Origin of the sequence: Streptomyces sp. NPDC087428 (genome assembly GCF_044744085.1) — a bacterium.
In the GTDB taxonomy this organism is placed as follows: domain Bacteria; phylum Actinomycetota; class Actinomycetes; order Streptomycetales; family Streptomycetaceae; genus Streptomyces.
The window spans coordinates 1-115343 of record NZ_JBIUXR010000001.1 but is presented as its reverse complement, the minus strand read 5'-3'; the positions used below and the strand labels follow the sequence as shown (position 1 = coordinate 115343).

The window sequence follows — 115343 nt, the reverse complement described above, 5'->3', positions numbered from 1 at the left end:
GACGCAGGTGATCCTGCGCGTCATCCTGCCCAACCTGCGCTCCTCGCTGGCCGGGGCCTCCTTCCTCACCCTGGCCCTGGTGCTCGGCGAGTACACCATCGCCTCGCTGCTGGGCTTCCGGCCCTTCGCGGTGTGGATCGTCACCGTGTCCGGCGCCCAGGCGCGGATGTCGGTCGCGGTCTCGCTGCTCTCCCTGCTCATCACCTGGGCCCTGCTGCTCGTCCTCTCGCGCGCCGGGACCGGCCCCTCCACCTCCGTCCCGGCCGCCGCCGGCACCGCCCCCGCCCCCGTACCCGGCAAGGAGTAGCCACCCATGTCAGCCCTGCCCACCGCCACCGCCGGACGCCCGGAGCCGACGGGCTCCGCCGGTTCCCCGCGCCCCGCCGCCGGGCGGGCCGTCACCGGAGCCCGGGTGGAGTTCCGCTCCCTGCGCCGGGCGTTCGGCCCCACCGTGGCGCTCGACGGACTCGACCTCACCGCGGAACCGGGCGAGCTCCTCGCTCTGCTCGGCCCCTCCGGCTGCGGCAAGACCACCGCACTGCGGGTCCTCGCCGGGTTCGAGCAGCCGGACTCCGGCGAGGTCCTGGTCGACGGCGAGGACATCACCCCGGTCCCCGCCAACCGGCGCGACGCCGGAATGGTCTTCCAGTCCTACAGCCTCTTCCCGCACCTGAACGCCCGCGACAACGTGGCCTTCGGCCCCCGGATGAAGGGCGTCGCCACCGCCGAACGGCACGCCACCGCAGCGGAACTGCTCGAACTCGTCGGGCTGCCCGACCACGGCGGCCGCTTCCCGCACCAGATGTCCGGCGGCCAGCAGCAGCGCGTCGCCCTGGCCCGCGCGCTCGCCCTGCGCCCCCGGGTGCTGCTGCTCGACGAACCGCTGTCGGCACTCGATGCCAAGGTCAGGCTCAGCCTCCGCGAGGAGATCCGCCGCCTCCAGCTGTCGCTCGGCATCACCACCATCTTCGTCACCCACGACCAGGAGGAGGCCCTCTCCATGGCCGACCGGGTCGCCGTCCTCAACGCGGGCCGCCTGGAGCAGTGCGCGCCCCCGGCCGAGCTGTACGAACGCCCCGCCACCCCGTTCGTCGCCGAGTTCGTCGGCACCATGAACCGGCTGCCCGGCCTGCTGACCGGCGACGGCCACGTCGAGGTCGCGGGCACCACGCTCCCGGTCGACGGCGACGTCCCGGCGGGCAGGGGACCCGCCGACGTCCTGATCCGGCCCGAGAACATCCGCGCCACGGCCGACCCGGACGGCACGGCCACGGTCGTCGCCGCCTCCTTCCTCGGCTCGGTCACCCGGGTCCTGCTCGACCTGCCGGACGGCGTCCCGGTCAAGGCCGACCTCCCCTCGCGGGACGCCGTCGAGCTGGCCCCCGGGGTGCGGGTGCGGGTGACCCCGGTCCGCCGCCCGGTGCTCGTCGTGCCCGTGCGGGGGGCGACGGCGCCCGTAGCGCCGGCAGCCGATGCGCCGGCAGCCGACGGCCGGGTGGACGCGTGACGGCCCCCGCCGCCGTCCTCTTCGACATGGACGGCACCCTGGTCGACACCGAGGTGCTGTGGTGGGAGACGGCCCGCGAGGTCGCGGCCGGGCTCGGCCACCGGCTGACGGACGCCGACGCGCCGGAAGTCGTCGGCCGTGCCGTCGCGGACACCGCCGCCCATCTGATCGCGGTGACCGGCGGGGCAGCCGGCGCACGGGACCGGACCGCCGATCCGGACGGCGGCGCCGATCCGGATCGTGGCGCGCATCCGGATCGCGGCGCCGATCCGGATCGTGGCGCCGCACTCGAACGGACCGCCGCCGAGCTGACCGGCTCCTTCTTCCGGAAGGTCGACGCGGGCGCGCCGCTGCGCCCGGGGGCCGCCGCGCTGCTGGCCTCCGTGGAAGCCGCCGGAGTGCCGTTCGCCCTGGTCAGCGCGTCGCCGAGGAGCGTGGTGGACGCGGTGGTGGCAGGGTCGCTGGCCGGGGTGGGCTTCGCCTTCACGCTGTCGGCCGACGACACCGTACGGACCAAGCCGCATCCCGACCCGTACCGGGCGGCGGCCGAGCGGTTCGCGGTCGCGCCCTCGGCCTGTGTCGCGGTGGAGGACTCCCCGGACGGCACCGCGTCGGCCGACGCGGCGGGGTGCGCGGTGCTGGTGGTTCCGTCGCTGCTGCCCGTGGCCCCCGGGCAGGGGCGGACGTTCGCCCGCAGCCTGGAGGAGGTGGACCTCGGGGTGCTGAGCGACTGCCTGAGGCGTCCGGATCCTGAAATACGGGGCCCGAAATCAGCGTGATTCGCGCCACCTTTGATCGAGGGTTCGCTCAGGTGAGCGTAATGATGGTGGCTGCATTTCTGGAAGACCTGGCACTCAGTGCCAGGTGGCAGCCTTCGGGAAGTGTACTCAAATGCGAAGCGGTTCGCTCATTTGAGCGTGTAGGCTCAAGAACTGGCCATGCCGCCTTCACGTTCTGAAGGAGAGGCCTCGGCTTGATCGCTGGAGAGATTCTTTGGATCTGCTGGCGGACAGGTGGTTGCGGCAGCAAGACGGCCAGGTGGACGTACCCAGACACCTTCGATCTGGGTATGTTCCTCGCCGTCAGGGCAGCCACCGCGTCCTCGAGGAGTCGAGACCCGTGTCGGAAAACAGAGACCCCCACGTATCCACCCCGGAGTCCCGGGAGCCTGCGGGTCAGAAGTTCGTTTATGACTTCACCGAGGGCAACAAGGATCTGAAGGACCTGCTCGGCGGGAAGGGTGCCAACCTCGCCGAGATGACCAATCTCGGGCTCCCCGTCCCTCCGGGCTTCACCATCACCACCGAGGCGTGCAAGGTCTACCTCGGCAGCGGGGAGGAGCCGGCCGCGCTGCGCGACGAGGTGAGTGCGCACCTCGACGCCCTTGAGGCGCGGATGACCAAGAAGCTCGGCCAGTCCGACGACCCGCTGCTGGTCTCCGTCCGCTCCGGCGCCAAGTTCTCGATGCCCGGAATGATGGACACGGTCCTCAACATCGGCCTCTCCGACGCGTCCGTGGTCGGTCTCGCCACCCAGAGCGGCGACGAGCGGTTCGCGTGGGACTCCTACCGCCGGCTCATCCAGATGTTCGGCAAGACCGTCCTCGGTGTCGACGGCGACCTCTTCGAGGAGGCCCTGGAGGCCGCGAAGGAGGCCAAGGGCGTCAGCGTCGACGTCGATCTCGACGCGGCCGACCTGAAGAAGCTGGTCGGGCGGTTCAAGGAGATCGTCACGCGGGACGCCGGACGCGACTTCCCGCAGGACCCGCGCGAACAGATGGACCTGGCCATAAAGGCCGTCTTCGACTCGTGGAACACCGACCGGGCCAAGCTCTACCGCCGCCAGGAGCGCATCCCCGGCGACCTCGGTACGGCCGTCAACATCTGCTCCATGGTCTTCGGCAACCTCGGCCCCGACTCCGGCACCGGCGTCGCCTTCACCCGCGACCCGGCCAGCGGCCACCAGGGCGTCTACGGCGACTACCTGCAGAACGCGCAGGGCGAGGACGTCGTCGCCGGAATCCGCAACACCGTGGTGCTCGCGGACCTGGAGTCCATCGACAAGAAGTCGTACGACCAGCTGATCACGATCATGGAGACACTGGAAACCCACTACCGGGACCTCTGCGACATCGAGTTCACCATCGAGCGCGGCCGGCTGTGGATGCTCCAGACCCGGGTCGGCAAGCGCACCGCCGGCGCCGCCTTCCGGATCGCCACCCAGCTCGTCGACCAGGGCCTCATCGACGAGGCGGAGGCCCTCCAGCGGGTCAACGGCGCGCAGTTGGCGCAGCTGATGTTCCCGCGCTTCGACGACGACGCCAAGGTGCGGCTGCTCGGGCGCGGCATCGCGGCGTCCCCGGGCGCGGCGGTCGGCAAGGCCGTCTTCGACTCGTACACCGCGATCAAGTGGTCCCGTTCCGGCGAGAAGGTCATCCTGATCCGCCGCGAGACCAACCCGGACGACCTCGACGGCATGATCGCCGCCGAGGGCATTCTGACCTCGCGCGGCGGCAAGACCTCGCACGCCGCCGTCGTCGCCCGGGGCATGGGCAAGACCTGTGTCTGCGGCGCCGAGGAGATCGAGGTCGACACCAAGCGGCGCCGGCTGACGGCCGGGACCACGGTCGTGGAGGAGGGGGACCTCGTCTCCGTCGACGGATCGACCGGCAAGGTGTACCTCGGTGAGGTGCCCGTCGTGCCGTCTCCGGTCGTCGAGTACTTCGAGGGCCGGATGCACGCGGGCGCCGACGACGCCGACGAACTGGTCGCCGCCGTGCACCGGATCATGGCGTACGCGGACCGGGTGCGCCGGCTGCGGGTGCGGGCCAACGCGGACAACGCGGAGGACGCCCTGCGGGCCCGTCGCTTCGGCGCCCAGGGCATCGGGCTGTGCCGCACCGAGCACATGTTCCTCGGTGAGCGCCGCGAGATGGTCGAGAAGCTGATCCTGGCCGACACCGACCAGGAGCGCGAGACGGCGCTGGACGCGCTGCTGCCGCTCCAGAAGGCCGACTTCATCGAGCTGTTCGAGGCGATGGACGGACTGCCCGTCACCGTGCGGCTGCTCGACCCGCCGCTGCACGAGTTCCTGCCCGACATCACCGAGCTGTCGGTCCGGGTGGCGCTCGCCGAGTCCCGCAAGGACGCCAACGAGAACGACCTCCGCCTGCTCCAGGCCGTGCACAAGCTGCACGAGCAGAACCCCATGCTCGGCCTGCGCGGGGTCCGGCTCGGTCTTGTCATCCCCGGCCTGTTCGCCATGCAGGTACGGGCCATCGCCGAGGCCGCCGCCGAGCGCAAGAACGCCAAGGGCGACCCGCGCGCCGAGATCATGATCCCGCTCGTCGGCACGGTCCAGGAGCTGGAGATCGTCCGCGAGGAGGCGGACCGGGTCATCGCCGAGGTCCAGGCCGCCACCGGCACGGACCTCAGGCTGAAGATCGGCACGATGATCGAGCTGCCGCGCGCCGCGCTGACCGCAGGTCAGATCGCCGAGGCGGCGGAGTTCTTCTCCTTCGGCACCAACGACCTGACCCAGACGGTGTGGGGCTTCTCCCGCGACGACGTGGAGGCCTCGTTCTTCACGGCGTACCTGGAGAAGGGCATCTTCGGGGTGTCGCCGTTCGAGACGATCGACAGGGACGGCGTCGGTGCGCTGGTGCGCAGTGCCGTCGAGGCGGGCCGGGCCACCCGTCCCGGCCTGAAGCTCGGCATCTGCGGCGAGCACGGCGGCGACCCGGAGTCGGTGCACTTCTTCCACGAGGTGGGCCTGGACTACGTCTCCTGTTCACCGTTCCGCATTCCGGTGGCCCGTCTGGAGGCCGGCCGGGCGGCGGCGGAGCCGCGCGGCAGCGACAGCCGCTGACACCGGGGCCGTCGCCGGCTCACCGGACCCTCACCGGGCCGTACGCGGCGGCCGCGCGTGAGCGCTTTCCGTGTTTCCGGGCGCTCCATTGCTTCGTTTAATGCGCAAAGAGATGTGCCGGACCGGAACCGGGTGGTCCGGAGCGGACCGGGGTGCGGCCCATGGATCCCCATCCATGGGCCGCACCCGGCTTACCCCCGCCGGGTGCGGAGCCGCACCATTGCCAACCGCCGCCGAGCGAGCAAAACCCCCCACGGCCTTCACTCGCTCTTCCGGTGGCTCTGGAATCGCAACCCGACGTCGTACAGCCTTTCGGGTGACACCGGGGCGAGGCGAGACGTTTCACCTCTGGCCGAAACCCCGTGGTGACGTGGTGTGACGACTCGCATACTCTTACGCGGGGGTAATTGCAGGTGCAAGCAGGTGGGGGTTCGGTGCTGCGTATCCATATATCCGGATGGGACCTTTCCAGAGTGCGGATGGCCACCGGGCCGGACGCATTGTGGGAGACCATTCTCAGTCTCCATCGGCTGAGGGACCGGCGTGCTTCCACGGTGTTCGGGAAATGGCGCACGGAAACCCGTCCGCGGTTGAATGGTGAAGTACGTCTGCTGTCCGCCGTGGTGCCGTCGCGCGGCTATTTCCCGGACTTCCTGACGCCTTCTCAGGAGGGTTCGGAACCACTGGATTTCACCACCGGAACCGAGGCCCTGCGCGACACCCCGCCCGAGCGGCTGCGCGCCGAACTGGCGATGCTGGGCACCGGGGGAGCGGCCGCCGGCCGCACCGCCACGGCCCGGCGGGCGATCCGCCCGGTACGGCTGGACGCGCTGCGGGAAGGACGCTCCGAGCCGCTGGGCCGGCTCATCGGGGCGCTGCGCGCCTACCACCGCGCCGCGGTCGAACCGTACTGGCCGCACATCCAGGCGGACATCGAGGCCGACCGCGCGGTCCGGGGACGCGCGCTCCTGGACGGTGGCGCGGACGAGCTGCTCGCCTCGCTCCCGCCGGTGATCCGCTGGCGGGCGCCGGTGCTGGAGGCGGATTACCCGGTCGACCGCGAACTGCACCTGGACGGCCGCGGACTGCTCCTCCAGCCGTCGTTCTTCTGCCGCGGCGCCCCGGTCGTCCTCCGCGACCCGCTGCTGCCGCCGGTGCTCGTCTATCCGGTCGGCCACACCGGCGCCCCGGTCTTCGCCGAACCGGGCCCCTGGCTCGGCCGGCTCCTCGGCCACACCCGCTCCACGGTGCTGCGGACCATCGGGGACGGCTGCACGACCAGCGAGCTCGCCCGCCGGGCCGGGGTCTCCCTCGCGTCGGCGAGCCAGCACGCCTGTGTGCTGCGCGAAGCGGGCCTGGTGCACACCCTGCGCCACGGCAGCTCGGTCCTGCACACGCTGACTCCGCTGGGCGGCTCGCTGCTGCGGGGCGGTGCGCCGCTCGCCGTGTCGTGATCCGTGCCGGAGGGGGTTTTCCGCCCGGCACCGATGAGTTTCCGGCGGCCCCGGCGTCTACCTCTCGTACCGCGTTCGCAGAGAACGCACAGGATTCGCCCACCGAACGCACCCACCGCGTTCGCCCAACGAATTCGCCCACTGAGAGAGCGGGACGGCCATGCCTCAGATGATCTTCGTGAACCTGCCGGTCAAGGACCTGGAGACGACCAAGGGCTTCTTCGGGAAGCTGGGGTTCTCCTTCAACCCGCAGTTCAGCGACGAGAACACCGCCTGTCTCGTCATCAGCGACACGATCTTCGCCATGCTGATGGCCGAGCCGCGCTTCAAGGACTTCACCAAGAAGGAGATCGCGGACGCCTCGAAGACCACCGAGGTGCTCCTGGCACTGAGCGCGGAGAGCCGCGAGAAGGTGGACGAGCTGGCCGACGCGGCGCTCGCCGCCGGCGGCTCACCCGCCAACGAGCCCCAGGATCTCGGCTTCATGTACGGCCGGTCCTTCCAGGACCCGGACCACCACATCTGGGAGGTCATGTGGATGGACCCGGCCGCCGTGGACGGCCAGGGCTGAGCCCGCCACCGGGGCAAGAGGGCCGGCCGGCCCTCTTGCCCCGCCCCGGGGGATCAGACCCCGAGGCCCGCGAAGGTGACCCCGGTCAGCTGCTCCGACGCCACCCACAGCCGCTCGCTCGCCACATCGTCGAGCGTCCAGCGCGCCCGCCAGGACGGCGCCGGCGCACCGCGCCAGCCCAGCAGCCGCGGACCGGTGAACGAGTCGGGCCGTACGCCGGGCGCGGTGGCCGCGTACAGGCTGGGCAGGGCGCCCGCGGACGCGGGCTGGGCGATGATCCGGTTGCCGAACTCGATGACCCGCTCCGCCGCCCTGCGGTTCTCCATCCGGACGCCCGCCGTCGCCAGGTTGGTCGACGCGTAGCCCGGGTGCGCGGCGGCGGCCACCAGCCCGCTGCCGATGGCGGCGGTCCGCCGGGCCAGCTCGTGGACGAACAGCAGGTTGGCCGTCTTCGAGCGGCCGTAGGCGATCCAGCGGCGGTAGTCGCGCTCACTGTTGAGATCGCCCATGTCGATGTCGGACAGGGCGTGCAGAGCGCTGGACACGCTCACCACCCGCGCGCCCGGGGTGTCGAGCAGCTTCGGCAGCAGCAGCCCGGTGAGGGCGAAGTGACCGAGGTGGTTGACGCCGAACTGGGTCTCGAAACCGTCGGCGGTCCTCCCGTACGGAAGGGCCATCACACCGGCGTTGTTGATCAGCAGATCGAGCCGGTCCGGGGTGCAGGCCGCGGCGAACTCCCGTACCGACGACAGATCGGCCAGATCCAGCGCGGCGAACTCCACGTCCGCGTCCGGCACCGCGCCGCGGATGCGGGCCGCCGCCTCCTTGCCGCGCCGCTCGTCGCGGCAGGCGAGCAGCACCCGGGCACCGCGTCGGGCCAGCTCCCGTGCGGTGATCAGCCCGATCCCGCTGTTGGCTCCCGTCACCACGGCCGTACGGCCGCTCTGGTCGGGAAGGTCACTCGCGTACCGGTGCCGGCTCATGGATCAAGCGTACGACCGGACGGCCCCATGGCCGGAATCGTGCTGTTCAGTCCGCGCGGACCTCGAAGACCGGAACGGTGACCCCGTCGTCGTCCAGGCACGCACCCGTCGCCAGGTCGAAGCGCTGCTTCAGCAGCGGGGAGGCGACGAACGGCCGGCCGCCCTCCGACCCGACCAGGCCGCGCGAGAGGACGTGGGCCCCGGTGAACGGATCGCGGTTGCCGATCGCGTACGTACGTCCCGCACGGTCCAGGAACAGCGCGACCTGCCTGCCGTCCGGGAGCAGCGCCGCGACCCCGCGGCCCGGCGTGAGCAGCGAACGGTCGCAGACCGCGAGCCAGTTGCCACCGGCGGCGAGCCGGACGATGCGGGTGTCCCGCGCGGTCTCCGCCGTCCCGGTCTTCGTCCCTGCCGTCGTCCGGTTCGTCATCAGGAGGTGGTCCCTTCGAGAGTGCGGACGGCGAGGACCGGGCCGGCGAGGACGGCCAGGTCGGGCTTGATCTGGTCGCGTTCCGGGACGAACCTCACCGAGGGGTCGGGTGCGTCGGGTGCGTTGACGAAGGAGACGAAGCGGCGCAGCCGCTCCGGGTCGCCGATGGTCTCGGCCCACTCGTCGCGGTAGCCCCGGACGTGGTCGGCCATCAGCCGCTCCAGTTCGTCGCAGAGCCCGAGCGAGTCGCGCACGACGACGTCCCGCACGTGGTCCAGGCCGCCCTCGATGCGGTCCAGCCAGGTGGAGGTGCGCTCCAGCCGGTCCGCGGTGCGGATGTAGAACATCAGGAACCGGTCGATCAGCCGCACCAGTTCGGCGTCGGACAGATCCTGCGCGAGCAGGTCCGCGTGGCGCGGGGTGGCTCCGCCGTTGCCGCCCACGTACAGGTTCCAGCCGCCGGCGGTGGCGATGATCCCGAAGTCCTTGCCGCGGGCCTCCGCGCACTCCCTGGCGCAGCCCGAGACCGCCGACTTCAGCTTGTGCGGGGAGCGCAGGCCCCGGTAACGCAGCTCCAGGCCGATTGCCATCCTCACCGAGTCCTGGACGCCGTAGCGGCACCAGGTCTGCCCCACACAGGACTTGACCGTCCGCAGCGACTTCCCGTACGCGTGCCCCGACTCGAAGCCCGCGTCGACCAGCCGGGTCCAGATCAGCGGCAGCTGCTCGACGCGGGCGCCGAACATGTCGATGCGCTGGCCGCCGGTGATCTTGGTGTAGAGGCCGAAGTCCCGGGCCACCTCGCCGATCACGATCAGCTTCTCCGGGGTGATCTCACCGCCGGGTACGCGCGGCACGACCGAGTACGAGCCGTTGCGCTGGAGGTTGGCCAGGAAGTGGTCGTTGGTGTCCTGGAGCGCGGCCTGCTCGCCGTCCAGGACATAGCCGCTCGCGCCGACCGTCGGGGCCAGCGAGGCGATGACGGAGCCGACCGCCGGCTTGCAGACCTCGCAGCCGTCACCACCGCGAGCCGCCTCACGGCCGTGCGAGTCGAGCAGCTCGGCGTACGAGGTGATCTCCAGGGCGCGGACGATCTCGTACAGCTCGCCGCGGGTGTACGGGAAACAGCCGCACAGGCCCCTGTCCCGGCTCTGCGGCAGCAGTTGGCCGATCACCCCGACGCAACTGCCGCAGCCGGTACCGGCCTTGGTGCACTTCTTCACCTCGGGCAGCGTGCCGTGCTCGCGGACCGCGCCCTTGGTGACGTTGTGGCAGGAGCAGATCACCGCGTCGTCGGGCAGCGCGGACGGGCCGAGGACGGCCGGGCCGCCCGCACCGGCCGGCAGCACCAGCTGCTCGGGGGCGACCGGCAGGACCGTGCCCGTCATCGGCCGCAGCGTGCCGTACTGGTCGGCGTCCCCGATGAGCACCCCGCCGAGCAGCGTGCCGTCCTGCCCGATCACGAGCTTCTTGTAGATGCCGGAGCGGGCGTCCGCGTACACCACGTCGAGGCAGCCCTCCGAAGCGCCGTGCGCGTCACCGAAGGACGCCACGTCGACCCCGAGCAGCTTCAGCTTCGTCGACATGTCGGCACCGGTGAACGACGCCTCCTCGCCCGCGATCACCCCGGCGGCGGTCTGCGCCATCTCGTAGCCGGGCGCCACCAGCCCGTACACCCGGCCGTCCGGGGCGAGCGCGCACTCGCCGATCGCGAAGACCGCCGGGTCGCGGGTGCGGCACTGCTCGTCCACGACGACGCCGCCGCGCGGGCCGACCGCCAGACCGCAGTCCCGGGCCAGCTGGTCGCGGGGCCGCACCCCGGCCGAGAACACCACCAGGTCCGTGGCGAGCGAGGAGCCGTCGGAGAGCGACATCCCGTTCACCGAGCCGTCCTCGCCCGCGGTCACCTCCTGGGTGCCGACACCCGTGTGCACGGTCAGGCCCAGGTTCTCGACGGTGCGCCGCAGCGCCGCGCCGCCGCCCTCGTCGACCTGCACCGGCATCAGCCGGGGCGCGAACTCCACCACGTGCGTGTCGAGGCCGAGCCCCTTCAGGGCGCCCGCGGCCTCCAGACCGAGCAGCCCGCCGCCGACGACCGCGCCGGTCCGCGCCGTCCCCGCGTACGCCTCGATCGCGAGCAGGTCCTCGATCGTGCGGTAGACGAAGCAGCCCTCGGTGTCCCTGCCGGGGACCGGCGGGACGAACGGGTAGGAGCCGGTGGCCAGCACCAGCGTGTCGTACGCGAAGGTCTCGCCGGAGCGCGCGGTGACCGTGCGCGCCTCCCGGTCCACGGACTCCGCCGGGTCACCGAGGCGCAGCTCGAAGCCGTGCCGCTCCATGAAGCCGGGCTCGACCAGCGACAGGTCGTCCGGGGTGCGCCCGGAGAAGTACGAGGTCAGCCGGACCCGGTCATAGGCGGCGCGGGGCTCCTCGCAGAGTACGACGACCCGGGCGGCGCCGGCCGCGGCGGTCATCCCGCGGTCCGCGAGGGCCTCCAGGAACCGCTGGCCGACCATGCCGTGCCCGACGACCACGAGGGTCGGCACGGCGGCGGGGCCGGAGGAGGGGGCGGCGCTGCTGGAAGGGGACACCGGCATCTCAGAAGCCTCCGTCGTCGGTGAGCAGGTGGAGCAGGTGGAGCAGGCGGAGGCAGGGAGGCCTCGGCCCGGGTACTCATGACGGAAGCGTGTCCGGCGGGTGTTACCCGTCCGGATCCCCGCTGTTTCCCGGGAGGAACCGTGCGCTCAGCGCCGGCGCGACCAGCCTGTGAGGGAGGTCCGTGAGGCCGCTCCGCGGGGGTGGTGGACACGGCCGGCGGCAGCCGGGGAACCTCGGCGGGCTCAGGGTTCGCTCAACTCTTCCGCGACGGCGGCAGGACGGTTGGACGCGGCACGTGCCGTCTCCTTAGGGTCGCGATCATGCCTGACATAACCCTGACCGCCCTCGTCGTGCTGTGCCTCGCCGCGGGAGCGGCCGGCTGGATCGACGCGGTGGTCGGCGGCGGCGGACTGCTTCTGCTGCCCGCACTGCTGCTGGGGCTGCCGCACGTCCCCGCCGCGCACATCCTCGGCACCAACAAGGCGGTCGCCATCGTCGGCACGTCCGGCGCCGCCGTCGCCTACGCGCGCAAGGCGCCGGTGAAGGTCGCCACCGCGCTGCGGATCGGTCTTGCGGCGCTGGCCGGATCGATGACCGGTGCCTTCTTCGCCGCCGGGATCAGCAGCGAGGTGCTGCGCCCGGTGATCATGGTGGTGCTGCTGGCGGTCGCGGGGTTCGTCCTGCTGCGGCCCCGGTTCGGCAGGGCGCCCGAGGACGGCACGGCACCCCGGGTCACCCGGGCCCGCACCGTCACGGCGATCGTCCTGGTGGGCGGCGGCATCGGCCTGTACGACGGGCTGTTCGGACCGGGGACCGGCACCTTCCTGGTGCTGGCGCTGACCGCGGTCCTCCACCTCGATCTGGTGACGGCCTCCGCCAACGCGAAGATCGTCAACGTCTGCACCAATGGCGGCGCGCTGGCGATGTTCGCGTACCAGGGCAACGTGATGTGGCAGCTGGCCGCTCTGATGGCGGTGTTCAACCTGGCGGGCGGCCTGGTCGGGGCGCGGATGGCGCTGAGCAGGGGCAGCGAGTTCGTCCGCGGGGTGCTGCTCGTCGTGGTGTTCTCGCTGGTCGCGAAGCTCGCCTTCGACCAGTGGAACGCGTGAGCGGGTCGGGCCCTTCAGTGAGGTCCCGCCCGGCATCCGCGCACTGACGTCAGCGCACCGAGGTGAGGTGTGCGTACGCCACCACGTTGCCCTCGTAACCCGTCGACGGGGAGAATCCGCCGCCACAGGTGATCAGCCGCAGCGAGGCGTGTTCCGAGGCCCCGTACACCCGCTTGTCGGGGAAGTCCTTGCTGTCGTAGACCTCGATGCCGTCGAGCGCGAAGACGGCGGTGCGGCCGTCCTGCCGGAGCACCTCGACGGTGCTGCCCTTCTTCAGCGTGCCCAGGTTGTAGAAGACGGACGGCCCCTGGGCGTTGTCGACATGGCCGGCGACGATCGCGCTGCCCTTGGCGCCCGGTGGGGTGCCGTCCTTGTACCAGCCGACGATGTCGGTGTTCCCGGCCGGAGGCACGTCGAGGCTGCCGTCCGGCCCGAGCCCGAGCCGCATCATCGGGGCGTCCACCCGGATGCCGGGGATCCGGATGCGGACGGGGGCCGAGGGCCGCAGCGGTTCGGCGACCGGCGATCCCGGCAGCAGTTCCGGTCCGGCGGCGAAGGCCTCCGCGGAGGCCGGGCCCGGCGGGGTCAGCCGGGTGTCCGCGCCGTTCCGGATCAGCCAGACACCGGCCAGCGCCGTGACGACGAGCAGCCAGCCCTTGGCCTTCTGGGACACGGTCGTCCTCCGGGTGACGAAGAGGGATGTGCGGTCCCGTCCCGGTGGCGCTGGGCCACCGGGACGGAAACCAGGCGGTACGGAGAGGTGGAAGTCTCCGTCAGCTGTCGTCCTGCGTGCCGCTCGCCCGGCGACGCAGGAGCCAGGCTCCGCCGACGGCGGTCGCGGCGAGAACGCCGGCGCCCGCCGCGATCTGGGTGGTGTCCGGTCCGACGCTGCCGCCGACACCGGTCCTCACGTGCCCCGTGGGGGCGGTGGGTGCGGCCGAGGAACGGTGGCCGGAGGGGGTCTCGCGGTCCGACGAGCTGTCGTGCGCCGAGGAGTTCTCGCGCGCGGCGGAGCTCTCGTGCCCGGACGGGCTCGGCCGCTCGCCGGAGGTGCCGCGGCCGAGGGCCGCGGGGGAGTCCGGCACGAGGGCGGAACCGGCGGCCTCGGCCTCGTCGAGGCCGGAGGAGCCGTAGTCCGACGCGTCGTCACCCGAGGCGTCATAGCCCGAGGTGTCGTCACCCGAGGCGTCGTCGGCGTCCGCGGGGGAGTCCTTGCCGGAGGCGCCCGGGACCCTGTCCGTGCGGGCGGTGGCGGCGGTGTCCGTGCCGGCGGTGCCGGCCGGGTCCGCGCTGTCCCTGCCCGCGGTGCCGGCGGCCTTCACCTCGATCTCGCCGGTGGCCTCCTTGCCGTTCTCGCAGGCCACGTCGATGCTGTACGGGCCGGGGGCGACGTTGCCCGGTACCCGGAACGAACCGGCCAGGACCTCCTTGAGGGTGGCCGGTGCCAGCGCGAAGCGGGACGCCTCCAGGGAGCTCGCGTCACCGGTCGCGCTGGTGTCGCCCCCGCAGGCCGTGGTGTTCACGGTGACCGTGGTTCCCGGAGCCGCGCTCGCCGGGGTGATCTCCAGCGGGCCCAGTTCGTCCCCGTACGCCGAAGGTGCGGCGGTGCAGAGGCCGAGCGCGGCGGCGGCGAGGGCCGCGGCGGCGGTGCCGGTCACGAGGCGGGCAGGACTGCGCATGGGGGGTTCCTCCGAGCAGGGGGCGCTGGCGGGTGTGTCCTGGCTCCGAGCTAACGGCCGGGCGGCCGCCCACGCCTGCTGACACCAAGTCAGCTGTCACCCGTTCGGACCGGCGCTGCCTCCTTGCCACGCGGTATGCGTGCAGGTCAGGGCGGTGATGGTGGGGGAGGTGCGGCACTCTGTGGCGGCCGGTGCCGATCGGGTGACGACCCTCGAAATAAATGTGTCGCACATCACATGCATGACCTTGTGGTCGAGGGGCACACGCATCACACCCCCCACGGGACGGCGTCTCCTCGCCGCCTCCGGCCGCCGCCCTCATCGGACCCGCCCCCCCTGGGTCCGATGAGGGCGGCTCCGCTTCCGCAGCTCCGCCTCCTAGGACGGAGCGGCGGCGGACCACTCGACGACCGGCGGCCGGACCCGCGCGCAGAGCGGCCGGCCCGTGGCGTCGGAGAGCGGCAGCCGCGCCGTGAGGTGCCCGGAGCGTGCGGCCGCTTCGAGGACGTCCGCCCCGATGTCGGCGAACATCAGCTTGGCCCGGCGGAACATCGAGAAGAGGCCGTTCTCGTCGACCGTGCCCCACGACAGGTAGACGAAGCGCCCGCCGAGCCTGTCCTGCACGTACGGCCCGCTGATCTCGACACCGCCCGCACCGCCCGCACCGCCCGCACCGCCCGCACCGCCCGCACCGCCCGCACCGTCCGCACTGTCCGCGCCGACCGCGGAGACGGTGGCGGAGGCGGCAACGGCGGTGGCGGTGCAGTCCAGCGTCCAGGAGGCGGACGCGGCGTCACCCGGAAACAGCCCGAGGAGTTCGCCCGGCCGGTCCTTGCGCTGCACGCCCACGTGGATGTTCTCGTAGCCGGCGAAGTCGCCGCCGGGCCCGCAGGCGCGGCCGGGCAGGCGTGAGCCCTCGATGTGGATCTGCATGCGCGACTGCGGGCCTTCGGTGGGGATCTCCATGTGCCCCATGGTCCCCTCTCGGGGCCACGCCCCCGACCGGCCGGGCACCGAGGCGTGCCCCGCCCCTCCGGCCGGCCCGTGCGCAGAGACGGCTCCCGCCCACCCGGGGCCGGAGGTCTCAGACGGTGTCCCAGGGCGCCTTCCCGTAGGCCGCGTCCAGCCGCTTCATCAGCTCCTCGTCCACCGTGAACGCGGTGTCATCGATCCGCCGGACCGGCGCGATGCCCTGCGAGTTGGTGACGAACGCCGACCGGTAGGCCCCCAGCCCGTCCAGCGTCACCGGGCTCCGCCGCGACCGGACCCCCGCGCCGGGAAGCTCCTGCTCCAGCAGCGCCATGGTGGTACCGAGCAGCGCGGGCGCCTGTGGCCAGACGACCGATTCGCCGTCCCAGAAACCGATGTTGGTGAACGACCCCTCGGTCACCGAGCCGTCCGGCAGGGTCAGCACCGCATCGTCGAAGCCCGCGCGGGAGGCGAGATTCCCGTAGTACGTCTGGCCGAACTCGCCGGGACGCTTGAGGTGCGGCACGGCACGGGCGTACGGGACGGACATCATGCTCTTCGGCTCGGTGGACATCCGCGCCGGGGCGCGCACCGTGACCATGACGGTCGTCCCGGTGGCCCCCGGCGGCAGGAAGCCGTGCACCCGCACCGAGCCGTCGACGGCCCCCGCGCCCTGGAGCGCGTGCCGGATCAGCTCGCGCACCCGGCCGCCGTCCAGCGGGAGTTCGAAGATCGCCCGGTTCGCACCGTCCAGCCGGTCCAGGTGCAGCCCGAGTCCGCGCACCCGGCTCTCCCTGACCTGCATGGCCGTGAAATGGCCGTAGTTGAAGAAGGCGGCTGTCCGCAGGTCGTCCTCGGTGGCCGGATGTCCGTCGAACTCGGCGTACGGGACCGGTGCGGCTGCTGGCGTCGTCATGCGTACCACCGTATGCCGACACGCGCGGCGGAGGGGCGGTTGCCCGGCGCTTGACCTCAACCGTGGTTGAGGCGTGAGCCTCTTCGTATGGACCTCAACACCGCTGACTCCACAGCCACAGCCACCGCACCCACTTCCGCCACCGCACCCACTTCCGCCACCGCCACCTCGTCCGGCGACGCCCCTCTGAAGGTCGCGGTCATTCTCGCCAGCAATCGCGAGGGCCGCTTCGCCCCCGTCGTCGCCGACTGGTTCCTCTCCCGCAGCGACGGCCACCCCGCCGTCGTGACCGACCTGGTCGATGTCGCCGGACTCGACCTCCCGACCGTGCACTCGTACCGCCCCGCGCCCGAGGCGGCGGACCGGCTGGCCGAGGCCGCGGGCCGGCTGGCGGCGGCCGACGCCTTCGTCGTCATCACGCCCGAGTACAACCACTCCTACCCGGCGCCGCTCAAGAACCTCATCGACTGGCACCACGCCGAATGGCAGGCCAAACCCGTCGCCTTCGTCTCCTACGGCGGGGTCTCCGGCGGGCTGCGCGCGGTCGAGCACCTGCGGCAGGTCTTCGCCGAACTGCACGCCGTCTCGATCCGCGACACCGTCTCCTTCCACAACGCCGGCGCGCTCTTCGACGACGAGGGCAGGCACCGGGACCCGGCCGGTGCCGACGCCGCCGCGAAGTCGCTGCTCGACCAGCTGGTGTGGTGGGGCCGGGCGCTGCGGGACGCGAAGGAGGTGCGGCCGTACGGTGGTTGACCTGGCGGCAGCGGGTCCGGCCCCACCACACCAACTGGTCGAGCAGCGCCGGCTACCTCGGCCGGGTGGCGGCGGAGACCGCACAGGTCACCTCGGGAGGGAGCCCGGGGCCCCGGCTCCCGTGAGGAGGCGGGCTCACCGTCCCTCCGCCGCGAGGGCCGATTCCACACCGGGCTCCCGGGGGCCCAGGAAGTGCGGGTCGGGCCTGAACAGCGCCTCCAGGGCCGCCTTCCCCGACGCGGCGAGCTCCCGCGTCCCGCCGTAGTACCAGGTCGCATCGTGTGTGGCGTCGACCCCGACGCCGTACGCGTCGATCCCCGCCGCACGGCACAGGGCGATAGCCCGCCGGATGTGGAAGCCCTGGGTCACCAGCACGGCCTGCTCCACCCCGAAGATCTTCCTGGCCCGCACGCACGAGTCCCAGGTGTCGAAGCCGGCGTAGTCGCTGACGATCCTGCTGTCCGGCACCCCGTGCTCGACCAGGAACGTGCGCATCGCGTCCGGTTCGTCGTACTCCGCCCGGCTGTTGTCACCGGTCACCAGCACGACCTTCACCTTCTCGGCCCGGTACAGCCCGGCCGCCGCCCGCAGCCGGTTCGCGAGATACGGGGACGGCTTCCCGTCCCACAGCCCCGCGCCGAACACCACGGCGACCTGCCGCGCGGGCACGTCCGCCGCCGTCCTGACCCGGGCGTCGGCCACCGAGTGCATCCAGGTGGCGGGGGCCAGGCCCAGCACACAGGCGACCATCACCCCCTGCACGGCCCGGCGCCGCCCCGGCCGGGTCCGTGGCAGCCGGGGCCGCAGCCGGGCCGCCGTTCTCCTCAGCCGGCCCCGGCCCACCCCTGCACCCCGTCGCTTCAGCCGCATGAGAGCGCCCTCGTTCCTGTCTTTGTCCTGTGCCGTACCGGACTGTCCCCCTATGACTTGACGTCAGGACGGCCCAAAGGGTTCTGCGTGATCGCCACCGCCCGCCCGGATCCGCCGGCCGGTGCGCGGCCGCCGCCGTCCGACAGCGCCCGGGGCCGTGCGGTGAGGCCGCGGCAAACACCCGTGACCGCCCCGCAACGACGCGGCAACCTGCATCCGGCACCATCGGTTCATGACGGAGCCGGCACCGGAACACCCTCAGGAGTCCCCGCCCCTCGACACCACCGCCCAACTGCTGACCCGCATCACCGCGCAGCTCGGGTCCCAGCTCGGCCACGTCTCACCGAACGGAACCCGACGGCCCGTGCACCGCACCCGGCACCAGCCCGCCCCGGGCCACGCGAGCCCCCTGGCCCCCGCCGCCTCCGTCCCGGCCCCCGCCCTGGTCGCCGTCGCGCACGGCAGCCGGGACCCGCGGGCGCTGCGCACGGTGACGGAACTGCTCGGCCGGGTGCGGGAGCTGCGGCCGGGGCTCGACGTCCGGCTCGGCCACATCGAGCTGAACGCACCCCTCCTGCCGGCGGCCCTGGACGCCCTGGGCAACGGCGACGCGGTCCTGGTGCCGCTGCTGCTGGGCCGCGGCCACCACGTCAAGCGGGACATCCCCGAGGCCGCCGCCGGCGCCCCCGCTCTGCGCACCCGGACCGCCGCGCCGCTGGGACCGCACCCGTTGCTGGTCGAGGCGCTCCACGGCCGGCTCGCCGAGGCCGGCTGGCAGCCCGCGGACGACGGGAACCGCGACAGCGCCGTGGTCCTCGCCGCCGCCGGTTCGCGCGACCCCGAATCGGCCGCCGACACCCGCCGCACCGCGCACCTGCTCAGTGAACGGCTCGGCGGGGTGCCCGTCGTTCCCGCCTATGCCTCCGCCGCGACGCCCACCGTCCGGGCCGCCCTGCGCGCGCTGGCCGCCCGCGGCCGCCGACGGGTCGCCGTCGCCTCGTACTTCACCGCCCCCGGACGCTTCGCCTCGGCCGCTGCCCAGGCCGCGCCGTGGATCGCCGCGGCCCCGCTCGGCGCGCACCCGGCGATGGCCCGGCTGCTGCTGCACCGCTACGACCAGGCACGGACGACCGGTGCCCCGGCACACGAAAATCGGATGAACGCACATTTCCTGGCGTCCGCCTGAGCCCTCCTGTCACCCCGGCCGATTACTGTCGACCTCATGGAAGGCACGCACGGCACGCACGGCACGCACGGCACGCACGGCACGCACGGTACGCACCACACGCAGGAATCGGACACGGCTCCCTACGGCGCCGCCGACGCCGAGCGCTGGGACACCGAACCGGACAAACGGCCCGGCCGCACCGCCTTCCAGCGCGACCGCGCCCGCGTGCTCCACTCCGCCGCGCTGCGCCGGCTCGCCGGGAAGACCCAGGTGGTCACCCCCGGCACCCGCAGCTACGCCTGGGACGCCAGCCCCCGGACCCGGCTCACCCACTCCCTGGAATGCGCCCAGGTCGGCCGGGAGCTCGGCGCCGCGCTCGGCTGCGACCCCGACCTGGTCGAGACGGCCTGCCTCTCCCACGACATGGGACACCCGCCCTTCGGCCACAACGGCGAGCAGGCGCTCAACGACTTCGCCTCGGACTGCGGCGGCTTCGAGGGGAACGCCCAGTCGCTGCGCCTGCTGACCCGGCTCGAACCGAAGCGGTTCGTCCCCGACCCCCGTACCGGCGAGCTGGTCAGCGTCGGACTCAACCTGACCCGCGCCGCGCTCGACGCCGCCACCAAGTACCCCTGGCCCCGGGGCGCACACCCCACCGACCCCGGCTCACCGAAGTTCGGGGTCTACGAGGACGACCTGCCGGTCTTCGACTGGTTCCGCGAGGGCGCCCCGCAGGACCGCAAGTGCTTCGAGGCCCAGGTGATGGACTGGTCCGACGACGTGGCGTACTCCGTCCACGACTTCGAGGACGGGCTGCACGCCGGGCACATCGACCCCAACTGCCTGGACGCCGAACCGGAGCGGCAGGAGATCTGGCAGGTCGCCATCGGACGGTACGTCCCGGCGGACACCGACCCCCAGGAGCTGTCCGAGGCCCTGGACCGGCTCATCGGCCAGGACTGGTGGCCGCACGGCTACGACGGCTCCGCCGTCGCCCAGGCCCGGCTGAAGGACGCCACGAGCCAGCTGATCGGCCGGTTCTGCCTCGCCGCGGAGAGCGGCACCCGCCTGGCGTACGGCACCGGCCGCCTCGGCAGGTACGGCGCCGAGCTCGTCGTACCCCGCGAGGCGCGCAACGAATGCGCGGTGCTCAAGGCGGTCGCCGACCGCTACGTCATGCAGCGCGCCGAACAGGAGGCGATCCGCGCCGAGCAGCGGATCGTCATCGCCGAGCTGGCCGCGGCGCTCACCGCCCGCGCGCCCGAGGGCCTTGAGCCGCAGCTGCGGGCGCTCTACGAGGCCGCGCCCGACGACCGGTCCCGCAAGCGCGTCCTGGTCGACCAGATCGCCGCCCTGACCGACGCGTCGGCCCGCACCCTGCACCACTCGCTCACCACGCCCGGCCGATGACCCCGCACCGGACCCCTCCCACGCGGTTCCCGCTCCGGCGAAGACCGGCCCGGCCCGCACCGGAGGTCACCCCGTACGGGTCCCGCCCGCGCATGTCCCGCCGCGGTGGGGCGCGGCGGGGCCGTCCGGCCATGTGACAGGTGGTGTGCTGGGTACGCGTACCGCGTCGCCCCGCCGCGTACCTGCCACCCTGGTCCCCGTGGTGCGGCACCGGTCCGCGGACCGGCCCATGACCACGGGGTGTGACCTGATCGGGTCACACCCTCTTTCGCCATCACGCTGCGTGCGGGACGCTCGCAGTTGGCGCCGCGCAGCAAGCACCGAGGAGGCATCAAGTGGTCGACGCACATCGGACGTTCGTCATTGTCGGCGGAGGACTGGCCGGAGCGAAGGCGGCGGAGACGCTCCGCTCCGCGGGTTTCAGCGGCCGGGTCATCCTGATCGGCGATGAGCGCGACCATCCCTACGAACGCCCACCGCTCTCCAAGGGGTACCTGGCCGGAAAGGAGGAACGCGACAGCGTCTTCGTCCACGAGACGGCCTGGTACGCGGGGGCCGACATCGAGCTCCACCTCGGCCAGCCCGTCACCGTGCTGAACCGCGACGCCCGCTCCGTGGAGCTCGGCGACGGCACCGTCATCCACTACGACAAGCTGCTGCTGGCCACCGGCGCGGAGCCGCGCCGCCTCGACATCCCCGGTACCGGCCTGGCGGGCGTCCACCACCTGCGCCGCCTCGCCCACTCCGACCGGCTGCGCAACGTCCTGGCCGCGCTCGGCCGCGACAACGGCCATCTGGTGATCGCCGGAGCCGGCTGGATCGGCCTGGAGGTCGCGGCGGCGGCCCGCGGATACGGCGCGGAGGTCACCGTCGTCGAACCGGAGGCGACCCCGCTGCACCGGGTCATCGGCCCCGAGCTGGGCCAGCTCTTCACCGATCTGCACAGTGACCACGGCGTCCGCTTCCACTTCGGCGGCCGGCTCACCGAGATCGTCGGCCAGGACGGCATGGTGCTCGCGGTCCGCACCGACGACGGCGAGGAGCACCCCGCCCACGACGTCCTCGCCGCGATCGGGGCCGCCCCGCGCTCCGCCCTCGCCGAGGCGGCGGGCCTCGACATCGCACCGCGCGCCCAGGGCGGCGGCATCGCCGTGGACGCCTCCCTGCGCACCAGCGACCCGCACATCTACGCCGCCGGTGACGTCGCCAACGTGGCCCATCCGCTGCTCGGCACCCGGCTGCGGGTGGAGCACTGGGCCAACGCGCTGAACGGCGGCCCGGCGGCGGCCCGCGCCATGCTCGGCCAGGACGTCTCCTACGACCGGGTGCCGTACTTCTTCTCCGACCAGTACGACCTCGGCCTGGAGTACTCGGGCTGGGCACCGCCCGGCAGCTACGACCAGGTGGTGATCCGCGGCGACGCGGGCAAGCGCGAGTTCATCGCGTTCTGGCTGAAGGACGGCAGGGTGCTCGCCGGGATGAACGTGAACGTGTGGGACGTCACCGACACCGTGCAGGAACTGATCAAGGCCGGCCGGCCGGTCGACCCGGACGCGCTGGCCGACCCCTCCGTGCCGCTGGATTCACTGATCTGAGCGGTCCGGAGCGCCCCGTGCCGGAGCCCGCCGGGCCCCGGCACGGGCGGACCCGGGCACCGCGGGCGGCCCGCGTCACACCCCGCCCGCGCCATGGCTGTCACCGCCCACCCGTAGACTTCACCCGTGGCAGGCAGGATCAATGACGACGACGTGAAGGCGGTCCGGGACGCGGTCCCGATCGACGCCGTCGTTTCCGAGTACCTCCAGCTGCGCAACGCGGGCGGTGGGAACCTCAAGGGCCTGTGCCCCTTCCACGACGAGAAGTCCCCCTCCTTCCAGGTCAGTCCGAGCAAGGGTCTCTTCCACTGCTTCGGCTGCCAGGAAGGCGGCGACACGATCGCCTTCGTGATGAAGATCGACCACCTCCAGTTCTCCGAGGTGGTCGAGCGGCTCGCCGCCCAGGCCGGCATCACCCTGCGGTACGAGGAGGGCGGGTACAACCCCTCCCACCAGCGCGGTGAGCGGATCAGGCTGGTCGAGGCGCACAAGGCGGCCGCCCAGTTCTACGTCGAGCAGCTGGACGGCCCCGAGGCGGAGATCGGCCGCAGGTTCCTCGCCGAGCGCGGCTTCGACCAGGCCGCCGCCGCCCACTTCGGCGTCGGCTACAGCCCGGCCGGCTGGGACCACCTCACCCGCTATCTGCGCGGCAAGGGCTTCAGCGACAAGGAGCTGATCGCCTCCGGCATCTCCCAGGACGGCAGGCGCGGCCCCATCGACCGCTTCCGCGGCCGGCTGATGTGGCCGATCAGCGACACCGCGGGCGACATCGTCGGCTTCGGCGCCCGCAAACTGCGCGACGACGACAACGGCCCGAAGTACCTCAACACCCCCGAGACCGCGATCTACAAGAAGTCCCAGGTGCTGTACGGCATCGACCTGGCCAAGAAGGACATCGCGAAGGCCAGCCGGGCCGTCGTCGTCGAGGGCTACACCGACGTGATGGCCTGCCACCTCGCCGGGATCACCACCGCCATCGCCACCTGCGGCACCGCGTTCGGCGGCGACCACATCAAGATCCTGCGCCGGCTCCTGATGGACAACGGCAGCGCCCGGGTGATCTTCACCTTCGACGGTGACGCGGCCGGCCAGAAGGCCGCCCTGCGCGCCTTCGAGGACGACCAGAAGTTCGCCGCCGAGACCTACATCGCGATCGCCCCGGACAACATGGACCCGTGCGATCTGCGGCTCGCCAAGGGCGACGAGGCCGTCCGCGACCTGGTCGAACCCCGCACCCCGCTCTTCGAGTTCGCCCTCCGCCAGATCGTCGGCCGCTACGACCTGGAGACCCCGGCGGGCCGCGCCGCCGCGCTCGACGAGGCCGCCCCCGTCGTCGCCAAGATCAAGACAGGCAGCGTGCAGCGCGAGGTCGCCGTCCAGCTGGCCGGCTTCGTCGGCATCCTGGACCAGGAGTACGTCGTGCACCGGGTCAACCAGCTCGCCCAGTGGGCCCGCGGCCGGGGCGGCGACCAGCGAGGACCCGCGCGCTCCTCCTCCCGCTCCGGCGCCCCGCACCAGCAGGCCCAGCCCTCCGCCGCACCCTCACGCCCCTCCGGACCCGCGCTCAACCTCCGCAGCCCGGCCCACCGCACCGAGCGCGAGCTGCTCAAGCTCGCCCTGCAGAAGCCCGCCCTGGTCTCCCCGGCCTTCGACGCCTACGGGACGGACGAGTTCACCGCCCCGCCCTACGCGGCCGTCCGCGAGTGCATCGCGGAGGTCGGCGGCGCCGAGCTGGGTGTCGCGGAGACCCGCGAATACCTCGTCCAGGTGCTCGACGCGACCCCCAACGAGACCGTGCGCAAGCTGGTCACCGAGCTGGCGGTCGAGGTCTTCCGCGGCAAGTCCATCGACGAGGCCTACGCGGGCGAGCAGCTCGTCCAGGTCCGGCTGCGCGCCGTCGACCGCCGGATCAACGACGTCCAGGGCAGCCTCGCCCGGCTCGGCAGCAACGTCGCCCCCGACCACCTGGCCGCCGCGCAGAACGAGGTCTGGGTCCTCCAGCAGTACGCCCAGTCCCTGCGCGGCAACGGAGCCGACGCGCTCTGAGGCCCCCGGACCGCCCCCGGTGACCGTCCGGTCACCGGGCGGACTCAGAAAGTCCCCGCACGCCCCTCGTGGCAGCTGTGTGTCGTACCCCACACTGGGTGGCGGTGCCTGAGTCATCGGAGCGCGGCCGGCCCACCGAACGGTGGTCCTCCATCCCCGCGGTCCGGCAGCGATCACCTGGAGGTCGCCCCCGTGCAGACCCGGACCGTGACCACGACCGAGCATGTCTCGGCGATCCCCGCGCAGCACCGGGCCGTACGTCATCCGGAGGCCGCGGCGGACCCGCCGCCGCACGTGCCCGAACCGCGGCAACGGCCCGGGGAATCTCCGGACCCGCAGGACACCCCCGACCCGCCCGAGGGGGTCATGGAGGAGTCGACGGAGCTGCCCGAGGCCCCGGCGCGGCGCGGACGGCCGGACACGAGCGGGCCGTCGTCCGATCTGTTCCGGCAGTACCTGCGGGAGATCGGCCGCATCCCGCTGCTCACCGCCGCCGACGAGGTGGAGCTCGCCCGCAGCGTCGAGGCTGGCCTGTTCGCCGAGGAGCGCCTCGCCCGCACCCCGGACCCCGACACCCGGCTCGCCGTCGATCTGGACCGCCTCGTCGTCATGGGCCGGATGGCCAAACGCCGCCTCATCGAGGCCAACCTGCGCCTGGTCGTCTCCGTGGCCAAACGCTACATCGGCCGCGGACTGACCATGCTCGACCTGGTCCAGGAGGGAAACCTCGGACTGATCCGGGCGGTCGAGAAGTTCGACTACGCCCGCGGCTACAAGTTCTCGACGTACGCGACCTGGTGGATCCGCCAGGCCATGTCCCGCGCACTGGCCGACCAGGCGCGGACCATACGGGTCCCGGTCCACGTCGTCGAACTGATCAACCGCGTCGTGCGGGTCCAGCGCCGGATGCTCCAGGAACGCGGCTACGAGCCGACTCCCGAGGAGGTCGCCGCCCAGCTCGACCTGACCCCGGAGCGGGTGGGCGAGGTGCTGCGCCTCGCCCAGGAACCCGTGTCGCTGCACGCCCCGGTCGGCGAGGAGGACGACGTCTCCCTCGGTGATCTGATCGAGGACGGGGACGCCGCCTCCCCGGTCGAGTCCGCGGCCTTCCTGCTGCTGCGCGAGCACCTGGAGGTGGTGCTCTCCACGCTCAACGAGCGCGAGCGCAAGGTGGTCCAGCTGCGGTACGGGCTGGCCGACGGGCGGCCCCGCACGCTGGAGGAGATCGGCCGGATCTTCGGCGTGACCCGTGAGCGCATCCGCCAGATCGAGTCCAAGACCCTCAACAAACTGCGGGACCACGCCTTCGCCGACCAGCTCCGCGGCTACCTCGACTGAGTACGCGTATCCGCGCACGCGCCGGGGCAGCCGCGGGGCGGCCGGGAAACGGGGTCAGTCGACCTCTGCGACCGCCTGCGCGAACTGGGCCGCGTACAGCCGCGCGTACGCGCCCTGCGCCGCCAGCAGCTCGTCGTGCGTGCCCTGCTCGACGATCGAGCCGTTCTCCATCACCAGGATCACGTCGGCGTCCCGGATGGTGGAGAGCCGGTGTGCGATCACGAAGCTCGTACGACCGTGCGCCAGGCGCGCCATCGCCTTCTGGATCAGCACCTCGGTACGGGTGTCGACGGAGCTGGTGGCCTCGTCGAGCACCAGTATCACCGGGTCGGACAGGAACGCCCGCGCGATGGTGATCAGCTGCTTCTCGCCCGCGCTGACGCCGGTGCCCTCGTCGTCGATCACCGTGTCGTAGCCGTCCGGCAGGGTACGGATGAAGCGGTCGGCGTGGGCCGCCCGCGCCGCCTCCTCGACCTCCTCCCGGGTGACCTCGCCCGCCGCGCCGTACGCGATGTTCTCCGCGATGGTCCCGCCGAACAGCCAGGTGTCCTGGAGGACCATGCCGATCCCGGACCGCAGGTCGTCGCGCGACATCGTCGCGACGTCCACCCCGTCCAGGGCGATCCGGCCGCCCGTCACCTCGTAGAACCGCATCAGCAGGTTGACCAGCGTCGTCTTGCCCGCGCCGGTCGGGCCGACGATCGCGACCGTGTGACCCGGTTCGACACTCAGCGACAGGTCCTCGATGAGCGGCTTCTCCGGGTCGTAGCGGAACGACACGTGCTCCAGCGAAACGCTGCCGCGCAGCTCCTCCGGGTGCGCGCCCTTGCCCGGCGCGGGATCGGCGTCCTGCTCCTCGGCGTCCAGCAGCTCGAAGATCCGCTCGGCCGAGGCCACCCCGGACTGCACCAGGTTCGCCATGGAGGCGACCTGGGTCAGCGGCATGGAGAACTGCCGCGAGTACTGGATGAAGGCCTGCACATCACCGATCGACAGCGAACCGGAGGCGACGCGCAGCCCGCCGATCACGGCGATCAGCACGTAGTTCAGGTTCGACACGAACATCATCAGCGGCTGCATGATCCCGCTGTTGAACTGCGCCTTGAACCCGGCCTCGTACAGCGCGTCGTTCTGCTCGGCGAAGTCCCGCGCGGACTCGTCCTGCCGGCCGAAGACCTTCACCAGGGTGTGCCCGGTGTACATCTCCTCGATGTGGGCGTTGAGCTTGCCCGTCACCTTCCACTGCTGGACGAACTGCGGCTGCGAGCGCTTGCCCACCTTGGTCGCCACGACCACCGACAGCGGCACCGTCACCAGCGCGACGAGCGCCATCAGCGGCGAGATCCAGAACATCATGATCAGCACGCCGACGATGGTCAGCAGCGAGTTGATGAGCTGGCCCATCGTCTGCTGCATCGTCTGCGAGATGTTGTCTATGTCGTTCGTCGCCCGGCTGAGCACCTCGCCGCGCTTCTGCTGGTCGAAGTACGACAGCGGCAGCCGCGACAGCTTCGTCTGGATGTCCTCGCGCATCTGGAACACGACCCGGTTGATCACCCGGATCGACAGCCGCGTCGACACCAGCATCAGCAGCCCGGCACCGACGTACACGGCCAGCGCCGCCAGCAGCACCCGGCCGATCGCGTCGAAGTCCATGCCCTGCCCGGGGACGAAGTCCACCTTGGAGAGCATGTCGGCCAGGCCGCTGTTGGACCTGTGCAGGCCCTCGATGGCCTGCTCCTTGGTCGTCCCCGCCCGCATCTGCCGCCCGATGACCCCGGCGAACACCAGGTCGGTGGCCTTGCCGAGGATCTTCGGGCCGACCACCGAGAGCGCCACGCTCAGCGCACCGGCCGCCAGCATCACGTACAGCGTGGCCCGCTCGGAGGCGAAGCGCTTCAGCAGCCGCTTCGTGGAGCCCTTGAAGTCCATGGACCGCTGGGTCGGTGCCCCGCCCGCCATCATGCGTCCGCCAGGCCCGGCCATTACGCGGCCTCCGCTTCCGTCAGCTGGGAGAGCACGATCTCCCGGTATGTTTCATTGCCGTCCATCAGCTCGTGATGACTGCCGGAGCCGACGACCCGGCCCTCGTCCATCACCAGGATGCGGTCGGCGTCGCGGATGGTGGACACCCGCTGCGCGACGATCACCACGGTCGCGGCGGCGGTCTCCCGCAGCAGTGCCGCGCGCAGCGCGGCGTCCGTTGCGTAGTCCAGCGCGGAGAACGAGTCGTCGAAGAGGTAGATCTCCGGCTGCTGAACCAGCGTCCGGGCGATCGACAGCCGCTGTCTCTGCCCGCCGGAGACATTGGTGCCGCCCTGCGCGATCGGTGCGTCGAGACCGTGCTCCAGACCCTCGACGAACTCCTTGGCCTGCGCGACCTCCAGCGCGTGCCACAGCTCCTCGTCGGTCGCGTCCGGGTTCCCGTACCGCAGGTTGGTCGCGACCGTTCCCGAGAACAGGTACGGCTTCTGCGGGACCAGGCTCACGGTCTTCGCCAGCAGCGCCGGAGCCAGCGTCCGTACGTCCGTCCCGTCGACCAGCACCTGGCCGTCCGTCACGTCGAACAGCCGGGGTACGAGACCGAGCAGCGTCGACTTGCCGCTGCCCGTCGACCCGATGATCGCGGTCGTCTCGCCGGGCCGGGCCACCAGGTCCACCGACCGCAGCACCGACGCCTCCGCGCCGGGGTAGCGGAAGTTCGCCCCCCGGACCTCCAGATGCCCGTGGGCGCGCAGTTCGGTCACCGGATCGACCGGCGGCACCACGCTGGACTCGGTCTCCAGGACCTCCTGGATGCGCTCGGCACAGACCTCGGCGCGCGGCACCATCATGAACATGAAGGTGGCCATCATGACCGACATGACGATCTGCATCAGATAGGAGAGGAACGCGGTCAGCGCCCCGATCTGCATCCCGCCGCTGTCGATCCGGTGCGCGCCGAACCAGACGACGGCGATGGACGACACGTTCACGACCGTCATCACGGTCGGGAACATCAGTGCCATCAGTCGGCCGGTGGACAGTGCCACGTCCGTCAGCTCGGTGTTGGCGCCGCGGAACCGCTTCTCCTCGTAGCCGTCGCGGACGAAGGCGCGGATGACCCGGTTACCGGTGATCTGCTCGCGCAGCACCCGGTTCACGGTGTCGAGCCGCTCCTGCATCGTGCGGAACAGCGGACGCATCCGCTTCACGATCAGGCTCACCGCGATCCCGAGGACCGGCACCACCGCGAGGAGCACCGCGGACAGCGGGACGTCCTGGCCGAGCGCCATGATGATGCCGCCGACACACATGATCGGTGCCGAGACCATCAGCGTGAACGTCATCAGGACCAGCATCTGGACCTGCTGGACGTCATTGGTCGTACGGGTGATCAGTGACGGCGCGCCGAACCGGCCGAGCTCACGCGCGGAGAACGACTGGACCCGGTCGAAGACCGACGCCCGGATGTCCCGGCCCAGTGCGGACGCGGTACGGGCACCGATGTAGACGGCCCCGATGTTGCAGACCACCTGGGCGATGCTGACGACGATCATGGCGCCGCCGTACTGAAGGATGTAACCCGTGTCCCCCTTGACGACACCGTTGTCGATGATGTCGGCGTTCAGGGTGGGCAGATAGAGGGCGGCGGAGGTCTGGAGCAGCTGGAAGACCACCAGCAGCGCGATCGGTTTCTTGTACGGACCGAGACAGGTCCGCAGGAGTTTTATGAGCACGCGTGTCTCTCGGAGTCGGCATAGGTCGGGAGTCGACCCAGTTTCCGGCACCGCCCACCGGGACCGCGAACGTTTTTATTCAAGTCCAGGTCAAAAAAAAGACCGGGTCCATAATTCTTCCGCCCAACTCCGCGCCGCCCCCCGGCGGTCTCACCGAAGGCAGGCACCCCGGCGCGCGCCGTCGACCGCCGGACGCCCCGGCGCGCGGGATGGAGCGCCCCGCGTATCAGCGCCCCGGATGTCAGCGCCCCGGATGTCAGCGCGCGGTGTCGAACGCCCCGGGGTGGATCTGGTCCCGCGTCGCCACGTACTGCTGGCGTACCGCCTGGCCGACCGCCAGCTCCTCGCCGGGATCCAGCACCTGCGCCGCGGCGTCCTGCCAGACCGGGGGAGTGCGCGGATCGAGCGTCCCCTGCGAGACCCCCAGCGCCCAGGCCGCCTGCCGGGCCGCACCCAGCGCCGCGTACTGGGCCGGCTCCGGCACGACCACCTGCGTCCCCAGCAGCATGGGCGCGAACGCCCGCACGGCAGGCAGTTCGGCGGCGGCGCCCAGCAGGAACACCCGCCGTACCTCGACCCCGCGGCCGCGCAGCACGTTCAGCGCGTCGGCCAGCGAGCAGAGCATCCCCTCGAACGCGGCCCGCGCGAGGTGCTCCGGCTTCATCGACTCGCGCCGCAGCCCGCTCAACGTCCCCGCGGTGTGCGGCAGATGCGGGGTCCGCTCACCCTCCAGATACGGCAGGAGCACCAGCCCGGAGGCGCCCGGCGTCGACTTCAGCGCCAGCGCCGACAGCTCCTCCAGCCCCTCCACGTCCAGCATCTCGGCGGTGCCGCGCAGCGCGCGTACCGCGTTCGACGTGTGCACCACCGGCAGGTGCATCCCGGTGGCGTCCGCGAACGAGGTGATCATCCCGGTCGGATCGGCCAGCGCCTCGTGGTGCACCGCCATCACCGAGCCGGAGGCCCCCAGCGACACCACGGCGTCGCCGACCCCGACCCCGAGGCCGAACGCCGCCGCCATCGTCTCGCCGGTACCCGCCGAGATCAGCAGCCCCTCGGGCGTCGTCCCGGCCGCCTCGCAGGGACCGAGCACCTCGGGCAGCGCCGCCTCCCGGCCGAGCGCCAGCCGCACCAGGTCCGGCCGGTAGGACTCACTGCCCGCCGACCAGTAACCGGTCCCTGACGCGGCACCCCGGTCGGTCGTCCGCCGGGCCGGGCGGCCCAGCAGCTGCCACACCAGCCAGTCGTGCGGCTGGAGCACGGCGGCGACCCGCTGTGCCGCCTCCGGCTCGGTCCGCGCCAGCCAGCGCAGCTTCGACACCGGCTGAGCGGCCTGCGGCACCGCCCCGACCGCCTCGGCCCAGGCCTGCCGCCCGCCCAGCCCGTCGATCAGATCGGCCGCGGCGACCTGCGCCCGCTTGTCGTTGCCGAGCAGCGCGGGGCGCACGAGATTGCCCTGCCGGTCCAGCGGTACGAGCCCGTGCTGCTGCGCGGACACCCCGATGGCCTGCACGCCTTCGAGCAGCCCGCCGGTGGCCGCCTCACCGAGTGAGAGCAGCCACGCCTGCGGATCGACCTCGGTGGCCTTCGCCTCCACGGGGTGTGCGGCGTACCCCTGGCGCAGTACGGCACCCGTGTCCGTATCGCAGACCACGATGTGCGTGAAGGCGGATGAACTGTCCAAGCCGGCGACTATGCCCATACACAGATTCTGCCGCACCGCCGGACCGTTCCCGTACCGGCGGTGCGGCAGACATGACGACGGGGCCTCAGGTGTTGGTCGTTCCCCAGTCGTCCTCGCCGTTCGCGCCGCGCCCGCGCATCGACCGGACCCGGTCCGCGACGGACGCCGGCACCTTCTCGCCGACCTTGTCGCCCACCACGTGGTACGCCTTCCCGGCGAACTCGCGGCCGCTCTGGGCGGCCGACTCACAGGTGTTGCGCACGGCCGGGTTCTGGGCGAACTGGCGTGCGGACTTCTTCAGCTGCTCGTAGCGCTCGCGCCCGGCACGTGTGCCGAGTACGTAACCGAGGGCCACTCCGGCGATGAACGTGAGCCGGTACCGCATGGCTGCCACCCTTCCTTCACTCCGTGCGACGTGTGCTGCCCGCCTACCCGCGGACACCGGAGATCACCCCGGCCGATACCGATTGGCAAAGCACCCCCCTGCTTGCGCTAATGTATGTGTCGCAGCGAACGTCCGCCGCCCGGCAGCCGCCAGGCAGGTGTCGTTCGAGGCGACGCAGCAATCCCCTGTAGCTCAATTGGCAGAGCAGCCGGCTGTTAACCGGCAGGTTACTGGTTCGAGTCCAGTCGGGGGAGCGCGATCCCCTGTAGCTCAATTGGCAGAGCATTCGGCTGTTAACCGGAGGGTTACTGGTTCGAGTCCAGTCGGGGGAGCGGAACGGAAGAGGGCCCTGCGGGGTCCTTTTTCGCGTGCCCCGAACCGGCCCTCCGGCGGTCCGGTCCGGTGGTGCGGGTGGGGCCGGCGTGACTCTTTCGCGTCAACTTCACGTCGCCCGGAACCAGGCACGGAGCAGCGCAGTCTTCATGGTCACGAGTACCCGGGCATCCGGAGCGAGAGATCGTATGACCGGCTATGCTGCGGCAGACGGCGCGCACACATGTACGCGCCAGGCCGAAAAGGGGCGGTAGCTCAGCCGGTTAGAGCAGCGGACTCATAATCCGTCGGCCGTGGGTTCGAGTCCCACCCGCCCCACCACAGCAGAAACGTTGTGACCAGTGGGAACGCCGTTGCGACGCTAGCCGGGGCACGGCATGCGCCGCGCGAACGCCGCAGCGACTCGCCGCAGGGCTCCTTCGGATGGCTCACGGCATGGCCGGTGAACGCCTGAGCGGTGACATCTCGTACACGGTGATGTGGCGGACTGGTGGCTCCCGAACAGGGCAGAACCAGCGCCAGACCTTCGACGACGAAGGGGCGGCGAAACGGTTCCGCGACCTGGTGAATGGTCACGGACGGCAATGGCCGCCGGAGTGGGTCAAGGATGAGGGTTTCGTCAAGCCGGGCGAGCCTGAGATGCCGAACTCGGAGAAGCTCTCTGTCTACGCGCACGCCTACGTGGGGCTGCTGACGGACATGTCAACGACACCGAGGACGACGAGATCTCCCTCGAACCCGAGGAGTACGCACTCCTTGATCAGTCGAACGGCGGAAGCGCAGTGCGATGGAAGGCGGATACATGAGGCGCCCCTTGGCCGAGATCGCCTTGAAGGCCCTCGGAGCTGGCCCGCCGGTGGCAACCGCCGGTAGTGACCCCGCCGCAGAACCGACCGTCGCGGATGTCTGGGCAGAGTGTGATCTCGGATTCGTACTACTGCTTCACCGCAGGGATGACGGTTACTTCGCAGAAGAGGTGTACTACTCCCTGCGCGGCCGCGACGACGGGGCGGAGGAGGGATGGGCCGCCTGCGATCACCTCAGTGGTGGTCTCCTGGGTTTCGACCCGGAGGACGCGACGTCCCGCGAGGAAGTACTCGCCGGGCACGCCATGGCGATCGTCACGGAATCGGAATCCATGGTCTATACCGGCAGGTCAGTCGAGAAAGAGGGTGACGAACTGCTGCGCGTCGTGGAGCTCCTCGTCTCCGCGGAAGCCGACGTTCTCGAGATCGAGAACCTGACCAGGCCGTCTCAATATCGACGCTCCTTGTCTTCGGCTCTGGCCTTGCTCGTGCTTCTCCCCGGTGACCGTATCCGTGTCCGCGCGGCGCGCTCCACGCGATCCGGGTGCATTCCTGTCGGCGAGGTCATCGAGCTGTCGCACCCGCCCGATCCGGCAATGCGCGGTGACTGGTTGTGATTGCCGCAACCTCCCATGCGAACTGTCGAGCCAGGGATGGCGGCTGACCTTGCCCGCAGCCTGCGGCGGGAAGTCCAACGTCGCCGGCGTGTTCCATGTCTGCGAGCCCACGAGGGCGGAGTTCCTCTACTCGTCCACCAGCTCGGCCCATCGGGACGAGTTGGTCGAAGAGGTGGATGATCTCTGCCATCTCTCGCCGGGCACCGGAGCGGGCAGCTCACCCGTGGACGTCGGTTCGCCCGTGAGGAACAAGCGTTCCGAGGTACCGGCCTCCAGCCCCAGCGAACCCGTGCCGCCCTGCGCGAGGACGGTGGTCCCGCCACCCGCCGTGCGGCGAGTGCGCACCTTGCTGCCCCGGTGGTCGAGGAAGTCGACGCACTCCTCGGCGTCGACGCGCAGATCGAAGGCGGGGCCGGTCGTGGTCGCCCCTGCCGGATTCCTGGCCTCAAGGATTCTCCAAAGACCCGAAGAGCTCTGCCACGCATTCCTCTGCCGTACTTCTGCGTGCGCGGGGCCGCCGGGACCGGTCGATACCATCCTTCGTGACCGAATCCCTGACCGAAACGACGGGCGAGGCAGATGAGCCCGCCCCTCGCTCCCGCATATTCGCCGACCTGACCCCGCTGCGGACCTCTCCCGACTACCGGCGGCTCTGGTTCGGGAACACGGTCTCCTGGGTGGGGCAGGGGATGACCGCGCTCGCCGTGTCGCTCCAGGTGTACGACCTCACCGGATCCGCCTTCTCCGTCGGGCTGATCGGTTTCTGCTCGCTCGTGCCCCTGGTCGTCTTCGGGCTGTACGGCGGTGCCATCGCCGACACCGTCGACCGGCGGAAGCTGGGACTGGCCAGTGCCTTCGGGTCGTTCGTCCTCTCCGTAGGGCTGGTGGCGATCACCGTCGCCGGGGTGGAACGGGTGGGGCCGCTGTACGCGGTCGTCGCGCTCCAGGCCGTCTGCTTCGCGCTCAACTCACCGGCCCGCAGTTCGATGATCGCCCGCCTCCTGCCGGCCGAACAGCTGCCCGCCGCCAACGCGCTGAACTCCATGACCAGCACCACCGGCGCACTCGTCGGACCGATGCTCGGCGGGCTCATCGTCGGCTGGTGGGGATACCGGGCCGCGTACGGCATCGACGCCGTCACCTTCACCGCCTCGCTCTACGCGATGTGGCGGCTGCCCTCGATGCTGCCGGACCGGGCGGAGGGCGCCGCCGGCCCCGGGAAGCGGGCGTCCGTCATGGACGGGCTGCGGTTCCTGGGCACCAGGCCCAACCTGCGGATGACGTTCTTCACCGACATGTGCGCCATGGTGCTCGCCAGCCCCCGCGCACTGTTCCCCGTCGTGGCCGTCGTCTGGTACGGGGGCGACGCGAAGACCACCGGGCTGCTGGTCGCGGCCCCGGCCATGGGAGCGCTGCTGGGCGGGGTGTTCTCCGGCTGGCTGGGGAAGATCCGGCGGCACGGGCTCGCCGTGCTCCTCGCGGTCGCGGGCTGGGGCACCGCCATCGCGGTGTTCGGGCTGACCCGGCAGCTCTGGCTCGGGCTGATCTTCCTGGCGCTCGCGGGGGCGGCCGACACCACCTCGATGGTCTTCCGCAACACCATGCTCCAGGCCGCCGTGCCGGACGAGATGCGCGGGCGGCTCCAGGGCGTGTTCATCGTCGTCGTCGCGGGCGGCCCGCGGCTCGGCGACTTCCTCGCCGGATCGGTCGCCGATCTCGTCTCGCCCGGCGTGGCCGTGACCGGGGGAGGGATCGCGTGCGTGGTCGCCGTGGCGGTGCTGGCCCTGCGGTGGCCCCGGTTCGCGCGGTACGACGCACGCGACCCCGAGGCGTAGGGACACGGTCCGGGCTCCACGTTCCGGCCCCGCGCCCGTACCGGGGCCGCGGGTCCGTCAGGCGACGTCCGCGAGCTTCGCCAGCTCGTCCGTCAGGCGACGTCCGCGAGCTTCGCCAGCTCGCCCGTCAGGCGACGTCCGCGAGCTTCGGCATCTCGCCGCCGGTCGTCGTGCCGTCGATCAGCGAGAACGGTGCGCCCTGCGGGTCGGTGAGGGCCGCGAACCGGCCGAACGGGATGGTCAGCGGGCCGAACCGGAGCTGTGCCCCGAGCGCCTCGGCCTTCTCCACGGCCGCGTCGCAGTCCGCGACGGTGAAGTACACGTTCATGTACGGCGGCACCTCCGGAGGGAAGTCCTCCGTCATCCTCATCCGGCCGAGCACCGGGTCCGCGCCCAGGTCGTAGAGCGCGAAGTCGACCGTGTCGTCCTCCACACGCTTCAGCCCGTACCCGAAGACCGCGCGGAAGAAGGGGTCCGCCTTCTCCGGCTCCCGGGTGAAGACCTCGCCCCAGCTGTAGGCGCCGGGCACATCGCGCGCGCCGAACCCCTCGTGGCTGCCCGACTGCCAGACCCCGAACGCGGTTCCGCCCGGGTCGCGGGCCAGCACCATCGTGCCGAACTCGCCGACCCGCATGGGCTCCACCAGCACCTCGCCGCCGTGCTCGCGGATCTTCGCGGCGGTGGCCGCGGCGTCCGGCGAGGCGAGATAGAGGGTCCAGGCGGCCGGTACCTCATGACCGGGGACGGGCGGCATCAGGGCGGCGACCGCCTTGCCGTCCACGTACGCCTGGGTGTAGTTGCCGAACTCGGACAGCGAGTCGCCGTACGTCCAGCCCAGCAGCTCACCGTAGAAGCGTTTCGCACCCGCGAGGTCACCGAACGTCGCGTCGGCCCAGCACGGAGTGCCCTCTGGTTCTGCGGCCATGACCTGGCCTCTTCTCTTCACTCGAAGATTTACCCCTTTTATTACGCTATCGACCCACCGCTTCCCGTGCGCGCCGAACCCGCCCCGGCCCCCGGCGGGCCGGGCCGTACGACGGAGCGGGCGACCCCCAGGTCCACCAGGTCCTGCGGACGCAGCCGCAGTTGGTCCGCCGTGGCGTGCACCTGGTCCGGGGAGCGCTTCAGGATCGCCGCCGCGAGCTCCGGGGCGATGACCGAGAAGTAACTGTCGGCGGTGACATGGGTGTTGTCCGGTGCGGCCAGGGCCAGTGCGCCACCCGAACCGCCCTCCCCGATCACCAGGGTCGTGACGGGGACCCGGGCGGCCGCGATCGCCGCGAAGGCGTCGGCGATGGCCGCGCCCGCGCCGGCCCGTTCCGCCTCGGCGTCGTTGGCCGCGCCCGGGGTGTCGACCAGGGTGAGGACCGGGACGCCGAGCCGGTCGGCCAGCCTGATCACCCGGGCCGCGGTGCGGTAGCCCGCCGGGCGGGTCGCGGTGCCGCACTGGGCGACGTACGCGACGGGCCGCCCCTCGCGCAGCCCGAACCCGCAGAGCAGCCCGGGGTCCGTGCCCCCGCAGCGGTCCCCGTGGAGCGGGAGCCGTGGCCCGAAGTAGGCGTCCAGATACGCCCCGGCGCGCGGCCGCGACGCGGACCGGGCCCGGACCACCGCGTCCCAGCCGGTGCGCGGGAGTCCGGTCGCGGAGAGCGCGGCCGGCACCGGCGCGGGTTCCGGCACGGAGTCGCGGTGGGCGAGCGCCCGCAGCCAGTGGCCCAGGACCGCGGCCAGTTCCTCCGGCGGGACGATCGCGTCGATCTGGCCGGCCGCCAGCTGGCCCTCCGCGGTGTACGCGAGGGGGTCGGCGCCGTGCGGCCGCACCCGGGAACCGGCGAACCCGACCTGGGCCCCCGGCAGCGCCAGGATCACATCGGCGCCCGCGCCCAGGGTCGCCCAGCCGCCCCCGGTCGTCGGGTCGCGCAGGACCGCGAGCTGCGCCGGACCGGCCGCCCGCAGCCGCGCCGACGCACGCGCCACCCGGTGCAGCTGGGTGAGCGCGATCATGCCCTCCTGCATCCGGCTGCCGCCCGTGGCGATCAGCGAGACCAGGGGGAGCCGCCGGGTCACGGCCTCCTCGTACGCCGCCTCCAGCCGGTCCCCGGTGCGCTGCCCGAGCGAGCCGCCGAGGAACCCGAACTCGAACGAGACCAGGACGCAGCGGCGGCCGCCGAGGGTGGCGACGCCGTGCACGACGGACTCCCGCTCACCGGTGCGGGCGGTGGCCCGCGCCCGGGAGTCGGCGTATCCCGACCAGCCGAGGGGCCCGTCGGCCTCGGTGTCCTCGCGCGGGGCGGTGGACTCGGTGAAGTCGGCGGTGACGGCGGCGATCGCCGCACGGGCCGACAGCCGGTCAGCCATGGAGCGACCGCTTCATGATCTTGCCCAGGTCGTTGCGCGGCAGCGCGTCCAGGTAGCGGACGGTGCGCGGCCGCTTGTGCGGGGAGAGCTGGGCCGCGACATGCCCGGCGAGCTCGTCGGCCGAGGGCGGGGAGGAGGGGTCGGCCGGCACCACCCAGGCGACGATCCGCTCGCCCAGGTCCGGGTCGGGTTCGCCGGTGACGGCGGCCTCGCGGACACCCGGGTGCTCCAGGAGGGCGTTCTCGATCTCACCGGCGCCGATCTTGTGGCCGCCGCTCTTGATCAGGTCGGTGGCCTTGCGGCCGATGATCCGTACGTACCCGTCGGGGTCGAGGGTGGCCATGTCCCCGGTACGGAACCAGCCGTCGGCGGTGAGGGCCGCGGCCGTCGCGTCGGGGCGGTTGAGGTAGCCGGTGAACAGGTTCGGGCCGCGCACCTGGATCTCACCGATGGACGCGGGGTCCGCGAGCGCGCTGCCGTCCTCCTCGACCAGGCGGAGTTCGACGCCGCGCAGCGGGGCGCCGACGGTGCCGGGGCGCGGTTCGCCGTCGGCCCGCACGCCCGTGTTCATGAGCGTCTCCGTCATGCCGTACCGCTCGATGACCCGGCGGCCGGTCGCCGCCGCGATCCGCTCGTGGTCGTGGACCGGCAGCGCGGCCGATCCGGAGACCAGCAGCCGGGCGCCCGCCAGGGCCTTCGCGAGCCCGTCGGACGCGGCGGGGACCGCAAGCGCTTCCGCGAGCCGGTGGTACATCGTCGGCACGCCGAACAGCATCGTGCCGCCCGACTCCAGCTCCCGGGCCACGCCCTCGGTGGAGAACCGGCCGAGGTGGCGTACCGAACCGCCCCGCCGCAGCGGACCGAGAATGCCGAGGATCAGCCCGTGCACATGGAACAGCGGCAGTGCGTGGACGAGGACGTCGTCGCCGGTCCACTGCCAGGCGTCCTCCAGCGCGTCCAGGGTGGCGGCGACGGCCCGGCGCGGCAGCACCGCGCCCTTGGGCGGGCCGGTGGTGCCGGAGGTGTACACGATCAGGGCCGGGGCCTCGGGGGAGGGCTCGACGAAGGAGGAGGCGGAGGCGTCTCCGTTCGCGGGGGCCGTGTCCGTGTCCACGTCGACCCGGGTCAGCGCGGCCAGCGCGGGCGGCAGTACGTCACCGGGCGCGGCCAGCACCGTCGAGGGGGCGCTGTCCGCGACGATGTGCGCGAGCTCCCGCTCACCCGTCTTCGGGTTGAGCGGCACGGCGGGCACCCCCGCCCGCAGCGCGGCGACCACCGCGACCACGGTCTCCGGGGCCGGGGCGGCCCAGACCGCGACCCGGCCCGCATCGGCGATCCGGGCCGCGAGCGCATCCGCCGCGGTGGCCAACTGCGCGTAGGTCAGGGACTGTTCGCCGAACCGGACGGCTTCGCGGGCGGCCGGCGGACCGGCGGGATCCTGGAGTGCAGGCAAGAGTGGCATCACTCTGCGAACCCTAGACAGGCGAAGCGCTTCCGTCCCCGGAAAGTGTCCTGAACCGGCGCCGGATGGCTGTACGAGGCATCCGGCGGGAATTTGGATACGACCTTGACATATTAATTTTGCGTTGCCAGCATGCAAAAAGTTCACTCCGGTAGGGCATCTCGGCGCGGCAGGTGAGAAAGAACCTGGCTGCATCGCCGCTCGCCCGGCAGTACCCGCACGTCGCAAAGCGCGACAGCGCCTTGCCTGACAACCCCACGCACCGTCAGGAAGGAAGCGTTCATGCCTCTGTCCCCACCCCTGTGGTCCAGAATCGTCACCGCACTCACCCTGGTCGCCGCCGGCGGCCTGGCCGCGGGCACCGCGGCGGCCGCGCCCGCGGCCCCCACCGCGGCTCACGCGGCGGCCGACATGCCCGCCGCCGACTACCAGCAGGTCCAACTGGCCCTCGGCGCCGACGAACTGGGCGAGGCCATGTCCCTGGCCGTCCTGCCGGACCGGTCCGTCGTCCACACCGCCCGGGACGGCACGGTCCGGCTCACCGACGCCTCCGGGGCGACGAAGACCGCCGCCAAGCTCAATGTCTACACGCATGACGAGGAAGGGCTGCAGGGCGTCGCCGCCGATCCGGACTTCGCCACCAACCGCTACCTCTACCTCTACTACTCACCCACCCTGAACACCCCTGCCGGTGACGCCCCCGTCAACGGAACGGCCGCCGACTTCGAGCCGTGGAAGGGGCACCTCAACCTCTCCCGGTTCACCCTGAGGACCGACGGGACGCTGGACACCGCGAGTGAGAAGGTCGTCCTCGAAGTCCCCAACGACCGCGGGCAGTGCTGCCACGTCGGCGGTGACATCGACTTCGACGCCGCCGGGAACCTCTACCTGACCACCGGCGACGACACCAACCCGTTCGAGTCCGCCGGCTACGCGCCGATCGACGAACGCACCGAGCGCAACCCGCAGTTCGACGCCCAGCGCTCCTCGGGGAACACCAACGACCTGCGCGGCAAGCTGCTGCGGATCAAGCCGACCGCCGCCGGCGGCTACACTGTCCCGGCCGGCAACCTCTTCGCCCCCGGCACGGAGAGGACCCGGCCGGAGATCTACGCGATGGGCTTCCGCAACCCGTTCCGGATGTCCGTCGACAAGCCGACCGGCACCGTCTACATCGGTGACTACGGCCCCGACGCCGGCACCACCGACGCGAACCGGGGCCCCAGCGGCCAGGTCGAGTTCGACCGCGTCACCGCCCCCGGCAACTTCGGCTGGCCCTACTGCACGGGCACCAACACCGCCTCGGAGACGTACAACGAGTACACCTTCCCGAGCGGCCCCTCCGGCGCGAAGTACGACTGCGCGGGCGGCCCGGCCAACAACTCCTTCCGCAACACCGGCCGGCCGACGCTGCCCGCCGTGCAGCCCGCCTGGATCAGGTACGCGGGTGACGCGGGCTCACCGCCCGAGTTCGGCGGCGGCTCCGAATCGCCGATGGCCGGACCCGTCTACCACTACGACGCGGACCTCGACTCGGCCGTGAAGTTCCCCGCCTCGCTCGACGGCCGCTTCTTCGCCGCCGAGTACGGCCGCAAGTGGATCAAGCCGATCGAGGTGAAGGCCGACGGATCGCCCGGGACGATCGACAGCTTCCCGTGGACCGGGACCCAGGTCATGGACTCCGCGTTCGGCCCGGACGGTGCGCTGTACGTCCTGGACTACGGCACCGGCTCCGACAACCAGGCGCTGTACCGCGTCGAGTACCTCGCGGGCAGCAACCGCTCCCCGGTCGCCAAGGCCGCCGCGGACCGCACCTCAGGACCCACCCCGCTCGACGTCGCCTTCTCCTCGGCCGGCAGCGCGGACCCCGAGGGCGGGCCGCTGAGCTACGCCTGGGACTTCGGTGACGGCGCCACCTCCACCGACGCGAACCCGCACCACACCTACACCACCGCCGGGACCTTCAACCCGACCCTCAAGGTCACCGACCCCGAGGGCCTCACCGGCACCGCCAGCCTCGTCGTGACAGCAGGCAACACCGCCCCCACGGTCACCCTGACCACGCCCGCCGACGGCGCACTCTTCTCCTTCGGCGACTCCGTGCCCTTCACGGTCACCGTCACCGACCCGGAGGACGGCACCGTCGACTGCGCGAAGGTGAAGGTCACCTATCTGCTCGGCCACGACAGCCACCGCCACCAGATCACCTCGAAGAACGGCTGCTCCGGCACCATCGACGTCCCCGTCGACGGTGAGCACGACAGCGCCGCCAACATCTACGGGGTCTTCGACGCCGAGTACACCGACGCCGGCGGACTCACCACCCACAGTGCCCACATCCTCCAGCCCCGGCACCGGCAGGCCGAGCACTTCGCGGCCCAGTCCGGCATCGAGGCCGCCCAGCACGGGACGGCCGAGGGCGGCGCCACCGTCGGCTTCACCGACAACGGCGACTGGATCTCCTTCGAGCCGTACGCCCTGGCCAACGCCACCGGAGTCTCGGCCCGGGTCTCCTCCGCCGGTCCCGGCGGCACGCTGGAGGTGCGCGCGGGTTCCCCCACCGGCACCCTGCTCTCCACCCTGACCGTCGCACCCACCGGCGGCTGGGAGACCTTCACCGACGTCTCGGCGGACGTGAGCAACGCACCCGCGGGCCCGACCGAACTCTTCCTCGTCTTCAAGGGGCCCACGGGCCGGGGGAATCTGTTCGACCTCGACGCCTTCACCTTCGAGACGGAGGGGTGACCGACTCATGAGACGCCAACTCTCGCGGCGCGTACGCCACATCGCCTGCGCCGCCGCACTCGCACTCGGAGCCGCGTTCCTGGCCCCCGCCCCGGCGGGAGCGGCCGCGGCCGCCGACCCGTACGACGTGCTGGTCTTCTCCAGGACCGCCGGATTCCGGCACGACTCCATCCCGGCCGGCATCACCGCGATCCGGGAACTCGGCGCGGCGGACGGCTTCGACGTCACCGCCACCGAGGACGCCGCCGCCTTCACCCCTTCGAACCTCGCCGGGTACGAAGCGGTGGTCTTCCTCAGCACCACCGGCGACGTCCTGGACACCGCGCAGCAGGACGCCCTGTCGGCGTACGTCGACGGCGGCGGCGGATTCGTCGGCGTCCACGCGGCCGCCGACACCGAGTACGACTGGCCGGCGTACGAACACCTCGTCGGCGCCTGGTTCAAGAGCCACCCGGCGATCCAGCAGGCGAAGGTCGTCACCGAGGACCACGCACACCCGGCGACGTCACACCTCGACGACGTGTGGACCCGGACCGACGAGCTGTACAACTACCGCACCAACCCGCGCGCCGACGTCCATGTGCTCCAGACCCTGGACGAAAGCAGCTACACCGGCGGTGAGATGGGCGGAGACCACCCGATCACCTGGTGCCACCCGCAGCAGCGGGGACGGTCCTTCTACACCGGCCTCGGCCACACCATCGAGTCGTACAGCGATCCGGACTTCCGTCAACTGCTCCTCGGCGGCATCCAGTACGCGGCCGGCGCGGTGCGGGCCGACTGCGGCTCCGGAACCCCGGACCCCGGTGACACCTCCGTGGAGGCGGAGTCGTACACCTCCTCCTCCGGCGTGCAGAGCGCCGCGCACACCGGCGCGGGCGGCGGGGCCACCCTCGGCTACATCGACAACGGCGACTGGGCGGGCTACGCCTCCGTCGAGACGGCCGGGGCCACCTCGTTCACCGCCAAGGTCTCCTCGGCCGGGGCGGGCGGCACCATCGAGGTGCACTCCGGCTCCGCCACCGGACCGCTGCTCGGCTCGGTGGACGTCGCCCCGACCGGCGGCTGGGAGACCTTCACGGAGGTGACCGGCGCCCTCACCGCCACCGGTTCCGGCCCGCTGTTCCTCCGGTTCACCGGGGGAGCGGGCTCCCTGTTCGACATCGACAGCTTCACCCTGGCCAAAGGGCAGGACACCAAGGCGGCGGGCTCCTCCAACGTCCACCTCTTCTACTACCCCTGGTACGGCACCCCGGAGACGAACGGCAGCTGGCGCCACTGGGAACAGGGTGGCCACGCCCCGCCCGACGACATCGGCGCCGACCTCTACCCGAAGCTCGGCCCGTACGACTCCGGTGACGCCGCCGGGGCCGTCGAGCAGCACATGAAGTGGATCGAGCAGTCGGGCGCCGGAGTCATCGTCTACAGCTGGTGGGGACAGGGCGGTTACGAGGACACCCTCGCCCCGAAGGTCCTGGATGCCGCCGCCCGGCACGGGATCAAGGTCGCCTGGCACATCGAGCCGTACAGCGGCAGGACCGCGGCCTCCGTGGTCGACGACATCGCCTACCTGAACGACGAGTACGGCGACAGCCCGGCCTACTACCGGGACGCCGAGCACGGCAACCGCCCGGCGTTCTACGTCTTCGAGAGCCTGAGGATCCAGGACTGGTCGGCCCTGGACGCGGTGAGCGACAGCGCCGTCGTCCTCGCCCAGACCACCGACACCACCAAGGTCGCGCACTTCGGCGGGATCTACACCTACGACGGCATCGCCGGTGCCACCGCCCCCGGCTGGAAGCAGGCGGGGGAGTACGCCGAGGCCAACGGCCTGGTCTGGGCGCCCTCGGTGGCCCCCGGATACATCGACGACCGGGCCGTGCCCGGCAACACCACACCCACCCTGGGCCGGGAGGACGGCGCCTCCTACGACCTGGAGTGGAACAACGCCCTCGACCCGGCCATCGGCGGATCACCCACCTGGGTCTCCGTGACCTCCTTCAACGAATGGCACGAGGGCAGCCCGATCGAACCCGCGTCGAGCACCCCGCCCGCCGGACACGGCTACCAGACGTACGAAGGGGCGTACGGAAAGACGGGGGCCGCCGCCGAGACGGCCTACCTCGACCGGACGGCGTACTGGGCGGCCAGGTTCGAGCAGCAGCGCACGGCCCCCCGCGCCGCTCGCTGATCAGGTCCACGACGAACGGCAGTGTCCCGGCGGGGACGCTGCCGTTCGTCCGTTGGCGCGGACGGCCTCAGGCGTCCCGCCGGATGGTCCGCATCCGCCCGTACGCGTACACACAGCCCGCCAGTGCCAGGTCGGACAGCAGCATGAACCCGATCGAGTAGGAGCCCTTCGCGCTGTAGATCGCGCCCATCACCAGCGGGGGCACGAAGCCGCCGAGTCCGCCCGTCGCGCCGACGATCCCGGTCACACTGCCCACCTTCGCCTGCGGGGTCACCTGCGAGACCAGGGCGAAGACACTGCCGCTCGCGGTACCCAGACCGGCCGCCATGATCAGCAGCGCGATCGTGCCACCGGGCATCAGCTTCGGGTCGAAGGCCTGCACGATCGCCATCAGGGCGGCCACGCCGAGCGCCGCCGACGAGACCAGCGCCGGGTGCAGCCGGTCCGAGAGCCAGCCACCGATCGGCCGGAAGACCACCGTGACCAGGGCGAATCCGGCGGCCTTCGTACCGGCGTCGGTGGGCGAGAGGTCGTACCAGGTCTTCAGGTACGTCGGCAGATAGACGCCGAACGCCACGATCCCGCCGAAGCCGATGGCGTACAGCGCCGACAGCTCCCAGGTGACCCGCAGCCGTCCCGCCGCACCCAGCCGGTGGGCCAGGGTGTCGGTCGGCACCTGCCGGCCGGGCCGGTCGTTGACCAGCACCGCCGCCAGCGCCGCGTACACCACGAGCGCCCCGGCGACCACGAGGAACGGCAGGTTGCGGCCGTGCTCGGCGATCCGCGGGGTGAAGTACCCGGACAGCGCCACACCGCCCATGCCCATGCCGAACACACCGAGGGCGAGACCCCGTTCCGCGGGCGGGAACCACGAGTTGACGAGCGGGATGCCGATCGCGAACGTCGTACCGCCCAGGCCCAGCAGGAAGCCCACGGCCAGCATCGCGCCGTAGGAGTCCCTCGCCGGGATCAGCAGCAGCACCGGCACGACGGTGAACGCCGAGATCAGCGGGAACATCAGCCGCGCACCGTACTTGTCGGTGAGCGCCCCCACCGGGATCCGGCCCAGCGAGCCCACCAGCACCGGCACGGCGACGAGCAGCGACTGCTGGAACGAACTCAGCCCGAGCCGGTCCTTGTACTCCCCGGACATGGGCGCGATCAGGTTCCACGCCCAGAAGGTGAGCGCGAAGCCGATCGTGGCCATCGCGAGGTTGCGGTACGCGCCGGAGGGCTGCGCGGCGGCCGGAGCGGTGGGCTGACTGGCGGCTGTGTCCACAGGACCAGTCAAGGGCGCGAGCCCGGTACCGGCCCGTCGGCCTGCTCCATCCGTGAGCCGGGGTCTCAGGCGCCCGCGGGCGCCTTTGCGGGCGCCTTGAGAAGTCGCAGTTGCCCGAAAGCTGAGACAATCGCGGTATGGACCGTCTGGACAGGGAAATCCTCGGCGTTCTCCAGGAGGACGCCCGGATCTCGTACCGCGATCTGGGGTCACGGGTCGGGCTCAGCGCCAACGCCGCGGCCGACCGGGTGCGGCGGCTGCGCCGGGACGGCGTCATCCGCGGCTTCACCGTGATCGTCGACCCCGCCGCCGACACCCGGACCGGCCTCGTCGTCTTCATCGACGTGACCCTGCGGATGGACACCACCAACGAGGTCTTCGAGCGGGCGGTGCTGACACTGCCCGGCATCACCGAAGTGGTGCACGTGACGGGCGGGCACGACTACCTCGTACGCGCCACCGCCGCCGACACCGCCTCGCTGGACGCCCTGCTGCGCAGACTCAGACGGGACGCGGGCGTCGCCCACTCCAGCACCAGGGTCGCGCTCAGAGCGGCGCCTGCCAGCTGACGGCGGGCGGCCGCGATCCGTCCTTTTCCCGCCCGTCGTCGCCGACCGTCAGCCGGACCGCGGCCCGGCCGTCGGGCAGCGTGGCCGTCACATCGACCTCCACCTCGATCTCCGACACCCCGGTCCGCCGGTGCGCGGCCGCCAGCGCCCCGCGCAGCGCGGCGAGCAGCTGCCCGCCCACCGGCTCCCGCACGAGGGCGTCCACCGCCCCGGTGAAGTGCACCGACGGCTGGAAGCCGAGCACCGCGGCCGCGCCCCGGGTCTCCCGCAGCACCTGGCCGCGGAAGGTGGTGGGGGCCTCCGCGGGCGGCTGCTGGAGGGCGAAGATGGTCGTCCGCACCTCCTGGATCGTGGAGTCCAGCTCGTCCACCGCCCTGCCGAGCAGCTCGTCGGTCTCCCCGGCGCCGGCCCGGCGGCGGGTCGACTCCAGCATCATCTCGGTGGCGAACAGCCGCTGGACGACGAGATCGTGCAGGTCGCGGGCGATCCGGTCCCGGTCCTCGTACACCGCGAGCTGCTCCCGGTCGTGCTGGGCGTCCGCGAGGACCAGCGCGAGCGCGGCCTGTGAGGCGAACTGCGAGGCCAGCAGCCGGTCCACGGCCGTGTACGGGCGGGCGCCGCGCCGCCGGGGCAGGGCGAGGGTGCCGATGAGCCGCCCGCCGCTCTGCAACGGCAGCATCATGCTGGGGCCGAACCGGGACCGCACGTGGGTGGTCATCCGGGGATCGGTCGCCGAGTCCTCCAGGAAGACCGGCTCGCCGCCCAGGAGCTGGACCAGGACCGGGGCGCCGGGCGCGATGGTGGTGCCCACCAGGCCGGCCGGGTCGTCGAGCGTGGACGCGGCGACGATCTCCATCCCGCCCTCCTCGGTCGGCTGGAGGATCACCCCGGCCGCCGCGTCGCTGAGGATCCTGGCCCGTTCCGCCACGGTCATCAGGGCGTCGGCGGCGTTCTCCCCGGTCAGCAGGGTGTTGGTGACCGCGGCCGCGCCCTCGATCCAGCGTTCGCGCTGCCGGGCCGTCTCGTACGTCCGGGCGTTGCCGATCGCGATGCCGGCCTGCGAGGCGAGGACCCGCAGGAGGGCCGCGTCGGTGTCGGTGAAGTGCGCGGTGGTCTTCTCGGTGAGGTAGATGTTCCCGAAGACCTCGTCGTGCACCCGGATCGGGGCGCCGAGGAACGAGTGCATCGTGGGGTGGTCGGGCGGCACCCCGGTGGATCGCGGGTCGGTGGTGAGGTCGTCGGAGCGCAGCGGCCGCGACTCGTCGATGAGCGCGCCGAGCAGGCCCGAGTGGCTGTCGGGGAGGTCGCCGATGGCCTCCCGTTCGGCGTCGCTCAGTCCGGAGACGAACAGTTCGCGGATGCTGCCGCGCTCGGGGTCCAGCACGCCGAGTGCGCCGTAGCGGGCCTCGGTGAGTGCGGTGGCGGTGTCGATGATCTGCTGGAGGGTGGCCCGCAGTTCGAGGTCACTGCCGACGCTCAGCACCGCCTCCAGGAGCATCGGCAGCCGGGGTTTCCGGGGGATCCCCCTGCGGGGTGCCGTGTCGTGTGGTTCGTCGGTCATCCGCCGTACGACCCGGGGCACTCAGCAGGCGAGCGGGTCGAGGACCATCGGGCGGATCTTGCCGTCCAGCATGGCGCCGAGCCCCAGTACGGAGCAGACGTCGGGCCGCTCGGCGATCTGCACCGGCATCCCGGTCGCCTCGCGCAGCATCTGGTCCAGGCCGGGCAGCAGCGCGCTGCCGCCGACCATCATGATCCCGCAGTCGGCGAGGTCGGCCACCAGATCGGGCGGGCACTCCCGCAGCACCTTGCCGAGGCCGTCCAGGACCGCGGTCAGCGGGCGGTGGATCGCCTGCCGCACGGCGGCGGTGTCGACCTGCACGGAGCGGGCCAGTCCGGTGGCCACGTCCCGGCCGTGGATCTCGGTCACGGCGGGGCCGTGCGGGGTGAGGCCGTTGCCGCTGAGCGCCAGTTGCAAGGGGCGTACGGACTGGCTGGGCAGCATCAGCTCGTGGTACTGGCGCAGGTGCTGGATCACCGCGTGGTCGATCGCGTCGCCGCCGATCGGGATGCGTACGGCGGTCACGATCGAGCCCAGCGAGAGCACCGCGATCTGGGTGGTCGCCGCCCCGCACACCATGATCATGGTGGCGGTCGGCTGCTCGACCGGCAGTCCGCAGCCGACGGCCGCCGCGATCAGGGTGTCGACCAGCTCGACCCGGCGGGCGCCGAGGCCGACCATGGTCTCGACGGCGGCGCGCTGGGCGAGCGGATCGCTGTCGTGCGGGGTGCAGGCGGCGGCGCGCAGCCGCGGCTTGCGGCGCAGTTGCCGGCGGAGCTTCTCGCCGAGCAGCTGGCGCAGCATCCGCTGGGCCATCTCGATGTCCACGACGGTTCCGCCGGAGACCGGGCGGACCACCCGGATGTAGGCGGGGGTGCGGCCCGTCATCTGTTCGGCGAGCGCGCCGACGGCGATGAGCGATCCGGTACGGGTGTTCACGGCGGCGGCGCTCGGCTCGTCGACGACGAGTCCGAGCCCCTTGACGTACACCCGGGTCCGGGCGGCCCCGAGGTCGACGGCGACATGGCAACGGCGCAACTGATCGAGGCTGACGGTCACGGCGGGTCTCCCGAGAGCGCAGATGGGGGTACCGACGGGCAGCCGGCTCTCTCCGTATCGTGCGCCGGTGGGAGGCGTTGTGCGCGCTGGGATGCGCCGTAGGGGGTACGGAGCTGACGGCTCGTCGGCGGCGGGCCGCGCGGTTCGGTCAGCGGGGGAGCAGCCGTTGGAACAGCCCCCAGGTGAACTCGGCGACGTACGGTTCGCCGGTGACCGGGGCGGTGACCGGGGCGGTGATCGCGAGCGCCCAGCGGGTCGGCGCGCTGCCCTCCATCGGGCGGGCCGGCGCGAAGGCCCGCGCGACCTCGTCCACGGTGCACGACCAGGGGAGGAGATCCTCGACCGTGCGCAGGGCGGGGGCGGCCGCGCCGGGGGCCCGCACCAGCCACTCGTTCCACACGGCCCCGCCCGGCCCGGCCATCACCTCGAACCGGAGGTCCGGCCAGAGCGGCACCGGCCACAGCAGGGCGTCGCACTCCAGATCACCGACCGTGCGGCGCAGGGACGACTCGGGTTCGCCGAGCACGGACCGGTAGCGGCGCAACGACCCGCGTCCCCTCGGCGCCCGCAGCATGGCCTGCCAGCGGCGGTTGGCCTCGCGCATCTCGGCGAGCGTGGCGCTCAGTTCGTGCCGGGCGTCCTCGACGAGGCCGGGCTGGTGGTCGGCCATCCTGCGCAACAGGACGAGCTGGAACTCTCGGGGGCCGAAAGGCGTGGCAGCGGTCATGGGAACAACGCTTCCACACAGGATCCGGCGCCTCGGACCACGTACGCGAATCGACGTCCGTCACGGCCGCGTCCGCCCCGGAGCCGACGCCCCCGGACCCGGGCGGCTGCCGGCTCCTGTGGTTCGGCTGAGGCTCTAGAGACCTTCGGTAGCCGGGTCCCGGGCGGGCGGTTCCATGCCCAGCATCCGGCGCAGGAGATCCCGCAGGACCGCGCGGTCCGTGTCGGAGAGGCCGGCCAGCGGCTCGCGGGCGAAGTCGAGGGATTCGCGCAGTTGCCGCGCCGTTCGGGTGCCTTTCTCGGTCGGCGCGGCCAGCTTCACCCGCCGATCGGCCGGATCGGGGCGACGCTCCACCAGGCCGCGCACCTCCAGCCGGTCGACGATGCCGGTCACGTTCGACGGCTCGCACTTGAGCTTCTGCGCGATCCTGCGCATCGGCATCGGCTCCAGGGAGAGGAGCCCGAGGACCCGGGCCTGCGCACCGGTGAGGCTGTGTGCGGCGGCGGCCTCCTCGTACTCCTCGTAGTAACGCGCCACGACGGCGCCGATGAGCTCGACGACTTCGAGGGTCAGTGGGTCTGTACGAGTGGCCATGGCGCCCAGGATAGCCGGTTACTTGACAACATGAAATATCCAGGCGCATGGTTGTTTCACATGGTGAAGCTTTTCCGCTCCGGTCGAACGGCTTTCCGTGCCGCCCGAGACACATCCCGAGACATCGAGGAGACACCGAACCCATGTCAGCAGCACTTCCCACGTCCAGCCGTGAATGGCACCTCGTAGCCCGTCCGCACGGCTGGCCGAAGGCCGAGGATTTCGCGCTGCGTGAGGTACCGGTCACCGCTCCCGCCGAGGGCCGGATCCTCGTCCGCAACCTGCACTTCTCGGTCGATCCGTACATGCGCGGCCGGATGAACGACGTGAAGTCGTACACCCCGCCGTTCAAGCTGGACCACCCCATGGAGGGCGGCGCGGTCGGCGAGGTCATCGCGTCCGGCGACGAGGGGTTCGCGGTCGGCGACCACGTCCTGCACGGCCTCGGCTGGCGCGAGTACGCCGATGTCCCGGCCGAGAACGCCGTGAAGGTCGACGCCTCCCTCGCCCCGCTCTCCGCCTACCTCGGCGTGCTCGGCATGACCGGGCTCACCGCCTACGCGGGCCTCTTCGAGGTCGCCTCCTTCAAGGAGGGCGACGCGGTCTTCGTCTCCGGCGCGGCCGGCGCGGTCGGCAGCCAGGTCGGCCAGCTGGCGAGGATCAAGGGCGCCTCGCGCGTCATCGGCTCCGCGGGCTCCGCCGAGAAGGTCAAGCTGCTGGTCGAGGAGTACGGCTTCGACGCCGCCTTCAACTACAAGGACGGCCCCGTCGCGGAGCAGCTGCGCAAGGCCGCTCCCGACGGCATCGACGTCTACTTCGACAACGTCGGCGGCGAGCACCTCGAAGCCGCGATCTCCTCGTTCAACGTGCACGGCCGCGCGGCCATCTGCGGCATGATCGCGCAGTACAACGCGACCGAGCCGACCCCCGGGCCGCGCAACCTCGCCCTCGTTATCGGCAAGCGGCTGCGTCTTCAGGGCATGCTCGTCGCGGATCACACCGAGCTCCAGGGCCAGTTCGTCCAGGACGTGGCCGGCTGGCTGGCCTCCGGCGAGCTGAAGTACCGCGAGACCGTCGTCGAGGGCATCGAGAACGGCTTCGACGCCTTCCTCGGGCTGCTCCGCGGCGAGAACATCGGAAAGATGATCGTTTCCCTCGGCTGACACGGCCGCAGGGGCACCCGTTAGGCTCATCCCAGGCCGTCGCGATCGTGGGCGCGAGTCGCGGCGCATCAGCAGGAGGATTCACACGTCATGACCATTCAGGACATCGCCGTCGCGTACACCGCTGTCGCCACCGCCGAGAACGGCCGTGACGGCCGGGTCTCCTCGGACGACGGCAAGCTCGACGTGGTCGTCAACCCGCCGAAGGAGATGGGCGGAAGCGGCGCGGGCACCAACCCGGAGCAGCTCTTCGCGGCCGGCTACAGCGCCTGCTTCCAGGGCGCGCTGGGCGTCGTGGCCCGCCAGGAGAAGGCCGACATCTCCGGCTCCACGGTGACCGCCGCGGTCGGCATCGGCAAGACCGAGGCCGGTGGCTTCGGCCTGGAGGTCGCGATCACGGCGACCATCCCGAACGTCGACAAGGCGACCGCGCAGGCGCTCATCGAGAAGGCCCACCAGGTGTGCCCGTACTCGAACGCGACGCGCGGCAACATCAAGGTCGAGCTGTCCGTCGCCTGACCCAGCCGCACCGCCCGCACCACCCGTACCGCGGACAGCGCTCGTACGGAGCCGAGGGCCGCATCCCGTCCGGGGTGCGGCCCTCGGCTCCGTTCAGCCGGTGACGCCGGCCGGCTCGACAGAGGACGTACACCCGGTAGGCGGCGGCGGCCTCACCGATACGCTGACGCCATGCGTGATCTAGGGGCGGGTTTCGGCTATTTGATCAACGGGCAGCGCTGGGTCGCCCGCCACGGGCGGTGGTTGGGCATCGGCCTGATCCCCGGCCTCATCACCCTGGTGGTCTACGCGGGCGCGCTCGTCGGCCTCGGCTACGGGGCCGACGACCTGGCGGCCTGGGCCACGCCCTTCGCCGACGACTGGTCCTCGCCCTGGCTGGGCCTGCTCCGCACCACCCTGACCGTGCTGGTCTTCGCCTTCGGGCTGTTCCTGGCGGTGATCACGTTCACCGCCGTGACGCTGCTGGTCGGGCAGCCCTTCTACGAGTCGCTCTCCGAGGAGGTCGACCGGGCCGAGGGCGGCGAGGTGCCCGAGTCGGGGCTGCCGCTCTGGCGCGAACTGTGGATCTCCGCCCGGGACAGCGTGCGCATCCTGGTCCGGGTCGCCCTGTACGCCGTGCTGCTCTTCGCCCTCGGATTCGTCCCGGTCGCCGGCCAGACCGTCGTCCCGCTGATCGGGTTCTGCGTCACCGGCTACTTCCTCGCCGAGGAACTCACCGCCGTCGCGCTCCAGCGCCGCGGCATGGTGCTCAAGGACCGGCTGGTCCTGCTGCGCGGCCGCCGGCTGCTGATCCTCGGCTTCGGTGTGCCGCTGGGCCTCGCCTTCCTGGTCCCGTTCGTCGCCGTGTTCCTGATGCCGGGGGCCGTCGCCGGTGCGACCCTGCTGGCGCGCGAACTGGTGGGACAGGACGACGACCCCGACGACGACGCGGACGACGGGGCGGCGAACGGCGGGGAGGGCGAGGGCGCAACCCTGCCGCCCGCCCCGCCGCACACCGCCGGCTGAGCGTCAGCTCGTGTGCACCTCCAGCGCGGTGCGGACCGCCGACTCCAGCGCCCCTTCGATCCAGGCGGGCTTGACCGAGGTGTGGCAGCCCGCGAAGTGCAACGGCCCCTCGGCCGCGCGCACATCGGCGAGCAGCTCGGTGTGCTGGCCGGGCAGCAGCACGGACGCCTCGCCGTACGCGTACGGGTCGCGCATCCACGACTGGGTGGCGCCCGCCCCCGTGTAGAAGACCTCGACGCGCTGCCCGTACACGTCCTGCACCCCGCCCAGGGCGTGCGGGTAGCGCTCGTCGTCGTCCAGGGAGTCCCACTTCAGGGCGTCGTCGGCCCAGCTGTACGAGGCGAGGAGGACCCCGCCCTTGCTCGTGCCGACCGGGTGGGAGGGCTGGTACATGAACCGGTTGGCGTTGTCGGTGACCGAGCCGCCGCCGATGACGTGCGCCGCCTCCGGCTGGTTGCGGGCGGTCGCGCGGTACGCCGCGTAGTGCACGCGCTGGTTGGGCGGCAGGTGGCCCGGCGGTACGGAGGGGTGCGCGCCCAGCAGTGAACCGTCGGCCGGTGCCTTGCCGAGCCGGTACGCGTCGTACAGACCGGGCCGGATGCGGTTCAGCTCGGCCTTCCAGTCCTTCTCCTCGAACTCCCACCAGCGGCGGCTGAATTCGAGGAGCACCTTGGTGGCCGTGTCGTAGTGGATCTCGGTGATCGCGCGCCGCTTGCCGTACGAGAGCGCGGGGGTGACCGGGATGTGGCGCAGTCCGGAGAACGGCACGGTGACGATCACCCGGTCGCCGGTGAACGTCTCCCGCACGACCTTGCCGTCACGGCCCTCCGACACCGTCTCGACCCGGACGCCGTCGGCCCCGTGGCTGATCCTGGCGGCCCGGCGGTCCAGCCGCACCAGGTCCTTGACCCGTGCGTACATCGCGTCGGCCAGCGTCGCGGTGCCGTCGGGCAGTTCGTAGAACGCGGTGTCCGGGCTGATCAGGGAGGCCCCGATGAAGCTGTGCACAAAGGCGAGGTGGAGCCGCGAGGTGAGGTTCTCGACGGTGCCGATGAGGTCGATGGTGCGCTCGTCGAGCTTGGCCGCCTCGGTCAGGAAGCGGAACATCGACCAGTGGCCGTAGCGCTGGATGACCCGCGCCCAGCCCTTGACGAGCTCCGAGCCCTCCTTGCCCTCGAACTCCGCGCGCACGGGGGCGAAGGCCTCACGCACGATGGTCGAGGCCGTCTTGTCCTCGAACTCGGCGGGGACCCCGAAGGAACGGTTCACCGCCTGCGGCTTCTTCGCGTAGTCCGCCTTGCGGACCCGGATGCCGTTGACGTAGATCCAGGTGTGGTTGGCGGGCCGGCCGGCCTCGTCGACATCGACGAGGTGGAAGCGGCGGCGCTTCAGCTCGAAGCTGTCCATGAGCCCGGTGACGAGCGGGTGGCTGTCGGGAATCCGCATCGCGCCGGCCTCGGCGTACTGCTTCGGGTCGGCGAACGGCGACTTCGCGTTCTCGTGCCCGCCCGTGCGGAAGGTCTTGATGCGGCCGCCGACCCGGTTGCCGTTGGCCTCGATCACGGTGACGGTGTGCCCGGCCTCGCGGAGCAGATGGGCGGCGGTGAGCCCGGCCGGGCCCGCGCCGATGACCAGCACCTTCTTGGGGGCCTTGCGGCTGCGGGGCAGTCCCTTGGAGAGGAGGACGTCGCGGTAGCGCGGCACCAGCGGCTCGTCCTGCTCGTCGCGCACGAGGATGGCGCGGGCGACGCCCAGGCAGGCGTTCCAGTCGGAACCGGGGGCCGCCGGTACGGGGGCGGCGGGCGCGGGCGCGGCGGGGGAGCCGGGCGCGGCGGCGGCCGGGGTCACGGCGGTAGCGGCGAGGGCGGTGGCGCCTGCGGCGGCACCGGCGATCATGCTGCGCCTGGAGGGCAGGCCGGAGTTCGGTCCGGCGGGCTTGGAAGTCATTCCGCACACCTTGGGGGGCGCGAAACAGGCGCACGTGCGCTTACGCGCGTAGACCATCCGAAAATGACCCGGAAATCACCCGGAGGTGACGCTTGACGATCTTGTCGTGCCGGTATTGCCGCGGCTCATGTCATTCGGCTCAGGTCATTCGGCGGGGGCTCGCGGTCCGTGGCGGAGGCGTCCGTGGTCTCCGGCCCCGCGCCCTGTGCGGTGTCGGGCCGCAGCAGCCGGAGGAAGTCCTGGAAGGCGGCGGGCATGTCCACCGCGTCCGGGTCCAGCAGCCACTGGTACTGCAACCCGTCCATCGTCGCGACCAGGAGCGGCGCGGCGCGCTCCGGCGTGAGCCCGCCCGGCAGCCGCTCGCCGAACTCGGCGCGCAGCATCGCCGTCATGCTCGCCCGGACCTGGGTGTAGCGGTGGGTGAAGAACTCCCGCGCCGGGTGCTCCTCCGTGACGCTCTCACCGAGCAGCGCCGAGAAGGTCTGGACGACGCCGGGGCGCATCGCGTTGTACTCGACGAGCGAGCCGAGCAGTTCGGTCCGCCAGCCGCCGTCGCTGCGGGGCCCGCCGCCGGTGTCCCACTGGTCGCGCTCCTCCAGGACGGCGACGAGCATCGCCTCCTTGGTCGGGAAGTAGTGCAGCAGCCCCTGCTGGCTCAGGCCGACCCGCTCCGCGACCGCGCCCAGGGTGGCGCCCCGGTAGCCGCGTTCCGCGATCACCTCCAGGGTGGCGCGGAGAATCTCCGCCCGCCGCTCCACGCTCCTGGCCCGCACCATCGCCCGGCCCCTTCCCGCCCTCTTCCGATCCTCTTCCAGGACCGTACGCCATGCCTGTATGTTACGTATGAATAACGAACCCTACCGTTCTACCGGGCAGGGGTCACTATGGAGACATCCGGCAGAGGATCTCGACGAGGAGGCACGGCCGTGGCGGACGCGACCACACCCACGCACCCCGAGGCGGCCCGTGAGGCCGCCGCCGACACGGCCCTGGCCGCGCTCGGACTCGACGACAAGGCCCGGCTGCTGGCCGGGCAGGACATGTGGTCGCTGCCCGCGCTCCCCGCTGTCGGGCTGAGGTCCCTGGTCATGTCGGACGGGCCGATCGGGGTGCGCGGCGTCAGCTGGAGCGCCGACGACCCGTCCGTGGCGCTGCCCTCGCCCACCGCCCTCGCCGCGACCTGGGACCCCGCCCTGGCCCGCCGCGCCGGACACCTCCTCGCGCAGGAGGCCCGCCGCAAGGGGGTGCACGTCCTGCTCGCGCCGACGGTGAACCTGCACCGGTCCCCGCTGGGCGGGCGGCACTTCGAGGCGTACAGCGAGGACCCGTACCTCACCGGGGAGATCGGCACCGGCTATGTGCGCGGGGTGCAGGAGGGCGGGGTCGGCACGACCGTCAAGCACTTCGTCGCCAACGACGCCGAGACCGACCGCTTCACCGTCGACAACATCGTCGGCCCCCGCGCCCTGCGCGAGCTCTACCTCGCGCCCTTCGAGCGGATCGTCGCCAACGCCCACCCGTGGGGCATCATGGCCGCCTACAACCAGGTCAACGGCTCCACCATGACCGAGCACCGCTACCTCCAGAACGAGGTGCTGCGCGGCGAGTGGGGCTTCGACGGCTTCATCGTCTCCGACTGGCTGGCCGCCCGTTCCACCGTCGCGGCCGTCACCGGCGGGCTCGACGTCGCGATGCCCGGCCCGAGGACGGTGTACGGGGCGGCGCTGGCCGCCGCGGTGCGGGCCGGTGAGGTCGAGGAGTCCGTCCTCGACACGGCGGCGCGCAACGTACTGCTTCTAGCCGCCCGCGTCGGCGTGCTGGACGGCGCCCCGCCCGCGGTCGCGGAGACCGACCACCCGGCAGCCGTCGACGGGGACGCGCTCGCCCGGGAGATCGCCCGCCGCTCGTTCGTCCTGCTGCGCAACGAACGCGGCGCGCTCCCCGTCGACCCGTCCGCCGTCCGGCGGATCGCGCTCAGCGGCGCCCTGGCCCGCGACGCCCGGGTGCTCGGCGGCGGCTCCGCACAGGTCTTCCCGCACCACATCGTCTCCCCGCTCGACGGGCTGCTCGCGGCGCTCCCCGAGGATGTGCTCGACTACCGGACGGGCGCCGACCCGAACGACGAACTCGCACCGGCGGACAAGGGGTTCACCCTCAAGGCGGTCTGCCGCGACGCGGCGGGAACGGTCATCGGATCGGCCCCGCTGCACACCGGCACCGTCCAGTGGATCGGCACCGACCTGCCCGCGGGCGTGACCCACGAGACGCTGCACGGCGTCGAGATCACCGGCACCTTCACCCCGCGCGACAGCGGCGAGCACGTCTTCGGCACCCGCGGCACCGGAGCACTGACCCTCACCGTCGCCGGCACGGCGCTCTACGACGAGGTGCACCGCGTCAGCGGCTCCGCCGACCCGGGCGAGGCGTTCTTCGGCAGCCCCCAGGAGCGCGGTCGGGTCACGCTCACCGCGGGCGAACCCGTCGAGGTCTCCCTCCGGCAGCTCCCCGAGACCCTCGGCGCCGGCTCCCCGATCCCCGGCGTCTCGTTCTCCCTCTGCCACCTCGGCCCGCGCCGCGACCCCGGCGAGCTGATCGCGGAGGCCGTCGAGGCCGCCCGCGCCGCGGACACCGCGATCGTCGTCGTCGGCACCACCGAACGCGTCGAGTCCGAGGGCTTCGACCGCACCGGACTGCGGCTCCCCGGCTACCAGGACGACCTGGTCCGGGCCGTCGCCGCCGCCAACCCGAACACCGTCGTGGTCGTCAACTCCGGCTCCCCGGTGGAGCTTCCGTGGCGCGAGGACGTCGCCGCGGTGCTGCTCAGCTGGTTCCCCGGCCAGGAGGGCGGCGCGGCGCTGGCCGACGTCCTGCTCGGCGCCGCGGAACCGGGCGGCCGGCTGCCCACCACCTGGCCCGCCGTCCTCGCCGACGCACCCGTCGCGGCTACCACCCCCACCGACGGCGAACTCCACTACGACGAAGGCGTCTTCATCGGCTACCGCGCCTGGGAGAAGGCCGGCACCGCACCCGCGTACCCCTTCGGCCACGGACTCGGCTACACCAGCTGGACGTACGAGGCCCTCACCGTCACCGAGGACGCCGCGACCGTCCGCGTCACCAACACCGGCACCCGGCCGGGCGCCGAGACCGTCCAGCTCTACGTTGCCCCGCGGGCCGACACCGTCGAACGCCCGGCCCGTGTCCTGGCCGGTTTCTGCCGTGTCGAGGCGGCCCCCGGACAGGGCGTCGAGGTGACGGTGCCGCTGGATCGGCGCGCGTACGAGATCTGGGACGAGACGGCGTACGGCTGGACCGTCGTACCCGGTACGTACGAGGTGCAGGCGGCCCACTCGCTCGGTGACGTACGGCTGACGGCACCCGTGGAGATCAAGCCCGAGGAGATCAAGCCCGTCGAGATCCAGCCGGTGGAGCCCACGGCGTAACCCGCGCCCCCAGGTACGGAAGAGCCCCGGAGCGGTCCCTGACCCCGCTCCGGGGCTCTTCCCCGTACCGCCCGTCCTCAGCGCGGCGCCGGGAACCCGTACACCGTCGTCGACACGTACTCCTCGCCCGGCCGCAGCACCGTGCTCGGGAACTCCGGCCGGTTCGGGGAGTCGGGGAAGTGCTGGGTCTCCAGCGCGATCCCGGCGCACGGCCCGAACGGCTCCCCGTCGAAGTGGTCCGCCGTGTAGAGCTGAAGACCGGGCTCCGTGGTCGTGACGGTCAGCACGCGCCCCGACGCCTCGTCGTACAGCTCGGCCACCGGACCCGCCACGCCCTCGTCCAGCACGTAGTTGTGGTCGTACCCCTCGGCCACCGGCCGCGGCTCCCGGAAGTCGAACCGGGTCCCGTCCACCGGCCGGAACTCACCCGTCGGCAGCGACTCGGCGTCGGCCGGAGTGATCCGCCCGGCCGCGATCCGCAGCCGCTGGCCGAGCGCGCTGCCGCTGTCGGCGCCCGCCAGGTTCCAGTACGTGTGGTTCGTCAGGTTGACGACGGTCGGCGCGTCCGTCGTCGCCCGGTACGTGATCCGCAGCGCCCCGCCCTCGTCCAGCGTGTACGCCACCGCGACATCGAGACGCCCCGGGAAACCCTCCTCGCCGTCCGCGGAGACCAGGGACAGCTCCAGCCCGTCCGCGATCTCCCGGGCGCCCCACACGCGCTTGTCGAAGCCGAGGGCCCCGCCGTGCACGTGGTTGCGTCCCTCGTTGCGCGTCAGACGGCGGGTCCGTCCGTCGAGCTCGAAGGCCGCGCCGCCGATCCGGTTCGCGTACCGCCCGACGAGAGCGCCGAAATAGGGACCGGTGTACTTCTGGTACGCGGCGAGGTCCGGCAGCCCGAGCGCCACACCGGTCCGCGCGCCGTCGCGGTCCGGCACCTCGACCGACTGCACGACGCCGCCGTACGTCAGCACACGCACCCGCGTACCGTCCCGCTCCAGCGTCCAGCGGTGCACAGCCGTGCCGTCCCCGAGCGTGCCGAAGTCTTCCGTGCGCAGCGCCGTTCTCGAACCCGTGTCCATGATCACGAACTCTAGACCGGCCGGGCCTCACGCGGGGGGCCGGGCCGCCGTGACAGTGCGGTACGCGATCTCGGCCAGCCGGGCCTGCCCGTTGCGCCCCGGGTGGAACCAGTCCCACTGGCTGAGCTGCTTGCCGGTGAACCGGTAGTCGAAGACCGCCCCGCCGTCGTAACGGCAGCGCTTGTCCTTCGCGCACACCTCGCGCAGCACCTCGTTGTACGCCACCACGCGCTCCTGGACCGCGGAGCGCCGCGCCACCGCGGAGGCGCTCATGTCGTCCGCGTCGGCCAGCATCGACTTGCAGATCCCCAGCTTCCAGATCTGCTTGCCCAACTGGTTGCCGCGCCCCGTCGACCAGAGCCGCTTCAGGTCCGGCACGCTCGACACGTACACCTGCGTCTTCGGCGCGGCGCTGCGCAGTTGCCGCATCGACGCCTCGAACGAGGCACGGAAACCGGCCACCGGTGTCATGACCCGCACCGAGTCCCGGCAGGCGTCGTTGGCGCCGATCATCACCGTGACCAGATCGGGGTCCTCCTTCGCGGCCAGCGCCATCTGCTGCGGCAACTGGGCGATCCGGGCCCCCGTCTCCGCGTGGTTCCAGCTGCGGTCCGCCGCGCCGGAGGCGCCGAGCAGCCGCACCGCGAGGCTGTTCACCCTGCTGTCGGAGCCGGTCGACCAGGAGACCTCGGGGCAGTCCGCCAGCACCGAGCAGGCGTCGAACCCGCGGGTGATGGAGTCCCCGACCGCCGCGATCGATTTCGGGCTGCGGTCCCAGAGCGGGGCCGCCGCCGGGGAGGGGTGTCCGGCCGCCGCGCCCTTCGTCGTGCTGCCCGACCCGGAGTCGCAGCCGGCCAGTACGGCCGTACCGAGACACGACAACGCCGCCAGCGCGGCCAGTGCGGTGCGCGAGCGGTGCCGTACGGCGCGATCCGGCATTCCCTGGTCCCCTCCTGCCCATGCCCCCGGCAAACCCTCTTGGCACCGGTCGGCGGGCCCGCCCGCCGCGCCGGGTGAACACGGCGCGAATCCTGGGCCCAGGACCGACGGTACGTCACACCTCGGACGCCGACGCACGGTAGCTTTTCCCCGTCGAACCAGTGGCTCCCTGAACCGTCCGGCTCCACTCGGGTGGCTTCCGAACATCACATCACGTCACATACTGTCCCTTTTCCGGAGATTAACTCCCGATGCTGTTTACTGATGACAACCTCGGGAAGCGGCCGGAAAGAGACGTTACGGGCGCGAGGCCGCTGGGGAAGGCGAACCTCGTCCCACACTGGAGGTCCCGGTGACGACACGTGGAGTTCTGTACGTTCACTCCGCACCGCGCGCGCTCTGCCCACACGTCGAATGGGCGGTGGCGGGTGTCCTCGGTGTGCGAGTCCAGCTCGACTGGATCAGACAGCCGGCCGCGCCCGGCACCTGGCGGTCCGAGTTCTCCTGGCAGGCCAGGCCGGGCACGGCCTCGAAACTCGCCTCCGCGCTGCGCGGCTGGGATCTGCTGCGCTTCGAGGTGACGGCGGAGCCGTCACCCACCGCGGAGGGCGAGCGCTACAGCTCCACGCCCGAGCTGGGCATCTTCCACGCGGTCACCGGCATGCACGGCGACATCCTGGTCCCCGAGGACCGCCTGCGGGCCGCGCTGGCGCGCTCTGTGCGGGGTGAGTCGGACCTGGAGGCGGAGATCGCCAAGCTCCTGGGCAAGCCCTGGGACGACGAACTGGAGTCCTTCCGCCACGCCGGCGAGGGCGCCCCGGTCCGCTGGCTCCACCAGGTGGTGTGAGCCGGACCCCTCGCCGCAAGCGCCGCTCCTCAAGCCCCTCCGGCGATTGAGGAGCGGGGGTCCGGGGGCGGAGCCCCCGAACAGCCCGCGGCACGGGTGAAGCCCGCCTCCCCACGTGAGGGAAGCGGGCTTCACCCGTACAGCGAGAAAAAGATCACACGCTGCGGAACGCCAGCACCACGTTGTGCCCACCGAACCCGAACGAGTTGTTGATCGCCGCGATCGACCCCTCCGGCAACGGCCGCGGAGCGTCCCGCACGATGTCCGCCTCGACCGCGTCGTCGAGGTTCTCGATGTTGATGGTCGGCGGAGCCAGCCGGTGGTGCAGCGCCAGGACCGTCGCGACGGTCTCGATGCCGCCCGCGCCACCGAGCAGATGCCCCGTCATCGACTTCGTCGCGGAGATCGCGACATGGTCCAGGTCGTCGCCCAGGATCTTGCGCAGCGCCTTCAGCTCCGCGACGTCGCCCTGCGGCGTGGACGTCGCGTGCGCGTTCAGGTGCACGACCTCGGACGGCTTCAGGTCCGTCTGGTCCAGCAGGTTCTGCATCGCCGCGGCGATACCGCGCCCGGTCGGCTCGGGCTGCGCGATGTGGTGGGCGTCCGCGGACAGCCCCTGGCCCAGCACCTCGGCGTAGACCCGGGCGCCGCGCGAGGCGGCGTGCTCCGCGGACTCCAGGACGACGACACCGGCGCCCTCGCCGAGGACGAAGCCGTCACGGGCGGTGTCGTACGGACGCGAGGCCTTCTCGGGCTCGTCGTTGCTCTTGGACATCGCCATCATGTTGGCGAACGCGGCGATCGGCAGCGGGTGGATGGCCGCCTCCGTGCCACCGGCGAGGACCACATCGGCGCGGCCGGTGCGGATCATCTCGACGGCGTACCCGATCGCCTCTGCGCCCGACGCACAGGCGGAGACCGGGGTGTGGACGCCCGCCTGGGCGTTCACCTCGATACCGACGTTGGCGGCCGGACCGTTGGGCATGAGCATGGGCACGGTGTGCGGGGAGACGCGGCGTACGCCCTTCTCCTTGAGCACGTCGTACTGGTCGAGCAGGGTGATCACGCCGCCGATACCGGAGGCGATGACCGAGCCCAGCCGCTCGGGCTGGATCTTGGCGTCCTCACCGGCCCTGCCGGTGAAACCCGCGTCCGCCCACGCCTCACGGGCCGCGATCAGCGCGAACTGCGCCGAGCGGTCCAGCTTGCGGGCGAGCGGACGGGGCAGGACGTCGCCCGGGTCGACGGCCGCGAGGGCCGCGATCCGGACGGGCAGTTCGGCGAAACGTTCGCCCACGAGAGGCTTGACGCCGGAACGGCCGGCCATCAGACCTTCCCAGGTCGATGCGGAATCGCCACCCAGCGGAGTGGTTGCGCCGATACCGGTGACGACCACGGTGCGATTGGTCGAGTTCACTGGAAAATCTTCTCCACGTGTAGAGGGTCGTGAATCAGCGGCGCCACCGCCGGGTGGCGACACACGAACTGGATCAGGCCTGGTGCTTGAGGATGTAGTCAGCGGCGTCGCCGACCGTCTTGAGGTTCTTGACGTCCTCGTCCGGGATCTTGACCTCGAAGCGCTCCTCGGCGGCGACGACGACCTCGACCATGGACAGCGAGTCGACGTCCAGGTCGTCGGTGAAGGACTTGTCCAGCTGGACGTCCTCGACCGGGATACCGGCGATCTCATTGACGATCTCGGCGAGACCTTCGAGGATCTCTTCCTGCGTGGCGGCCATGTTGGCGCTCCTTCGGTGTATATCTGCTGGGTTCGGGTGTCCGGGCCGAAAAGACCCGGTGTGCCTAGGGGAGGGTAACGACCGTCGCGGCGTAGACGAGACCCGCCCCGAAGCCGATGACGAGCGCGGTGTCGCCGCTCTTCGCCTGACCGGTCGCCAGAAGCCGCTCCATAGCGAGCGGAATCGAGGCGGCGGAGGTGTTGCCGGTGGTCTCCACGTCACGGGCGACCGTGACGTGCTCCGGCAGCTTCAGGGTCTTCACCATCGAGTCGATGATCCGCATGTTGGCCTGGTGCGGAATGAAGACGTCCAGGTCTTCCGGGGCGATCCCGGCCGCGTCCAGCGCCTGCTGGGCGACCTTCGCCATCTCGAAGACGGCCCAGCGGAAGACCGCCTGGCCCTCCTGCGTGATGGCCGGGAACTTCTCCGGACGCTCGGCGTGGAAGGTGTCCCACGCCACGGTCTGCTTGATCGTGTCGGACTTGTCGCCCTCGGAGCCCCACACGGTGGGGCCGATGGCGGGCACCTTGGACGGGCCGACGATGACGGCACCGGCGCCGTCGCCGAACAGGAACGCCGTCGCGCGGTCGCTCAGGTCGGTGAGGTCGCTCAGCCGCTCCACGCCGATCACGAGCACGTACTCCGCGGAGCCCTCGACGATCATGCCCTTGGCGAGCGTCAGACCGTAACCGAAGCCCGCGCAGCCGGCCGAGATGTCGAAGGCGGCGGGCTTGCCCGCGCCGACCTTGTGGGCGATCTCGGTGGCGATGGCCGGGGTCTGCTTGAAGTGCGACACGGTGGAGACGATGACCGCGCCGATCTGCGACGGGGTGATCCCGGCATCGGCGATGGCCTTGCCGGACGCCTCGACGGACATCGCGGCCACGGTCTCCTCCTCGGAGGCCCAGTGGCGGGTGGCGATGCCGGACCGTGAGCGGATCCACTCGTCGGACGAGTCGATCGTTTCGAGGATCACCTCGTTCGGCACGACCCGGGTGGGGCGGTAGCCGCCGACACCCATGATCCGTGCGTACGGGGCGCCCTGGCTGGGCTTGATCTTCGACATGCTCTCGGGCTCCTTAGGCGCCCGCGTGCTCAGCGATGAGCGCGCGGGCCGCGTCGAGGTCGTCGGGGGTCTTGAGCGCGAGGGTCCGCACGCCGGGCAGCGCACGCTTGGCGAGACCGGTGAGCGTGCCGCCGGGGCAGGCCTCGATCAGTGCCGTGACGCCCAGTTCCTTGAAGGTCTCCATGCACAGGTCCCAGCGGACCGGGTTGGCGACCTGGCCGACCAGGCGGGAGATGACCTCCGCGCCGGTGGCGACGGCCTGCCCGTCGGCGTTCGAGACATATGTCACGGCCGGGTCGGAGACCTCCAGGGTCTCCGCGGCCTCGCGGAGCCGCTCGACCGCGGGAGCCATGTGGTGCGTGTGGAACGCGCCGGCGACCTTCAGGGGCACCACGCGGCGCACACCCTCGGGCTTGTCCTCGGCGAGCGCGGCGATCTGCGCGGCGGTGCCGGCGGCGACGACCTGACCGGCCCCGTTGACGTTCGCCGGGGTCAGGCCGAGCTTCTCCAGGTGCGCGATGGTGACCTCGGGGTCCCCGCCGAGCAGTGCCGCCATGCCGGTCTCCGCGACCGCCGCGGCCTCGGCCATGCCGAGCCCCCGGGTGCGTACGAGACGGAGGGCGGCCTCGTCGCCGATGACTCCGGCGAACACGGCTGCGGTGATTTCACCAACGCTGTGACCTGCGACGACGTCCGGTGAAGCGTCGAGTGCGGCAGCGGACAGCAGACCGGCGGCGACCAGCAGCGGCTGAGCCACCGCGGTGTCGCGGATCTCGTCCGCGTCCGCCTCGGTGCCGTAGTGGGCAAGGTCGAGCCCGATGGCGTCGGACCAGGCCGCGATGCGGTCGGTGGCACCGGGGAGGTCGAGCCAGGGAGTCAGGAAGCCGGGCGTCTGAGCGCCTTGGCCGGGAGCGACGAGTACGAGCACCCTCACACTCTCTCTTGTGAACGGTCCGGAACACCCGTGGGGACAGGGACGAAGAACCGTATGGGGAATTGTTGAAGTCCGACAAAAGTCTAGGACTGGAGATCCCTGTCGGCCAGACGCCCCAGGATGAGGGCGATCCGCAGAGTGAACGCCGAGCGGACATCAGAGGGCGACCACCCGGTGACGTCTGTCACACGTCGGAGCCGGTAGCGCACGGTGTTGGGGTGGACGAAGAGCATTCTGGCGGCCCCTTCGAGGCTGCTCGCCTGTTCCAGATACACACTCAGCGTCTCCAGGAGGGCAGAACCCGCTTCTTCGAGCGGTCTGTAGATCTCCTCTACCAACTGGTCCCGAGCGGCCGGGTCTCCGGCCATCGCGCGCTCCGGCAGCAGATCGTCCGCGAGCACCGGCCGGGGGGCGTCCTGCCAGGCACCGCACGCCTTGAGCCCGGCGGCCGCCGCCTGCGCGGACCGGGTGGCCGCCAGCAGGTCGGGCACCACGGGACCGGCGATGACCGGCCCCGCCGCGTACGGCCCGATCAGCGCCTTGGCGACCTGGAGCGGATTGTCGCTGCCGCCCGCGATGACGACGAGGCGGTTGCCGAGCACTCCGGTCAGCACCTGGAGCTTGGCGTGCCGGGCGGCCCGCCTGATCGCCTCCACGGTCAGCTCGCTGTCGCCGTCGGGAGCCGTTCCGAGCAGCACGCAGACGTGCTCGGGGGAGTTCCAGCCGAGAGCGGCGGCCCGGGACACGGCGCCCTCGTCGGCCTCCCCGGACAGCACCGCGTTCACCACGAGCGATTCGAGCCGGGCGTCCCAGGCGCCCCGCGCCTCCGCGGCCTGGGCGTACACCTGGGCGGTCGCGAACGCGATCTCCCGCGCGTAGACGAGCAGCGCCTCGCGCAGCACCGACTCGTCGCCGGGGGCCGCGACTTCGTCGATCGCGGCCTCCATGACCTCGATCGTCGTACGCACCATCTCGACGGTCTGCCGCAGCGTGATCGCCCGGGTCAGCTCGCGCGGAGCCGTACCGAAGACATCGGTCGAGATGGCCTGCGGGGTCTCCGGATGCCGGAACCACTCGGTGAACGCGGCGATACCGGCCTGGGCGACCAGGCCGATCCAGGACCGGTTCTCCGGTGGCATGGCCCGGTACCACGGCAGTGACTCGTCCATGCGGGCGATCGCGTTCGCGGCCAGCCGTCCGGAGGACTGCTCCAGCCGCTTCAGGGTCGCGGCATGGAGATGGGCGTCGTTCGCAGCGGACTGCTCAGGATCGGGTCGGGGCACGGACACAAGACTGCCCTATCCGGACGGCTGCCCGGAGGGGTGGGGCGGTCCGCGGGTCGTACCGCCGGGTAGTGGCCGGTGGCCGGGGGCCCGGTCCGGCGGCGCGGGCTACCGTGGGGCGGGTGATTTCCGTACGTCGCTCGGGCGACCGCTTCAGGGGCGGGGACGAGGCGGCCGGCATCGAGTCCCGGCACTCCTTCTCCTTCGGCACCTTCTACGACCCGGACAACCTCCGCTTCGGCCCGGTCCTGGCCTGCAACGAGGAACGACTCGCCCCCGGCGCGGGCTTCGACGAGCACCCGCACAGCCACACGGAGATCGTGACCTGGGTGGTGGAGGGGGAGCTGACCCACCGCGACTCCACCGGCCACGCCACCGTCGTACGGGCCGGGGACGTCCAGCACCTCAGCGCGGCGTCCGGCGTCCGCCACGTCGAACGCAACGACGGGGAAGCCCCGCTGACGTTCCTTCAGATGTGGCTCGCACCGCTGGAGCCGGGCGGCGAGCCCTCGTACACGACCGTCCCCGGCATCGCGGACTCCACCCCGTACGCCCTCCCGGAGGCGGGCGCGATGCTCCATGTGCGCCGGCTGGGGGAGGGCGAGCGCACGGCGGTGCCGGACGCGCCCGGCGTGTACGTCCATGTGGTGCGGGGCGGCGTGCTGCTCGGTGACGGGGAACTGGCGGCGGGCGACGCGGTCAGGATCACCGGGGAAACGGGTCTTGAGCTGGTCGCGGTGGGGGCGGCGGCGGAAGTGCTGGTGTGGGAGTTCAGCGCCGCCTGAAGGACGGCCGAGGGCACCGTGCCGCGATCGGCCCGGCCACCGCGCGCGGACCGCTCGTGCGAGCGCGATGCCGTTGACTCCGTCGAATCATGCGAGCGCGATGCCGTTGACTCCGTCGAAGAGCAGATTCGGCCAGTAGCCCCAGGGCTCTGCCCATGCCACCGGGTCGATCCCGCCCAGCAGGTCCCTGGTGATCGTCTCCCAGACGCCGTCCATGCTGAGCCCGAGCCGCTCGCCCTCCGCCCCCGCTCGGGCCACCGCCCACATGGTGAAGGCGAGGGTGGAGAGGTCCGTGTTGCACGGGGTCAACTCGGCCTCGTACGGGTCCCACATCAGGACCAGACCCGTGCGACCGTCCACCACCAGGTCGGTGTCCTCCGGGATGTACCCCAGCACGATCAGGTGCTCGGCGTCCGGTGGCGGACCGGGAAGGTCCTCCTCTTCCTCGATCCGGCGGGCGGTGAGCTCGGCGAGGGTCGGCAGCCGTTCCTCGTGGCCGGCCATCTCCAGGTAGGCCCAGGCGTCGACGACCCCGGTCTCGCGGAGGAAGCGCCTCGTCGGGCCGTGCACCAGGGCGTCGGGCAGCAACTCGTCCGGAAACCCCCAGTACGCCCCTTCGTAGTAGAGATCGAGCATCTCCCCCGTGACGCGCACGGCGAGCCCGTCCCCGGGGACGGCCGCGCGGCGCAACTGCCACATCACGTACGCCGTCAGCCAGAAGGAACCGGTCCTGGGGAGTTCCGGCTCGGTCTCCGCCAGCAGTTCCACCAGTTCGTCGGCGGTGTGCCGGGGTTCCCGGTCGTTGCGCAGGTCCTCGGCCAGGTGGGCGTCGCGGACCAGCGCGGACACGTCGACGCTCATCGGGTCCGGCTGACCTCCGCCGCCGTCCCCTTGGCTCGAGTACACGTGGCCGGTTTCGGGGTCGAGCAGGACCCGGCCGCGGTCGCCGTAGGTGCCGATGCGGTGGAGTTGGGGCCAGGCGGTGTCCGGCCCGCCCGGCTCGAACCGGATCAGGGCGGCTGTCCGGGGCAGCCCGATGTCGGCCAGGAAGCGCCGGGTGAGGTCGTGTGTGATCCCCGGTGGTGTGTGGCGTTCCACTTCCGGGAACCAGTGGTTCATCTGGTCCGGCGTCACGTTGAAACGCAGCGTGGCGCGGTCCGTCGGTCCGGCCACGGCGCGGCCCCCTGTCATCCGGTCGTGCGACTCGTGCGAGACGCGTGATGGTGCGGGCGCGGGCCGCACGGTGTACGCGGCTCACGCGGTGCGGTCCGGGCCTTCGGCGAGGGGCGACGGCCGCGGGCCCGGACGGTCCGCCGTCGCACAGGCTGTCGCCCGTCGGGCAGGCTAGCGCCACGCGCGGGTGTTCGTCGACTCCGCTTCTGCGCAGGCCACTTCGCCCTGTGGACGGGGGCGAGGACACCGGGACCGGCGCGGCCGCGCCGGTGGCTACCGCCCGGTCTCCCGACGCCACATCGACCACATCGGCGGCCCGGCCCGGAACGCCATCTCCTCGTGGACGGCGAAGCCGTGCCGCTCGTAGAACGTCAGATTGCGGCGGTTGCTCGACTCCAGGAACACCGGTCGCCGCCCGTCCGCGTCCGCCTGCGCCAGCAGTCCGCCCAGCACCCGCGAGCCGCGCCCCGTGCCGCGCGCGTCGGCGTGGGTGCCGATGTACTCGACGTACCAGTGCGCGGGGCCGGCCGGATGGCGGTGCTCCAGCGCGAGCAACCGCAGCCCGGTCCTGGGCAGCTGGGCCCGCCCGGCCCGCAGCAGCGTGCCCGCGTTGCGCAGCAGGTAGCTCGCCGGGAGCTTCCACTGTCCGGGCTCCGCCCACACCGCCGCCACCGTGCGGTCCGGGTCGGTCCACACCCGCCCCGCCGGGACCTGCTGGGCGAGGTGCGCGGTGAACAGGAGCCGCAGCCGCCGGTCCCGGTCGTGCGGCATCAGCCAGGACCAGACGGGGTCCTCGGCATAGGCGCTGGCGAGTACGGCGGCCAGCGCCGGGACGTCGGAGGCGGCGGCGCGCACTATGTCGGTCATGGCCGGGGAGAGTATCGGCCATTCGTGATCGCCGACTACCCCGATGGCCGGGCCTGTTGGCATGTTGGCCTCGGGGGAGACCCCCACCCGGCGGAACGGCGAGAGATCATCTGCCGGTGTCCCAGGAGTACGGCCACGGTTCGCCCGCCGTTCGCCCCGGCGGCCTAGTTTTCGCAGGCACGCGCCGACGTTCGCCCCTGAACCACTCTCCCCCGAACAGAGGTTCCCCTGATGAATCCCCTCACCGAGAACACCGCGAGACCCGCCCAGGAATTCCGCATCAACCGGCGCCGGATGCTCCAGACGGCCGCTGTCGCCCTCGGCGCGATGGCTGTCGGCCCGGTGGCCGAAGCGGTCGGCGGGGCGGCGGCCAGTGCGGCCGAGTACGTCCTGCCCAAAGGCTTCAACGGTGACATCTCCGACCTGAGGCACGTGGTGATCCTGATGCAGGAGAACCGCTCCTTCGACCACTACCTCGGGCAGCTGCGCGGTGTGCGCGGGCACCACGACAAGCAGGTCCTGAGGTTCCAGGACGGCACCGACGTCTTCCAGCAGCGCGACGCCACCGGTGCCGTCGTGACGCCCGCCGCGTCCACCGCCACCTGGAGCGACAACCACAACTTCTACGGTGCCAACGGCGGGCGGTGGGACACCTGGGTGAAGGACAAGGGCGACCACTGCATGTGGTACTACACACCCGACTACATGCCGTGGATGTACTCGCTCGCCTCCCAGTACACCGTCTGCGACATGAACTTCTGTTCGCTGCACGGGCCGACCATCCCGAACCGCTACTACCTGATGACCGGTGCGGCGGGCGGCGAGACCAGCAACGCCAAGCAGAACGACTACAGCCGCAGCTGGACCACCGTCCCCGAGCAGCTCCAGCAGGCCGGCATCGACTGGCGGGTCTACTCCGACAACAGCGGCAACGGCGTCCGGGGCAGCCTCCAGAGCGGCTACGTCGGCGAGTACGGCTGCAACGTCACCAACAGCTTCGCCGCCTTCGACCCCCGCACGGCGGACCCGTCCGACCTCGAACCGGGCACCGGCAGGATCTGGAAGGCCAACTCCTTCGTCTACGAGGGCGCCACCACGCCCAACGACGACTCCGAGGCGAACCTCGACGCCGTGCTCCGCGACCTGATCGACGCCTGCGAGCCGGGGGCCGAGCACCCGCTCCCCGAGGTCTCCTGGGTCGTGATGCCCGCCGCGTGGAGCGAGCACCCGGGCTTCGACACGGTGCACGGCGAGCGCTACATGAACAAGGTGCTCAAGACGCTCCAGAGCAACGAGGACATCTGGAACCACACCCTGGTGATCATCACCTACGACGAGAACGACGGAAAGTTCGACCACGTCCTGCCCCCGCGCCCCGAGGCGGGCACGGCCGGTGAGTACTCCGGCACCACTCCGTACGGGTTCGGCCCCCGCGTGCCGATGCTGCTGGTCTCTCCGTGGACACGAGGCGGCTACGTCGCGTCGGAGGTGTTCGACCACACTTCGACGGTGAAGTTCCTGGAGACCTGGGCCTCCCACCTCGGCAAGCCGTTCACCTGCCCGAACATCACCGAATGGCGCCGCTCCATCGCCGGTGACCTGACCAGCGCGATCGACTTCGCGCACCCGCGGCCGGGCCCGGTCGTCATCGCCGACCCGGTCACCGGGACCCCGCCGAAGCCGTCCCGGGACCGGATGAAGCCGCGCGGCCTCTCCTTCCACCCGCACGCCACCGTCACCGAGAACCGCGCCACGGGCACGGTGACCGCGTCCATGACGCTGGCCGGCGGTCCGGCGGGCAAGGCGGTGAGCCTCCAGGTCTTCCCCGACCGGTACCTCGCCTTCGACAACACGCCGTACACGGTGACGGCCGCGACCCCCCGTTCGTACACCTGGGACACGACGAAGACCGACGGCAACTACGCCTTCTCCGTCTACGGGCCCGACGGCTTCCTCCGCTCCTTCGCCGGACAGCTGATCCCCGAGCACGAGAGCACGAAGCACATCGGCGTTCCGCGCGTCGAGGCGGAGCTGGTCAGGGGCAGGCGCGCCGTGGTCAGGCTGCGGCTGCACAACGACGGCAGACAACCCGTCCGCTACACCCTGACGGCCAACGACTACGTCGGCGGCACCCGGAAGTACACCGTCCCCGGCGGCCACTCCACCGTCGTGCACTGGCCCACCGAGGACGGCTACTACGACGTGGTCCTCACCGCCGCCGACACCGGCACCGGCTGGACCCAGCGGTACGCCGGCCGGGTGGCGACGGTCTGAGCGGACAGCAGGGGCCCGGGGCGACCACTGGCCGTCCCGAGCCCCTGCGTCGTACGCGCTTCCGAGGCCTCAGATCCCGGCCACGAAGCCGCGCCAGGCGTCGGCCCCGATGACGAGGACGGGCCCGCCCGGGTTCTTGCTGTCGCGGACGGGCACGGAGGCGGCGCAGCCGTCGGCCACCTCGACGCACTCGCCGCCGGTGTTTCCGCTGTGCGACGACTTACGCCAGGCGGCGCCGCCGGTCACGGTGCACTCGACGCAGTCGCCGCCGGTGTTTCCGCTGTAGCTGGACTTACGCCACTGCGCGCTCTTCAGGTCGGGGCCGGTCTCCATAACGCTCCTCCATCACGCGGGCGATCAGAGCCGCCGACTCCTCCACGGAGAGGGCGGCATCCTGGAGGTGAGCGTATCGGAGCGAGCCCTCTCTGACCGTGTCGGGGCTGGCGGTCATATGGCCGGAAATGAGGTCCTCGGTGTAGACGATGTCCGGGTCGTCATCGAATCGCAGAAGGTTGAACGAGCCAGCCAGACTTGAGTGTTCACCAGCGGAGAAGGGCAGGACTTGGATCCGCATCCACCGGTTGGTGACGAATTCCAACAACCGGGCCAGTTGCGCGCGCATGACCTCGTGGCCGCCGATCGGCCGGTGCAGCACGGCCTCGTCCAGGACGGCCCAGGCCAGTGGCGGCCGCTCCTGCTCCAGGATGCGCTGGCGTTCCATTCGGGCGGCGACATGGCCGTCCAGACCGTCCGGCATACCCGTCGCCAGCACCGCCCGCGCGTAGTCCTCCGTCTGCAACAGCCCGTAGACCAACTGCGCCTGGTACGTGGAGATGTACGCGGCGCGGGCCTCCATGTCGGCGTACGGCTGGAACCAGGTCGGCAGTTGGCTGCGCAGGACCAGGCCCATCAGCCGGGAGAACACTCCGCCCGTGCCGAGGGCGGCGTCCACGCGCTCCGAGAAGTCGCGGGTGGGGATCTTCTTCGTCGTCTCGATCTGGCCGATCAGCGAGCCCGTGCAGAAGATGATCTCGCCCAACTGGTGCTGTTTCAGGCCGTGGGCCTCGCGCTGGCGGCGTAGTTCCCAGCCGTAGTAGTCCAAGGGGGACGCGCTGGGGTCGAGCGACTGGATGTTGGCCACGGCGGGGACCTCCGGTGTGCAGGCGCGATGCGCAACGCCTCGCGGCGTTCGGTTCCGTAGGTAGCCGAGCGTAGTCACTTGCTCGCACGATGGTGACATGAATCACGTAATTGCCCCCTGGACCGAATCCGAAGAGCCTGTGTACCGGGCCGACTTCGCCATGGGCGAGCACTCGGCCCGGCACCTGCGGCGCATTCTGCGGCTCTACCTCAAGGGGTGGGGGCTCGGGGGAGTGGCGGACGCGGCCGAGCTCGCGTTCACGGAACTGATCGCCAACGTCGTGCGGCATGTGCCCGGTCGCCGCTGCCAGACGTTCATCTTCCGGCTCCCGGATGGCGAGGGCGTCCGCGTCGAGGTGGCGGACGGCTGCCCGAAGGTGCCTCGCGTGGTCGAGGGCGGTGTGCTCGACGAGGGCGGGCGCGGGCTGGTCCTGGTGGATGCCGTCACGGACAAGTGGGGCGTGGAGGTGCGCCGCGACGGCGGCGGCAAGACGGTGTGGTTCGAGTGCCTGGCCGCCGCGTCGGGGGTCGGGCCCGGCCCGGTTACGCCGCCAGCTCGGCCAGGACCGCGTCCGTGAACGGCGTCCAGGCCTCGGCGGCCCAGGGGCCGAAGGCGCGGTCGGTGAGCGCCACGCAGGCGGCGCCCGCGACCGGGTCGATCCACAGGAACGTGCCGGACTGGCCGAAGTGCCCGAACGTCGCGGGGGAGGACGTCGCGCCGGTCCAGTGCGGGGACTTGGAGTCCCGGATCTCGAAGCCGAGGCCCCAGTCGTTGGGGTTCTGGTGGCCGTAGCCCGGCAGGACGCCCTTCAGCCCGGGGTGCACGACGCTCTGCGCCTCCAGCACCGTGCGCGGGTCGAGGAGGCGCGGGGCCTGGACCTCGGCCGCGAACCGCACCAGGTCATCGACGGTGGAGACGCCGTCGCGGGCCGGTGAGCCGTCCATCGTGGTCGCGGTCATTCCGAGGGGTTCCAGGACCGCCTGGCGGAGGTACTCGGGGAACGGGATGCCGGTGGTCTTGGCGATGTGGTCGCCGAGCACCTCGAAGCCCGCGTTGGAGTACAGCCGCCGGGTGCCGGGCGGGGCCGTCACCCGGTGCTCGTCGAAGGCGAGGCCGCTGGTGTGGGCGAGCAGGTGCCGGACCGTGGAACCCTCGGGCCCCGCGGGCTCGTCGAGCTCGACTGCGCCCTCCTCGTACGCCACCAGCGCCGCGTAGGCGGCGAGCGGCTTGGTGACGGAGGCGAGCGGGAAGCGGTGCGCGGTGGGACCGTGCCTGCCGACGACGGTGCCGTCCGCTCGTACGACGGCTGCTGCCGCGGTGGGGACGGGCCAGTTCTCGATCATCGCCAGGTTCTGCATACGAGAGAGATTAGTGCCCCGCCGACTGCTCACAGAGTGCGCAGTCCCCGGTCGGTGAAGGCGATCAGCCACTCAAGGCTCTCGTCGATGTCGGTGCTCCACCGGAAGCCTCCGCCCGCCTCCAGGGTGGCGAAGCCGTGGCAGAGGCTGCGCAGCATGCGCAGGGCGTGGTCCGTGTCCGGTCCCGTGATCCCGTAGCCGCGCAGGATCGCCGAGAACGCGTCCAGCAGCCGCTGCCCGGCGCCGGCCAGCGGATCGTCCGGGCCGGACGCTTCCACGCCGATCGTCGCGGCGTACCGGCCGGGGTGCTCCACCACGTAGGCGCGGAAGGCGTGCGCGGCGGCCGCCAGCGCGTCGCGGCCCGCGTACCCCTGGATCGCGCCGCCGACGGCGTCGGCCGCCTGGCTCAACGCCAGGACCGCGATGCGGCGGTTGAGGTCCTCCTGGCCGCTCACGTGCTTGTACAGGGAGGGGGTGCGTACGCCCAGCCGCTGGGCCAGCGCACCCATCGTCAGGTTTCCCGGGCCCACCTCGTCGGCGAGGGCGGCACCGGCGGCGACCACGGCCGCCGGGTCCAGGCCCGCCCTAGGCACGGGCGGCGTCCGAACCGAGGAAGGAGAGCATGAGGGAGACGACCTGGTCGGGGAACTGGTCGTGCGGGTAGTGCCCGGCGCCCTCGATCATCTCCAGGCGGCCGAGACCGGACGGCAGGCCGTCGACGACCGCGGAGCCCTCCGCGTGCGGGTCGGCCCAGTCGGGGTCGAGTGTGCCCATCACGACCAGGACCGGGCAGCGGACGTTGCCGAGCTGCGCACCGGCATCGGTCGGGGCGCTGCGGCCCATGCCCTGAAGGGCCTTCATCCGGCCGGGCTCGCGCAGCAGGGAGTCGATGCGGCCGAGCCGCTCGGTCCAGTCGGCCGGCTTCGCGCCGGGGTAGGCCACGTCGAGGTACGAGCGCCAGAGCCGCAGGCTGCCGAGCACGCCCGCGCCGAGCAGCCGCACCATGCCCCGCCGGAAGCGCTTGACCCGCAGGTCGCCGAGGCGGACCGACTGCTTGCGGGTGAACGGTGCCAGCTCGACGACCGCGGTGATCAGGGCGGGCTCCCGCGCCGCGGCGATGGTGGCGGCGCCGCCGGAGATAGAGTGCCCGACGAGCACGGCCGGGCCGCCGAGGTGGCGGATCACCGCGAGCAGATCACCGGCGATGGCGGTGCGGCTCCAGTCGGGCCAGTCGGTGCCGGACTCGCCGCAGCCGCGCAGGTCGACCGCGGCGACCCGATGGCCGGCCGCCACCAGCGAAGGGATCACGGCACGGTACGCGGCGCGGCTGTCACCCATGCCGTGCGCGAGAACGACCAGCGGGCCGGACCCCGCCACCTCGTAAGCGATCGTGCCACCGTCGACAGTGAGGTATTCGGTCATGACACCCTCCAGGGCTGATATTCCAGGGCTAATGTTGTTAGCTAAAAGCTATCAGCGTTAGCTTGGGGCGTCAATGACCGGAACTCGCACCCGCCGGCGCTTGCTTAGAGTGCACTCCAGGGTTCTAGCGTGGAGGGCATGACGGTGACGGAAACCGAGATCGCTTCGCCCGGGGTGGACGCCTGCGCATCGGCCCCCCGGGCGCATCCGCGCCCCGAGGGGCAGGACCAGTACACGATCAGCGAGGTGGTCGCCTTCACCGGGCTCACCGCACACACGCTGCGCTGGTACGAGCGGATCGGGCTGATGCCGCACGTCGACCGTTCGCACACCGGTCAGCGCCGCTTCACCAACCGCGACCTGGACTGGCTGGCCTTCGTCGGCAAGCTGCGGCTGACCGGGATGCCGGTCGCCCACATGGTCCGTTACGCGGAGCTGCTGCGCGAGGGCGACGACACCTTCGAGGAACGGCAGGAACTGCTGGAGGCGACCCGCCGCGACGTGAGGACGCGGATCGCGGAGCTCCACGACACCCTGGCCGTCCTCGACCACAAGATCGACTTCTATGCGAGCGCCCGACGGGCGCCGGAGAGGCCCAGTGCCTGATGACTGACAACAAGATCGCCACCGTGGAGCTCGGCGGGGGTGGCCCCCGGATCGGCGCCCAGGGCCTCGGCTGCATGGGCATGAGCGAGTTCTACGGGGACACCGACCAGGTCTCCGCACGCGAGACGCTGGAGACGGCCCTCGCCGCGGGCGTCACGCTCTTCGACACCGCGGACATCTACGGCAGTGGCGCCAACGAGACGTTCATCGCGCCGTTCGTCGGTGCGCACCGGGACGAGATCACCCTCGCCACGAAGTTCGCCATCGAGCGCCGGGACGACGACCCGCACTACCGGGGCATCCGGAACGACCCCGCGTACATCCGGCAGGCCGTCGAGAACAGCCTGCGCCGGCTGAACACCGATGTCATCGACCTCTACTACATGCACCGCCGCGACCCCGCCGTGCCGCTGGCCGAGTCCGTCGGGGCGATGGCCGAACTGGTGCGGCAGGGCAAGGTCAAGCAGCTCGGGCTGAGCGAGGTGACCGGTGCGGAGCTGCGCGAGGCGCACGCCGTGCACCCGATCGCCGCCCTCCAGTCCGAGTGGTCGCTCTTCAGCCGCGACGTCGAGCTCAGCGCGGCGCCCGCCGCCGCGGAGCTCGGAGTGACCCTTGTGCCGTACTCGCCGCTCGGCCGTGGCTTCCTGACCGGGGCGTTCGCGGACGCCGGCAAGGATCTGACGAAGAACGACTTCCGGCAGTTCCAGCCGCGCTTCACCGGCGACAACGCGAAGACGAACGCCGCGCTGCTGGAGCCGGTCCACAAGATCGCCGCCGCCCACGGGGCGACCGCCGCGCAGGTGGCGCTGGCCTGGGTGCACCAGCGCGCCCAGGTGCACGGCCTGACCGTGGTGCCGATCCCGGGCACCCGCAGGAGCAGCCGCCTGCTGGAGAACCTCGGCGCCACCCGGATCACCCTGACGCCCGAGGAACTCGCCCTGCTGGAGCCGATCGCCGGCCAGGTCGCGGGCGACCGCTACCCCGACATGAGCTCGACCTCGACCGCACGCGAGTAACGCGGTGCGGCTGCCCGGTGGGCCCGCCGTGGCGGACGCACCGGGCAGCCGCGTGCGGCGGGATCAGTCGGGCAGCCGCTCCAGCAACCAGGTGCACAGCTCTTCGGTCATGACCGTGTGCCCGGTCGTCGTGGAGGAGCAGAGGAACTCGTCCACCTCGCTCTCCTCCACTTCGAGTTTGTCGATGTTCACGTACAGGTCGTCCTGCTTCTCGACGTCACGGATGGCGACCGCGCTGACCGAGGGGACGAAGCACACGCTCTCGTGCCGGAGGTCCACCTTGGCGCCGGCCTTCTTCATGGCGTCGGCAAGGATCTTGTACGTGTGCAGGGTTCCGCCCGGCGCACCGTCCACCTCCGGGAAGCCGTTGGTGGTGATGGTCCGCTCGGCCTTGGGGAACCTGCGGTTCAGTTGGGCGGCCGTCACGCCGTTGCCCTCGGCCTGGGTGTAGAAGGTGGTGCCCGGGTAGATCCGGTCGATCTTCAGCGCGATGTCGCCGGGCGTCACCTCCGGCAGGCCGACCCCGTCGGCACGGCCGTTGGCCACGGCCAGCGTCCTCGGCCTCCGCGGCCAGCCGCCGACCTGCTCCAGGGCGGCCAGGAACTCCGTGCGCTCCGGGGCCACTTCGATCCTGCCGGTCTCCGGGTCGTAGTGCCGCCACAGCATCTGGCGCGCGGCCGGGCTGTCCATCTGCTTCGCGAAGGCGTTGGCGAACGGGATGAAGTAGGAGAACGCCTGCACCCCGACCGGGATGGACGCTCCCCGGTGCGGGCTGTCGTAGGAGAAGTACAGCGCGGTCCGGTGGTCCACGTGCTGCGCCTCGGCCCTGGCGAGTGCGTAGCGGGTGACGATGCCGCCCATGCTGAAACCGCCGACGACCAGCGGGGCGTCGCCCATCTGCTCGGCGACGGCCCGCAGGATGGCGGCCGTGGCCGCCTCCGCGTTGTCCAGGATCGACGCGCTGCGCTCGTCGAAGCCGAGGAGGATGACGTCCCTGCCGCGTCGGCGCAGCTCGCTGATGAACGCGAAGTCGCCGCCCTCCAGCCCCTGGTAGAGGGTGTCGAGCTCGCTCCGGCCGAGGCTGAAACCGTCGGCCATGATCACGGGCCGGACGAGACCGCCGTTGTTGCCCTCTCCGGGGAACACCCAGGCGAAGCCGTTCGGCAGGGTCCATTCGGCGTGCTCGGGGACCTCGACGGACCGGACGGGTTCGGCGGCCGGGTGACCGCTGAGGGAGAACGAACCGACGTCGGGCTCGGTCGTGTCGGACATGACTGCACTCCTCGAAGGAAGGGGCGGGACTGCGCCATCATGGTGGGCGATTCGGGCGGGATGCCGCTCCGAGCTGCACGGTTCACCACATGTGGTGGATCATGGACGGGAGAGGTTTGGCGCGCCCCGCACCGCGCGATCCAGCACCGTCCGCTCGCCCGCCCTCACGCCGGCCCGCCCTCACGCCAGCCCCAGCGCGAACACCGCGAACCCCGCCGCGAGCACCCCCGCCAGCGCCCGCCGCGCGTTCGCGGCCCGCGTCCCCGCCTGCCACGGCGCCTCGAACCTCCGCGCGTACCGCGCGATCAGCACCAGCAGCCCCGCGAACACCGGCATCCACGCGACCCGCGCCAGGACCCAGCCGACCGTGTCCGGACCGGTCGTCAGCCCCGGCACCGCCCCGGCGAACGACGCCGGTACCGCGGCCGCCAGCATCGCCGTCTGGTGCCAGCACAGGATCGTCATCGCCGACAGGTTGATCACGACGACCGGCGCCCACACCAGCGGCCTGCGCAGCAGCCGTCCGATACGGTCGCGCAGCAGGATCGCCGCACCGCTCTGCGCGGCGGCCAGCGCGAGGACCAGCAGCGACGGCGGATGCGAGTTGGTGCGCGCCTCGCCCGGCACCCCGACCATCGACGCCGGGTAGTGGAAGAACAGCAGCAGCGCGGCGAACAGCACACCGCCACCGACGAGCAGCGCGGCGGCGCCCCGCTTCCCGACCCGGCCCATGCCCCAGGACACGCCGAGCTGGTACGCGAAGAGCCAGCCCGGCAGGATGTTCAGCAGGCTCAGCCAGGACGGCATGGCGTCGGCCATCGGCCCGTAGCGCAGCAGGTCGACCACCGCGACCGCGCCGAGCAGCGGCGCCGCGGCCCAGCCGCCCCATCTCCTCGCCATGCGCACGCAGTACGGGGTCAGCGCGGTGACCACCGTGTACACGCCGACGAACCAGAGCGGCTGGATCACCAGCGTCGACCCCGTCCGCAGCGTGTCGCCCGGCACCCCGAGCGCGTACAGCACCGGGATCATCGCCGCCCAGACGGCGGTCACCCCGAGCACCGGACGGCCCAGGCGCGCCATCCGGCCGCGCAGCCAGGCCCCGGTCGTGGACTTCCTCCGGCGGTACGAGAGCACCGAGGCGTACCCGCCGACCAGGAAGAACACGCCCAGCATCTGGAGCACCCAGCTGAACGGGGCGAGGCCGCCGAAGGCCGAGAGCGGGCTCGCGTTGTGCAGGGCGCCGCCGTCGTCGAGGCGGAACCCGCCGAGCAGCCAGTGCCCGGTCGGCACGGCGAGCAGGGCGAGGGCGCGCAGCCCGTCGACGGCACGGTCACGGTGGGCGGGCGTCCGGGCGTCGACGCGGGCGGCCAGGGTGTTCAGGCTCATCGCGCATCCCCTTCCGCGTACGTGCCGTCCGCGATGGCGGCGAAGGCACGCAGGGACTCGGTGCCGGGCGCGAAGTAGCCGGTGTGCCCGTGGGCGTCGTCGGCGGGCACCCGGCGGGCGCCGAACGCCGGGGAGGCCGGGTCGGCGCCGTGGCCCAGCCCGGCGAACTCGACGTTCGGCACGTTGTCGATCCAGTCGCCGGGGTCCTTGGCGGCCCAGACCCGGGCATCGGTGCGCAGGGCGCGGACGTTGTCGGCGCGCATCCCCGGCGAGCCGAGGACGACCAGGTCCGTGGCGCGCAGCCGGGATGCGGCGAGGCCGCAGACGACGGAGCCGTAGCTGTGGCAGAACACGGCGGGCGTGGGCACACCGTCGGCGGCCAGCCCGTCGTCGAACCGGGTCAGCCGGTCGGCCCCGGCCTCCGCGAGCGAGCCGGTCGCCGCGTCCACGCCGACGCCGACGGGGGTGGTGTACCCGGCCCAGGCGATCACGGCGCTGCCCCGGCCGGTCCGCGCGTAGAGGGACCGGGCCATGCCGGCCGGGGTGCCGTACACATCGGTGCGGCGGTCGAAGGTCCCGGCGTCGATGTCCGAACCCGGCACCACGACGGACACATGCCGCGCCGCCCTCAAGTCACCGAACACCTCGGCCACCTGGCCCCGGCCGCGCGGGTCGAACGCGAGGATCTGCCGATGCGGGTCCGCGGCGAGCCCGGCGTACCGGGGGTCGTGACCCGCCCTCAGCGCAAGCGCGTTGGCCCGGTAGCGCAGCTCGACCGGTGCACCGTCGAGGTTCCCGACGACGAGCGGATGCCGCGTGACCAGCGTCTGCCGGTCCTCGTCGTTCAACCCCCGGAAGAATGCGCTCACTTCGAAGGGCGTGTCCCGCTCCGGATCGGGCAGCTCGCGCCCCAGTACGTGGTCCGCCCGCCAGGCGGCGGTGCCGGGCGGCGGTCCGGTCAGCGCCTGCTGGGCGTTCCCCGAGGCCCAGCCGGCCGTCCCGGCCACCACGGTGGTCGCCAGTGCGACCGCGACCAAGGTCCTTGCGTAACGGCGCATGTGACCGTGACCCTCCCTCTCCGGCCGAGCCGGATTCCGTCACGTCGTTCGGCGTGACGGGGAGGAAGGTAGGAAGACGGTGGGTGCGGGGGCGTCACACCCGGGGGCCAACCGCGGGGTGATACCGGGGTAGGGGGTGTACGGGGTTCGGCCCGCCGGGGCCGTCGGCGGGCCGTAGGGCCTGTATGGGGTTGTCCCGCGGCGTCACGGGGGCTGGGCAATACAGGCCCTAGGGGCTCTCGCCCGGGACCACCACACCCGCCTCGTACGCGAAGATCACCGCCTGCGCCCGGTCCCGCAGGTCCAGCTTCGCCAGCACCCGGCCGATGTGCGTCTTCACCGTCTGTTCCGCCAGCACCAGCCGCCCCGCGATCTCCTGGTTCGACAGCCCACGGGCGATCAGCTCCAGCACCTCCGTCTCGCGCGGAGTCAGCCCGTTCAGCCGCAGCGCCGCCCCGCCGCGCGCCGCGCCGGACGGGCCCTGGCGGGCGAAGTCCGCGATCAGGCGCCGGGTCACGGACGGGGCCAGCAGCGCGTCGCCCGCCGCCACCACCCGTACCGCCGAGATCAGATCCGCCGGTGGCGCGTCCTTCAGCAGGAAGCCGGACGCCCCGGCGCGCAGCGCCTCGTACACGTAGTCGTCCACGTCGAACGTGGTCAGCATCAGCACCTTCGGCACGTGCACCACGCCCACCGGCGGGTTCAGCAGCTCGCGCGCCGCCGCCAGGCCGTCCATCTCTGGCATCCGGACATCCATCAGCACCACGTCCGGATGGACCCGGCGGCTGACGTCGATGGCCTGGCGCCCGTCCGGCGCCTCACCGACCACGTCGATGTCGGCCTGTGCCGCGAGCAGCGCCGCGAACCCCGCCCGCACCATGGCCTGGTCGTCGACGATGATCACACGGATGGTCACGAGTCCTCCGGACGCGGGGGCGGGGCAGCGGGGGCGGAAGCGGCACCGGCGGAGCCGGGCGGTGCGGCCGGGGGCAGCGGCAGGCGCGCGGCCACCCGGAAGCCCCCGTCCGGCAGCGGCCCGGTGTCGAGCGTGCCGCCGGTCAACCGTACGCGTTCACGCATCCCGACCAGACCGTGTCCCGTCCCCGTCGTCTCCAGCGGCGCGAGCGAGGAACCCGTGCGCTCCGGGGGGCCGTTGACGACCAGCACCGTCAGATGCGCACCGTCGGAGCCGACCGACACCCGGGTCCGGGCCCCCGGCGCGTGCCGGACCACGTTGGCCAGGGCCTCCTGCACGATCCGGTACGCGGACAGGTCGACCGTCTGCGGCAGGCCCGTCAGCCCGGCGGGCAGCGACAGCTCGGCCGGGAGCCCCGCCCGTACCGTCGCCTCCACCAGCTGCTGCACCCGGTCGAGCCCCGGCTGCGGCGTCCGCTCGGCCTCCGTGCCCTCGCTGCGCAGCACCATCAGCAGCCGCCGCATCTCCCCGAGGGACTCCCGCGCACTCGCGGCGATCGAGTCGAACTCCTCGCGGACCTCGTCCGGGAGACCGCCCAGCCGGTACGGGGCGGAGTCCGCCTGGACCGTGATCACCGACATGTGGTGCGCGACCACGTCGTGCAGCTCGCGGGCGATCCTGGTGCGCTCCTCCAGCAGCGTCCGCTGCGCCCGTTCGGCCTCGCTGATGGTCTCCTGCTCGGCCAGCCGGCGCTGGGCGACGCCTCGTTCCCGTACCGCCGCGCCGATCACCAGCACCACGGCGCCGAGGATGAACAGCAGCGGCGCGCTGCCGTTGCTGCGCTCGGGCGAGATCAGGTGCAGGGCGAGGCTCGCCGCGCCCGTCACGAGCCAGACGGAGACCAGGGTCCGCCGAGTCTCGCGCAGGGCCAGCGCGAGCAGCAGGAAGAGGTAGCCGATCAGGGTGGGCGGCGGCCACGGCCAGATGCCGTACTCCTTGACCGGGTGCCCGAGCGTCACGAACGCGCCCAGGACGTCGGCCGGGAAGATGATCCACCACGCCTGCAACGGCCGGTGCGCCAGCATCAGCAGCGGTGCGGCCTGCGCGACGGCCAGCGCGCCCGCCACCCCGCCGGCCAGGCCGTACTGGTCGCGCAGGACCGCGATCGTGACCGGGACGAAGACCGCCGCGAGAGCGAGGACGACGACGTACGGCATGAGCCGCTGCCACCGTTTCGGGGCGTCGGCCAGGAGCGGGCTCGGGGGATGGGAGGGGTGGGAGAGTCCGTGGGCGATCTCGCGCAGATTGCGGCGGGCCGCGCTCAGCAGACCGTCCGTCGTCGTCGGCGGGGACGACGGGGGCGGGGGCGGGGAGGAAGTGGGCATGGCCTGCTCAGGGTAGGCAGCGGAGCCGCCCCCGGGCGTCATACCGGGGTTCCGGTTCTGCGGGCGTGCCCCGTACCGGGGTATCACCCCGGACAGGCCCTACAGCTCGGCGAGCAGCTGGGCCTTCTTCGCGCTGAACTCGTCGTCCGTCACCAGACCCGCCTGGTGCAGCTCGCCGAGGTGGTGTATCCGCTCCGCGATGTCCGCCGGGTCACGCCGCCCGGCGGACGCCAGGGCCGTGACCGCGGCGGGCGAGGACTGCTTCCTGCGGACGGACTCCAGTACGGCCGCGGCGAACGGCAGCGACTCGTGCACCGGACCGTAGCCGAGGCCGAAGATCACCGCGGCGGGGTCCTCGTCGGCCCGGGTCGGCCGGCCGGGCGGCGCCTGCACGCTCCGGGCGGTGCCCGTGCACAGGGCCGCGCCCGGACCGCCGCCGAGGCCGCCGCCCTCGGCCGAAGCCGGAACCGTGCCCTCCAGCCCTCTCGGCACCAGCCGCAGATAGCCCTCGAACGCCTCGGGCGAGCGCCACTCGACGCCGCTCAGTTCGGTGACCGGGAACGTCTGGTCGCCCGCCTTCCACTTCTCCGAGGAGGCACCCGTCCAGAACCACCGGAACGAGATCCGGTCCCCGTCGAAGCTGGCCCGCCCGTCGTACGCCTTGAAGCGCATCGGTGCCTCGGGCGCCGCGACCAGGAAGCGTTCGGCGGGTTCACCGGCGTCGGGGCCCAGCCGGGCCCGCAGCTCGCCCGCGTAGTACTCGGCGAGCGTCCCGCGCTCGGCGGGGAGCACCAGGCGGTACGGATCGCAGCCGTCCTTGAGCTGTCCGGCCGCGGCCTCCAGCAGTGGATCGGCACCGGGTCTCGGGACGGCACGCAGCACCACCGTGCCCCGCTTGCCCGGAGTCAGCGTCACCGACGACAGCGCCGCGTGCGGGACGCGGCGTTCACGGAGGCTCTGGAAGAGCCTCGGCGTGCGGATACCCCGTTCGAAGCGGATGAGCACGGAGTCGGTGTCGAACTCCCAGGTGGCTTGAATTCCGGCCAGCACATCACCCATACGCCTCATCGTATGCGGCACTTGCCCGCACGTCCCCCCTTGGAGTCGACCGCAATCCGCGACGGGTCACCGCTCTCTACGCGCGTCAGACCGTCTTGTCGCCGGAAATTCGTTCGTGGCAGGCGGTGTCGGCCTGCGCACAGGTCACCGAACCGTAGGTGCCCACACCGATCGCGGCGAAGTTGCCCAGACTCTCGGTACCCGGCTCGAAATAGCCGCTGTGGCCGACCGCGTCGCCCGCGGCGGCGATCCGCGCGCCGAACTCCGGATCCACCGGATCGGCCCCGTGGCCGAGCCCGGCGACCTCCAGGTTCGGTACGTCCGCGATCCAGTCGTCACGGTCCCGCATCGCCCACACGTTGGCCCGCGTGTGCAGCTGGCCGGCGTTGTCGGCCCGCATGCCCGGACTGCCCGCGACCGCGATGTCGGTCACCCGGGCGGGCAGTTCCCGCGCGGCCACGCCGCACAGGACGGAGCCGTAGCTGTGGCAGAACAGCGAGACGGGCGCGATGCCCGGGAGCGCGCCGACGAGCGCGTCGAGCCGGACCGCCCCGCGCTGGGCGAGGTTCCCGAGGGCGGCGTCCATGCCGATGCCGACGGGCGCGGTGTAGTCGGCCCAGGCGATCACGGCGGTCCGTACGCCGGGGCGGGCGGACCGCTCGGCCGCGTACAGGGACTTGGCCATGCCGACGGGCGCGGCGTTGGTCTTGGACCCCGTCCGCTCCAGCGTCAGCAGATTGGTGTCGACGCCCGGTACGACCACAGAGACCCGCTCGGCACGGTCGAGATCGCCGAAGACCTCGGCGGCGTGGCCCCGCCCGGACGGGTCGAACGCGAGGAAGTGCCGGCCGTCGGCGAGCATCGACCGGAAGCGGTCCGTCCGGCGGACCGCCTCGGCGCGCCCCGCGGGGGAGAGCCTGCTGTCGTGCACCCGCTGCTGTTCGGCCGTGCTCGCCTGGACGAGCGCGAGCCGGTTGGCCCGGTAGCGCAGGGTGACCGGCGCGCCGTTCAGATTCCCCACCACCAGCGGGTACTTGTCCGCCAGCCGGATGCGCTGCGCGGCCGTGAGCGTGGCGAAGAAGTGCGCCAGCCCGGACGGCCGGGCATCGACCGGAGGAAGCGCGCGGCCCGCTATCGATCCCCTGGCCCAGGAGGCGAGTGCGAGCGTGCGTGGCTCGTCGGAGCGTTGATGACGCACGGCGGTCCAGCCAGTGGTCGCCAGCATCACGAACACAACCGCGAGGGCGAGCAGAGTGCGCCACGCGGTGAGCGTCGGGGAGGAATCGAAGGAAGTCACTTGGGCCCACATTAGGAGACGCGCGCCGGAGGCCGTGAAGCGGGTGACACACATCACCCGACTGTGGGGAATGGAACGCCTTTTCCCTCACCCTCCGTACCGACCTCCCGTACGCTCCGCCGAGCCCCGCACCCCTCAGCCGGCGCATCCCGGCGGCGTGGCCCGCGTGTTGTGACCTTGGCCATACGCCGCGTCAGAGACGTGCGGCACATGGCCCCGTGCGGGCGTGCGCCAGTCCTCGGCGAGAGCCGGCCCCAACTGGTCGAGATACACCTCGGTCAGCGTCCGCAGCGAGTCCACGCTGGTCTCCCGCCCGTGCCCCCACAGCTGGCCGGTCACCCGCATCACCCCGCAGAACGCGGCGACGGCGACCCGCGGCCGCGGATCCAGCGTCACGTCCAGACCCTCGCGCTCGGCGATCAGCAGGGCGGTCTGGTTCTCCAGCTCACTGCTGCGCCGCAGGTGGGCGGCGAGCAGCGAGGGCGTCGATTCGATCATTTGGTACGTACGCATGTGGAGTTCGACCGGGATGAGGGCCTCGATGGCCTCCCCGATACTGTTCCAGGCACACAGCACCGCGCGGCGCATGGCCTCGAACGGGGCCTCCGAAGCGGGCCGTTGGCGCAGTTCGGCGATGAAGCGCGACTCCACCATCTCCTGGACGGCGAAGGCGGCCGACTCCTTGCCGGCGAAGTAGCGGAAGAAGGTGCGCTGGGAGACCTCCACCGCGTCGACGATCTCGTCGACGGTGGTCTCCTCGTACCCCTGGGTGGTGAAAAGATCGAGGGCGGCATGGAGCAGCGCGTCCCTGGTGCGTCGCTTCTTGCGCTCGCGCAGCCCGGTCGGATACTCGGCGGCTCGTTGCCCGTCGGTCACTGAGCTGGTCCTCTTTTCCTGCTTTGTCCAGCTCAGCGTACCTGTGAGCTACGTGACAGTTACCGACTTGTGAAATGGTTTGTCAACTGTCAGCGACTGACACTAATCTCCGGGTATGACTAGTCAGACCACCGTCGAAAAGGCACCGCGGGAGCCCCGGGATGTCCCTGTTCCCGCACCTGCCAAGGGGCTGCGCGGCCACCCCTGGCTGACGCTCTTCTCCGTGGCCATCGGCGTGATGATGGTTGCGCTCGACGGCACGATCGTCGCGATCGCCAACCCCGCGATCCAGAAGGACCTGGGCGCCTCGCTCGCCGATGTCCAGTGGATCACCAACGGCTACATGCTCGCCCTCGCGGTCTCCCTGATCACCGCGGGCAAGCTCGGTGACCGGTTCGGCCACCGCCAGACCTTCCTGATAGGCGTCGTGGGCTTCGCCGCGGCGTCCGGGGCCATCGGCCTCTCCAGCAGCGTCGTCCTCGTGATCACCTTCCGGGTGCTCCAGGGCCTCTTCGGCGCGCTGCTGATGCCGGCCGCGCTCGGCCTGCTCCGCGCCACCTTCCCGGCCGAGAAGCTGAACATGGCGATCGGCATCTGGGGCATGGTCATCGGCGCCTCGACCGCCGGTGGCCCGATCCTGGGCGGCGTGCTCGTCGAGCACGTCAGCTGGCAGTCCGTCTTCTTCATCAACGTGCCGGTCGGCGTGATCGCGCTCGTGCTGGGCGTGCTGATCCTCAAGGACCACCGCGCCGCGAACGCGCCGCGCTCCTTCGACTTCGCCGGCATCGTGCTGCTGTCCGGCGCGATGTTCTGCCTGATCTGGGCCCTCATCAAGGGCTCGGAGTGGGGCTGGGGCGACCCGAAGACGATCGGCTTCCTGATCGCCGCCGTCGCCCTGTTCGTCGGGTTCGCCCTCGTCCAGCAGCGCGTCGGGGAACCGCTGATCCCGCTGGCGATGTTCCGCTCCGTGCCGCTCTCCGCCGGTACGGTCCTGATGGTGCTGATGGCCTTCGCCTTCATGGGCGGCCTGTTCTTCGTCACCTTCTACCTCCAGAACGTGCACGGCATGAAGGCCGTCGACGCCGGTCTGCACCTGCTGCCGCTGACCGCGATGATGATCGTCGCCTCGCCGCTGGCGGGCTTCCTGATCACCAAGTTCGGCCCTCGGGTCCCGCTGGTCGGCGGCATGGTCTGCACCGCGGTCGCGTGCTTCGGCATGTCCCAGCTGACCGTCGGCACCGGCACCGTCACCATGTCGATCTGGTTCGCCCTGCTCGGCCTCGGCCTCGCGCCGGTCATGGTCGGCGCCACCGAGGTCATCGTGGGCAACGCCCCGATGGAGCTCTCGGGTGTCGCGGGAGGTCTCCAGCAGGCCGCCATGCAGGTCGGCGGCAGCCTCGGTACGGCCGTCCTCGGCGCCATCATGGCCTCCCGGGTCGATGCCGAGCTCGCCGACAACTGGAAGGCCGCGCAGCTGCCCCCGCTGTCCGGGGAGCAGCTGGACCAGGCGTCCCAGGCCGTCAAGGTCGGCATTCCGCCGGTCGCCCAGGGCACACCGCCCGAGGTCGCCGGCAAGATCGTGAACGTCGCCCATGACACGTTCGTGTCCGGCATGAGCACGGCGTTCATGGTCGCGGGCATCGTCGCGGTCATCGCGGCCCTGGTCGCCACCCTGACCAAGCGCGGCGAGAACGCCGAAGCGGGCGCGGGCGCCGGTCACATCTGATCCGACCGCCCGCCCCGACGCCGGGAGGCGTCAACGCAGTGCGCACAGCAGCCCCGCCGGAACGTTCCGGCGGGGCTGTCGCCTATCAGGGTGGTACCGCCCCCGGCCCCTTCCCGATCCGGCGCCCCGCAGCTCAGGGTGGGTGCGGAAGATCCACATCACCACGGGGGTTCAGTCACATGCGTACAACCGTCGTCGCCGCCGCCCTGGCCGTCGCCGCCCTGATGCCGCAGGCGGTGGCCCAGGCCGCGCCCGTCCGGCTCGGCACCTGCGGGGCCGGCCAGCTCTGCCTCTGGGCGAAACCGGGGTTCACCGGTGCCCGGCAGGTCCACGAGCTGTCCACCATCGACATCGACAGCTGCGTGCCGCTGCCGGCCGGTTCCGCCGTCCAGGCGCTCGCCAACCGCACCGGCCGCCCGGTCACGACCTACCAGTCGGCCGAGTGCGCGGAGACCGGCGAGTTCGAGACCTACCCGGGTGGGGGCACCTGGGTGCCGCAGTCCCCGTACCAGGTCCGCGCCTTCAAGGTCTGGGAGAACTGACCGCAAGGTCGGGGAGAACTGACCGTATACAGAAAACGCCGCGGGGCGGCGGGACCCAGAGGTCCCGCCGCCCCGCGGCCGTGCCTCGACAGCTACGCGTCGCCGCCCGCGGCCCCCGGATCGGCCGCGGCCACATCCAGCAGGTCGTAGCGGTCGACCGCCGTCTTCAGCGCCGAACGGTCGATCTTCCCCTCCTTCGCGAGCTCGGTGAGCACCGCCAGGACGATCGACTGCGCGTCGATGTGGAAGAACCGGCGCGCCGCGCCCCGCGTGTCCGCGAAGCCGAATCCGTCCGCACCCAGCGACTGGTACGCACCGGGCACCCAGCGAGCGATCTGGTCCGGTACGGACCGCATCCAGTCCGAGACCGCCACGAACGGCCCCTGGGCACCGGAGAGCTTGCGCGTCACGTACGGGACGCGCTGCTCCTCCTCCGGGTGCAGCAGGTTGTACCGCTCCACGTCCACGGCCTCGCGCCGCAGCTCGTTCCAGGAGGTCGCGGACCAGACGTCCGCCTTCACGTTCCACTCGTCGGCGAGGATGCGCTGCGCCTCTGCCGCCCAGGGGACCGCCACACCGGACGCCATGATCTGGGCCGGGATCTCGCCCTTCTCGCCGCTGCTGTAGCGGTACACGCCCTTCAGGATGCCCTCGACGTCCACGTCGGCCGGCTCGGCCGGGTGCTGGATCGGCTCGTTGTAGACCGTGAGGTAGTAGAAGACGTCCTCGTTCTCCTCGGGCGTCCCCCCGTACATCCGGCGCAGACCGTCCTTGACGATGTGCCCGATCTCGTACCCGAACGCCGGGTCGTACGCGACACAGGCCGGGTTGGTCGAGGCGAGCAGCTGCGAGTGGCCGTCCGCGTGCTGGAGCCCCTCGCCGGTCAGCGTCGTACGGCCGGCGGTGGCGCCCAGCACGAAACCGCGCGCGAGCTGGTCGGCCATCTGCCAGAACTGGTCGCCGGTCCGCTGGAAACCGAACATCGAGTAGAAGACGTACACCGGGATCAACGGCTCGCCGTGCGTGGCGTAGGCCGAACCGGCGGCGATCAGCGAGGCGGTGCAGCCCGCCTCGGAGATGCCGTCGTGCAGCATCTGGCCGGTCGGCGACTCCTTGTACGCGAGCAGCAGATCGCGGTCCACCGACTCGTACTGCTGACCCAGCGGGTTGTAGATCTTCGCACTCGGGAAGAACGCGTCCATACCGAAGGTCCGGTACTCGTCGGGCGCGATCAGCACGAAACGCTTGCCGATCTCCTTGTCCCGCATGAGGTCCTTCAGGACGCGGACGAACGCCATGGTGGTGGCGATCGACTGCTGGCCCGAACCCTTCTTCGCACTCGCGTACGCCTTGTCGTCGGGCAGCGGCAGTGGCTTCGCCCGCACCACCCGGGTCGGGACGTAACCGCCCAGACCCTTGCGGCGGTCGTGCATGTACTGGATCTCGTCCGAGTCGCGGCCCGGGTGGTAGTACGGCGGGTTCCCGTCCTCCAGCCGGCTGTCCGCGATCGGGATGTGCAGCCGGTCCCGGAAGCGCTTGAGGTCCTCGGCCGTGAGCTTCTTCATCTGGTGGGTCGCGTTGCGGCCCTCGAAGTTCGGCCCCAGCGTCCAGCCCTTGACCGTCTGCGCCAGGATCACCGTCGGCTGGCCCTTGTGGGCCTTGGCCGCCGCGTACGCCGCGTAGACCTTGCGGTGGTCGTGACCGCCGCGGCCCAGGTGCAGGATCTGCTGGTCGGACATGTCCTTGACCATGTCCCGCAGCCGGGCGTCGTCACCGAAGAAGTGTTCACGGATGTACGCGCCCGTCTCGGTGGCGTACGTCTGGAACTGGCCGTCCGGCGTGGTGTTCAGCTTGTTGACCAGGATGCCCGTGCGGTCCTGCGCCAGCAGCGGGTCCCAGGAGCGGTCCCAGACCAGCTTGATGACGTTCCAGCCGGCCCCGCGGAACTGCGACTCCAGCTCCTGGATGATCTTGCCGTTGCCGCGCACCGGGCCGTCGAGGCGCTGGAGGTTGCAGTTGACGACGAACGTCAGGTTGTCCAGGCCCTCACGGGCGGCGATGGAGAGCTGGCCGAGCGACTCCGGCTCGTCCATCTCGCCGTCGCCGAGATACGCCCAGACATGCGACTCGGAGGTGTCGGCGATGCCGCGCGCCTCCATGTAGCGGTTCATCCGCGCCTGGTAGATCGCGCCCAGCGGGCCGAGACCCATCGAGACGGTCGGGAACTCCCAGAAGTCCGGCATCAGCCGCGGGTGCGGGTAGCTGGACAGGCCGTTCGGCGCCTTCGACTTCTCCTGGCGGAAGCCGTCGAGCTGTGCCTCGCTCAGCCGGTCCAGCAGGAACGCGCGGGCGTAGATCCCGGGTGAGGCGTGACCCTGGAAGAAGATCTGGTCGCCGCCCAGGCCGTCGTCCTTGCCGCGGAAGAAGTGGTTGAAACCCACGTCGTACAGCGAGGCGGAGGACGCGAACGTGGCGATGTGACCGCCCACGCCGATCCCCGGACGCTGTGCCCGCGACACCATCACGGCCGCGTTCCAGCGCGTCGCGTTGAGGACCTTGCGCTCGACCTCCTCGTCGCCGGGGAAGAACGGCTCGTCCTTCGTGGCGATGGTGTTCACGTAGTCCGTGCTACGCATCTCCGGCACGGCGACACGCTTCTCGCGTGCCCGCTCGATGAGCCGGAGCATGAGGTAGCGGGCCCGCTCGCGGCCCCGCTCGTCGACGGCGGCGTCGAGGGAGTCGAGCCATTCCTGGGTCTCTTCGGGATCGAAATCCGGGACCTGACTCGGAAGGCCGCCAATGATGATCGGGTTGCGATCGGATCCGGAAGCCACGCTGTTCCTTCGCTGTTCGGTGCTGCGCTACGGGGCCTGGGTGAGGGAGTCACGCCCCCGGGATGTGTACACGTACGCCGTCCCATCGTGTACCCGCGAGCGCGCAAACGTCATCTCTACCGAGAGGTAACCAGAGGCTGCCGGGCCGCCGGGTCCCGGAGGTCCGGATGGGCCGCGGCTGAGCGGGTACCGGGGAGGCAGGACGCGCCGGGAGGGTGGATCGGGCAGGATGGGTCGGGCGAAACCGCAACCATACGCCCAAGGCGTCCAAGTGTTCCCAAACACTGCTCGACTCCGAATGCCGGACCGAAACGGCATAAGCTGTTCAAGGACGTAAAGGGTGTGGACGGTAGCGCGGGCTCCGGCAAGGGGCCGCCGACAGTGCGGCGACGTGGCACGAAACGTCACCGTTTAGGCGGTCTCGTGCGCTGGGTACTTGCGCGATCCGCCGCTCCCGTGTGGACTACGGCCAACGCCCCGCGTACGCGCGTGGGTGCAGCATTTTCCGAAACATGATCAGGAGGCAACCCGTGAGCGCGACCGCGGACCACGCGGAGGAGCGGACCAACCCGGCAGCACGCCTGGGGTTCGAGCCCGGACAAGTGGTCCAGGAGATCGGCTACGACGACGACGTCGAGCTGGAGCTCCGTGAGGGCATTGAGGCCACTATCGGCCAGGATCTCGTCGACGAGGACTACGACGACGTCGCAGACGTCGTCCTGCTCTGGTTCCGCGACGAGGACGGCGACCTTACGGACGCGCTGGTGGATGCCATCGGTCTGCTCGAGGAGGGCGGCACGGTCTGGCTGATGACGCCGAAGACCGGCCGTGACGGATACGTCGAGCCGAGCGACATCAACGAGGCTGCCCAGACAGCCGGTCTCGCCCAGACCAAGAGCATCAGCGCGGGCAAGGACTGGACGGGCAGCCGTCTGGCCACGCCGAAGGTGGCGGCCAAACCCAGGCGCTGAACCGCATTTCGCCACTGAAGGCCCCCGACGGCAGCACGCCGCCCGGGGGCCTTCGTACGTCCACGGACGGCCGCGGCACGCGGCGGAAGCCGGGGGATGGGCCTCTGTGGGTGCTGCACGGCCGCCAGAGGCCTCTGCGTAGGGTGGGAGCCACCCGGACAGCCCAGCCCGGCGACGTAGCGAAGGGACGCGTTTCATGGCGATCGAGGTCGGCACCAAGGCCCCGGATTTCGAGCTGAAGGACAATCACGGCCGGACCGTGAAGCTCTCCGATTTTCGCGGCGCCAAGAACGTGGTGCTGCTGTTCTACCCGTTCGCCTTCACCGGCGTCTGCACGGGTGAGCTCTGCGCCCTGCGCGACGAGCTGCCCACGTTCGAGAACGACGACACGCAGCTGCTCGCCGTCTCCAACGACTCCATCCACACCCTGCGCGTCTTCGCCGAGCAGGAGGGCCTGGAGTACCCGCTGCTCTCGGACTTCTGGCCGCACGGTGAGACCTCGCGGGCGTACGGCGTCTTCGACGAGGAGAAGGGCTGCGCGGTGCGCGGAACCTTCATCATCGACAAGGAGGGCGTGGTGCGCTGGACCGTCGTGAACGCTCTGCCCGACGCGCGCGACCTCAACGACTACATCAAGGCGCTCGGCTCGCTCTGATCCGAGATCCGGTGGATCTCCGCGCGACCCCCGGCCAAAAGCCTGTTTTGGCCGGGAACCGGTCACTAGGATCCACTCGTTGATCCGATGCCAACGCAACGTGGAGGCGCCGGCACCGGCCGGCCCCCAATGAAACCAATGGGAGGACTCGTGGGAGTCAGCCTCAGCAAGGGCGGCAACGTCTCGCTGACCAAGGCCGCGCCCAACCTGACCGCGGTCATCGTGGGTCTGGGCTGGGACGCTCGTACCACCACCGGTGGAGACTTCGACCTCGACGCCAGCGCACTGCTGACGAACGCCGAGGGCAAGGTCGGCAACGACGGCAATTTCGTCTTCTTCAACAACCTCAAGAGCCCCGACGGCTCCGTCGAGCACACCGGTGACAACCTCACCGGTGAGGGCGAGGGCGACGACGAGATCATCAAGGTCAACCTGGCCGGTGTCCCGGCCGACGTCGACAAGATCGTCTTCCCGGTCTCGATCTACGAGGCCGAGTCGCGCCAGCAGAGCTTCGGCCAGGTGCGCAACGCGTACATCCGCGTGGTCAACCAGGCCGACAACAGCGAGCTCGCGCGCTACGACCTGAGCGAGGACGCCTCGACGGAGACCGCCATGGTCTTCGGCGAGCTGTACCGCAACGGTGCGGAGTGGAAGTTCCGCGCCATCGGTCAGGGCTACGCCTCGGGTCTGCGCGGCATCGCGCAGGACTTCGGCGTCAACGTCTAGACAGCCGGTCCGGGGGCACGCCCCCGGGCAGGCAGCAGCACGTCCCGTCCGGCGCCGCACTCCGTGCGGCGCCGGACGCGCTCAACAGACGGTTCATTCACTCGGGGAGGACACACACCATGGGCGTCACACTCGCCAAGGGAGGCAACGTCTCCCTCTCCAAGGCCGCACCCAATCTCACCCAGGTGCTGATCGGGCTCGGCTGGGACGCACGATCCACCACGGGGGCCGACTTCGACCTCGACGCCAGCGCGCTGCTGTGCCAGTCGGGACGGGTGCTCGGCGACGAATGGTTCGTGTTCTACAACAACCTCACGAGCCCCGACGGCTCCGTGGAGCACACCGGTGACAACCTCACGGGTGAGGGCGAGGGCGACGACGAGTCGGTCATCGTGAACCTCACGCAGGTGCCGGCCGGCTGCGACAAGATCGTATTTCCGGTCTCGATTCATGACGCGGACAATCGCGGGCAGACATTCGGGCAGGTCAGCAATGCGTTCATCCGGGTGGTGAACCAGGCCGACGGCCAGGAACTCGCGCGGTACGACCTGAGCGAGGACGCCTCGACGGAGACCGCGATGATCTTCGGTGAGCTCTACCGTTATGGCGGCGAGTGGAAGTTCCGTGCGGTGGGGCAGGGGTACGCGTCGGGACTGCGGGGCATCGCTCTAGACTTCGGGGTCAACGTTTCGTAAAGCCGCGCTCGGCGCGGGGGAGCCCCGTACTCACCGGGGGAGACCCGTTAAATAACTGATGGGGTAGCCAGTGCTTCTGAAAACCTTCGGCTGGTCGTTCGCGATTACCGCGATCGGCCTGGTCGCAGCGTGGTTCTACGGGGGGTGGGAGGCCTTCGGAGTCGTGGCGATCCTCTCCGTCCTGGAGATCTCGCTGTCCTTCGACAACGCGGTGGTCAACGCCGGAATCCTGAAGAAGATGAGTGCCTTCTGGCAGAAGATCTTCCTCACGGTCGGTGTGCTCATCGCGGTCTTCGGTATGCGACTGGTGTTCCCCGTCGTGATCGTGGCCATCACTGCCAAGCTGGGCCCGATCGAGGCTGTTGATCTTTCCTTCAACGACCCGGACCGCTACAAGGAACTGGTCACGGACGCCCATCCGGCGATCGCTTCCTTCGGTGGGATGTTCCTGTTGATGATCTTCCTCGACTTCATTTTCGAGGACCGTGACATCCAGTGGCTGCGCTGGATCGAGCGCCCGCTCGCCAAGCTCGGCAAGGTCGACATGCTGTCGGTCTGCATCGCGCTGATCGTCCTGCTGGTCTCTGCCCTGACGTTCGCGGCCAACGCGCATCAGCACGGCGGCGGACACGCGGACAAGGCGGAGACGGTCATGCTCGCGGGTATCGCGGGTCTGATCACCTACCTCATCGTCGGCGGACTCTCCGGCTACTTCGAGAACAAACTCGAAGAGGAGGAGGAACGCGAGCACGAGGAGGAGGAGCAGGCCAAGCAGACCGGCAAGAAGCTCTCCGCGGTCGCACTCTCCGGCAAGGCCGCGTTCTTCATGTTCCTCTATCTGGAAGTGCTCGACGCGTCCTTCTCGTTCGACGGCGTGATCGGCGCCTTCGCCATCACCAACGAGATCGTGCTGATGGCGCTGGGCCTCGGTATCGGTGCCATGTACGTCCGTTCGCTCACGGTCTACCTGGTCCGCCAGGGCACCCTGGACGACTACGTCTACCTGGAGCACGGCGCGCACTATGCGATCGGCGCGCTGGCTGTCATCCTGCTCGTCACGATCCAGTACGAGATCAACGAGATCATCACCGGTCTCGTGGGCGTCGTCCTGATCGCCTGGTCGTTCTGGTCGTCGGTCCGGCGCAACAAGGCCCTGGAGGCCGAAGGCGGCGGCGGGGACGGCGGCGGGGACGGCGGTTCCACGTCGGAAGTGTCCGCCGGGGTGTGACCCGGTAGGGAATGAGGAACGCTCTCTGCGGGGCGGCTCGTACGGTGAAGGTCCTCGGGAACACCCGGACCCGGCCCGGAGCCGCCCCGCAGCGGTGCGTGCGTCGCGTGTGCCTCGTGCGACGGGTGCGGGGCCGATATGCGGGGCCGATATGTGTGGGGGTTGGGAATGGCGTTCTGGGACAGCCTGTGGCCGGGGCGGGAAGCACAGTTCGAGTCGGGCAGCGCGGCCACCAATTCCATCGTGCTCTCCAAGCGGCACGCCACGGTCTCGCTGACCAAACAGGGCGCGCTGACGGGCAACCTCCGGGTCAACCTCTCCTGGCGGATGCGCACCTCGGACATCGAGGGCCGGTCGTCGCAGAGCGGCCGGCTGCTGCGGCCGTTCAAGCTCTTCAAGCCCGACGTGGTCCAGGCGCACACCCAGGGCGTGGTCAACGTCGACCTGGACCTGGGCTGCATGTACGAGCTGGCGGACGGCACCAAGGGCGTCGTGCAGCCGCTGGGCAACCTGCTGGGCGATCTGAACGGGCCGCCCTACATAAGGCTCAGCGGGGACGACCGCTTCGGGGCGCCGTCCGGCGAGACGCTCTACGTCAACCTCGACCAGCGCGACCAGATCAAGCGCCTGCTGTGCTTCGTCTACATCTACGACCAGACGCCGGCCTTCGACCGTACGCACGCCAAGATCACGCTCTACCCGGGCAACGGGCCGCGCATCGAGATCGAGCTGGACGAACGGGCCCCGGAGGCCCGCTCGTGCGCCGTGTTCACGGTGGAGAACGTCAAGGGCGAACTGATCGTGCGGCGCGAGGTGAAGTTCGTGTACGGCTTCCAGTCGGAGCTGGACCGGCTGTACGGCTACGGGATGCAGTGGGGACGCGGCTACAAGTCCCGCGCGTAGCGGGTCCGGATGCGCTGGAGCGGACACGGTGGGCCGGATGTGCGGTCGGCCGGACGCGGTGGGCCGGATGTGCGGTCGGCCGGACGCGGTGGGCCGGATGTGCGGTCGGCCGGACGCGGTGGGTCAGGGGCGTATGAACTGCGGCCCCTGCGGCGGCAGGACGAAATTCGGGTCCGGCGCGTACGCGGCCGCCGCCGCGGGCTGCGGATAGCCGTAGGCGGGCTGCGCGGAGGCCGGCTGGGGGTAGCCGTAGGCGGGCTGCGGCGCCGGTGCGGGGGGCGGGGCCACGGCGGGCTGCGGATAGCCGTACGCGGGCTGCTGGTGCTGCACCGTGATCTGCGAGTCCGGCCCGGGGGCCGGTGCGGGCGGGAACGCCGGTGCGGGCGGCAGCGGCGCCGGGTCGGGCTCGGCCGCGGCCTCCGCCTCGTCGACCGAGATGCCGAACGCGGTCGCGAGTCCGACGAGACCGGTCGGGTAGCCCTGCCCCACGGCCCGGAACTTCCAGCCGTCCCCGCGCCGGTACAGCTCGCCGCAGATGATCGCGGTTTCCTCGCCGGTCTCCGGCCGTACCTCGAACACGGCGAGCGGTTCGCCGCCCGCCGCGGCCGCGTCGAAGAGCATGATGCACAGGTCGTGCACGTGCTCGAAGGCGGCTCCGTCGGAGGACGCGGCGATGACCACCTGGTCGACCGAGGGGTCGAGCGCGTTCAGATCGGCCTCGATGGTGTCCGTCAGCCCCTCGGCCAGGCTCCGCTTCGGCAGCCGCCGCACCAGGCCGGAGGGATGACGGGGCTGGTTGTAGAAGACGAAGTCCTCGTCCGAGCGCACGCGGCCGCCGGAGCCGAGCAGCAGGGCCGAGGCGTCCACGTCGGGAACCCCGGCCCCCGGGGTCCAGCGCAGCACGGCCCGTACGGCCATGGCGTCGAGTGGGACGTTCGAACCTTTCACCATCGCGTGCGTCATGGCGGTCATCCTGCCTGCTGGCCGCCCCGCGGACAACGCTGGGGTCGCGAGCCGTGTCGTGGCGGAATGCCGGAAGCGCCGCGTCCGCACCCCTCGGAACCGTCGCTAAATGGACGAGTTACCCGGAATTCATGCGCCCAGGGAACTGCCGACACCCGTCCGTACGTACTATTACCGGCCACACGTTGTCCGATCGGGCAGGTAGCACGGGGGGATTTGGATGCGTCATTTCGGGCATATTGCGCCCACTGTCAGAGGCGATCTGTTCTTCCAGCAGCCGTGCGACTTCGACGCCGACGCACCGGCCCGAGTGCTCTCGGCCGCTCTGGGAGCCACCCTCTACAGCCCCGCCACCCGGCCGGCACTCGCTGACGACGTCATCAAGCAGGCCGGCCGGGGCGTCGTCTCCATGGTGCTGTGCTTGGAGGATTCGATCGACGACTCAGAGGTGGCGGGCGCCGAGGAGAACCTGGTCGGCCAGTTCGCCGAACTCGACGCGCGCGGCGGCGAGCTCCCGCTGCTCTTCATCCGGGTCCGGGAACCGCACCAGATCACGGACCTGGTGCGCCGCCTCGGCGATTCCGCCCGATTGTTGTCCGGTTTTGTACTTCCGAAGTTCACGCAAGAGCGCGGCGTGCCCTTCATGGAGGCGCTCACGAAGGCCGAGAGCGACGGCGGCCGACGGCTCTTCGCCATGCCCGTACTGGAATCACCGGAGCTGCTCCATCTGGAGACCCGGCAGGAGGCCCTCCAGAAGATCGCCACCACCGTCGACTCCTACCGCGACCGCGTCCTCGCGCTGCGGCTCGGCGTCACCGACTTCTGCTCGGCGTACGGGCTGCGCAGGCCGCCCGATATGACGGCGTACGACGTCCGGATCGTCGGGGACGTCATCGCCGACGTGGTCAACGTCCTGGGCCGGGCCGACGGCACCGGCTTCACGATCACCGGACCGGTGTGGGAGTACTTCCGACTCCAGGAACGCATGTTCAAGCCACAGCTGCGCCGCAGCCCCTTCCTGGAGGGCCGGGCCGAAGAACTGCGCACCGCGCTGATCGAGCACGACCTGGACGGCCTGCTGCGGGAGATAGAGCTGGACCGGGCCAACGGCCTGCTCGGCAAGACCTGTATCCACCCCTCGCACGTCGCACCCGTGCACGCGCTGTCGGTGGTCAGTCACGAGGAGTTCAGCGACGCCCAGGACATCCTGCGGCCCGAGAGCGGGGGCGGCGGCGTGCTGCGCTCCTCGTACACGAACAAGATGAACGAAGTGAAGCCGCACCGGGCCTGGGCCGAGCGCACCCTCCAGCGCGCCGAGGTGTTCGGAGTGGCGCGGGAAGACGTCGGCTTCGTGGAGCTGCTGGCCGCGAGCCTCGCGGAATGAGCCCGTTCGGGTGAGGCTGGACCGGTGACGGTGTTCCGGTCGCGGTGCTCCGGAGCGGTGTTCCGATGGCGCTGCTCCGGCGACGGTGTCCGGAAGGCGTGACCCCGAGTGCGACCCGATGAGCGGGCGCACAGCTGAGGAAAGAGACGGCGAACGTGGTGTGGTCGGGTAGCTGGGTCGCGGAGCGGCTGGGCGTCGAGCTCGTGGGCGACGGCGAGCTGCGGGAGCTGCTGGGCCTCGCCCTGCGGCGCAACCCCAAGCGAGCGCATCTGCTCGTGTCCCACGTGCTCGGCAAGCATGTGCCGCAGTACCCCTCGGTGGTCTACGGCGCCGGATTCGAGCTCGGCCGCCGGGTGCGGGAACTGCTCGGGGAGGCCGGGACGCGGCGCGCGGTCGTGCTCGGTTACGCGGAGACGGCCACCGGCCTCGGCCACGCGGTCGCCGACGGGCTCGGCGCCGCACCGTACCTCCACTCGACGCGACGCCCCGTGGAGGGCGTGGCGCGCGCGGGCGGCTTCGAGGAGTCGCACTCGCACGCCACCTCGCACCTGCTCCTGCCGGAGGACCCGGACCTGCTGGCGGGCGATGCCGGGGACGCGGTCGACGCGGGGGGCGTGGCCGATGCGGGAGGCGTGGCCGATGCGGTGCTGGTGCTGGTCGATGACGAGTTCTCCACCGGCAACACCGTCCTCAACACCATCCGCGCCCTGCACGAGCGCTACCCCCGGAACCGCTACGTGATCGTGGCCCTGGTCGACATGCGCTCGCCGTCCGACCGTGGCCGGCTGGCCGAGTTCGCGGCGGAGACCGGCGCCCGGATCGACCTGGTGGCGAGGAACTCGGGCACGGTCCGCCTCCCGGACGGCGTCCTGGAGAAGGGGCAGGCGCTGGTCGCGGCGGAGGAGGCGGCGCAGGAGGCGCGGGCGACAACGGTTGGTGTCGGCTCCCGCTCCCACCCCCGTCCCTGCACCCGGGTGGAGCTGGGGTGGCCCGTCGGCGTGCCCGACGGTGGCAGGCACGGCTTCACCCCCGCGCACCGCGACCGGCTGGAGGCGGCACTCCCCGACATGGCGGACCGCATCGTCGCGGCGCTGGGCGAGGGAATACGGAGCGAGGACGTGGCGCGACGATGCGCTCCGCCGGACGACGGGACACTGCCCGATGCCCTGCCCGACGGGGCGCTGCCCGACGGGGCGCTGCCCGACGGGGCGCTGCCCGACGGGGCGCTGGACGACAGGGCACGCCGCGTACTGGTCCTCGGCTTCGAGGAGCTGATGTACGCACCCCTGCGCCTGGCCACCGCCCTGGAGGACCGCATCGGCGCCGAGGTCCGGTACTCCACCACGACCCGCTCCCCGGTCCTCGCGGTGGACGACCCGGGCTACGCGATACGCACCCGGCTGGTCTTCCCGGCCCACGACGGCCCGGCGGACGGCCCCGGCGACCGGTACGCGTACAACGTCGCGGGCGCCGGCTTCGACGCCATTGTGGCCGTCGTCGACTCCACCGCGGACACACCCGAACTGCACGCCCCCGACGGGCTGCTGGCGCGGCTCGCCCCGCACACCGCACAGGTCCTGCTCGCGGTCGTGCCCTCGTACATACCGCTGGCCGGGGCGGAGGCCGCGACCCCGGACGTGACACCGGCGGCGGCCGTTCAGCCCGAGGCCGCCGTCACCACCCCCCAACGCCAGGAAGAACCCCGCATGCTGCCCGAGCCCCTCCGCGGCCCCGCCTTCTCCTCCTACGCGCCGGACGAGGTCGGCTGGCTGCTCCAGGATCTCTCGGACACCGAGCTGGAGGCGCCCACCGAGGAGCGCGAGGAGGCGATACAGAGCGGTGGCGCGCACTACGCCGAGTCGCTGCCCGTCGAGTACCAGCCGTCCGAGCAGTACCAGGACCTGTTCAAGGCGGCGCTGGACCTGTCGGCCGCCCGCATCGCCCGCGCCGTCGGCGCCGTCACCGAGACCGTCCTCGCCGAGCGCGGCCCCCGCCCCGTCCTGGTCTCGCTGGCCCGCGCCGGCACCCCCGTCGGCGTACTGATGCGCCGCTGGGCCCGCCACCGGCACGGTGTCGACCTGCCGCACTACGCCGTCTCGATCGTGCGCGGCCGCGGCATCGACGCCAACGCCCTGCGCTGGCTGGCCGCCCACCACAACCCGGCCGACGTCGTGTTCGTCGACGGCTGGACGGGGAAGGGCGCCATCACCCGCGAACTGGCCGCCGCCATCGCCGAGTTCGAGGACTCCGACGGAACGGAGGGCTTCAACCCGGAGATCGCGGTCCTGGCCGACCCCGGCGGCTGCGTCCGTACGTACGGCACGCGCGAGGACTTCCTGATCCCCTCGGCCTGCCTCAACTCCACGGTTTCCGGCCTGATCTCCCGTACGGTCCTGCGCTCCGACCTGGTCGGTCCCGAGGACTTCCACGGCGCGAAGTTCTACCGTGAGCTCGCCGGATCGGATGTCTCCGGCCACTTCCTCGACACCGTCGCCGAACGGTTCGGCGAGGTCACCGACGCGGTCGACGCCGACGTCAAGGAGCTGCTCGCCGCCGACCGCGCGCCCACCTGGGAGGGCTGGGCCGCGGTGGAACGCATCAGCGAGGAGTACGGCATCCACGACGTGAACCTGGTGAAGCCGGGCGTCGGAGAGACGACCCGGGTCCTGCTGCGCCGGGTCCCGTGGAAGATCCTCGCCAAGCGCGGCGCGGGCGCGGACCTGGAACACATCAGGCTGCTTGCGCGGCAGCGCGGCGTACCGGTCGAGGAGGTCGACGCGCTCCCGTACACCTGCGTCGGGCTGATCCACCCCAAGTACACGCGCGGGGCGACCGGTGCGGACGGCAAGGCGGTGGAGTCCAAGTGACGTTCCACGCGCCCTCTCCGCCCTCCCCGGCCTCCCTGCCCTCTTTGCCCTCCCCGGCCTCTCCGCCCTCCCCGGTCACGTTGGTAGCCAGCGACCTCGACCGCACCCTGATCTACTCGGCGGCCGCCCTCCAGCTCCCGATGCCGGACGCGGAGGCGCCCCGGCTGCTCTGCGTCGAGGTGTACGACCACAAGCCGCTCTCGTACGTCACGGAGACGGCCGCCGCGCTCCTCGTCGAACTGGCCCGTTCCACCGTCTTCGTGCCGGCCACCACCCGTACCCGCGAGCAGTACCACCGCATCCACCTCCCCGGACCCGCGGCCCGGTACGCGATCTGCGCCAACGGCGGACACATCCTCGTGGACGGCGAGTCGGACCCGGACTGGCAGCGGACGGTGACCCGCAGGCTGACCGACGAGTGCGCCTCACTCGCCGAGGTCCGCGCCCACCTCATATCCGCCGCCGACCCCGCCTGGCTGCTCAAGGAACGGGTCGCGGAGGACCTCTTCGCCTACCTCGTCGTCGACCGGGCACTGCTGCCCCCGGACTGGAGGCAGGAGCTGGCCGAGTGGGCGGAGCCGCGTGGCTGGACCGTCTCGCTCCAGGGCCGCAAGATCTACGCCGTACCGAGACCGCTCACCAAGAGCGCCGCGATGCGCGAGGTCGCCCGCCGCACGGGTGCCACGCTCACGCTCGCCGCCGGTGACTCACTCCTGGACGCAGATCTGCTGCTCGCCGCCGACCACGGCTGGCGTCCCGGCCACGGCGAACTCGCCGACGCGCGGTGGAGCGCCCCGCACGTGGTGGCGACCGCCGAGCGGGGCGTGGCCGCGGGCGAGGAGATCCTGCGGAGCCTCCTGCGGACATCGGGCCTGCACCAGGCCGCCTGACGGAACGGAGCCGGCGCGCGGAGGGACCGCGTAGCCCGGCGCGCCGCCGAATCCGCTCGAACCGCGGTGTCCGGCGGCTACAGTCGCCGCGTTCTCGTCTGCCGGGGGAGAACGCGGCCGACGACCAGGGAGTTGTGCGATGACCAAGGGAAACGAAACCAAGATCACGGACGAGCTGTACGCGTACATGCTGGCGCACAACCCGCCGCTGGACGCGGTGCAGCGCGAGCTCGTCGAGACCACGTACGCCCGTCTCCCCGACCACGCGGGCATGCAGTCGGCCGAGGAGCAGGGCCCGCTGCTGGCCTTCCTCGTCCGGCTGACCGGGGCCCGTCACATCGTGGAGGTCGGGACCTTCACCGGCTTCTCCGCCCTGTCGATGGCCCAGGCCCTGCCCGTCGGCGGACGGCTGATCGCCTGCGACGTCTCGGAGGAGTGGACAGCATACGGCCGCGAGGCATGGGAGAAGGCAGGCGTCGCCGACCGGATCGACCTGCGGATCGCCCCCGCCCTCGACACCCTCCGGGCGATGCCGACCGAACCGCACATCGACTTCGCCTACCTCGACGCGGACAAGGGCAACTACATCCCGTACTGGGAGGAACTGGTGCCCCGGATGCGGCAGGGCGGCGTCATCACCACGGACAACGTGCTGTTCCACGGCCGCGTGACCGACGCGCACGCGACCGGGGGAGCGGCGGCCATCAAGGAGTTCAACGACCACGTGTCCGCCGACCCGCGGATGGACAGCGTGCTGCTCACGGTGTCGGACGGCCTGACGCTGTCGCGCAAGCGGTAGCGATAGTCGTAGCGGTAGCGGTAGCGGTAGCAGTGGCGACAGCGACGTCGTTGGGGACAGCGACGGCACGTATCGCGGTGCTGCCGGGTCGCGGTGCGCCGCCGGGGCTGTCGGCGGGGTCAGCCGCAGCAGCCCCCACCGCAGCAACCGCCACCGCCGCCACCGCCTGACGGGGCGGGCGCGGAACCGGCCGCGCCGCCGACGGCGACAGCGGAGAGAAGCTTCACGGTGTCCTCGTGCCCGGCAGGGCAGGAGGCGGGGGCAGAGGACTCGGCCATCGGGCGGCTGAGTTCGAACGTGTCTCCGCAGGAGCGGCAGCGGTACTCGTAACGAGGCATGCCCCCAGGCTATCCGTCAGGACCGCATCACAGTCAGAGACAGAGACAGAGTCAGAGACAGAGAGATGAAGAGACAGGGGGAGGCAGAGGGCCGACGGGAGGGTGGCCCTACTCCTGGCGTCCTCCGGACGGCGGGACGACGACGGGCATCTCCTCGACCTGCCTGCGCCGCCCGAGCCGTGCCTCCTCCGCTGCTTCCTCGGGATGCCGGGCCCGCCAGTACGGGTTGTCGTGGGGGAGCCCGCCGCTGACGCGGCCGTACATCCCGAACATCATCAGCAGCAGCCCGACGACGAAGCTGAACAGCACGTTCTGGATCTGGAAGGCGAGGAAGTTCATCCCGGTGTCCAGCAGCGCGAGGTTCACGAAGCCGCTGAGGATGAACGCGATGCCGATGACCATGTTGAGGGTCGAGGCGAAGTTGCCGCCGATCACCATCCCGATGAACAGCAGCAGCCCGACGCAGATGGACAGCACGCTGAGCGCGCCGTTGGTGCTGAGACCCGCGACGGTGTCACCGCCGGTGTCGAAGAAGCCGATCTTGTCGATCAGCCCGAGAATGCCGAAGGCGAGCAGCACCAGACCCATCAGCCCGGCCCCCACCTGGTAGACGCGGCTGAGCCGGTGATCGACGGGCAGATGCTGATCGAGCCGGCTGGCCCTGCGGTGAGCTGCGGGCCGTCGGGCGGGACGCAGTACGTGGGTGGCCATGAACGGGCCTCCTTCAGCCAGGTACCACCAGGATCGCTCCGCGACGGGCGCGGCGCACGCCGGACGCCCATGGGGGCGCGGGGCACGCCGACGCCTATGGGGCGCGGGGCGGCGAGGGACGGCTCAGGTGCCGGCCCCGCGCTCCTCGCGGATCTCGGAGACCACGCGCGCGGCGGTCTGCCGTACGCCCTCCGTCACGGTCAGGAAGTGCCAGTAGTCGGGATGGCGCCCCTCAAGACCGGTGACGGCCTGGTCGAGCCGGGCCACCGCGTCGTCCAGCGGACGGGCGTGGCGCGGCTCGGGGGTGTTGCGCCCGGCCATGGCGAGCCGCTGGGCGTCCCGGATCGCGAACCGGGTCCGCTGGATCTCCTGCTGCGGGTCCTTGGACACCTCGTTCAGCCGGTGCAGCCGGTCACCGGCTGCGGACACCGCCTCGTCCGTTGCGTTGAGCAGGGCCCGTACCGTGCTCAGCCGGGAGGTCGCATCGGCCCAGCGCTGCTCGCTGCGCGCCTTCGCGGCCTCCTTCAGCTTCTCCTCGGCCCGGCGGACATTGACCGCGGCCTGCTCCGGAACGGGCTGGAGGTCCTGCCAGCAGGCGGCCGAGAACCGTCGCCGCAGCTCGCTGAGCACGGGCTCGACGGACGCGGACCGGGTCGTCAACGCCTGGGCGCGGGTACGCAGCGTCACCAGCCGGCGATCGATCTCGGCGGCCCGCTCGGGCAACTGGGCCGCCTCGGCCCGTACGGCCTCGGCATCGCGCAACACCTGATCGGCACGCTGGAGGGTCTCGGCCACGCCGTGCCGGCCGGCGCCCTGGTTGAGCTTGGTCAGCTCGGGGGCGAGGGCGGCGAGCCGCGCGGCGAGATCGTCCGCCCGCAATCCGGACTCCCGCACCGTGTCGAGAGCATTGCTCGCGGACAGGAGCGCCTGCCGCGCCCGCTCCACAGCGGGCGCGAGCCGCGCGAGCTGGGTCTCCGCGCTGCCGAGCAGCGGCCCGAGACCGGCCGCGAACCGGTCCAGCTCGCCCTTGACCCGTACGAGATCGTTCTTGGCGGAGGACAGCTGGGCCTTGGCCTGGGTGGCGATCGACGGTTCGAGGTCGTCGCGGTCCAGATCGTGTGCGTCGACGGCGGTGATGTAGGCGCTGCTGGCCGCGTCAATGCTTCGCCCCAGCGCGGCGAAGTCGTCGACGGCCTTGCGCGCGGCGGGGGAACTGTCGACCGCGGTGATCGTCTCGATCGAGATCCGCAGATCACGCTGGGCCGTGTCCAGCTCGACGAAGGCCTCGGCGGCAGCGTCCTTCGCGGCCTGCGCCTCGGCACGCTGCCCCTCACCGCGCCCGCCGAACCAGCGCCGCGTGCCGCCACCGGCGAAGGCCGCCGACAGCGCGCCCGCGAGCAGTGGCACCGGCAGCAGCATCAATACGAGAACATCACGGATATCACGGACGCCGCGAACACCGTGGACGTCTTTGACGTCCTTGACGGCGGAACTCGCACCCGCTCTCGCCTGCGGCTTCGCGTGTGTCGCCGTCACATCCCTCTCCCGTGCCGATTCGCCCTGCCCGGTACATTCTCCCACCTGGTAAGGACGAACACACGGCCCGGTTAGTTCGCGCTTCGCACCGTGACTTCGCCGTTGTTGCTCCTGGCCTTCACGACATGGGTGCTGTCGTCGCTGCGCGGCACCTTCACCGACGTGCTCCCGTTGTCGGCCCTGGCGCTCACCGCGTACGAGGTGCCGCCGCTCGGCAGCTCGATGGTGACCTTGCCGTTGTCACTGACCGTGTCCACCAACGTCGGCACAGCAACGAACCCCAGCCGCACCTGCCCGTTGTCCGATTCGGCCTTCACGGACGATCCGGAGATCCCCTCGGCGACGATGCCGCCGTTGTCGCTGTTGAGCTTCAGCGGCCCGCTGGAGTCGCGCACGGTCACCTTGCCGTTGTCGGAGCGCAGGTCGAGCGGGGTGTCGAACCCCGACGCCACGACCTTCCCGTTGTCCCCGCGCACGGTGACCGCCACCCCGCGCGGCACCTTCACCTCATGCCTGGAGGCACAGTCACTGATCAAGGCGTCACACTTCACCTTCAGCGTCAGCGTGCCGTCCTCCATCCCCCAGCGAGGGTCGGGCCCGCTCCCGAACACCACCCACCCGTCGACCTGCCGGGTCACCTCGACCTTCTTCACATCGGCCGGCACGAGTTCCAGCGTCGTATTGGCCGCATCGATGGTCAGCGTCTTCCCACTGAACGCGAACGACTTGTGCTCGACCGATGCGTCGTCGGTGTCCGAACTGCCGCAGCCGCTGAGAACAAGAGCGGCAACCACCGCTCCGCCGGACGCGATGAGTGTGCGGGTGCGGGCGCTGGTACGGAGTGCCACAGTGATCGTTCCCCCAGGTCGTGCGACGGCCGGTTCGCCGCTCAGCGTTCCGGCTCACGGTAGGGGCGCGCCTGCACCCGGGGGAATCGGGACGGCTACCGTATGCGGGGTGGGGATATCCCCCGCCTCCCACACCCCCGCGACGGCCCCGCGCCACCTCGTCCCACCCGGACCGCTGCCGTCGGCAACCGTTTGTGACCAGGGGGCGTAGTCCATGTACGCTGTTGCCTCATCCACGGGTGCGTAGCTCAGGGGTAGAGCGCTGCTCTTACAAAGCAGATGTCGGCAGTTCGAAACTGCCCGCGCCCACCAGTGGTCCAGGCTCCTGACCTGGACTTGAGCCCTCTACGGAGTGCTAAGCAGAGGCCCCCGGCATACCGCCGGGGGCCTCTTGCGTGAGCGATGCGTGAGCGGGCGTGCTAACGATCTTGATTGAACGCGGCAGCGGAACCAGTCTCGCCGCGGCTTCCGCGACTTCCTTGTCGACCTGCGGCAGAAGATTCAGGTACGTGTCCGACGTGATCTGAATGCCCGAGTGCCCGAGCGTCGTCTTGATGTAGTGGAGATCGCCGCCGCCCGCGTGCATCAACGTCGCCGCCCCGTGCCGCAGGTCGTGCAACCGGACCGGCGGCAGCTCGATCTCCTCGAAGAGCTCAGAGAATCGGTCGGTCACGTGGGACGGCCGAAGCCAACTGCCGTCCTCCTGGGTGAAGACCCGGCCGGTGTTCGCCCACCCCGCGCCTGCCTTCTCCTGCTCGGCGGCCTGGCGGGCACGGTGCTCCCGCAGCACCTCGGCCGTGACGCTGTCCAGGGAGATGGTGCGGGCGCCGGCGTCCGTCTTCGGATCGTCCTCGTACACGTCCCAGCCGTTCTGCACGATGGCCTTCGCGACCGTCAACAGCCCGGCGTCCAGGTCGACGTCGGTCCACCGCACACCGCACGCCTCACCGCGGCGCAGGCCCCGGAACGCGACCAGGTGGAACAGCCCGTACAGCCGGTCATCGGACGCGTGCCCCAGGAACTGGCCGATCTGGGAAGGCGTCCAGACCATGACGGGGGACGGCTTCTCCCCGGTCTCCTCCCACCGGGCCACATGCTCGTCGGTCCACAGCACGCCCTTGGGCCGCTTGCCCACGTCGAGCTCCACGTGGGCGGCCGGGTTGAACGTGACGCCGAACCGCTGCTGCGCGATGGCGTCGTTCAGGGCGGCCCGCAGCGTCGCGCGGATCCGTTCCCGGGTCGTCGGCCCTACGGTGTGCCGGAACGGCGGCATGGCCTCGATGGCTTCCTTCATCGCCTTGCGCCTGGCCCGGTGCTCCGCGCCCTTCCACGGCACGGTCGCCAGCTCGTCGACGGCGGCCCGGCGCTGGGCGTTCAGTTCGAGGATCTCCGTGTTCGCGTCGGCGATGGCCTGGAACATCTCGGAGAGGTGAGCCACCCGCAGCCGGTCGAGTCGGTGGTGGCCGATGCGTGGCTTCAGGTGCTTGCGCACGTTGATCTCGTCGCGGCTGATCGCGGTGGGCCGGCCGCGCTTCCCGGACATCCACTCGTCCAGCCAGTCACCGACGGTCGTCTTCGAGCTGAGGGACTGGCCGGTGGAGTACCGCCGGCGCACATCATCGAGCTCGGGCAGGGGCGCCTTCTTGTCCTTGCTGACCGTTTCCAGCAGGTCCCCGATGGCTACCTGCCCGTCGGTGTCGTCGCCGTCCGGGAGGGCGAGCAGGGCGCGGACCTGGTCGAGGGCCTCCTGTGCTTCCTTCGCGGTGCCGTATCCGGATCGGGAGAACGACCGGCGGGTGCCGTCGCCGCGGGCGGGCAGCTCCTGCCGTACCGCGTACACCCCGTGCCGGCGGCTGGACAGCTGCGGGCACGCCTTGCCCAGCGCCTTGCCGTCATCGTCCCGGCAGTAGCAACGGCGGTACGTCGAACCCTTCATGGGCTACCCCTCCTGGAAGCGAGCCGCAGAGTCAATGATGCGGGACGGCTCACCCGTCGCTCCCGGAGACGCCGAGAAGCTCGGCCAGAATTTCCCGTTCCGTTTGGAGAGCTTCGGCTTCGCGATCCAGAGCCATGGCCTGCGCTTGGGCGGTCACTAGCTGGCGTTCAGCTTGGGCTGCTTGCTCGCGGGCGTTATGGAGGGCAGTGGATACCTGCGCGTAGCGCTGCTCAATGCGAACGAGTTGACGCTTGGCGTCCGCCTCTGCGGGCTGCACGGCAGGAGCGTATGCAGCGGCCAGCATGGTCGACACCGTCATGCCGAGAGCTCCCGCGATCACGTCCGCTTCTGACATGCGTAGGGCCCGCTGGCCCGTCTCCAGCTTGGCAATCGTCTGCTGGAACATGTTGCCGCCCAGGGACTTCACGCGCTCAGCCAAGTCTCCTTGGGACAGATTCTGCTTAGCCCTCTGGCGCTTCATCTCGGAGATGAATGCCGCCTCCGCGTCGGGCCACGTAGGGGGCAGCTTCTCAGCGTCCAACGCAATCAACACCTTTCATGTAAGGCACGCTACCCCCAAACGTTGTTCTTGCGCTACACCGCAATGACGGACATACTCGTGGTGTTCAACACCAACAACGTTTGGGGGTTGAGTGGTGTCCATGCTGCTCATTAATGGCGGAAGCGAGTACCTGACCACGGCAGACATCGCCGCCAGGTACCGCACGGCCGCAAGCACCGTCCGCTACTGGCGGCACATCGGCTACGGCCCCAAGGGCATCAAGGTCGGGCGTCGCGTCCTCTACTCGCCGACCGAGATCGAGCGCTTTGAGCGCACCCTCGCGGCCGAGCAGGCCGGGAAGTCCGCGTGACTGTCGGCCTCTCGGTCGCCGAGATCCTCGACCAGCCTGCGCTTGTGCCCCTGTGGCCGACCGTCGGCAAGGCGCTGGCTCAAGCCGAATCCACGACGTATCAGCTGGCCGCAGAGGGGCGACTGCCCTTCGAGGTCATCCGACTCGGCCGACGCCGCTACGTGCGGACCGTCGACCTCCACAAGTTTTTGGGCCTCGTGCCCGGAAACAGCGAAACCGCCGGAGCGGTAACTCCAGCGGTTTCGAGCGAGCACCCCACCTCAACGGCCTGACAGCAGAGAAAGCGAGCGCTCAGTGACCACTCTACAGAACCTCACCGACACCCGACAGGCGACGCCCGGACAGGCGGAACCGGCCATCACCCGGGCCACCGTCACCACCGCGCAGATCATGCACCTGCCCCTCGACCAGGTGCTCACCGGCCTGGGCATCCAGGTCATCGAGTCGTCGATCACCGACGCCAACTTCTACGGCTTCGTCCACATCGGCAACGGGCAGACCACCATCCTCACCTCGCCCGGCCGCGACCAGTTCGTCACCGACTGCATGATCCGCTACCTCATCGCAGAGTCCCTCGGCCTCGACGTCACGCCGCTGCCCAAGCCGTTCGAGGTCGAGTTCACGGACTTCACCGACCGGGTCCAGAAGATGGCGGCCCGCCCGTGACCGAGACGACCACCACCGCGGCGGCCGAGGACACCCTCGGCCGCCCGGCCCCGGGCTGCCTCATCCCCGGCTGTGACGGCCAGTGGCACTACGACGGCACCTGCTCCAGCGAAATCGGCGAACTCGCCTTCGACGACGGTGGCGCGCTCCCCGTCGAATACGTCGCCATCACGGGCCACCAGCCCTACATCGTCGCCTTCGGCTACGAGCACCACACGGTCAACCTGCGCCGCCAGATGACCCACCCCGACCAGGTCCGCGACTTCGCCCAGCAACTACGCGACCTCGCCGCCAGCCTCGACACCGCCGCCGACCACCTCGCCGCCCTGGCCCCTGGAGAAGAGAGCACCGGTTCGTGAACAGCAACACCGAGCCGCTGACGGCCGACCCGCAGATCATGCACAACTGGGTCACCCAGCACTTCGGCGCGACACCGCCCGGCCTCCTGGCCGTGTGCTCCACCAGGAACTACGCCGGGATCCGCACCACCGATGCCAGCAACCTCGTCGAGTGGGCCATGCGCGAGGACCGTGCCGGCGCCGAGGGCATCTACGTCCGGGTCACCACCATCACCCCCGGCTCCGTCACCAAGGGGCGAGGCAAGGCAGCAGACTCCCACGCCCTCATTGACATGTGGTCCGACATCGACTTCGGCAACGCTGGCCACCAGACGGACGGACTTCCCAAGGACGCAGCCGAAGCGGCAGACATTCCCGTCCTCGCCGGTCTGCCCGCCGCCACCGAAACCCACCACAGCGGCGGCGGACTGTACAAGCGGTGGAAGCTCACCACCCCCGCCGTCATCAGCGAGGACATCGACCACGCTGGCGCCGCCCAGCTCGCCGCCGACTGGCAGAACATCCTGCTCCTCGGCGCACAGAAGATGGGCGTCGGATACGGGGCCGGAGTCAAGGACCTGGCGCGGGTACTGCGACTGCCTGGGACCATCAACCGCAAGGCTGGCCGCACCCCGGTCATGTGCCGGGTGCTCGACACCGGCGGGCCCAGCTACACGCTGGAAGAACTCCTCGACCTCGCCGACGCGCTCAAGCCCAAGCCGAAGCCCGCCCCCGTCCGGGCTGCACCCGCACCGCGGCCCGCTGCCGGGCGCAACACTCGCAGCGACGGGCCGGGACCGATTGAGATCCTCGGCAACCATCCGTGCTGCGGCGACATCCTCACCTTCGTCGGCTGCACCTACCACCAGCAGGAGCCCGGCAGCTGCTCGTACTGCGGCGGGGACTGCCAGCAGTGGCTTCGGCCGGGCTGGTCCACGGGCGCCTCCACGACCGGCGTGTCCGTCCACAAGGGCGGCGCCGCCGTGACCGTGCGCACCGACAACTTCCCCGGATTCGACCCCGGCTCACTGAACCAGGTCCTCTCCCCGGGAATGCTGTTCGCCGCCCTGCACCACGGCGGCAACCTGGCCGCCGCAGCCGCCGACATCAGGCACGCAGCCAACGACAACGACCAGGCCACGTCAGCAGCCCGCGCCCTGCCATCCGAAGTGCTGGAAGAAGTACGGGCCACGTCACGGACCGGAAGGGGCCAGCACTTGCGTCCCGTACCCGCCCCCCGCCCGGCACCACCCATCGACGGGGCCAACGCCCTGCAGTACGCGGAGCCCGAAGAGCAGACACAACCCGTCGAAGGCGACGCACCCGCCGCCGAGGTCGGCTTCGACCTGGCGACGGTCTTCAACCTCCCCGGTGTCAAGGCACACAAGAACTACAAGGTCGACAACCGAGGCGTCTTCATGCGGCGCCCGGGCAAGGGTGAAGAGCCCGACACATGGGTCCGCATCACATTCGCACCCATCGTCGTCACCTGCTCCTACGTCGACAGCGACGGCGAACAGCTGGTCGAGCTGGCGTGGACCGAACGCGGCAAGGTCGTCGCCAAGCCCGTACCCCGCGACGTCGCGAAGCGCGGCCGCGAACTCATCAAGTACCTCGGATCCGCCGGCCTGCCCGCCATCGAGGCCGATGCCCGCCCCCTCGAACGATGGCTCGCCGAGTTCGAGGTCGAGAACCTCGGCGTCATCCCGCACGAGACGATGGCCCGCAACCTCGGCTGGCAGCGCGACGGCCAGTTCGTCGCCGCCCCCGACAAGGGCGTCAAGCTCGAAGTGAAGTACGACGAGCAGCGCGTGCCCTCCACTGCCTACGGCACGGCCGGAACCCTCGACGACTGGCGCACCGCGATGGGCCGCCTGGAGAACTACACCGTCCCCAGGATCATCATCGCCGCGTCCCTCGCGGCGCCTCTCCTGAAGCCCCTGGACGTCCGGTCCTTCACCGTCGACATCTCTTCGCGCTCCACCAAGGGCAAGACCACCGCCCTTCAGTGCGGGTGCAGCGTCTGGGCCAACCCGAGCGAAGACGCGCCTGCCATCTCCAACTGGCGCGGCACCGCCTTCGCCATCGAGAAGCGGCTCAACCTCGTGCGAGGCCTGCCCACCTTCCTGGACGAAACCATGTCTGTATCCGACGAGACGATCATCGACTACGTCCTGTACCAGCTGCCGATGAACCAGGGCAAAGACCGCAGTGGCGGGTACGCCGGAGCCCTCCCCTGGGAAACGATCCTGATGTCCACCGGGGAGCGAACGATCCTCTCCTACACCCGGAACCAGGGCGCGGCAGGTAGGGCGCTGTGCACCACCGAGGCGCCGTTCGGAAACAACGGCGGCCCGACAGCGGTCAGCACCCGCGACGCCGTCCTGCAGAACTACGGTCACGCCGGCCCCGCCTTCGTCGAACTGGTCCGCAAAGGGCTGGCACGGGAAGGAGGACGGGAGCGGCTGAGGTTCCGCCACAAGGAACTCACGGAGCAGTTCCGGGGGGACAACGACATGACGGGCCGGCGCGCCCCCATGGTTGCGGCCCTCGCCCTGGCAGAGGCCATGGCCTGCGAGACAGGGATCCTGCCCTATGACCCGCTGCCGGTCGCGACGTGGCAGCGGGTGTTCACCTCCGCCAATGCCACCGACAACCAGGCGGAGATGGCAATGGACGTAGTCCGCGAGTACCTGGCCGCTCACTCCTTCGAGCTGTGGCCGGGCGGCATGGACCAGCGGCCGCCCCTGCGCGGCTGGCTGGGCGCTGTGAAGACGACGGACACTGAGACCCGCATCGCCGTCCTTCCGGAGCGCCTCCGCGGCATCCTCGACGACGCTGGATACAAGCTCGACGCGGTCGTCGACACCTGGGCCGACGCCGGATACCTGGTCTCCGCCGTCGACAAGAAGAAGGTCACGTACCGCATCGTGACGCGGTTCGACGGGCGCACCGCCCGCTGCTTCCAGTTCACGGCGCTCGCACTGGGAGAGGCCAGCGAACAGCAGGTGGTGGCGTGAACTACCACAAATCGGCGCGCGTTACGCCCGGCACCGTAACGCCTGAATCTGCCCCTTTCCGCAGGTCAACCGCCCTACGCAGTAGCGGTGTTACGCGTTACGCAACCTGGCAGGACGTACACCTCCCCTCCGCCGTTCGCATGCGCACGCGTGCGTGCGCGCACCCGCACACACACAAGGGTGCGCCTTATCTAAGTAACTACGTAACAGAAGTAGAAGAGAAGAAGAAAGACCAGGTCAACACCCCTCTTCACCGTTACGCAGCCTGTTACGCAGCCGCTACGCAACGCGTAACGCCCACCCCTTCCAGGCCGCGCCGGACCGAGGTGACCTATGCCTGACACCCTGCAGACCTTCACTCCGCGCCCCTACCAGACCGAGGCGATCCAGGCCCTCAACGCCGGCTGGCAGGGGACCAACAACCGCCTCGGCGTCGTCCTCCCCACCGGCGCAGGCAAGACCGTCGTGTTCTCCAACCTGATCCGCGACCGCCTCACCGCCCTCAACGGACAGCCCGCTCTCGTCATCGCCCACCGCGAGGAACTCCTCGTACAGGCAGCCGACAAGATCAAGGCCGTCTGCCCCGAACTCCGGGTCGGCATCGTCAAGGCGGAGAAGGACGAGCACCACGACCACGACGTCATCGTCGCCAGCATCCAGACACTGGCCGTCAAGCGGCGGCGAGAGGCCATCCGCGACGTCGGCATGATCATCGTCGACGAATGCCACCACGCCGCCGCCAAGTCCTACATGACCGTCCTCGAGCACTTCGGCGCCTGGCGCGGTATCCCCGTCGCAGGCTTCACCGCCACCATGACCCGACAGGGCGGCGGTCTCGCCGACGTCTGGCAAGAAGTCGTCTACACCCTCGACATCCTCGACATGATCAAGGGTGGGTACCTCTGCGACGTCACCGGCAAACGCATCGTTGTCGAAGGGCTCGACCTGGACAAGGTCAAGTCCCGTGCCGGAGACCTGCAAGACGGGCAGCTTGGCCAGGCCCTCGACGACTCCGGTGCCGCTGACGTAGTCGCCGACGCCTACAAGGAGTTCGCCGCCGACCGTCCCGGCGTCGTCTTCACCCCGACGGTCGCCACCGCCCAGACCATGGCCGACGCACTCAACGAAGCAGGCATCACGGCCGCCACGATCTGGGGCGACATGCCGCAGGATGCACGGACCACTGCCCTGAACTGGTACCGCGAAGGCAAGGTCCAGGTCCTTACAAACTGCATGGTCCTTACGGAAGGCTTCGATGCCCCGTGGACCTCCTGCGTGGTCATCGCCAGGCCCACGAAGTCCGCCGGCCTCTACTGCCAGATGGCAGGCCGGGGCCTGCGCCCTCACCCGGGCAAGGAGAAGGCCCTCATCCTCGACGTGATGGGTGCCTCCACCAGGCACAAGCTCGCGTCCATCGTCGACCTCACCGCCAAGGAAGTCGGCGCTCCGAAGGAAGGCCAGTCCCTAGGCGAGGCCTCCGACGAGGCCGACCTCGCAGCGTCGATCGGCGAGGTCGAGTGGGAGGACGTCAACCTGTTCCACGAGTCGCCCGTCCGCTGGCTTCAGACGGACGACGGGCTGTGGTTCATCCCGATGAAGGCCGGCAGCTTCCTCTTTCTCATCCGCGGCGCCGAGCCCGGCACCCACCGGCTGCGCGGTTGGGACCAGACGCAAGGCGTCCTTGCCCCCGACGTGGACCGTGAGTACCCGCTTGATGAGGCGATGCGGTGGCAGGAAGCCCGCGCCCGCCAGCTGGTCCCGCCCGTGTTTTTCGAGAGGGCGGCCCGTCACCGGGACGGGGCGCCGAGCGCGAAACAGCGGGCGTGGTGCCGCTACAAGCGGGTCATCATTCCGGCCGGCAGTACGGCCGGGGAGGTCTCGGACCTGATGGACATCTACGAAGCCAGTCGAGCACTCCGTAGCTACACCCCTGCGGCGCTCGCCGCCTGATCGGAAGGCACACGATGAACATCGCCACCACGGGCGCCGCGGCTGTGGTCGAGACGGCCGCAACTGCCCGCCCGCTCGTCATCGGACTCGACCTCAGCCTCACCTGCACCGGTGTTGCCGGCGAAGGGTGGGCCGACTACATCCGCCCGAAGAGCCTCCGCGGCCACCCCCGCCTCAACCTGATCGTCGACGAGGTCACCTCGTTCATCAAGAAGGCCGACATGGTGGTCATCGAAGGCCCCTCGTTCGGTGGTGGTGTAGCCCACCGGCACGAGGACCTGGCCGGGCTCCGCGTCATGGTCCGCCACGCCTGCTGGCGCCGCTCGATCCCCTACGCCATCATCCCGCCGTCCTGCCGGGCCCTGTACGCGGCGGGGAAGGGCTCGGCGTCCAAGGGTGAGGTGCGGGACGAGATCGCCCGCCGGTACGGCATCGAGCTGGACGGTGTCGCCCGCTACGACATGGCCGACGCCTACGCCCTCCTCGCGATGGGCTTGGACCACCTCGGTGTTCCGCTCGCCGCGGTGCCGGAGAAGAACGCCACGGGCCTGACCGGGTGCCAGTGGCCCGACATGGAAGGACTTGCGGCATGACCACCCACGAAGTGCTGATCCTGGCGGCCGGCCTGTACCTCGGGTTCGTCATCACGGCCGCCGTCCACATGGTGTGGGCGGGTGTCGACGCGGCCCGTGCGGCACGGGCCGGGCAGGCGGCGGCGACCGCGGCCCTGAAGCGGGCGGCCGGCGACCAGTGGCTGACCGCGTTCCAGCTGGACCGGCTGATCCACGGACGGAAGGAGCAGGCGTGAACAAGGACGACGAGGTGTACGCCCTAGACGGTGTTCCGGCCGGCCAGATCATCAGGGGCCCGGCAGTCGTGACCGAGACGGTCACGACC

100 protein-coding genes, 4 tRNA genes and 1 pseudogene (1 of these 105 running past the window's edge) are annotated in these 115343 nt (G+C 71.2%); 53 read left to right on the top strand and 52 right to left on the bottom strand.

Translation table 11 applies throughout. The features are described from left to right. The 6 genes from ACIO3R_RS00525 to ACIO3R_RS00500 form a co-directional block, all read left to right on the top strand. On the top strand, nt 1-307 hold the final stretch of the coding sequence (locus ACIO3R_RS00525) for an ABC transporter permease (protein WP_402101876.1). The gene continues 608 nt to the left of window position 1, outside the view; the window shows 307 of its 915 coding nt (coding positions 609-915); the start codon falls outside the window, past its left edge; it ends in the stop codon at nt 305-307. A 6-nt stretch (nt 308-313) separates the two neighbouring features. Next, on the top strand, nt 314-1507 hold the full coding sequence (locus ACIO3R_RS00520) for an ABC transporter ATP-binding protein (RefSeq protein WP_402101874.1): 1194 nt from the start codon (nt 314-316) through the stop codon (nt 1505-1507). Next, nucleotides 1504-2286, top strand: coding sequence for an HAD family hydrolase (locus ACIO3R_RS00515; RefSeq protein WP_402101872.1), 783 nt, complete (start codon nt 1504-1506; stop codon nt 2284-2286). Before ACIO3R_RS00520 ends, ACIO3R_RS00515 begins: the two co-directional genes overlap by 4 nt. A 340-nt stretch (nt 2287-2626) precedes the next feature. Further along, nucleotides 2627-5374 (top strand): pyruvate, phosphate dikinase, encoded by a 2748-nt coding sequence (ppdK, locus tag ACIO3R_RS00510; protein WP_402101870.1) that lies wholly within the window; start codon nt 2627-2629, stop codon nt 5372-5374. A gap of 434 nt (nt 5375-5808) precedes the next feature. Next, nucleotides 5809-6828, top strand: coding sequence for an ArsR/SmtB family transcription factor (locus ACIO3R_RS00505; protein WP_385035826.1), 1020 nt, complete (start codon nt 5809-5811; stop codon nt 6826-6828). 160 nt (nt 6829-6988) lie between these two features. Next, the gene (locus ACIO3R_RS00500) at nt 6989-7399 is read left to right on the top strand and encodes a VOC family protein (RefSeq protein ID WP_402101868.1); all 411 of its coding nucleotides are present in this window, start codon (nt 6989-6991) and stop codon (nt 7397-7399) included. 53 nt (nt 7400-7452) lie between these two features. On the opposite strand, the gene ACIO3R_RS00495 is transcribed toward ACIO3R_RS00500, so the two are convergent. The 3 genes from ACIO3R_RS00495 to nirB are packed head-to-tail and all read right to left on the bottom strand — an operon-like array spanning nt 7453 to nt 11409. After that, nucleotides 7453-8382 carry an oxidoreductase gene (locus ACIO3R_RS00495; protein WP_385035824.1) on the bottom strand — a complete coding sequence of 310 codons (930 nt, stop codon included), beginning with the start codon at nt 8380-8382 and terminating at the stop codon, nt 7453-7455. 46 nt (nt 8383-8428) lie between these two features. Then, nucleotides 8429-8812 carry a nitrite reductase small subunit NirD gene (gene nirD, locus ACIO3R_RS00490; RefSeq protein WP_402101865.1) on the bottom strand — a complete coding sequence of 128 codons (384 nt, stop codon included), beginning with the start codon at nt 8810-8812 and terminating at the stop codon, nt 8429-8431. Continuing rightward, nucleotides 8812-11409, bottom strand: coding sequence for a nitrite reductase large subunit NirB (gene nirB, locus ACIO3R_RS00485; RefSeq protein WP_402101863.1), 2598 nt, complete (start codon nt 11407-11409; stop codon nt 8812-8814). The genes nirD and nirB overlap by 1 nt, the downstream gene beginning before the upstream one ends. 321 nt (nt 11410-11730) lie before the next feature. Between nirB and ACIO3R_RS00480 the strand changes: the two genes are divergently transcribed. After that, nucleotides 11731-12519, top strand: coding sequence for a sulfite exporter TauE/SafE family protein (locus ACIO3R_RS00480; RefSeq protein WP_402101861.1), 789 nt, complete (start codon nt 11731-11733; stop codon nt 12517-12519). Between the two features lie 49 nt (nt 12520-12568). Here the strand turns inward: ACIO3R_RS00480 and ACIO3R_RS00475 are convergent, their stop codons facing one another. From ACIO3R_RS00475 to ACIO3R_RS00460, 4 genes are all read right to left on the bottom strand, one after another. Beyond that, the gene (locus ACIO3R_RS00475; protein ID WP_402101859.1) at nt 12569-13192 is read right to left on the bottom strand and encodes a class F sortase; all 624 of its coding nucleotides are present in this window, start codon (nt 13190-13192) and stop codon (nt 12569-12571) included. A gap of 100 nt (nt 13193-13292) precedes the next feature. Then, a complete protein-coding gene (locus ACIO3R_RS00470) occupies nt 13293-14198 on the bottom strand; it encodes a hypothetical protein (protein ID WP_402101857.1) in 906 nt (301 codons plus the stop codon). Nucleotides 14199-14576: 378 nt separating this feature from the next. Further along, a complete protein-coding gene (locus tag ACIO3R_RS00465) occupies nt 14577-15131 on the bottom strand; it encodes a DUF5990 family protein (RefSeq protein ID WP_402102918.1) in 555 nt (184 codons plus the stop codon). A gap of 151 nt (nt 15132-15282) precedes the next feature. Continuing rightward, nucleotides 15283-16083, bottom strand: coding sequence for an aminotransferase class IV family protein (locus ACIO3R_RS00460; RefSeq protein WP_385027409.1), 801 nt, complete (start codon nt 16081-16083; stop codon nt 15283-15285). An 87-nt stretch (nt 16084-16170) separates the two neighbouring features. Between ACIO3R_RS00460 and ACIO3R_RS00455 the strand changes: the two genes are divergently transcribed. Then, a complete protein-coding gene (locus tag ACIO3R_RS00455; protein ID WP_402101855.1) occupies nt 16171-16839 on the top strand; it encodes an NADPH-dependent FMN reductase in 669 nt (222 codons plus the stop codon). A gap of 135 nt (nt 16840-16974) precedes the next feature. On the opposite strand, the gene ACIO3R_RS00450 is transcribed toward ACIO3R_RS00455, so the two are convergent. Next, nucleotides 16975-17709: a vancomycin high temperature exclusion protein gene (locus ACIO3R_RS00450; protein WP_385027415.1), complete on the bottom strand. Its 735-nt coding sequence runs from the start codon at nt 17707-17709 to the stop codon at nt 16975-16977. A 232-nt stretch (nt 17710-17941) separates the two neighbouring features. Here ACIO3R_RS00450 and ACIO3R_RS00445 point away from each other — a divergent pair, with 232 nt between their 5' ends. The 5 genes from ACIO3R_RS00445 (at nt 17942) to ACIO3R_RS00425 (ending at nt 25266) form a co-directional block, all read left to right on the top strand. Then, nucleotides 17942-18895 (top strand): sirohydrochlorin chelatase, encoded by a 954-nt coding sequence (locus ACIO3R_RS00445; protein WP_402101853.1) that lies wholly within the window; start codon nt 17942-17944, stop codon nt 18893-18895. Nucleotides 18896-18931: 36 nt separating this feature from the next. Next, nucleotides 18932-20287, top strand: a complete 1356-nt coding sequence (locus tag ACIO3R_RS00440) for a deoxyguanosinetriphosphate triphosphohydrolase (RefSeq protein ID WP_402101851.1) — start codon at nt 18932-18934, stop codon at nt 20285-20287. A 335-nt stretch (nt 20288-20622) separates the two neighbouring features. Continuing rightward, nucleotides 20623-21882, top strand: coding sequence for an NAD(P)/FAD-dependent oxidoreductase (locus ACIO3R_RS00435; protein WP_385027424.1), 1260 nt, complete (start codon nt 20623-20625; stop codon nt 21880-21882). Nucleotides 21883-22008: 126 nt separating this feature from the next. After that, nucleotides 22009-23928 (top strand): DNA primase, encoded by a 1920-nt coding sequence (gene dnaG / locus ACIO3R_RS00430; protein WP_402101849.1) that lies wholly within the window; start codon nt 22009-22011, stop codon nt 23926-23928. Between the two features lie 192 nt (nt 23929-24120). Beyond that, nucleotides 24121-25266, top strand: coding sequence for an RNA polymerase sigma factor (locus ACIO3R_RS00425; protein WP_385027430.1), 1146 nt, complete (start codon nt 24121-24123; stop codon nt 25264-25266). A gap of 54 nt (nt 25267-25320) precedes the next feature. Here ACIO3R_RS00425 and ACIO3R_RS00420 read toward each other — a convergent pair whose 3' ends face one another. The 4 genes from ACIO3R_RS00420 to ACIO3R_RS00405 form a co-directional block, all read right to left on the bottom strand. Next, nucleotides 25321-27252 carry an ABC transporter ATP-binding protein gene (locus ACIO3R_RS00420; RefSeq protein ID WP_402101846.1) on the bottom strand — a complete coding sequence of 644 codons (1932 nt, stop codon included), beginning with the start codon at nt 27250-27252 and terminating at the stop codon, nt 25321-25323. After that, a complete protein-coding gene (locus ACIO3R_RS00415; RefSeq protein ID WP_385027436.1) occupies nt 27252-28985 on the bottom strand; it encodes an ABC transporter ATP-binding protein in 1734 nt (577 codons plus the stop codon). Before ACIO3R_RS00415 ends, ACIO3R_RS00420 begins: the two co-directional genes overlap by 1 nt. A gap of 256 nt (nt 28986-29241) precedes the next feature. Then, complete coding sequence (locus ACIO3R_RS00410) at nt 29242-30687, bottom strand: FGGY family carbohydrate kinase (RefSeq protein ID WP_385354077.1); 1446 nt, start codon at nt 30685-30687, stop codon at nt 29242-29244. A 67-nt stretch (nt 30688-30754) separates the two neighbouring features. Continuing rightward, nucleotides 30755-31054 carry a YtxH domain-containing protein gene (locus tag ACIO3R_RS00405; RefSeq protein WP_385027579.1) on the bottom strand — a complete coding sequence of 100 codons (300 nt, stop codon included), beginning with the start codon at nt 31052-31054 and terminating at the stop codon, nt 30755-30757. A gap of 181 nt (nt 31055-31235) precedes the next feature. Between ACIO3R_RS00405 and ACIO3R_RS00400 the strand changes: the two genes are divergently transcribed. From ACIO3R_RS00400 to ACIO3R_RS00375, 6 genes and pseudogenes are all read left to right on the top strand, one after another. Then, a tRNA-Asn gene (locus tag ACIO3R_RS00400) sits at nt 31236-31308 on the top strand. A 5-nt stretch (nt 31309-31313) separates the two neighbouring features. Next, nucleotides 31314-31386: transfer RNA gene (locus ACIO3R_RS00395), tRNA-Asn, on the top strand. Between the two features lie 245 nt (nt 31387-31631). Further along, a tRNA-Ile gene (locus ACIO3R_RS00390) sits at nt 31632-31708 on the top strand. A gap of 493 nt (nt 31709-32201) precedes the next feature. Continuing rightward, nucleotides 32202-32810: a hypothetical protein gene (locus ACIO3R_RS00385; protein ID WP_402101843.1), complete on the top strand. Its 609-nt coding sequence runs from the start codon at nt 32202-32204 to the stop codon at nt 32808-32810. 82 nt (nt 32811-32892) lie between these two features. Further along, nucleotides 32893-33009: pseudogene (locus tag ACIO3R_RS00380) on the top strand (VapC toxin family PIN domain ribonuclease); the annotation flags it as partial. 343 nt (nt 33010-33352) lie between these two features. Continuing rightward, nucleotides 33353-34645 carry an MFS transporter gene (locus ACIO3R_RS00375; protein WP_402101841.1) on the top strand — a complete coding sequence of 431 codons (1293 nt, stop codon included), beginning with the start codon at nt 33353-33355 and terminating at the stop codon, nt 34643-34645. A gap of 127 nt (nt 34646-34772) precedes the next feature. On the opposite strand, the gene ACIO3R_RS00370 is transcribed toward ACIO3R_RS00375, so the two are convergent. Genes ACIO3R_RS00370 through ACIO3R_RS00360 form a run of 3 tightly spaced genes read right to left on the bottom strand, consistent with a single transcriptional unit; the run spans nt 34773 to nt 38465 of the window. Beyond that, nucleotides 34773-35570, bottom strand: coding sequence for a VOC family protein (locus tag ACIO3R_RS00370; RefSeq protein WP_402101839.1), 798 nt, complete (start codon nt 35568-35570; stop codon nt 34773-34775). 41 nt (nt 35571-35611) lie between these two features. Then, nucleotides 35612-37003, bottom strand: coding sequence for a carboxyl transferase domain-containing protein (locus tag ACIO3R_RS00365; protein ID WP_402101837.1), 1392 nt, complete (start codon nt 37001-37003; stop codon nt 35612-35614). Further along, a complete protein-coding gene (locus ACIO3R_RS00360) occupies nt 36996-38465 on the bottom strand; it encodes an acyl-CoA synthetase (protein ID WP_402101835.1) in 1470 nt (489 codons plus the stop codon). The genes ACIO3R_RS00365 and ACIO3R_RS00360 overlap by 8 nt, the downstream gene beginning before the upstream one ends. A gap of 282 nt (nt 38466-38747) precedes the next feature. On the opposite strand from ACIO3R_RS00360, the gene ACIO3R_RS00355 reads away from it, so the two are divergent. Both ACIO3R_RS00355 and ACIO3R_RS00350 read left to right on the top strand, forming a co-directional pair. Continuing rightward, a complete protein-coding gene (locus ACIO3R_RS00355; protein WP_402101833.1) occupies nt 38748-41210 on the top strand; it encodes a PQQ-dependent sugar dehydrogenase in 2463 nt (820 codons plus the stop codon). A gap of 7 nt (nt 41211-41217) precedes the next feature. Beyond that, complete coding sequence (locus tag ACIO3R_RS00350) at nt 41218-43401, top strand: ThuA domain-containing protein (RefSeq protein ID WP_402101831.1); 2184 nt, start codon at nt 41218-41220, stop codon at nt 43399-43401. Between the two features lie 67 nt (nt 43402-43468). Here the strand turns inward: ACIO3R_RS00350 and ACIO3R_RS00345 are convergent, their stop codons facing one another. After that, entirely contained in the window at nt 43469-44608 is a 1140-nt protein-coding gene (locus ACIO3R_RS00345; RefSeq protein ID WP_385027582.1) for an MFS transporter, read from the bottom strand. A gap of 209 nt (nt 44609-44817) precedes the next feature. On the opposite strand from ACIO3R_RS00345, the gene ACIO3R_RS00340 reads away from it, so the two are divergent. After that, a complete protein-coding gene (locus ACIO3R_RS00340; RefSeq protein ID WP_385027471.1) occupies nt 44818-45249 on the top strand; it encodes an Lrp/AsnC family transcriptional regulator in 432 nt (143 codons plus the stop codon). On the opposite strand, the gene ACIO3R_RS00335 is transcribed toward ACIO3R_RS00340, so the two are convergent. The 4 genes from ACIO3R_RS00335 to ACIO3R_RS00320 form a co-directional block, all read right to left on the bottom strand. Beyond that, entirely contained in the window at nt 45227-46810 is a 1584-nt protein-coding gene (locus ACIO3R_RS00335) for a GAF domain-containing protein (RefSeq protein WP_402101829.1), read from the bottom strand. The two genes, ACIO3R_RS00340 and ACIO3R_RS00335, sit on opposite strands and share 23 nt — an antisense overlap. 21 nt (nt 46811-46831) lie before the next feature. Continuing rightward, nucleotides 46832-47869 carry a rod shape-determining protein gene (locus tag ACIO3R_RS00330; RefSeq protein ID WP_385027477.1) on the bottom strand — a complete coding sequence of 346 codons (1038 nt, stop codon included), beginning with the start codon at nt 47867-47869 and terminating at the stop codon, nt 46832-46834. A gap of 148 nt (nt 47870-48017) precedes the next feature. Then, nucleotides 48018-48596 (bottom strand): hypothetical protein, encoded by a 579-nt coding sequence (locus ACIO3R_RS00325; protein WP_402101827.1) that lies wholly within the window; start codon nt 48594-48596, stop codon nt 48018-48020. A gap of 135 nt (nt 48597-48731) precedes the next feature. Beyond that, nucleotides 48732-49190 (bottom strand): MarR family winged helix-turn-helix transcriptional regulator, encoded by a 459-nt coding sequence (locus ACIO3R_RS00320; RefSeq protein WP_385027483.1) that lies wholly within the window; start codon nt 49188-49190, stop codon nt 48732-48734. 143 nt (nt 49191-49333) lie between these two features. On the opposite strand from ACIO3R_RS00320, the gene ACIO3R_RS00315 reads away from it, so the two are divergent. From ACIO3R_RS00315 to ACIO3R_RS00305, 3 genes are all read left to right on the top strand, one after another. Next, a complete protein-coding gene (locus ACIO3R_RS00315; protein WP_402101825.1) occupies nt 49334-50353 on the top strand; it encodes an NADP-dependent oxidoreductase in 1020 nt (339 codons plus the stop codon). 90 nt (nt 50354-50443) lie between these two features. Continuing rightward, the gene (locus ACIO3R_RS00310; protein WP_363030776.1) at nt 50444-50872 is read left to right on the top strand and encodes an organic hydroperoxide resistance protein; all 429 of its coding nucleotides are present in this window, start codon (nt 50444-50446) and stop codon (nt 50870-50872) included. 171 nt (nt 50873-51043) lie between these two features. Next, nucleotides 51044-51877, top strand: a complete 834-nt coding sequence (locus ACIO3R_RS00305) for an EI24 domain-containing protein (RefSeq protein WP_385350626.1) — start codon at nt 51044-51046, stop codon at nt 51875-51877. A gap of 3 nt (nt 51878-51880) precedes the next feature. Here the strand turns inward: ACIO3R_RS00305 and ACIO3R_RS00300 are convergent, their stop codons facing one another. Continuing rightward, a complete protein-coding gene (locus ACIO3R_RS00300) occupies nt 51881-53824 on the bottom strand; it encodes a flavin monoamine oxidase family protein (RefSeq protein ID WP_402101821.1) in 1944 nt (647 codons plus the stop codon). A 125-nt stretch (nt 53825-53949) separates the two neighbouring features. Continuing rightward, complete coding sequence (locus ACIO3R_RS00295; RefSeq protein ID WP_402101819.1) at nt 53950-54600, bottom strand: TetR/AcrR family transcriptional regulator; 651 nt, start codon at nt 54598-54600, stop codon at nt 53950-53952. Between the two features lie 150 nt (nt 54601-54750). Here ACIO3R_RS00295 and ACIO3R_RS00290 point away from each other — a divergent pair, with 150 nt between their 5' ends. Further along, nucleotides 54751-57267: a beta-glucosidase gene (locus tag ACIO3R_RS00290; RefSeq protein ID WP_402101817.1), complete on the top strand. Its 2517-nt coding sequence runs from the start codon at nt 54751-54753 to the stop codon at nt 57265-57267. A 77-nt stretch (nt 57268-57344) separates the two neighbouring features. On the opposite strand, the gene ACIO3R_RS00285 is transcribed toward ACIO3R_RS00290, so the two are convergent. Both ACIO3R_RS00285 and ACIO3R_RS00280 read right to left on the bottom strand, forming a co-directional pair. After that, nucleotides 57345-58346: an aldose epimerase family protein gene (locus ACIO3R_RS00285; RefSeq protein ID WP_402101815.1), complete on the bottom strand. Its 1002-nt coding sequence runs from the start codon at nt 58344-58346 to the stop codon at nt 57345-57347. A 27-nt stretch (nt 58347-58373) separates the two neighbouring features. Beyond that, nucleotides 58374-59285 (bottom strand): SGNH/GDSL hydrolase family protein, encoded by a 912-nt coding sequence (locus ACIO3R_RS00280; RefSeq protein WP_402101813.1) that lies wholly within the window; start codon nt 59283-59285, stop codon nt 58374-58376. A 352-nt stretch (nt 59286-59637) separates the two neighbouring features. Here ACIO3R_RS00280 and ACIO3R_RS00275 point away from each other — a divergent pair, with 352 nt between their 5' ends. Then, nucleotides 59638-60132: a DUF3145 domain-containing protein gene (locus ACIO3R_RS00275; RefSeq protein WP_385027506.1), complete on the top strand. Its 495-nt coding sequence runs from the start codon at nt 59638-59640 to the stop codon at nt 60130-60132. Nucleotides 60133-60286: 154 nt separating this feature from the next. Here ACIO3R_RS00275 and fabF read toward each other — a convergent pair whose 3' ends face one another. The 5 genes from fabF to ACIO3R_RS00250 form a co-directional block, all read right to left on the bottom strand. Beyond that, nucleotides 60287-61549: a beta-ketoacyl-ACP synthase II gene (fabF, locus tag ACIO3R_RS00270; RefSeq protein WP_385027509.1), complete on the bottom strand. Its 1263-nt coding sequence runs from the start codon at nt 61547-61549 to the stop codon at nt 60287-60289. 73 nt (nt 61550-61622) lie between these two features. Continuing rightward, nucleotides 61623-61871, bottom strand: a complete 249-nt coding sequence (locus ACIO3R_RS00265; protein ID WP_362958562.1) for an acyl carrier protein — start codon at nt 61869-61871, stop codon at nt 61623-61625. A gap of 64 nt (nt 61872-61935) precedes the next feature. Then, entirely contained in the window at nt 61936-62937 is a 1002-nt protein-coding gene (locus tag ACIO3R_RS00260; protein ID WP_363030767.1) for a ketoacyl-ACP synthase III, read from the bottom strand. Between the two features lie 13 nt (nt 62938-62950). Next, a complete protein-coding gene (locus tag ACIO3R_RS00255; RefSeq protein ID WP_385027514.1) occupies nt 62951-63865 on the bottom strand; it encodes an ACP S-malonyltransferase in 915 nt (304 codons plus the stop codon). A gap of 89 nt (nt 63866-63954) precedes the next feature. Beyond that, complete coding sequence (locus ACIO3R_RS00250; protein ID WP_402101809.1) at nt 63955-65154, bottom strand: PucR family transcriptional regulator; 1200 nt, start codon at nt 65152-65154, stop codon at nt 63955-63957. Between the two features lie 122 nt (nt 65155-65276). Between ACIO3R_RS00250 and ACIO3R_RS00245 the strand changes: the two genes are divergently transcribed. Next, a complete protein-coding gene (locus ACIO3R_RS00245; protein WP_402101807.1) occupies nt 65277-65939 on the top strand; it encodes a pirin family protein in 663 nt (220 codons plus the stop codon). 87 nt (nt 65940-66026) lie between these two features. Here the strand turns inward: ACIO3R_RS00245 and ACIO3R_RS00240 are convergent, their stop codons facing one another. Both ACIO3R_RS00240 and ACIO3R_RS00235 read right to left on the bottom strand, forming a co-directional pair. Then, nucleotides 66027-67112, bottom strand: a complete 1086-nt coding sequence (locus tag ACIO3R_RS00240; protein WP_402101805.1) for an SUKH-4 family immunity protein — start codon at nt 67110-67112, stop codon at nt 66027-66029. A gap of 273 nt (nt 67113-67385) precedes the next feature. Next, nucleotides 67386-67979, bottom strand: coding sequence for a GNAT family N-acetyltransferase (locus tag ACIO3R_RS00235; protein WP_385027524.1), 594 nt, complete (start codon nt 67977-67979; stop codon nt 67386-67388). A 231-nt stretch (nt 67980-68210) separates the two neighbouring features. Between ACIO3R_RS00235 and ACIO3R_RS00230 the strand changes: the two genes are divergently transcribed. Further along, a complete protein-coding gene (locus tag ACIO3R_RS00230; RefSeq protein ID WP_402101803.1) occupies nt 68211-70253 on the top strand; it encodes an alkaline phosphatase family protein in 2043 nt (680 codons plus the stop codon). A gap of 69 nt (nt 70254-70322) precedes the next feature. Here ACIO3R_RS00230 and ACIO3R_RS00225 read toward each other — a convergent pair whose 3' ends face one another. Then, nucleotides 70323-70586: a DUF397 domain-containing protein gene (locus ACIO3R_RS00225; protein WP_402101801.1), complete on the bottom strand. Its 264-nt coding sequence runs from the start codon at nt 70584-70586 to the stop codon at nt 70323-70325. Beyond that, nucleotides 70546-71394, bottom strand: coding sequence for a helix-turn-helix transcriptional regulator (locus ACIO3R_RS00220; RefSeq protein WP_402101799.1), 849 nt, complete (start codon nt 71392-71394; stop codon nt 70546-70548). The genes ACIO3R_RS00225 and ACIO3R_RS00220 overlap by 41 nt, the downstream gene beginning before the upstream one ends. Nucleotides 71395-71491: 97 nt before the next feature. Between ACIO3R_RS00220 and ACIO3R_RS00215 the strand changes: the two genes are divergently transcribed. Further along, entirely contained in the window at nt 71492-71971 is a 480-nt protein-coding gene (locus ACIO3R_RS00215; RefSeq protein ID WP_385027535.1) for an ATP-binding protein, read from the top strand. Here the strand turns inward: ACIO3R_RS00215 and ACIO3R_RS00210 are convergent. From ACIO3R_RS00210 to ACIO3R_RS00200, 3 genes are read right to left on the bottom strand one after another with little or no spacing between them, the layout of a single operon-like run. Next, on the bottom strand, nt 71937-72752 hold the full coding sequence (locus ACIO3R_RS00210; protein ID WP_402101797.1) for a serine hydrolase domain-containing protein: 816 nt from the start codon (nt 72750-72752) through the stop codon (nt 71937-71939). The genes ACIO3R_RS00215 and ACIO3R_RS00210 overlap by 35 nt on opposite strands. 29 nt (nt 72753-72781) lie before the next feature. Continuing rightward, nucleotides 72782-73315: a TetR/AcrR family transcriptional regulator gene (locus ACIO3R_RS00205; RefSeq protein WP_402102913.1), complete on the bottom strand. Its 534-nt coding sequence runs from the start codon at nt 73313-73315 to the stop codon at nt 72782-72784. Between the two features lie 22 nt (nt 73316-73337). Next, nucleotides 73338-74174, bottom strand: a complete 837-nt coding sequence (locus tag ACIO3R_RS00200) for an alpha/beta fold hydrolase (RefSeq protein WP_402101795.1) — start codon at nt 74172-74174, stop codon at nt 73338-73340. A gap of 138 nt (nt 74175-74312) precedes the next feature. On the opposite strand from ACIO3R_RS00200, the gene ACIO3R_RS00195 reads away from it, so the two are divergent. Next, nucleotides 74313-74780 carry a MerR family transcriptional regulator gene (locus ACIO3R_RS00195; RefSeq protein WP_385027544.1) on the top strand — a complete coding sequence of 156 codons (468 nt, stop codon included), beginning with the start codon at nt 74313-74315 and terminating at the stop codon, nt 74778-74780. Further along, a complete protein-coding gene (locus ACIO3R_RS00190; RefSeq protein ID WP_402101793.1) occupies nt 74780-75796 on the top strand; it encodes an aldo/keto reductase in 1017 nt (338 codons plus the stop codon). The genes ACIO3R_RS00195 and ACIO3R_RS00190 overlap by 1 nt, the downstream gene beginning before the upstream one ends. 63 nt (nt 75797-75859) lie before the next feature. Here ACIO3R_RS00190 and ACIO3R_RS00185 read toward each other — a convergent pair whose 3' ends face one another. From ACIO3R_RS00185 to ACIO3R_RS00150, 8 genes are all read right to left on the bottom strand, one after another. Beyond that, on the bottom strand, nt 75860-77068 hold the full coding sequence (locus tag ACIO3R_RS00185) for an esterase/lipase family protein (RefSeq protein WP_402101791.1): 1209 nt from the start codon (nt 77066-77068) through the stop codon (nt 75860-75862). A gap of 180 nt (nt 77069-77248) precedes the next feature. After that, nucleotides 77249-78457 carry an acyltransferase gene (locus ACIO3R_RS00180; RefSeq protein ID WP_402101789.1) on the bottom strand — a complete coding sequence of 403 codons (1209 nt, stop codon included), beginning with the start codon at nt 78455-78457 and terminating at the stop codon, nt 77249-77251. Beyond that, nucleotides 78454-79515 carry an alpha/beta hydrolase gene (locus ACIO3R_RS00175; RefSeq protein ID WP_402101787.1) on the bottom strand — a complete coding sequence of 354 codons (1062 nt, stop codon included), beginning with the start codon at nt 79513-79515 and terminating at the stop codon, nt 78454-78456. Before ACIO3R_RS00175 ends, ACIO3R_RS00180 begins: the two co-directional genes overlap by 4 nt. A 229-nt stretch (nt 79516-79744) precedes the next feature. Further along, complete coding sequence (locus ACIO3R_RS00170; RefSeq protein ID WP_385027559.1) at nt 79745-80431, bottom strand: response regulator; 687 nt, start codon at nt 80429-80431, stop codon at nt 79745-79747. Continuing rightward, nucleotides 80428-81816: a sensor histidine kinase gene (locus ACIO3R_RS00165; RefSeq protein ID WP_402101786.1), complete on the bottom strand. Its 1389-nt coding sequence runs from the start codon at nt 81814-81816 to the stop codon at nt 80428-80430. The genes ACIO3R_RS00170 and ACIO3R_RS00165 overlap by 4 nt, the downstream gene beginning before the upstream one ends. Before the next feature lie 99 nt (nt 81817-81915). Next, nucleotides 81916-82875, bottom strand: a complete 960-nt coding sequence (locus ACIO3R_RS00160; protein WP_402101784.1) for a DUF4429 domain-containing protein — start codon at nt 82873-82875, stop codon at nt 81916-81918. Between the two features lie 85 nt (nt 82876-82960). Continuing rightward, the gene (locus ACIO3R_RS00155; protein WP_402101782.1) at nt 82961-84172 is read right to left on the bottom strand and encodes an alpha/beta hydrolase; all 1212 of its coding nucleotides are present in this window, start codon (nt 84170-84172) and stop codon (nt 82961-82963) included. A gap of 135 nt (nt 84173-84307) precedes the next feature. Next, on the bottom strand, nt 84308-85048 hold the full coding sequence (locus ACIO3R_RS00150) for a TetR/AcrR family transcriptional regulator (RefSeq protein WP_402101780.1): 741 nt from the start codon (nt 85046-85048) through the stop codon (nt 84308-84310). Between the two features lie 238 nt (nt 85049-85286). Here ACIO3R_RS00150 and ACIO3R_RS00145 point away from each other — a divergent pair, with 238 nt between their 5' ends. Further along, the gene (locus tag ACIO3R_RS00145; RefSeq protein ID WP_385027591.1) at nt 85287-86774 is read left to right on the top strand and encodes a DHA2 family efflux MFS transporter permease subunit; all 1488 of its coding nucleotides are present in this window, start codon (nt 85287-85289) and stop codon (nt 86772-86774) included. 179 nt (nt 86775-86953) lie between these two features. Further along, nucleotides 86954-87316 carry a peptidase inhibitor family I36 protein gene (locus tag ACIO3R_RS00140; RefSeq protein WP_402101778.1) on the top strand — a complete coding sequence of 121 codons (363 nt, stop codon included), beginning with the start codon at nt 86954-86956 and terminating at the stop codon, nt 87314-87316. 92 nt (nt 87317-87408) lie between these two features. Here ACIO3R_RS00140 and aceE read toward each other — a convergent pair whose 3' ends face one another. Beyond that, nucleotides 87409-90150, bottom strand: coding sequence for a pyruvate dehydrogenase (acetyl-transferring), homodimeric type (aceE, locus tag ACIO3R_RS00135; protein WP_363030744.1), 2742 nt, complete (start codon nt 90148-90150; stop codon nt 87409-87411). A 530-nt stretch (nt 90151-90680) separates the two neighbouring features. Here aceE and ACIO3R_RS00130 point away from each other — a divergent pair. The 6 genes from ACIO3R_RS00130 to ACIO3R_RS00105 all read left to right on the top strand — a co-directional run bounded on the left by ACIO3R_RS00130 (nt 90681) and on the right by ACIO3R_RS00105 (nt 95328). Beyond that, entirely contained in the window at nt 90681-91121 is a 441-nt protein-coding gene (locus ACIO3R_RS00130; RefSeq protein ID WP_073735865.1) for a DUF3052 domain-containing protein, read from the top strand. Nucleotides 91122-91317: 196 nt separating this feature from the next. Next, the gene (locus ACIO3R_RS00125) at nt 91318-91776 is read left to right on the top strand and encodes a peroxiredoxin (RefSeq protein ID WP_385041630.1); all 459 of its coding nucleotides are present in this window, start codon (nt 91318-91320) and stop codon (nt 91774-91776) included. 150 nt (nt 91777-91926) lie between these two features. After that, nucleotides 91927-92502, top strand: a complete 576-nt coding sequence (locus ACIO3R_RS00120; RefSeq protein WP_363030743.1) for a TerD family protein — start codon at nt 91927-91929, stop codon at nt 92500-92502. Between the two features lie 119 nt (nt 92503-92621). Continuing rightward, entirely contained in the window at nt 92622-93197 is a 576-nt protein-coding gene (locus ACIO3R_RS00115) for a TerD family protein (protein ID WP_123470656.1), read from the top strand. Between the two features lie 70 nt (nt 93198-93267). After that, nucleotides 93268-94425 carry a DUF475 domain-containing protein gene (locus ACIO3R_RS00110; protein ID WP_402101774.1) on the top strand — a complete coding sequence of 386 codons (1158 nt, stop codon included), beginning with the start codon at nt 93268-93270 and terminating at the stop codon, nt 94423-94425. A gap of 168 nt (nt 94426-94593) precedes the next feature. After that, nucleotides 94594-95328: a Tellurium resistance gene (locus ACIO3R_RS00105; protein WP_385028076.1), complete on the top strand. Its 735-nt coding sequence runs from the start codon at nt 94594-94596 to the stop codon at nt 95326-95328. A 123-nt stretch (nt 95329-95451) separates the two neighbouring features. Here the strand turns inward: ACIO3R_RS00105 and ACIO3R_RS00100 are convergent, their stop codons facing one another. Beyond that, nucleotides 95452-96291, bottom strand: a complete 840-nt coding sequence (locus tag ACIO3R_RS00100; protein ID WP_385028079.1) for a TerD family protein — start codon at nt 96289-96291, stop codon at nt 95452-95454. A 220-nt stretch (nt 96292-96511) separates the two neighbouring features. On the opposite strand from ACIO3R_RS00100, the gene ACIO3R_RS00095 reads away from it, so the two are divergent. The 4 genes from ACIO3R_RS00095 to ACIO3R_RS00080 all read left to right on the top strand — a co-directional run bounded on the left by ACIO3R_RS00095 (nt 96512) and on the right by ACIO3R_RS00080 (nt 102231). Continuing rightward, the gene (locus ACIO3R_RS00095; protein ID WP_385028082.1) at nt 96512-97675 is read left to right on the top strand and encodes an HpcH/HpaI aldolase/citrate lyase family protein; all 1164 of its coding nucleotides are present in this window, start codon (nt 96512-96514) and stop codon (nt 97673-97675) included. Nucleotides 97676-97830: 155 nt separating this feature from the next. After that, the gene (locus tag ACIO3R_RS00090; protein WP_402101771.1) at nt 97831-100542 is read left to right on the top strand and encodes a phosphoribosyltransferase; all 2712 of its coding nucleotides are present in this window, start codon (nt 97831-97833) and stop codon (nt 100540-100542) included. 80 nt (nt 100543-100622) lie between these two features. After that, on the top strand, nt 100623-101432 hold the full coding sequence (locus ACIO3R_RS00085) for an HAD family hydrolase (protein ID WP_402101769.1): 810 nt from the start codon (nt 100623-100625) through the stop codon (nt 101430-101432). 139 nt (nt 101433-101571) lie between these two features. Then, nucleotides 101572-102231 (top strand): O-methyltransferase, encoded by a 660-nt coding sequence (locus tag ACIO3R_RS00080; protein WP_385028091.1) that lies wholly within the window; start codon nt 101572-101574, stop codon nt 102229-102231. Between the two features lie 119 nt (nt 102232-102350). Here ACIO3R_RS00080 and ACIO3R_RS00075 read toward each other — a convergent pair whose 3' ends face one another. The 4 genes from ACIO3R_RS00075 to ACIO3R_RS00060 all read right to left on the bottom strand — a co-directional run bounded on the left by ACIO3R_RS00075 (nt 102351) and on the right by ACIO3R_RS00060 (nt 105664). Next, nucleotides 102351-102569, bottom strand: coding sequence for a zinc ribbon domain-containing protein (locus ACIO3R_RS00075; protein WP_306090845.1), 219 nt, complete (start codon nt 102567-102569; stop codon nt 102351-102353). A 108-nt stretch (nt 102570-102677) separates the two neighbouring features. After that, the gene (locus tag ACIO3R_RS00070; protein WP_402101766.1) at nt 102678-103280 is read right to left on the bottom strand and encodes a DUF4383 domain-containing protein; all 603 of its coding nucleotides are present in this window, start codon (nt 103278-103280) and stop codon (nt 102678-102680) included. Between the two features lie 123 nt (nt 103281-103403). Continuing rightward, nucleotides 103404-104816, bottom strand: a complete 1413-nt coding sequence (locus ACIO3R_RS00065) for a hypothetical protein (RefSeq protein ID WP_402101763.1) — start codon at nt 104814-104816, stop codon at nt 103404-103406. A 71-nt stretch (nt 104817-104887) separates the two neighbouring features. Continuing rightward, a complete protein-coding gene (locus tag ACIO3R_RS00060) occupies nt 104888-105664 on the bottom strand; it encodes a hypothetical protein (RefSeq protein WP_402101761.1) in 777 nt (258 codons plus the stop codon). 237 nt (nt 105665-105901) lie between these two features. On the opposite strand from ACIO3R_RS00060, the gene ACIO3R_RS00055 reads away from it, so the two are divergent. Further along, nucleotides 105902-105976 (top strand) — tRNA-Val (locus tag ACIO3R_RS00055). 43 nt (nt 105977-106019) lie between these two features. Here ACIO3R_RS00055 and ACIO3R_RS00050 read toward each other — a convergent pair. Together ACIO3R_RS00050 and ACIO3R_RS00045 are read right to left on the bottom strand one after the other, a co-directional pair. Next, entirely contained in the window at nt 106020-107600 is a 1581-nt protein-coding gene (locus ACIO3R_RS00050; protein WP_402101759.1) for a site-specific integrase, read from the bottom strand. 49 nt (nt 107601-107649) lie between these two features. Further along, on the bottom strand, nt 107650-108141 hold the full coding sequence (locus ACIO3R_RS00045) for a helix-turn-helix transcriptional regulator (protein WP_402101757.1): 492 nt from the start codon (nt 108139-108141) through the stop codon (nt 107650-107652). Nucleotides 108142-108262: 121 nt separating this feature from the next. Here ACIO3R_RS00045 and ACIO3R_RS00040 point away from each other — a divergent pair, with 121 nt between their 5' ends. The 8 genes from ACIO3R_RS00040 to ACIO3R_RS00005 all read left to right on the top strand — a co-directional run bounded on the left by ACIO3R_RS00040 (nt 108263) and on the right by ACIO3R_RS00005 (nt 115254). Next, on the top strand, nt 108263-108472 hold the full coding sequence (locus ACIO3R_RS00040) for a helix-turn-helix transcriptional regulator (protein ID WP_402101755.1): 210 nt from the start codon (nt 108263-108265) through the stop codon (nt 108470-108472). Beyond that, the gene (locus tag ACIO3R_RS00035; RefSeq protein ID WP_402101753.1) at nt 108469-108744 is read left to right on the top strand and encodes a DNA-binding protein; all 276 of its coding nucleotides are present in this window, start codon (nt 108469-108471) and stop codon (nt 108742-108744) included. Before ACIO3R_RS00040 ends, ACIO3R_RS00035 begins: the two co-directional genes overlap by 4 nt. Nucleotides 108745-108766: 22 nt before the next feature. Further along, a complete protein-coding gene (locus ACIO3R_RS00030) occupies nt 108767-109138 on the top strand; it encodes a hypothetical protein (RefSeq protein ID WP_402101750.1) in 372 nt (123 codons plus the stop codon). After that, nucleotides 109135-109497 (top strand): hypothetical protein, encoded by a 363-nt coding sequence (locus ACIO3R_RS00025; RefSeq protein ID WP_402101748.1) that lies wholly within the window; start codon nt 109135-109137, stop codon nt 109495-109497. The genes ACIO3R_RS00030 and ACIO3R_RS00025 overlap by 4 nt, the downstream gene beginning before the upstream one ends. Next, nucleotides 109494-112496 carry a DUF927 domain-containing protein gene (locus ACIO3R_RS00020; RefSeq protein ID WP_402101746.1) on the top strand — a complete coding sequence of 1001 codons (3003 nt, stop codon included), beginning with the start codon at nt 109494-109496 and terminating at the stop codon, nt 112494-112496. The genes ACIO3R_RS00025 and ACIO3R_RS00020 overlap by 4 nt, the downstream gene beginning before the upstream one ends. A 333-nt stretch (nt 112497-112829) precedes the next feature. After that, nucleotides 112830-114446 (top strand): DEAD/DEAH box helicase, encoded by a 1617-nt coding sequence (locus ACIO3R_RS00015; protein WP_402101744.1) that lies wholly within the window; start codon nt 112830-112832, stop codon nt 114444-114446. A gap of 14 nt (nt 114447-114460) precedes the next feature. Next, nucleotides 114461-115039 (top strand): hypothetical protein, encoded by a 579-nt coding sequence (locus ACIO3R_RS00010; protein WP_402101742.1) that lies wholly within the window; start codon nt 114461-114463, stop codon nt 115037-115039. Further along, nucleotides 115036-115254 carry a hypothetical protein gene (locus ACIO3R_RS00005; RefSeq protein WP_402101740.1) on the top strand — a complete coding sequence of 73 codons (219 nt, stop codon included), beginning with the start codon at nt 115036-115038 and terminating at the stop codon, nt 115252-115254. The genes ACIO3R_RS00010 and ACIO3R_RS00005 overlap by 4 nt, the downstream gene beginning before the upstream one ends. Nucleotides 115255-115343 lie beyond the last annotated feature (89 nt).

Excerpts from the sequence above, each read along its gene's own strand:
- nirB (WP_402101863.1), bottom strand. The coding sequence starts at position 11,409 with ATGCCGGTGTCCCCTTCCAGCAGCGCCGCCCCCTCCTCCGGCCCCGCC.
- ACIO3R_RS00265 (WP_362958562.1), bottom strand. The coding sequence starts at position 61,871 with ATGGCCGCCACGCAGGAAGAGATCCTCGAAGGTCTCGCCGAGATCGTC.
- ACIO3R_RS00500 (WP_402101868.1), top strand. The coding sequence starts at position 6,989 with ATGCCTCAGATGATCTTCGTGAACCTGCCGGTCAAGGACCTGGAGACG.
- ACIO3R_RS00080 (WP_385028091.1), top strand. The coding sequence starts at position 101,572 with ATGACCAAGGGAAACGAAACCAAGATCACGGACGAGCTGTACGCGTAC.
- ACIO3R_RS00185 (WP_402101791.1), bottom strand. The coding sequence starts at position 77,068 with ATGTCCGACACGACCGAGCCCGACGTCGGTTCGTTCTCCCTCAGCGGT.
- ACIO3R_RS00450 (WP_385027415.1), bottom strand. The coding sequence starts at position 17,709 with ATGCGGCTGAAGCGACGGGGTGCAGGGGTGGGCCGGGGCCGGCTGAGG.
- ACIO3R_RS00325 (WP_402101827.1), bottom strand. The coding sequence starts at position 48,596 with ATGACCGCTGCCACGCCTTTCGGCCCCCGAGAGTTCCAGCTCGTCCTG.
- ACIO3R_RS00460 (WP_385027409.1), bottom strand. The coding sequence starts at position 16,083 with ATGACGACGCCAGCAGCCGCACCGGTCCCGTACGCCGAGTTCGACGGA.
- ACIO3R_RS00520 (WP_402101874.1), top strand. The coding sequence starts at position 314 with ATGTCAGCCCTGCCCACCGCCACCGCCGGACGCCCGGAGCCGACGGGC.
- ACIO3R_RS00455 (WP_402101855.1), top strand. The coding sequence starts at position 16,171 with ATGGACCTCAACACCGCTGACTCCACAGCCACAGCCACCGCACCCACT.
- ACIO3R_RS00470 (WP_402101857.1), bottom strand. The coding sequence starts at position 14,198 with ATGCGCAGTCCTGCCCGCCTCGTGACCGGCACCGCCGCCGCGGCCCTC.
- ACIO3R_RS00445 (WP_402101853.1), top strand. The coding sequence starts at position 17,942 with ATGACGGAGCCGGCACCGGAACACCCTCAGGAGTCCCCGCCCCTCGAC.
- ACIO3R_RS00280 (WP_402101813.1), bottom strand. The coding sequence starts at position 59,285 with ATGCCGGATCGCGCCGTACGGCACCGCTCGCGCACCGCACTGGCCGCG.
- nirD (WP_402101865.1), bottom strand. The coding sequence starts at position 8,812 with ATGACGAACCGGACGACGGCAGGGACGAAGACCGGGACGGCGGAGACC.
- ACIO3R_RS00105 (WP_385028076.1), top strand. The coding sequence starts at position 94,594 with ATGGCGTTCTGGGACAGCCTGTGGCCGGGGCGGGAAGCACAGTTCGAG.
- ACIO3R_RS00180 (WP_402101789.1), bottom strand. The coding sequence starts at position 78,457 with ATGAGCCTGAACACCCTGGCCGCCCGCGTCGACGCCCGGACGCCCGCC.
- ACIO3R_RS00370 (WP_402101839.1), bottom strand. The coding sequence starts at position 35,570 with ATGGCCGCAGAACCAGAGGGCACTCCGTGCTGGGCCGACGCGACGTTC.
- ACIO3R_RS00310 (WP_363030776.1), top strand. The coding sequence starts at position 50,444 with ATGACCATTCAGGACATCGCCGTCGCGTACACCGCTGTCGCCACCGCC.
- ACIO3R_RS00200 (WP_402101795.1), bottom strand. The coding sequence starts at position 74,174 with ATGACCGAATACCTCACTGTCGACGGTGGCACGATCGCTTACGAGGTG.
- ACIO3R_RS00195 (WP_385027544.1), top strand. The coding sequence starts at position 74,313 with ATGACGGTGACGGAAACCGAGATCGCTTCGCCCGGGGTGGACGCCTGC.
- ACIO3R_RS00480 (WP_402101861.1), top strand. The coding sequence starts at position 11,731 with ATGCCTGACATAACCCTGACCGCCCTCGTCGTGCTGTGCCTCGCCGCG.
- ACIO3R_RS00210 (WP_402101797.1), bottom strand. The coding sequence starts at position 72,752 with ATGCAGAACCTGGCGATGATCGAGAACTGGCCCGTCCCCACCGCGGCA.
- ACIO3R_RS00215 (WP_385027535.1), top strand. The coding sequence starts at position 71,492 with ATGAATCACGTAATTGCCCCCTGGACCGAATCCGAAGAGCCTGTGTAC.
- ACIO3R_RS00010 (WP_402101742.1), top strand. The coding sequence starts at position 114,461 with ATGAACATCGCCACCACGGGCGCCGCGGCTGTGGTCGAGACGGCCGCA.
- ACIO3R_RS00465 (WP_402102918.1), bottom strand. The coding sequence starts at position 15,131 with ATGCAGATCCACATCGAGGGCTCACGCCTGCCCGGCCGCGCCTGCGGG.
- ACIO3R_RS00305 (WP_385350626.1), top strand. The coding sequence starts at position 51,044 with ATGCGTGATCTAGGGGCGGGTTTCGGCTATTTGATCAACGGGCAGCGC.
- ACIO3R_RS00145 (WP_385027591.1), top strand. The coding sequence starts at position 85,287 with ATGATGGTTGCGCTCGACGGCACGATCGTCGCGATCGCCAACCCCGCG.
- ACIO3R_RS00095 (WP_385028082.1), top strand. The coding sequence starts at position 96,512 with ATGCGTCATTTCGGGCATATTGCGCCCACTGTCAGAGGCGATCTGTTC.
- ACIO3R_RS00260 (WP_363030767.1), bottom strand. The coding sequence starts at position 62,937 with ATGTCGAAGATCAAGCCCAGCCAGGGCGCCCCGTACGCACGGATCATG.
- ACIO3R_RS00355 (WP_402101833.1), top strand. The coding sequence starts at position 38,748 with ATGCCTCTGTCCCCACCCCTGTGGTCCAGAATCGTCACCGCACTCACC.
- ACIO3R_RS00420 (WP_402101846.1), bottom strand. The coding sequence starts at position 27,252 with ATGGCCGGGCCTGGCGGACGCATGATGGCGGGCGGGGCACCGACCCAG.
- ACIO3R_RS00005 (WP_402101740.1), top strand. The coding sequence starts at position 115,036 with ATGACCACCCACGAAGTGCTGATCCTGGCGGCCGGCCTGTACCTCGGG.
- ACIO3R_RS00015 (WP_402101744.1), top strand. The coding sequence starts at position 112,830 with ATGCCTGACACCCTGCAGACCTTCACTCCGCGCCCCTACCAGACCGAG.
- ACIO3R_RS00115 (WP_123470656.1), top strand. The coding sequence starts at position 92,622 with ATGGGCGTCACACTCGCCAAGGGAGGCAACGTCTCCCTCTCCAAGGCC.
- ACIO3R_RS00165 (WP_402101786.1), bottom strand. The coding sequence starts at position 81,816 with ATGCCCACTTCCTCCCCGCCCCCGCCCCCGTCGTCCCCGCCGACGACG.
- ACIO3R_RS00040 (WP_402101755.1), top strand. The coding sequence starts at position 108,263 with ATGCTGCTCATTAATGGCGGAAGCGAGTACCTGACCACGGCAGACATC.
- ACIO3R_RS00235 (WP_385027524.1), bottom strand. The coding sequence starts at position 67,979 with ATGACCGACATAGTGCGCGCCGCCGCCTCCGACGTCCCGGCGCTGGCC.
- ACIO3R_RS00225 (WP_402101801.1), bottom strand. The coding sequence starts at position 70,586 with ATGGAGACCGGCCCCGACCTGAAGAGCGCGCAGTGGCGTAAGTCCAGC.
- ACIO3R_RS00175 (WP_402101787.1), bottom strand. The coding sequence starts at position 79,515 with ATGCGCCGTTACGCAAGGACCTTGGTCGCGGTCGCACTGGCGACCACC.
- ACIO3R_RS00345 (WP_385027582.1), bottom strand. The coding sequence starts at position 44,608 with ATGGCCACGATCGGCTTCGCGCTCACCTTCTGGGCGTGGAACCTGATC.
- ACIO3R_RS00350 (WP_402101831.1), top strand. The coding sequence starts at position 41,218 with ATGAGACGCCAACTCTCGCGGCGCGTACGCCACATCGCCTGCGCCGCC.
- ACIO3R_RS00050 (WP_402101759.1), bottom strand. The coding sequence starts at position 107,600 with ATGAAGGGTTCGACGTACCGCCGTTGCTACTGCCGGGACGATGACGGC.
- ACIO3R_RS00125 (WP_385041630.1), top strand. The coding sequence starts at position 91,318 with ATGGCGATCGAGGTCGGCACCAAGGCCCCGGATTTCGAGCTGAAGGAC.
- ACIO3R_RS00285 (WP_402101815.1), bottom strand. The coding sequence starts at position 58,346 with ATGGACACGGGTTCGAGAACGGCGCTGCGCACGGAAGACTTCGGCACG.
- ACIO3R_RS00360 (WP_402101835.1), bottom strand. The coding sequence starts at position 38,465 with ATGCCACTCTTGCCTGCACTCCAGGATCCCGCCGGTCCGCCGGCCGCC.
- ACIO3R_RS00340 (WP_385027471.1), top strand. The coding sequence starts at position 44,818 with ATGGACCGTCTGGACAGGGAAATCCTCGGCGTTCTCCAGGAGGACGCC.
- ACIO3R_RS00075 (WP_306090845.1), bottom strand. The coding sequence starts at position 102,569 with ATGCCTCGTTACGAGTACCGCTGCCGCTCCTGCGGAGACACGTTCGAA.
- ACIO3R_RS00190 (WP_402101793.1), top strand. The coding sequence starts at position 74,780 with ATGACTGACAACAAGATCGCCACCGTGGAGCTCGGCGGGGGTGGCCCC.
- ACIO3R_RS00495 (WP_385035824.1), bottom strand. The coding sequence starts at position 8,382 with ATGAGCCGGCACCGGTACGCGAGTGACCTTCCCGACCAGAGCGGCCGT.
- ACIO3R_RS00410 (WP_385354077.1), bottom strand. The coding sequence starts at position 30,687 with ATGGGCATAGTCGCCGGCTTGGACAGTTCATCCGCCTTCACGCACATC.
- ACIO3R_RS00070 (WP_402101766.1), bottom strand. The coding sequence starts at position 103,280 with ATGGCCACCCACGTACTGCGTCCCGCCCGACGGCCCGCAGCTCACCGC.
- ACIO3R_RS00230 (WP_402101803.1), top strand. The coding sequence starts at position 68,211 with ATGAATCCCCTCACCGAGAACACCGCGAGACCCGCCCAGGAATTCCGC.
- ACIO3R_RS00440 (WP_402101851.1), top strand. The coding sequence starts at position 18,932 with ATGGAAGGCACGCACGGCACGCACGGCACGCACGGCACGCACGGCACG.
- ACIO3R_RS00335 (WP_402101829.1), bottom strand. The coding sequence starts at position 46,810 with ATGACCGACGAACCACACGACACGGCACCCCGCAGGGGGATCCCCCGG.
- ACIO3R_RS00300 (WP_402101821.1), bottom strand. The coding sequence starts at position 53,824 with ATGACTTCCAAGCCCGCCGGACCGAACTCCGGCCTGCCCTCCAGGCGC.
- ACIO3R_RS00405 (WP_385027579.1), bottom strand. The coding sequence starts at position 31,054 with ATGCGGTACCGGCTCACGTTCATCGCCGGAGTGGCCCTCGGTTACGTA.
- ACIO3R_RS00315 (WP_402101825.1), top strand. The coding sequence starts at position 49,334 with ATGTCAGCAGCACTTCCCACGTCCAGCCGTGAATGGCACCTCGTAGCC.
- ACIO3R_RS00140 (WP_402101778.1), top strand. The coding sequence starts at position 86,954 with ATGCGTACAACCGTCGTCGCCGCCGCCCTGGCCGTCGCCGCCCTGATG.
- ACIO3R_RS00100 (WP_385028079.1), bottom strand. The coding sequence starts at position 96,291 with ATGACGCACGCGATGGTGAAAGGTTCGAACGTCCCACTCGACGCCATG.
- ACIO3R_RS00365 (WP_402101837.1), bottom strand. The coding sequence starts at position 37,003 with ATGGCTGACCGGCTGTCGGCCCGTGCGGCGATCGCCGCCGTCACCGCC.
- ACIO3R_RS00160 (WP_402101784.1), bottom strand. The coding sequence starts at position 82,875 with ATGGGTGATGTGCTGGCCGGAATTCAAGCCACCTGGGAGTTCGACACC.
- ACIO3R_RS00295 (WP_402101819.1), bottom strand. The coding sequence starts at position 54,600 with ATGGTGCGGGCCAGGAGCGTGGAGCGGCGGGCGGAGATTCTCCGCGCC.
- ACIO3R_RS00320 (WP_385027483.1), bottom strand. The coding sequence starts at position 49,190 with ATGGCCACTCGTACAGACCCACTGACCCTCGAAGTCGTCGAGCTCATC.